The organism is Kitasatospora sp. CB02891 (genome assembly GCF_002803145.1).
GTDB lineage: Bacteria > Actinomycetota > Actinomycetes > Streptomycetales > Streptomycetaceae > Kitasatospora > Kitasatospora griseola.
Map to the genome: position 1 here is coordinate 1 of NZ_NNBO01000010.1, position 115343 is coordinate 115343.

88 protein-coding genes, 2 pseudogenes and 1 riboswitch (1 of these 91 running past the window's edge) are annotated in these 115343 nt (G+C 72.2%); of the genes and pseudogenes, 34 read left to right on the forward strand and 56 right to left on the reverse strand.

Annotation, left to right across the window (positions count from 1 at the left end; translation table 11 throughout):
• The 8 genes and pseudogenes from CG736_RS21915 to CG736_RS21950 form a co-directional block, all read left to right on the forward strand.
• Positions 1-1684: pseudogene (locus tag CG736_RS21915) on the forward strand (hypothetical protein); the annotation flags it as partial.
• Positions 1685-1697: 13 nt separating this feature from the next.
• Positions 1698-2111, forward strand: coding sequence for a roadblock/LC7 domain-containing protein (locus CG736_RS21920; RefSeq protein WP_035873530.1), 414 nt, complete (start codon positions 1698-1700; stop codon positions 2109-2111).
• Positions 2112-2280: 169 nt separating this feature from the next.
• Positions 2281-2697, forward strand: a complete 417-nt coding sequence (locus tag CG736_RS21925; RefSeq protein ID WP_100587916.1) for a DUF742 domain-containing protein — start codon at positions 2281-2283, stop codon at positions 2695-2697.
• The gene (locus CG736_RS21930) at positions 2678-3262 is read left to right on the forward strand and encodes an ATP/GTP-binding protein (protein WP_100587917.1); all 585 of its coding nucleotides are present in this window, start codon (positions 2678-2680) and stop codon (positions 3260-3262) included. Before CG736_RS21925 ends, CG736_RS21930 begins: the two co-directional genes overlap by 20 nt.
• 321 nt (positions 3263-3583) lie before the next feature.
• Positions 3584-7066, forward strand: a complete 3483-nt coding sequence (locus CG736_RS21935; protein WP_232734108.1) for a nitrate- and nitrite sensing domain-containing protein — start codon at positions 3584-3586, stop codon at positions 7064-7066.
• A 10-nt stretch (positions 7067-7076) separates the two neighbouring features.
• Positions 7077-7490: a roadblock/LC7 domain-containing protein gene (locus tag CG736_RS21940; RefSeq protein WP_014138208.1), complete on the forward strand. Its 414-nt coding sequence runs from the start codon at positions 7077-7079 to the stop codon at positions 7488-7490.
• Positions 7491-7657: 167 nt separating this feature from the next.
• The gene (locus CG736_RS21945) at positions 7658-8308 is read left to right on the forward strand and encodes a DUF742 domain-containing protein (RefSeq protein ID WP_100587919.1); all 651 of its coding nucleotides are present in this window, start codon (positions 7658-7660) and stop codon (positions 8306-8308) included.
• Positions 8289-8873 (forward strand): ATP/GTP-binding protein, encoded by a 585-nt coding sequence (locus tag CG736_RS21950; protein ID WP_100587920.1) that lies wholly within the window; start codon positions 8289-8291, stop codon positions 8871-8873. Before CG736_RS21945 ends, CG736_RS21950 begins: the two co-directional genes overlap by 20 nt.
• Before the next feature lie 82 nt (positions 8874-8955).
• Here CG736_RS21950 and cimA read toward each other — a convergent pair whose 3' ends face one another.
• From cimA to CG736_RS22080, 27 genes and pseudogenes are all read right to left on the reverse strand, one after another.
• Positions 8956-10560: a citramalate synthase gene (gene cimA / locus CG736_RS21955; protein WP_043916127.1), complete on the reverse strand. Its 1605-nt coding sequence runs from the start codon at positions 10558-10560 to the stop codon at positions 8956-8958.
• Between the two features lie 336 nt (positions 10561-10896).
• Positions 10897-11463, reverse strand: a complete 567-nt coding sequence (locus CG736_RS21960; protein WP_100587921.1) for a Uma2 family endonuclease — start codon at positions 11461-11463, stop codon at positions 10897-10899.
• 96 nt (positions 11464-11559) lie between these two features.
• Positions 11560-12672, reverse strand: a complete 1113-nt coding sequence (locus CG736_RS21965) for a branched-chain amino acid aminotransferase (protein WP_100587922.1) — start codon at positions 12670-12672, stop codon at positions 11560-11562.
• Positions 12673-12837: 165 nt separating this feature from the next.
• Positions 12838-13875 (reverse strand): 3-isopropylmalate dehydrogenase, encoded by a 1038-nt coding sequence (locus CG736_RS21970; RefSeq protein WP_100587923.1) that lies wholly within the window; start codon positions 13873-13875, stop codon positions 12838-12840.
• A gap of 62 nt (positions 13876-13937) precedes the next feature.
• The gene (locus tag CG736_RS21975; protein WP_100587924.1) at positions 13938-14513 is read right to left on the reverse strand and encodes a Uma2 family endonuclease; all 576 of its coding nucleotides are present in this window, start codon (positions 14511-14513) and stop codon (positions 13938-13940) included.
• A 28-nt stretch (positions 14514-14541) separates the two neighbouring features.
• Positions 14542-17580, reverse strand: a complete 3039-nt coding sequence (locus tag CG736_RS21980; protein WP_100587925.1) for a S8 family serine peptidase — start codon at positions 17578-17580, stop codon at positions 14542-14544.
• 95 nt (positions 17581-17675) lie between these two features.
• Entirely contained in the window at positions 17676-17837 is a 162-nt protein-coding gene (locus CG736_RS37145; RefSeq protein WP_198520578.1) for a hypothetical protein, read from the reverse strand.
• Positions 17838-18127: 290 nt separating this feature from the next.
• The gene (gene serA, locus CG736_RS21985; protein WP_100587926.1) at positions 18128-19708 is read right to left on the reverse strand and encodes a phosphoglycerate dehydrogenase; all 1581 of its coding nucleotides are present in this window, start codon (positions 19706-19708) and stop codon (positions 18128-18130) included.
• Positions 19709-19919: 211 nt separating this feature from the next.
• Positions 19920-20918 (reverse strand): ketol-acid reductoisomerase, encoded by a 999-nt coding sequence (gene ilvC, locus CG736_RS21990; protein ID WP_043916121.1) that lies wholly within the window; start codon positions 20916-20918, stop codon positions 19920-19922.
• A gap of 154 nt (positions 20919-21072) precedes the next feature.
• Positions 21073-21597 (reverse strand): acetolactate synthase small subunit, encoded by a 525-nt coding sequence (gene ilvN, locus CG736_RS21995; protein ID WP_043916846.1) that lies wholly within the window; start codon positions 21595-21597, stop codon positions 21073-21075.
• A 23-nt stretch (positions 21598-21620) separates the two neighbouring features.
• Positions 21621-23471 carry an acetolactate synthase large subunit gene (locus CG736_RS22000; RefSeq protein WP_100587927.1) on the reverse strand — a complete coding sequence of 617 codons (1851 nt, stop codon included), beginning with the start codon at positions 23469-23471 and terminating at the stop codon, positions 21621-21623.
• 276 nt (positions 23472-23747) lie between these two features.
• Positions 23748-26720, reverse strand: coding sequence for a bifunctional diguanylate cyclase/phosphodiesterase (locus CG736_RS22005; RefSeq protein ID WP_100587928.1), 2973 nt, complete (start codon positions 26718-26720; stop codon positions 23748-23750).
• Positions 26721-26939: 219 nt separating this feature from the next.
• Positions 26940-27938: a dTDP-glucose 4,6-dehydratase gene (gene rfbB / locus CG736_RS22010; protein ID WP_100587929.1), complete on the reverse strand. Its 999-nt coding sequence runs from the start codon at positions 27936-27938 to the stop codon at positions 26940-26942.
• A gap of 143 nt (positions 27939-28081) precedes the next feature.
• Entirely contained in the window at positions 28082-29584 is a 1503-nt protein-coding gene (gene gatB, locus CG736_RS22015; RefSeq protein WP_100587930.1) for an Asp-tRNA(Asn)/Glu-tRNA(Gln) amidotransferase subunit GatB, read from the reverse strand.
• 27 nt (positions 29585-29611) lie between these two features.
• Positions 29612-29851, reverse strand: a complete 240-nt coding sequence (locus CG736_RS22020) for a hypothetical protein (protein WP_043916116.1) — start codon at positions 29849-29851, stop codon at positions 29612-29614.
• Positions 29848-31341 (reverse strand): Asp-tRNA(Asn)/Glu-tRNA(Gln) amidotransferase subunit GatA, encoded by a 1494-nt coding sequence (gatA, locus tag CG736_RS22025; RefSeq protein ID WP_100587931.1) that lies wholly within the window; start codon positions 31339-31341, stop codon positions 29848-29850. The genes CG736_RS22020 and gatA overlap by 4 nt, the downstream gene beginning before the upstream one ends.
• Positions 31342-31346: 5 nt before the next feature.
• Positions 31347-31643, reverse strand: a complete 297-nt coding sequence (gatC, locus tag CG736_RS22030) for an Asp-tRNA(Asn)/Glu-tRNA(Gln) amidotransferase subunit GatC (protein WP_035866399.1) — start codon at positions 31641-31643, stop codon at positions 31347-31349.
• Positions 31644-31840: 197 nt separating this feature from the next.
• A pseudogene (locus CG736_RS22035) lies at positions 31841-33415 on the reverse strand (putative bifunctional diguanylate cyclase/phosphodiesterase); the annotation flags it as partial.
• A gap of 310 nt (positions 33416-33725) precedes the next feature.
• Positions 33726-36047: an NAD-dependent DNA ligase LigA gene (gene ligA, locus CG736_RS22040; protein ID WP_369880252.1), complete on the reverse strand. Its 2322-nt coding sequence runs from the start codon at positions 36045-36047 to the stop codon at positions 33726-33728.
• Entirely contained in the window at positions 36044-37015 is a 972-nt protein-coding gene (locus CG736_RS22045; RefSeq protein WP_232734121.1) for a methionine synthase, read from the reverse strand. The genes ligA and CG736_RS22045 overlap by 4 nt, the downstream gene beginning before the upstream one ends.
• Positions 37016-37111: 96 nt before the next feature.
• Positions 37112-37924 carry an alpha/beta fold hydrolase gene (locus CG736_RS22050; protein WP_100587934.1) on the reverse strand — a complete coding sequence of 271 codons (813 nt, stop codon included), beginning with the start codon at positions 37922-37924 and terminating at the stop codon, positions 37112-37114.
• A gap of 74 nt (positions 37925-37998) precedes the next feature.
• On the reverse strand, positions 37999-38688 hold the full coding sequence (locus CG736_RS22055) for an SDR family oxidoreductase (RefSeq protein ID WP_100587935.1): 690 nt from the start codon (positions 38686-38688) through the stop codon (positions 37999-38001).
• 8 nt (positions 38689-38696) lie between these two features.
• Entirely contained in the window at positions 38697-39230 is a 534-nt protein-coding gene (locus CG736_RS22060; RefSeq protein ID WP_100587936.1) for a TIGR00730 family Rossman fold protein, read from the reverse strand.
• A gap of 64 nt (positions 39231-39294) precedes the next feature.
• The gene (gene mnmA, locus CG736_RS22065; protein ID WP_100587937.1) at positions 39295-40437 is read right to left on the reverse strand and encodes a tRNA 2-thiouridine(34) synthase MnmA; all 1143 of its coding nucleotides are present in this window, start codon (positions 40435-40437) and stop codon (positions 39295-39297) included.
• Positions 40438-40478: 41 nt separating this feature from the next.
• Positions 40479-41888: an MFS transporter gene (locus tag CG736_RS22070; RefSeq protein WP_100587938.1), complete on the reverse strand. Its 1410-nt coding sequence runs from the start codon at positions 41886-41888 to the stop codon at positions 40479-40481.
• Between the two features lie 111 nt (positions 41889-41999).
• Entirely contained in the window at positions 42000-42491 is a 492-nt protein-coding gene (locus CG736_RS22075) for a MarR family winged helix-turn-helix transcriptional regulator (RefSeq protein WP_100587939.1), read from the reverse strand.
• Positions 42492-42542: 51 nt separating this feature from the next.
• Positions 42543-43724, reverse strand: coding sequence for a cysteine desulfurase family protein (locus CG736_RS22080; protein ID WP_100587940.1), 1182 nt, complete (start codon positions 43722-43724; stop codon positions 42543-42545).
• Positions 43725-43826: 102 nt separating this feature from the next.
• Here CG736_RS22080 and CG736_RS22085 point away from each other — a divergent pair, with 102 nt between their 5' ends.
• Complete coding sequence (locus CG736_RS22085; protein ID WP_043916107.1) at positions 43827-44648, forward strand: IclR family transcriptional regulator; 822 nt, start codon at positions 43827-43829, stop codon at positions 44646-44648.
• On the opposite strand, the gene CG736_RS22090 is transcribed toward CG736_RS22085, so the two are convergent.
• The 10 genes from CG736_RS22090 to CG736_RS22135 form a co-directional block, all read right to left on the reverse strand.
• Positions 44584-45243 carry a trimeric intracellular cation channel family protein gene (locus CG736_RS22090; RefSeq protein ID WP_100588107.1) on the reverse strand — a complete coding sequence of 220 codons (660 nt, stop codon included), beginning with the start codon at positions 45241-45243 and terminating at the stop codon, positions 44584-44586. The genes CG736_RS22085 and CG736_RS22090 overlap by 65 nt on opposite strands.
• A gap of 45 nt (positions 45244-45288) precedes the next feature.
• A complete protein-coding gene (locus CG736_RS22095) occupies positions 45289-46068 on the reverse strand; it encodes a hypothetical protein (protein ID WP_100587941.1) in 780 nt (259 codons plus the stop codon).
• A gap of 123 nt (positions 46069-46191) precedes the next feature.
• Entirely contained in the window at positions 46192-47103 is a 912-nt protein-coding gene (locus CG736_RS22100; RefSeq protein ID WP_100588108.1) for a hypothetical protein, read from the reverse strand.
• A 116-nt stretch (positions 47104-47219) separates the two neighbouring features.
• Positions 47220-48269, reverse strand: coding sequence for an ABC transporter ATP-binding protein (locus tag CG736_RS22105; RefSeq protein WP_100587942.1), 1050 nt, complete (start codon positions 48267-48269; stop codon positions 47220-47222).
• A gap of 28 nt (positions 48270-48297) precedes the next feature.
• Positions 48298-49344, reverse strand: coding sequence for an ABC transporter ATP-binding protein (locus CG736_RS22110; RefSeq protein ID WP_043916103.1), 1047 nt, complete (start codon positions 49342-49344; stop codon positions 48298-48300).
• Positions 49341-50339, reverse strand: a complete 999-nt coding sequence (locus CG736_RS22115) for an ABC transporter permease (RefSeq protein ID WP_043916102.1) — start codon at positions 50337-50339, stop codon at positions 49341-49343. Before CG736_RS22115 ends, CG736_RS22110 begins: the two co-directional genes overlap by 4 nt.
• A 118-nt stretch (positions 50340-50457) precedes the next feature.
• Positions 50458-52224 (reverse strand): ABC transporter substrate-binding protein, encoded by a 1767-nt coding sequence (locus CG736_RS22120; protein ID WP_100587943.1) that lies wholly within the window; start codon positions 52222-52224, stop codon positions 50458-50460.
• A 28-nt stretch (positions 52225-52252) separates the two neighbouring features.
• A complete protein-coding gene (locus CG736_RS22125) occupies positions 52253-53251 on the reverse strand; it encodes an ABC transporter permease (RefSeq protein WP_100587944.1) in 999 nt (332 codons plus the stop codon).
• Positions 53252-53799: 548 nt separating this feature from the next.
• Positions 53800-54624 carry an enhanced serine sensitivity protein SseB C-terminal domain-containing protein gene (locus tag CG736_RS22130; protein ID WP_100588109.1) on the reverse strand — a complete coding sequence of 275 codons (825 nt, stop codon included), beginning with the start codon at positions 54622-54624 and terminating at the stop codon, positions 53800-53802.
• Between the two features lie 123 nt (positions 54625-54747).
• The gene (locus tag CG736_RS22135; RefSeq protein WP_100587945.1) at positions 54748-55515 is read right to left on the reverse strand and encodes an enhanced serine sensitivity protein SseB; all 768 of its coding nucleotides are present in this window, start codon (positions 55513-55515) and stop codon (positions 54748-54750) included.
• 138 nt (positions 55516-55653) lie between these two features.
• A riboswitch (glycine riboswitch) is annotated at positions 55654-55759 on the forward strand.
• Between the two features lie 150 nt (positions 55760-55909).
• On the opposite strand from CG736_RS22135, the gene gcvT reads away from it, so the two are divergent.
• From gcvT to CG736_RS22155, 4 genes are all read left to right on the forward strand, one after another.
• Positions 55910-57028, forward strand: a complete 1119-nt coding sequence (gene gcvT, locus CG736_RS22140) for a glycine cleavage system aminomethyltransferase GcvT (protein WP_100587946.1) — start codon at positions 55910-55912, stop codon at positions 57026-57028.
• A gap of 100 nt (positions 57029-57128) precedes the next feature.
• Positions 57129-57503, forward strand: coding sequence for a glycine cleavage system protein GcvH (gene gcvH, locus CG736_RS22145; RefSeq protein WP_100587947.1), 375 nt, complete (start codon positions 57129-57131; stop codon positions 57501-57503).
• Between the two features lie 14 nt (positions 57504-57517).
• Positions 57518-58786 (forward strand): serine hydroxymethyltransferase, encoded by a 1269-nt coding sequence (gene glyA / locus CG736_RS22150; RefSeq protein WP_100587948.1) that lies wholly within the window; start codon positions 57518-57520, stop codon positions 58784-58786.
• Positions 58787-58937: 151 nt separating this feature from the next.
• Positions 58938-60305: an L-serine ammonia-lyase gene (locus CG736_RS22155; RefSeq protein ID WP_100587949.1), complete on the forward strand. Its 1368-nt coding sequence runs from the start codon at positions 58938-58940 to the stop codon at positions 60303-60305.
• 343 nt (positions 60306-60648) lie between these two features.
• Here CG736_RS22155 and CG736_RS22160 read toward each other — a convergent pair whose 3' ends face one another.
• From CG736_RS22160 to CG736_RS22175, 4 genes are all read right to left on the reverse strand, one after another.
• Positions 60649-61200, reverse strand: coding sequence for an ATP-binding protein (locus tag CG736_RS22160; RefSeq protein WP_232734109.1), 552 nt, complete (start codon positions 61198-61200; stop codon positions 60649-60651).
• Positions 61201-61303: 103 nt separating this feature from the next.
• Positions 61304-62500 carry an Ig-like domain-containing protein gene (locus tag CG736_RS22165; protein WP_100587950.1) on the reverse strand — a complete coding sequence of 399 codons (1197 nt, stop codon included), beginning with the start codon at positions 62498-62500 and terminating at the stop codon, positions 61304-61306.
• 166 nt (positions 62501-62666) lie between these two features.
• Positions 62667-63920, reverse strand: coding sequence for an Ig-like domain-containing protein (locus CG736_RS22170; protein ID WP_232734110.1), 1254 nt, complete (start codon positions 63918-63920; stop codon positions 62667-62669).
• A gap of 164 nt (positions 63921-64084) precedes the next feature.
• Positions 64085-65272 carry an Ig-like domain-containing protein gene (locus CG736_RS22175; RefSeq protein WP_100587951.1) on the reverse strand — a complete coding sequence of 396 codons (1188 nt, stop codon included), beginning with the start codon at positions 65270-65272 and terminating at the stop codon, positions 64085-64087.
• A gap of 214 nt (positions 65273-65486) precedes the next feature.
• Between CG736_RS22175 and glgX the strand changes: the two genes are divergently transcribed.
• Entirely contained in the window at positions 65487-67685 is a 2199-nt protein-coding gene (gene glgX / locus CG736_RS22180) for a glycogen debranching protein GlgX (RefSeq protein ID WP_100587952.1), read from the forward strand.
• A 91-nt stretch (positions 67686-67776) separates the two neighbouring features.
• Here the strand turns inward: glgX and CG736_RS22185 are convergent, their stop codons facing one another.
• From CG736_RS22185 to CG736_RS22195, 3 genes are read right to left on the reverse strand one after another with little or no spacing between them, the layout of a single operon-like run.
• Positions 67777-68637: a geranyl diphosphate 2-C-methyltransferase gene (locus CG736_RS22185; RefSeq protein WP_100587953.1), complete on the reverse strand. Its 861-nt coding sequence runs from the start codon at positions 68635-68637 to the stop codon at positions 67777-67779.
• Between the two features lie 35 nt (positions 68638-68672).
• Positions 68673-69857: a family 2 encapsulin nanocompartment cargo protein terpene cyclase gene (locus CG736_RS22190; RefSeq protein WP_100587954.1), complete on the reverse strand. Its 1185-nt coding sequence runs from the start codon at positions 69855-69857 to the stop codon at positions 68673-68675.
• 27 nt (positions 69858-69884) lie between these two features.
• The gene (locus tag CG736_RS22195; protein ID WP_100587955.1) at positions 69885-71294 is read right to left on the reverse strand and encodes a family 2B encapsulin nanocompartment shell protein; all 1410 of its coding nucleotides are present in this window, start codon (positions 71292-71294) and stop codon (positions 69885-69887) included.
• A 318-nt stretch (positions 71295-71612) separates the two neighbouring features.
• Here CG736_RS22195 and CG736_RS22200 point away from each other — a divergent pair, with 318 nt between their 5' ends.
• Both CG736_RS22200 and CG736_RS22205 read left to right on the forward strand, forming a co-directional pair.
• The gene (locus CG736_RS22200; protein ID WP_100587956.1) at positions 71613-73457 is read left to right on the forward strand and encodes an ABC transporter ATP-binding protein; all 1845 of its coding nucleotides are present in this window, start codon (positions 71613-71615) and stop codon (positions 73455-73457) included.
• On the forward strand, positions 73454-75286 hold the full coding sequence (locus CG736_RS22205) for an ABC transporter ATP-binding protein (RefSeq protein WP_100587957.1): 1833 nt from the start codon (positions 73454-73456) through the stop codon (positions 75284-75286). Before CG736_RS22200 ends, CG736_RS22205 begins: the two co-directional genes overlap by 4 nt.
• Positions 75287-75333: 47 nt before the next feature.
• On the opposite strand, the gene CG736_RS22210 is transcribed toward CG736_RS22205, so the two are convergent.
• Together CG736_RS22210 and pnuC are read right to left on the reverse strand one after the other, a co-directional pair.
• Complete coding sequence (locus tag CG736_RS22210) at positions 75334-76398, reverse strand: AAA family ATPase (protein WP_100587958.1); 1065 nt, start codon at positions 76396-76398, stop codon at positions 75334-75336.
• Positions 76395-76967: a nicotinamide riboside transporter PnuC gene (gene pnuC, locus CG736_RS22215; RefSeq protein WP_232734111.1), complete on the reverse strand. Its 573-nt coding sequence runs from the start codon at positions 76965-76967 to the stop codon at positions 76395-76397. Before pnuC ends, CG736_RS22210 begins: the two co-directional genes overlap by 4 nt.
• Before the next feature lie 318 nt (positions 76968-77285).
• Here pnuC and CG736_RS22220 point away from each other — a divergent pair, with 318 nt between their 5' ends.
• The 5 genes from CG736_RS22220 to CG736_RS38995 all read left to right on the forward strand — a co-directional run bounded on the left by CG736_RS22220 (position 77286) and on the right by CG736_RS38995 (position 84168).
• On the forward strand, positions 77286-77576 hold the full coding sequence (locus CG736_RS22220; RefSeq protein ID WP_100587960.1) for a hypothetical protein: 291 nt from the start codon (positions 77286-77288) through the stop codon (positions 77574-77576).
• A gap of 136 nt (positions 77577-77712) precedes the next feature.
• Complete coding sequence (locus CG736_RS22225) at positions 77713-79092, forward strand: hypothetical protein (protein WP_100587961.1); 1380 nt, start codon at positions 77713-77715, stop codon at positions 79090-79092.
• Between the two features lie 153 nt (positions 79093-79245).
• Positions 79246-80628, forward strand: a complete 1383-nt coding sequence (locus CG736_RS22230; RefSeq protein ID WP_100587962.1) for a hypothetical protein — start codon at positions 79246-79248, stop codon at positions 80626-80628.
• Positions 80629-80725: 97 nt separating this feature from the next.
• Positions 80726-82444 carry an ABC transporter ATP-binding protein gene (locus CG736_RS38990; protein WP_100587963.1) on the forward strand — a complete coding sequence of 573 codons (1719 nt, stop codon included), beginning with the start codon at positions 80726-80728 and terminating at the stop codon, positions 82442-82444.
• Positions 82441-84168 (forward strand): ABC transporter ATP-binding protein, encoded by a 1728-nt coding sequence (locus CG736_RS38995; RefSeq protein WP_100587964.1) that lies wholly within the window; start codon positions 82441-82443, stop codon positions 84166-84168. The genes CG736_RS38990 and CG736_RS38995 overlap by 4 nt, the downstream gene beginning before the upstream one ends.
• A 69-nt stretch (positions 84169-84237) precedes the next feature.
• Here the strand turns inward: CG736_RS38995 and glgP are convergent, their stop codons facing one another.
• The gene (gene glgP, locus CG736_RS22245; protein ID WP_100587965.1) at positions 84238-86913 is read right to left on the reverse strand and encodes an alpha-glucan family phosphorylase; all 2676 of its coding nucleotides are present in this window, start codon (positions 86911-86913) and stop codon (positions 84238-84240) included.
• 956 nt (positions 86914-87869) lie between these two features.
• Here glgP and CG736_RS22250 point away from each other — a divergent pair.
• The 7 genes from CG736_RS22250 to pyk all read left to right on the forward strand — a co-directional run bounded on the left by CG736_RS22250 (position 87870) and on the right by pyk (position 100841).
• Positions 87870-89825 (forward strand): alpha-1,4-glucan--maltose-1-phosphate maltosyltransferase, encoded by a 1956-nt coding sequence (locus CG736_RS22250; RefSeq protein ID WP_100588111.1) that lies wholly within the window; start codon positions 87870-87872, stop codon positions 89823-89825.
• Positions 89822-91540: a maltose alpha-D-glucosyltransferase gene (treS, locus tag CG736_RS22255; RefSeq protein ID WP_100587966.1), complete on the forward strand. Its 1719-nt coding sequence runs from the start codon at positions 89822-89824 to the stop codon at positions 91538-91540. Before CG736_RS22250 ends, treS begins: the two co-directional genes overlap by 4 nt.
• A gap of 280 nt (positions 91541-91820) precedes the next feature.
• Positions 91821-93308: a maltokinase gene (locus CG736_RS22260; RefSeq protein ID WP_232734112.1), complete on the forward strand. Its 1488-nt coding sequence runs from the start codon at positions 91821-91823 to the stop codon at positions 93306-93308.
• 85 nt (positions 93309-93393) lie between these two features.
• A complete protein-coding gene (gene glgB / locus CG736_RS22265) occupies positions 93394-95820 on the forward strand; it encodes a 1,4-alpha-glucan branching protein GlgB (RefSeq protein WP_100587967.1) in 2427 nt (808 codons plus the stop codon).
• Positions 95821-95966: 146 nt separating this feature from the next.
• Positions 95967-98096 carry a phosphate acetyltransferase gene (pta, locus tag CG736_RS22270; RefSeq protein WP_100587968.1) on the forward strand — a complete coding sequence of 710 codons (2130 nt, stop codon included), beginning with the start codon at positions 95967-95969 and terminating at the stop codon, positions 98094-98096.
• Positions 98093-99298: an acetate kinase gene (locus tag CG736_RS22275; RefSeq protein ID WP_100587969.1), complete on the forward strand. Its 1206-nt coding sequence runs from the start codon at positions 98093-98095 to the stop codon at positions 99296-99298. Before pta ends, CG736_RS22275 begins: the two co-directional genes overlap by 4 nt.
• A gap of 112 nt (positions 99299-99410) precedes the next feature.
• Positions 99411-100841: a pyruvate kinase gene (gene pyk / locus CG736_RS22280; protein ID WP_100587970.1), complete on the forward strand. Its 1431-nt coding sequence runs from the start codon at positions 99411-99413 to the stop codon at positions 100839-100841.
• A 72-nt stretch (positions 100842-100913) separates the two neighbouring features.
• Here the strand turns inward: pyk and CG736_RS22285 are convergent, their stop codons facing one another.
• The 4 genes from CG736_RS22285 to CG736_RS22300 all read right to left on the reverse strand — a co-directional run bounded on the left by CG736_RS22285 (position 100914) and on the right by CG736_RS22300 (position 105056).
• Positions 100914-102152, reverse strand: coding sequence for a hypothetical protein (locus CG736_RS22285; protein ID WP_100587971.1), 1239 nt, complete (start codon positions 102150-102152; stop codon positions 100914-100916).
• Positions 102149-102733: a DUF6114 domain-containing protein gene (locus tag CG736_RS22290; protein ID WP_100587972.1), complete on the reverse strand. Its 585-nt coding sequence runs from the start codon at positions 102731-102733 to the stop codon at positions 102149-102151. Before CG736_RS22290 ends, CG736_RS22285 begins: the two co-directional genes overlap by 4 nt.
• 145 nt (positions 102734-102878) lie before the next feature.
• The gene (locus CG736_RS22295; protein WP_100587973.1) at positions 102879-103520 is read right to left on the reverse strand and encodes a DUF6230 family protein; all 642 of its coding nucleotides are present in this window, start codon (positions 103518-103520) and stop codon (positions 102879-102881) included.
• Positions 103521-104072: 552 nt separating this feature from the next.
• The gene (locus tag CG736_RS22300) at positions 104073-105056 is read right to left on the reverse strand and encodes a tetratricopeptide repeat protein (protein WP_100587974.1); all 984 of its coding nucleotides are present in this window, start codon (positions 105054-105056) and stop codon (positions 104073-104075) included.
• Positions 105057-105397: 341 nt separating this feature from the next.
• Between CG736_RS22300 and CG736_RS22305 the strand changes: the two genes are divergently transcribed.
• Entirely contained in the window at positions 105398-106066 is a 669-nt protein-coding gene (locus tag CG736_RS22305; RefSeq protein ID WP_198520580.1) for a TetR/AcrR family transcriptional regulator, read from the forward strand.
• 7 nt (positions 106067-106073) lie between these two features.
• Here CG736_RS22305 and CG736_RS22310 read toward each other — a convergent pair whose 3' ends face one another.
• The 4 genes from CG736_RS22310 to CG736_RS22325 all read right to left on the reverse strand — a co-directional run bounded on the left by CG736_RS22310 (position 106074) and on the right by CG736_RS22325 (position 109906).
• Positions 106074-106943, reverse strand: a complete 870-nt coding sequence (locus tag CG736_RS22310; RefSeq protein WP_100587975.1) for a sigma-70 family RNA polymerase sigma factor — start codon at positions 106941-106943, stop codon at positions 106074-106076.
• Between the two features lie 212 nt (positions 106944-107155).
• Complete coding sequence (locus CG736_RS22315) at positions 107156-108841, reverse strand: methylmalonyl-CoA mutase (RefSeq protein ID WP_100587976.1); 1686 nt, start codon at positions 108839-108841, stop codon at positions 107156-107158.
• A 175-nt stretch (positions 108842-109016) separates the two neighbouring features.
• The gene (locus tag CG736_RS22320; RefSeq protein ID WP_100587977.1) at positions 109017-109346 is read right to left on the reverse strand and encodes a DUF3817 domain-containing protein; all 330 of its coding nucleotides are present in this window, start codon (positions 109344-109346) and stop codon (positions 109017-109019) included.
• A gap of 20 nt (positions 109347-109366) precedes the next feature.
• Positions 109367-109906: a MarR family winged helix-turn-helix transcriptional regulator gene (locus CG736_RS22325; protein ID WP_100587978.1), complete on the reverse strand. Its 540-nt coding sequence runs from the start codon at positions 109904-109906 to the stop codon at positions 109367-109369.
• Positions 109907-110367: 461 nt separating this feature from the next.
• Here CG736_RS22325 and CG736_RS22330 point away from each other — a divergent pair, with 461 nt between their 5' ends.
• A complete protein-coding gene (locus CG736_RS22330) occupies positions 110368-112014 on the forward strand; it encodes a M4 family metallopeptidase (protein ID WP_100587979.1) in 1647 nt (548 codons plus the stop codon).
• Positions 112015-112094: 80 nt separating this feature from the next.
• Here the strand turns inward: CG736_RS22330 and CG736_RS22335 are convergent, their stop codons facing one another.
• Entirely contained in the window at positions 112095-112418 is a 324-nt protein-coding gene (locus CG736_RS22335; RefSeq protein ID WP_043916067.1) for a DUF3817 domain-containing protein, read from the reverse strand.
• A 165-nt stretch (positions 112419-112583) separates the two neighbouring features.
• On the opposite strand from CG736_RS22335, the gene CG736_RS22340 reads away from it, so the two are divergent.
• From CG736_RS22340 to CG736_RS22355, 4 genes are all read left to right on the forward strand, one after another.
• Positions 112584-113357 (forward strand): DUF2127 domain-containing protein, encoded by a 774-nt coding sequence (locus CG736_RS22340; RefSeq protein WP_100588114.1) that lies wholly within the window; start codon positions 112584-112586, stop codon positions 113355-113357.
• An 83-nt stretch (positions 113358-113440) separates the two neighbouring features.
• The gene (locus CG736_RS22345) at positions 113441-114079 is read left to right on the forward strand and encodes an AIM24 family protein (RefSeq protein WP_100587980.1); all 639 of its coding nucleotides are present in this window, start codon (positions 113441-113443) and stop codon (positions 114077-114079) included.
• Entirely contained in the window at positions 114079-114729 is a 651-nt protein-coding gene (locus CG736_RS22350; RefSeq protein ID WP_100587981.1) for an AIM24 family protein, read from the forward strand. Before CG736_RS22345 ends, CG736_RS22350 begins: the two co-directional genes overlap by 1 nt.
• A protein-coding gene (locus CG736_RS22355; protein ID WP_100587982.1) for an AIM24 family protein crosses the window boundary here: on the forward strand, positions 114729-115343 show its 5' portion. It continues 165 nt past the right edge of the window; only the first 615 of its 780 coding nucleotides appear in the window; the start codon lies at positions 114729-114731; its stop codon lies beyond the right edge, outside the window. The genes CG736_RS22350 and CG736_RS22355 overlap by 1 nt, the downstream gene beginning before the upstream one ends.

A 115343-nucleotide genomic window follows, 5' to 3' on the forward strand; every position in this document is an offset into this window, starting at 1 on the left:
CGGCGGGCAGGGCGGCCAGGGCGGCCGTCCGCAGCTCGGCCAGGGCCCGATGGGCGGCAGCCCCGACCTCTTCACCCCGGGCGCGACGTCCGGTCCGTCCGCGCCCTCGGGCCCGGCGGGCACCGGCACCCGGCGCGGGCCGGCCGAGGCGCCCGGGCAGGGCGGCTTCGGCCCCGGCGGTGCGTTCGGCGGCGGTGGGGCCCCGGGCGGCCGCGCCGGTGGTCTGCCGACCCGTTCGGTCGGCCAGTCGCTGCGCGAGAACCCGGCGCCGGGCGTCTCCGGCCCGTCGGCCCCGGCCGGTCCGGGCGCGGGTACGGGTGCGGGCGCCGGTGCGCCGGCCGGTGGCGGGCTGCCGCCGCGGCGGGTGCCGGGTGCGTCCGGTGCGCCGGGTCTGCAGGGCGGGCCGGGCGGCCAGGGCGGACTTCCGCCGCGCCGTCCGCAGAACCCCCAGGCACCGCAGGGATCGCAGGCCCCGCAGGGCGGGCTTCCGCCGCGTCGTCCGCAGGCTCCGCAGGGGCCGCAGGGGCCGCAGAACCCGCAGGCGCCGCAGGGCGGTCCGGAGCGGGCCCGTCCGACCGAGGGCCGTCCGGGCTTCGAGGGCCGTCCCGGCTTCGAGGGCCGTCCCGGCTTCGAGGGCCGTCCGGGCGCCGAGCCGACCCAGCACGGCCGGGCCGAGCAGCTGCCGACGCGCCGTCCGCTGCCGCCGCAGCAGTCGGCCGCGCCGCTGGAGGCCGCCCCCGCCGACCAGTCGGGCGGGTTCGCCCGGCCGCGGTTCGAGGCGTCCGACATCGACCCGCGCGACCCGCTGGGCCTCGGCCTGGTGGAGCCGGTGCTGCCGGACCCGGTGGGTCAGGGCGTGCCGCCGGTGCCGCAGCCGCAGCCGCAGGAACGGCAGGCCCCGCAGCAGTTCGCGGAGCGGCCGCAGCCGATGGCGCTGCCGACCGCCGGCGAGTCGGCTGCCGCCCCGGCGCCGGCCCCTGAGCAGGTCCGCTCCCGCGGGTACCAGCCGCAGCGGCCCGGTACCAGCGCGCCCGGGTTCGGCCGGCCCCAGCCGCAGCAGTCCCGGCCGGCCCCGCAGGCTCCGCAGCCGCAGGCCCCGCAGGCTCCGGCCGCGCGGCCGCAGCAGCACCAGCAGCCGCAGGCCGACCCGTTCCAGCAGCAGCGTCCGCAGGGCATGCCGCAGCGGCCGGTGCCGGGTGGCCCGCAGGGCTCCCCGCAGCGTCCGGCGGCGGAGCGTCCGGCCCCGCAGCCGCAGCAGCCGCAGCCCCAGGCCCAGCAGCAGCCGGCCGGTCCCGGTCCGGACGCGCCGTGGCGCCCGTCCGCGAACGACGAGCGCTGGCGGCGGGCCGAGCAGATGCGCGAGCCGCAGACCGACGGCCTGACCACCTCGGGGCTGCCGCGCCGCACCCCGCAGGCCAACCTGGTCTCCGGCAGCGCCGAGGCCAGCCCGCTGACGGGTCCGCAGGTCTCGCGCAGCCCGGAGGAGGTGCGCGGCCGGCTGACCAACCTGCGCCGCGGCATCCAGCAGGGCCGCCAGGCCGGTTCGCAGCAGCCGGGCTCCGGCCGTCCCGCGCCGCAGCAGCGGCCGGGCTTCGACTTCGGCGGCACGTCCGAGGGCCACCGGGGAGCCCAGTTCGACGCCGATGGCAACAACGGCTTCGGCCCCGAGCACCAGGAGCGTTGAGTTGAGTCAGATGATGAGCCAGGCCGCACAGAACCTGAACTGGCTGATCACCAACTTCGTGGACAACACCCCCGGGGTGTCCCACACGGTGGTGGTCTCCGCCGACGGTCTGCTGCTGTGCATGTCCGAGGGGTTCCCCCGGGACCGTGCCGACCAGCTCGCCGCCGTCGCGTCCGGACTGACCTCGCTGACCTCCGGCGCCAGCCGGATCTTCGAGGGCGGCGACGTCAACCAGACCGTCGTGGAGATGGAGCGGGGCTTCCTGTTCCTGATGGCGATCAGCGACGGCTCCGCGCTCGCGGTGCTCGCCTCGCCGGACTCCGACATCGGCCTCGTCGGCTACGAGATGGCCCTGCTGGTCGACCGCGCCGGCGCGGTGCTCACTCCGGCCCTCCGGGCCGAGCTCCAGGGCAGCCTGCTGCACTGACGGCCGGTCGGCCCCTTCGACTCCTCTGCACCACCCTCACCGTGCCGGACCCGTCAGATCCCGGGTCCGGCACACCCACCCCCAAGTCTTCCCGGCACGGTGGCTGACATCCGGTCAGCCGGCTGGCCCCGGGCTCCGGCCGCGGACGACTGCAGCACAAGGAGGACGCATGCCCCCGACACCCGCCGGCACATACGGCAACGGGTACGGAAACGGCTACGGCGGCCAGCAGTCGGACGGCTACGAGCAGCAGCCGCTGGTCCGCCCGTACGCCATGACCGGCGGACGCACCCGGCCGCGCTACCAGTTGGCCATCGAGGCGCTGATCTCGACCACGGGCACCAACCCCCCGGGCGTGCTGCTGCCCGAGCACGCGCGGATCGTCTCGCTGTGCCGTGAGGTCAAGTCGGTCGCCGAGATCTCCGCGCTGGCGGGAGTCCCGCTGGGAGTGGCCCGCATCCTCGTCGCAGACCTGGCCGAGGCCGGCCTGGTCGCCATCCACCAGCCCGCCGCGGCGGGCGAGTCGGGCGGTACGCCTGACGTGACGCTGCTCGAAAGGGTCCTCAGTGGACTTCGCAAGCTCTAACGCGGCCGCCCCCAGCCGCGCGACCACCTCCGCCAAGATCGTCGTCGCAGGCGGATTCGGCGTGGGCAAGACGACGCTCGTCGGCGCGGTCTCCGAAATCAACCCCCTGCGCACCGAAGCCGTCATGACCAGCGCCTCCGCCGGCATCGACGACCTCAGCCACGTCTCCGGCAAGACGACCACCACCGTCGCCATGGACTTCGGCCGCATCACCCTCGACGAAGACCTCATCCTCTACCTCTTCGGCACCCCCGGACAGGACCGCTTCTGGTTCATGTGGGACGACCTCGTCCGCGGCGCCATCGGCGCCGTCGTCCTCGTCGACACCCGCCGCCTCGCCGACTGCTTCCCCGCCCTCGACTACTTCGAGAACAGCGGACTCCCCTTCGTCGTCGCCCTCAACGGCTTCGACGGACACCAGCCCCACACCGGCGACGAAGTCCGCGAAGCACTCCAGCTCAACGCCGACATCCCCATCGTCACCCTCGACGCCCGACGCCGGGACAGCGCCAAGAGCGCCCTCATCACCCTCGTCGAGCACGCCCTCCTCGCCCGCCTGCGGTGAGTGGCGGAAGGCCCGGCCGGGGGCGCGCGCCAAGGGTGGTTCGCGTCCCCCGGTAACAGTTCGAACAGACATTTGCCGGGGCTTTCTGACCGTACGTAGTCACCCGGTTCCGGTCCGCGCCAATGGCCTAGACCTTTGCGGAAGTTCCGCCGCAAATGTCCGCTTTCTGCCCCGGGCATGCGGGTGGGGCAGCCGTTTGTCCGCTTCTCCGGCTCGTGTTGAATTCCAGCTACCCCGTAGTATCCGAGCGGGTCGCGGCCCGTCGGGGGGTAGCCGCCGGATTGATCCATGGCCGCCAGTCGGTCGAGAGGTTGTTGTCGAGTGAGGCGTAAGCAGCCAGTCACCCCGCAGCGGCGCTCCGAGCCCCGCCAGCAGGAACCGGTAAGCGGCCAGACCACCGGTCAGTTCTCCGCGTTCACCGCGGCCGAGGACCGCGGTGAGCCGCAGCGCACCGCCCCCGCCGCAGCCGGCGAGTCGGCCGAGCGGACCGGTGCCGGCAAGGAGGCCCCGCGCCGCGTCAGCAGCCGGGCCGACTTCCTTTCACCGCTGAACTGGCGGGTGCCGACCCGCCTGGTGGCGATCCTGGTCATCCCCGTGGTGATCGCGCTGGTCTTCGGCGGCCTGCGCGTCAACACCTCGCTGGACGACTACACCAACGCCGACCACGCGGTGCGCGTCGCCAAGGTGGCGAGCGCCGCGACCAAGCTGGCCGACGCGCTGCAACAGGAGCGCGACGAGAGCCTGGTGCCGCTGCTCACCGGCCAGGGCGACCAGGGCGAGGTGAAGAAGCTCCGGGAGCGGACCGACCAGGCGCTGGCCGAGTACCGCGCCACCTTCGCCAAGGTCAAGGACGACCCGACGGTCGCCCGCCGCAACGCCCAGTTCGAGTCGATGGCGCTCTCGCTGGACCACCTGCGGCAGAACGCGTACAAGAAGGAACTGTTCGCGACCGCGACCGCCAACGCGTACTCGATGATCTTCGCGCCGCTGCTGGCGATGGACAACTCGGTCGGCTTCGGCTCCACCAACGTCACCTCCAAGGGCCGCGCCATCTACGCGATGTCGCTGGCCAAGGCGTCCGCCTCGACCCAGCGCGCGCTGATGCTGCACCTGCTGGTCGGCCTCGGCGTCGGCGGCGTGGACGGCCACCAGGGCCAGGACCTGATCCAGGGCCTGATGGTCGCCTCCAAGCTGGAGCAGACCGCCCGCGACGAGTTCAACACCGCCTCCAGCGACGAGGAGGTGAAGGTCTACTCGGACGCCGAGGTCGCCCAGGCCACCGCCGACCAGCGCCTGCCGCTGCGCATGCCGGACGGCCACACCATGCCCACCATGGGCGCGCTGCTGATGGTCGGCATGAGCTACGGCAACCAGCTGGCCACCGCCGCCTCCGACCGCGACGCCGCCGCCCGCATCATCAACGCGGCCGGCGCCGACGGCCTGACCCGCCCGCTGTGGGACCAGGCCACCAAGAGCCACATGAGCGCGCTGCGCGCGGCCGAGGGCGAGCTGCTCGACCAGGTCGTCGCCGACGCCCAGGCCATCAAGGACCGGGCGTTCACCGACTGGGTGCTCAACTCGCTGATCGTGATCGCCTCGCTGGTGCTGGCCGGTCTGCTCACCGGCTACATCGCCCGCTCGATGATCCTCGGCATGCGGACCCTGAACACCGCCGCGCTGGACATCGCCAACCACCGTCTGCCGGAGCTGGTCGACAAGCTCTCCAAGACCGACCCGGAGCGGGTCGACACCGCGGTCGCCCCGATCCCGCTGCACGGCAAGGACGAGATCGGCGAGGTCGCCCGCGCCTTCGACCAGGTCCACCAGCAGGCCGTCTCGCTGGCCGCCGAGCAGGCGCTGCTGCGGGGCAACGTCAACGCGATCTTCACCAACCTGTCGCGCCGCAGCCAGGGCCTGATCCAGCGCCAGCTGGCGCTGATCACCGACCTGGAGAACAACGAGGCCGACCCGGACCAGCTGGAGAACCTCTTCAAGCTGGACCACCTGGCCACCCGTATGCGCCGCAACGGCGAGAACCTCCTGGTCCTCGCGGGCGAGGAGCCCGGCCGCCGCTGGAACACGCCCGTCCCGCTGGTCGACGTGCTGCGCGCCGCCGCCTCCGAGGTGGAGCACTACGAGCGCATCGAACTGGCCGGCATCCCCGAGGCCGACGTGGTCGGCCCCGCCGTGACCGACCTCGTCCACCTGCTCGCCGAGCTGCTGGAGAACGCCACCACGTTCTCCTCCCCGCAGACCCGGGTGCTGGTCAACGCCACCGGCCTGCCGGACGGCCGGGTGCTGATCGAGATCCACGACAAGGGCATCGGCCTGACCGCCGAGGACTTCGCCGAGATCAACGAGAAGCTCGCCGAGCCGCCCACCGTGGACGCCACCATCTCCCGCCGCATGGGCCTGTTCGTGGTCGGCCGGCTGTCCCAGCGGCACGACATCCGCGTGCAGCTGCGCCCGTCGGGCGAATCGGCCGGCACCACCTCGCTGGTGATGCTGCCGCAGCAGCTCACCCAGCTGGCCCGGATTCCCGAGCCGCAGGGCGAGGAGTTCACCGTCTCGCGGATCTTCGCCGAGCAGGAGCCCACTCCCGCCGAGTGGACCTTCGACGGCCCGGAGCGCACCGCCGCGGAGCTCGGCTTCGACGACCACCTGCCCACCCCCGGCCTGCCCGCCGGCGGCAACGGCTTCTCCCCCGCGCTGGAGTCCATGCAGCGCTCGCAGCGCCTGGAGGAGCGCCGCCGGGCCGCCCTGGAGATCGGTCCGGGCGCCGCCGCCGGGGAGCCGATGGAGGCGGAGCTCCTGGAGTCGCCGTACGGCGCCGAGGAGCCCCTCGCGGAGAACGGCTACCAGGCCGCGTACGCCGACGACTACCGCCGTCCGGAGTCCGACCCCTTCACGGCCCCGTACGAGCCCCAGCAGGCCGCCCAGGACGCCGGCTACGGCTACCAGGGCGCCGACTACGGCCAGGACCCGTACCCGCCCGCCGAGCAGCGCTACCAGGACGACCCGTACGCGCCCGAGCAGTACCGGGCCCCGTACGCGCCGGCCGGCTACCAGGACGACCCCTTCCAGGGCGGGCAGCAGTACGGCGACGAGTACCAGCAGCCGTACGCCGCCGGGCAGTACGCCGAGGAGCAGTACCCGGAGGCGCAGTACGCCGACGAGTACCAGCAGGAGTACGGCTACGAGGAGCCCGCCGGGCACCCGTACCCGGCCGAGGAGCTGCCGGCCCTGCCGCCGGCCGGTGGGACGACCGGCAGCGGGCTGCCGCAGCGCCGGCCCGGCCAGCAGCTGGCCGGCGCGGGCGGCGGGCAGTCGGCCGCCGAGAGCCCGAACTGGTTCACCGGCGCGAAGGACACCTCGGAGCCCGTCGAGTCGCGCGGCCACGACGTGTCGGCGCTCGGCGGCTACGGGCCGACCGGCCCGACGGCGGCGCCCAGCGAGTGGGAGTCCCCCAACGACGGCGACTGGCAGCGCGCGGAGAAGCTCCGCGAGCCCTCCAGCTCCGGCACGACCCCGTCGGGCCTGCCGCGCCGGGTGCCGCGGCAGAACCTGGTCCCCGGCAACGCCAAGCCCACCCCGCAGGAGGGGCCGCAGGTCTCCCGCGACCCGAACGAGGTCCGCGGCCGCCTGACCAACCTGCGCCGCGGCGTCGAGCAGGGCCGCCAGGCCGGCGGCGACTCCGGTACCACCGGTACTTTCCGCATCGACCCCGACCAGGGGGCGTACGGTGATGGACCGCACAACAGCAGCACCGATCTCTTCGGCGGCTCGAACCAGCAGGAGCGTTGAGTTGACCCAGATGAGCCAGGCCGCACAGAACCTGAACTGGCTGATCACCAACTTCGTGGACAACACCCCCGGGGTGTCCCACACGGTGGTGGTCTCCGCCGACGGTCTGCTGCTGTGCATGTCCGAGGGGTTCCCCCGGGACCGTGCCGACCAGCTCGCCGCCGTCGCGTCCGGACTGACCTCGCTGACCTCCGGCGCCAGCCGGATCTTCGAGGGCGGCGACGTGACCCAGACCGTGGTCGAGATGGAGCGGGGCTTCCTGTTCCTGATGGCGGTCAGCGACGGCTCCGCGCTCGCGGTGCTGGCCTCGCCGGACTCCGACATCGGCCTCGTCGGCTACGAGATGGCCCTGCTGGTCGACCGCGCCGGCGCGGTCCTGACGCCCGCTCTGCGGGCCGAACTCCAGGGCAGTCTCCTGCATTGACGGTTCGTCGGATACCGTCCTGGTATTCGAAAGACCTCATTGCCCGTCCCGAGGTCGCTTCGGCGGCCTCGGGACCGGGCGTTGTACGGCCTTCGCACCACCGGCCCCGGCGCTCCTCGGCGACGCGGCCAGCTACGCACCGCCGCACCCCTTTGAGGAGATGAACCGTGACACCGCCCGACCACAGTGGCCAGTTCGGCGTCCCGTACGCGGGCTCCGGCCACGACGCTTTCGGGACTCCCGGCGTCGGCCACGGTCAGCAGCAGCAGTACGCGCCGCAGTTCAACAACGGTGGCCAGTCGTACCTGCCCCCGCAGTCCGACCCGCGCTGGCACCAGCAGCCCGGCGGATACGGCCAGGCCTACCCCGGCCAGGAGGCGTTCCCGCACGACCCCGCCGACCTGCCGCACCGTTACGAACCTCCGCACGCCGAACATCCTTACGAGGAAGACGAGTTCGACGAGTACGAGGACACCGAGCCGCTGATCCGCCCCTTCGCCATGACCGGCGGACGCACCCGGCCGCGCTACGAACTCGCCCTGGAAGCACTGGTCTCCGCGTCGGTCGACCCGGCCCGGATGGCCACCCTGCTGCCGGAGCACCAGCGGATCTGCTCGCTGTGCGCCTCCGACGTCAAGTCGGTGGCGGAGATCTCCGCCCTGCTCGGCCTCCCCCTGGGGGTGGCCCGCATTCTCGTGGCGGACCTGGCCGAGGCCGGCCTGGTCGCCATCCACCAGCCCGCAGCCGGCGGTGAATCCGGCAACCAGCCCGACGTCACGCTGCTCGAAAGGGTCCTCAGTGGACTTCGCAAGCTCTAACGCGGCCGCCCCCAGCCGCGCGACCACCTCCGCCAAGATCGTCGTCGCAGGCGGATTCGGCGTGGGCAAGACGACGCTCGTCGGCGCGGTCTCCGAAATCAACCCCCTGCGCACCGAAGCCGTCATGACCAGCGCCTCCGCCGGCATCGACGACCTCAGCCACGTCTCCGGCAAGACGACCACCACCGTCGCCATGGACTTCGGCCGCATCACCCTCGACGAAGACCTCATCCTCTACCTCTTCGGCACCCCCGGACAGGACCGCTTCTGGTTCATGTGGGACGACCTCGTCCGCGGCGCCATCGGCGCCGTCGTCCTCGTCGACACCCGCCGCCTCGCCGACTGCTTCCCCGCCCTCGACTACTTCGAGAACAGCGGACTCCCCTTCGTCGTCGCCCTCAACGGCTTCGACGGACACCAGCCCCACACCGGCGACGAAGTCCGCGAAGCACTCCAGCTCAACCCGGACATCCCGATCATCACCCTCGACGCCCGACGCCGGGACAGCGCCAAGAGCGCCCTCATCACCCTCGTCGAGCACGCCCTCCTCGCCCGCCTGCGCTGACGAAGAGGTCATGGTCACGCCCAGAAGGGGGCGTGCGGAGCCTTCCGCACGCCCCCTGGGCACTTCCTCGCACCGGCCGCTGCTACGGCTGCTGATCGGCCCTCAGCAGGCCGTAGGTGTACGCGTCCTCCAGCGCCACCCAGGACGCCGCGATCACGTTGTCCGCCACCCCGACCGTCGACCACGTCCCGGTGCCGTCGGTGGACTCGATCAGCACCCGGGTCTTCGAACCGGTGCCGTGCTGGCCCTCCAGGATGCGGACCTTGTAGTCCACCAGCTCCAGCTTCGCCAGCGGCGGGAAGATCGACTCCAGCGCCGCCCGCAGCGCCTTGTCCAGCGCGTCGACCGGGCCGTTGCCCTCGCCGGTGGCCACCTTCCGCTCGCCCCGCGCCCACAGCTTCACGGTGGCCTCGTTGCCCGCCCGGCCCTCCGGGCCCTGCTCGCTGATGGTCCGCCAGGACTCCAGCTCGAAGAACCGCAGCCGCTCGCCGCCGTTCACCTCGTCGCGCAGCAGCAGCTCGAACGAGGCGTCCGCCGCCTCGTAGGTGTAGCCCAGGTTCTCCTGCGCCTTCACCCGGGCCACCACCCGGCCCGCCAGGTCGCGGTCGCTGGACAGGTCGTAGCCCAGCTCCTTGCCCTTCAGCTCGATCGACGCCCGGCCCGCCATGTCGGACACCAGCATCCGCATGGTGTTGCCGACCAGCTCCGGATCGATGTGCTGGTACAGGTCCGGGTCCACCTTGATCGCGGAGGCGTGCAGGCCCGCCTTGTGCGCGAACGCCGAGAAGCCGACGTACGGCTGGTGGGTCGACGGGGTCAGGTTGACCACCTCGGCGATGGCGTGCGAGATCCGGGTCATCTCGGCGAGACTGCCGGCCGGCAGCACCCGGCGGTCGTACTTCAGCTCCAGCGCCGCCGTCACCGGGAACAGGTTGGCGTTGCCGACCCGCTCGCCGTAGCCGTTCGCGGTGCACTGCACGTGCGTGGCGCCCGCGTCCACCGCGGCCAGCGTGTTGGCGACCGCGCAGCCGGTGTCGTCCTGCGCGTGGACGCCCAGCCGGGCGCCGGTCTCCGCCAGCACGGTGGCGACGATCTCCCGCACGCCCGCCGGCAGCATGCCGCCGTTGGTGTCGCACAGCACGACCACGTCCGCGCCGGCCCCGTGCGCGGCCCTGACCACGGCCAGCGCGTACTCCGGGTTCGCCCGGTACCCGTCGAAGAAGTGCTCGCAGTCGATGAACACCCGGCGGCCCCGGGAGCGCAGGAACTCCACGCTGTCCCGGACCATCTCCAGGTTCTCCTCCAGCGTGGTGCGCAGCGCGAGCTCCACATGCCGGTCGTGGGACTTCGCCACCAGCGTCACCACCGGCGCTCCGGACGCCACCAGCGCCGCCAGCTGCGGGTCCTCGGCGGCCTTCCCGCCGGCCCGGCGGGTCGCCCCGAACGCCACCAACTGGGCGTTCTTCAGCTCCAGTTCGGCCTGGGCACGGGCGAAGAACTCGGTGTCACGGGGGTTGGCGCCGGGCCAGCCGCCCTCGATGAAGCCGACGCCGAACTCGTCCAGGTGGCGCGCGATGGCCAGCTTGTCCGCCACGGTGAGGTTGATCCCCTCCCGCTGGGCGCCGTCGCGGAGCGTGGTGTCGAAGACGTGGAAGCCGTCGTGCGGGCGGCTGTTGGCCTCGGTCATGGCCCTGGGTTCTCCGTTCGGTGGAGTTTTTCGTGCATTTTGCCGGGATCGGAATCCGGCTCCACTGTCCAGCATCCCGCGCGCGTCCCCGGTGTCTCCGGGCCCCTCGTGAGGGCCCGGGCCGGTCCGGGACAAAACAAAAGACCCCTCGCGGGTGCGAGAGGTCTGCGCGCGGGTCTGGACGCTGGTGGTCGCTCCGCGATCAGGGTGTTGCCACGGAAGCGGTCACTGCGGACCGGCGCGCCTGCTGCTAATAATCAGCGAAAGCGAGGACACCCTCGCAGTCTTGCACACGCCCGGTCCGCGACCGGAACCCGTCTCGCCATCCGAAACGGCTCAGATCAGCCGGTCCGTAGCCAGGTCGAACCCGAACGGCTTGGGCAGCGGCAGCGGATCGCCGGCCGGCACGATGTGCGTCCCCGAGTAGTCACCCTTCTCCGGGTGGCTGTACAGCACGACCTCGCGGCGCTGACGGTCGACCAGCAGGTACAGCGGGATTTCCGCGGCGGCGTAGCCCAGACGCTTGGCCTCCCGGTCCCTGCCCGGGTTGCTGGAGGTCACTTCCACGACCATCAGCAAGTCCTGCGGCTCCATCCACGGCGGCTGCTCGTCGAACGCACCCTCCATGGCAAACGTCATGTCCGGGATGAACTTGCCGCCGGGAACGTTCAGGCCCTTGTTCCCGGCGAGCGTGATGTCACCGTCGGACAGTCGGAACACCTGGCGGCTGATCCGACCGAACACGGCCTCGTGGTTGCCGTCCGGCGGTGGGGTCAGGACGATCTCTCCCTCGATGAGCTCGGCCTTGAACCCCTTCGGGGTGTGCATGGCCAGAAAGGCTTCGAGGAGGTCGTCCTCCGGGCTGGGCCCGACATCGCTGGCGTCATGCATCGCGGCGGTCATGGTCCCTCCCTCCTATCCGATCTGCTCAACGAGTGGAGTTTTTCCGAGGTTATCGAGCCCGGGCGTTCCGCCATGGAATGCCCGGGCCGGGAGGCGTCAGACGATCTTGTGGAGCCAGTTGTGGGTGTCCGGGCGGTGGCCGCTCTGGACGGCGAGGAGGGCCTCGCGGAGCTGCATGGTGACGGGGCCGGGCTCGCCGGTGGCGACGGTCCAGTCGGCGGTGGCGGACTTGACGTGGCCGACGGGGGTGATGACGGCGGCGGTGCCGCAGGCGAAGACCTCGGTGATGGTGCCGTCGGCGTTGCCCTGCTTCCACTCGTCGGTGGAGATCTTGCGCTCCTCGGAGCGGTAGCCGAGGTCGCCCGCGAGGGTGAGCAGCGAGTCGCGGGTGATGCCGGGGAGCAGGGCGCCGGAGAGTTCGGGGGTGACGACGGTGGCGTTCTCGCCCTCGCCGACGACGAAGTAGAGGTTCATGCCTCCCATCTCCTCGACCCACTTGTGCTCGGCGGCGTCCAGCCAGACCACCTGGTCGCAGCCCTTGGCGGCGGCCTCCGCCTGGGCGACCAGCGAGGCCGCGTAGTTGCCGGCGCACTTCGCGGCGCCGGTGCCGCCCGGTGCGGCGCGGACGTAGTCCTCGGAGAGCCAGACCGAGACCGGCTTGACGCCGCCGGGGAAGTACGCACCGGCCGGCGAGGCGATGATCATGAAGATGTAGGAGTCGGCCGGACGCACACCCAGGCCGACCTCGGTGGCGAACATGAACGGCCGCAGGTAGAGGCTCTGCTCGGCCTGGTTCGGCACCCACGCCTGGTCCTGCTGGACCAGCAGCTCGACGGCCTCGACGAACGCCTCGACGGGCAGTTCCGGCATCGCCAGGCGGCGGGCGGAGGCCTGGAAGCGCTCGGCGTTGGCCTCCGGGCGGAAGGTCGCGATGGAGCCGTCGGCCTGGCGGTAGGCCTTCAGGCCCTCGAAGATCGCCTGCCCGTAGTGCAGGGTCATGTTGGCCGGGTCGATCTCCAGCGGCGCGTACGGCGTCAGCTGGGCGTCGTGCCAGCCGCGGCCCTCGGTCCAGCGGATGGTCACCATGTGGTCGGTGAAGATCCGGCCGAAGCCGGGGTTGGCCAGTCGTGCCTCGCGCTCCGCGTCGGACAGCGGCTGCGCCGAGGGCTTGAGGTCGAACGTGATGGGCGCCTGGGTGGGCGTACTCATGGCTGTCTGTCCTTCACCGTGGGGTTTGGCTGGGCCACCGCCGGGCGGAGGAACGCATGACGGCACGGCCCACTGTCGATACTCGCATCCAGAGGGCCGTGCCGAACAGCCGGGAGGCTGTACGTATATGAACCGGCCCGTCGGCCGGAATTGTGGTCCGGCCGGTCAGCCCGATACTCGGGCGGCGAGCGCGTCGCCGACCTCGGAGGTGGACCGGGCGCCGGCGCGCTCGGTGAGGTCCGCGGCGACCGCGGCCTCGACCTGGGCCGCCTCGGCGGCGAAGCCGAGGTGCTCCAGCAGCATGGCGACCGACAGCACGGTGGCGGTCGGGTCGGCCTTGCCCTGGCCGGCGATGTCCGGGGCGGAGCCGTGCACCGGCTCGAACATCGACGGGAAGTCGCCGCTCGGGTTGATGTTGCCGGACGCGGCCAGGCCGATGCCGCCGGTGACGGCCGCGGCGAGGTCGGTCAGGATGTCGCCGAACAGGTTGTCGGTGACGATCACGTCGAACCGCTCGGGCTGCGTGACGAAGAAGATCGTCGCCGCGTCCACGTGCAGGTAGTCGGTGGTGACCTCGGGGAACTCCCGGCCGACCTGCTCGAAGATCCGGGTCCACAGGTGGCCGGCGTGCACCAGCACGTTGTTCTTGTGGACCAGCGTCAGCTTCTTGCGCGGGCGGGCCTGGGCGCGGCGGTAGGCGTCCCGGACGACCCGCTCGATGCCGAACGCGGTGTTCAGGCTGACCTCGGTGGCGACCTCCTGCGGGGTGCCGGTGCGCAGCGTGCCGCCGTTGCCGACGTACGGGCCCTCGGTGCCCTCGCGGACCACCACGAAGTCGATCTCCGGCTGCCCCGCCAGCGGCGACTGCACACCCGGGAACAGCTTGCCGGGACGGAGGTTGATGTGGTGGTCGAAGGCGAACCGCAGCTTCAGCAGCAGCCCCCGCTCCAGCACCCCGGACGGCACGCTCGGGTCGCCGATCGCGCCGAGCAGGATCGCGTCCTGCCCCTTGAGCTCCGCCAGCACCGCGTCCGGCAGCGTCTCCCCGGTCCGGTGGTACAGCCGGGCCCCGAGGTCGTACTCGGTGGTCTCCAGCTTCACATCGGAGGGCAGAGCGGCGCGAAGCACCTTGAGGCCCTCGGCCACGACCTCCTGGCCGATGCCGTCACCCGGGATCACTGCGAGACGAATGGTGCGAGACATGTTTCGGACAGTACAACCGTCCCAGGCCCTGAGCACGCGCCGTCCACCATCTGGACGGGGCGTCAGCTCGGCTCGATGTCGACGGGGAACGGGTGCTCGATCTTGAGCCGGTCGTGGAAGATCCCGGTGGGGGTGTAGCGGTTGCTCGCCGGGTCCAACTCGTAGGTGTGGACGACGGGTCGGCCGTCGACGTTCTCCACCCGCCAGAAGAAGCGGATGCCGGCGGCGGCGTACTTGACGGGCTTGATCTCGCGGTCGCGGATCTTCGACTCGCCGGACACCACCTCGACCGCCAGCAGGACGTCCGCCGCAAGGCTGAAGGTCTGGCTCTGGCCCGTGTTCCCCGCTTCGGCGACCACCATGAGATCCGGCTCCGGTCGATTGCGAGTGTCGATCTTGACCGACATCTCGCGCAGGACCTCCCACCCCGAGGGGACGGCGGCGGCCAGCGCGTTCTCGAGAACGCGCAGCACGCGCATGTGGAACCTCACCTGCGGACTCGCGAAGACCAGGCTCCCGTCGATCAACTCGGTGTGCGGCGGGAGGTCCGGCAGTCGGTCGAGGTCGTCGGCGGTGTAGCCGCCGACCGGCGGGCGGAGCCAGTCCGGGTACGGGTCGACGCTCATCAGTGCTCCCATGGCGGGGATTCCGGCCTGTGCTGTCAGGCTACCGGGTGGTTTCCCGCCCGGGACCACCCTTCTGAGTGAGCAGTTGGACGCGCTGCCCGACCCGGTTCAGGTGGTGGATGAGCAGGGCGTCCCGCAACGCGGTGCGGAGGGTCTCGCCGGGGCGGACGGTGTGCAGGACGGGGGTCGGGCGGGTGAGGTCGACGGGGTACGGGCCGAGGGCGGAGGGGGTCGGGTCCGGGCCGGTGGAGAGGGTGTAGTGGAGGTCGGTGGCCGGGGGGAGTGCGGCGAGGCGGACGGGGAGGAGGACGGTGTCGGAGTCGAGGAGGGCGGTGTCGGTGTCGCCCCAGCGGCCGTTCAGCGGCTGGACGTCGAGTTCGGCGCCGGTGCGGGCGTCGAGGGTGCGGGCGACGAGGACGTCGCTGCCGGGGAGGCGGTCGGCGAGGACGGTGGCGTCGGGGGTGCCGTCGCCGTCGAGGTCGAGGGAGGCGCGGAGGCCGTGCGCGCCGACGGGCGTCGCGGCGGGGGCCGACAGCACGGCGGCGAGGTGGAGCACGCCCTGGTCGTCGACGGCGGCTGCGGCGTCCCGCAGCTCGGCGGCGGGGTCACCGGCGGTGCCGCCGGGCTGCAGGACGGTGAGCAGGTCGGGCTGCGCGACGGCGAACCCGGCGGGGGTGCCGAGCGCGGTGGCGTCGGTGGCGTGGCGCGGCGCGGCGAACAGCGGGACCCGGAGCGCGGGCAGTCCCGGGTCCGCGGGGGTGAGGACGAGCCGCCCGGACAGTTCGCTCCGGTAGGTGCGGGCGTGCCCGGCCTGGACGAGGTCGAGGGTCGGATCGGGCGCCCGCCCGAGGCCGCTCCCGAGGCGCAGCGTGACGGTGACCTTCGCCGTGCCGTACGGCGGCAGCACCACCCACCCGGGCGACAGCCCGAACGTCGCGCCGGGAACCTCCGTCGAGCCCGAGTAGCCCACCCGGTAGGCGAGGTGACGGTCGCTCAGGTTGCGGACGGCGACCTCGCGGGTGGCCGTGTACGCCCCGGTGGCCTCGACCACGCCGAACGAGACGCCGACCGCGCCCTCCAGCTGGGTGCCGTACGCGAGGGCGGGGGTGCGGACGGCTTCGTCCACCCGGACCCGGCCGCTGCCGGTGCGTTCGGGGCCGTACACCGGCCCGGTGCGGTCGTCGTGCAGGTAGGTGTCGGTGGCGGTGTTCATCAGCGCGGCCTTGATCTCGGCGGCGCTCCGTTCGGGGTGCGCGGAGCGGACCAGCGCGGCCAGGCCGGCCAGGTGCGGGGTGGCCATCGAGGTGCCGTCCTCGCGTTGGCCGTCGCTGCCGGAGCCGGCCTTCGCCGACCAGATGGTCTCGCCGGGCGCGGCCAGGTCGGGTTTGACGATGCCGTCGACGCCGATGCCGCGGGAGGTGAAGGAGGCGAGGGTGTCGGTGCGCTGCGGCTGGTCCTGCGGGACGGCGCCGTGCAGCGGGTTTCCGGGGGCGGCGAGCCGGACGGTGACGGGGCCGTTCCGGGCGGCGGTCAGCAGCCGTTCGCCGTCGGCGCGGGCCAGGATCGCGGCGGGGATCCGTTCGTCGCCGGCGATCTCGCCGAGGCTGTCGCCGTCGGCGGCGTACAGCGCGCCGATCGCTCCGGCATCGGCGGCGTGGTCGGCACGCGGGGCGGAGCCGCAGGTCCGGTCGGCGTCCTTGGTGGTCCAGCGCAGGACCGCGATCCTCCCCCGCAGCCGGTCCGCGTCGGCCTGGTCGAACGCCGCGCAGCCGTCCGGGTCCGCTGCCGGAACCGCGAGTTCGCCGCTCACCGCGGCGGTGTCCCACTGGGTGTACCGGCCGCTCCAGTGCGCGGGGACGGTCCCGGCGAGGTCGGCGGGGGCGAGCACGGTGATGCCGTCGGCGTCGCCGTGCCGGTCGACGGAGGCGGCGGCGGTGAGCACCCGGGCGGCGGTGCCGGGGCTGCCGCCGATGCCGTACGCGTCGCCCTCGTTGCCGGCGGCGGCGACCACCACGGTGCCGAGGGCGGCGAGCCGGTCGGCGGCGAGGGCGTCGGCGTCGTCGGGGCGGCCGAAGGGACTGCCGAGGGAGAGGTTGACCACGTCGAGGCGGTCGGAGAGGTCGCCGTCGCCGTTCGGGTCGGCAGCCAGGTCGAGGGCGGCGGCGAGCCGGTCGGTGGAGCCGTGGCAGCCGAACACCTTGATGGCGTACAGCTGGGCGCCGGGGGCCGCGCCGGGGGCGACCTTGAAGCCGGCGGGGTTCAGGCCGGGCCGGTAGGGCCCGCGGTAGGGCTTGCCGTCGGCGGTGACGCCGAGGCCGGCGGCGGTGCCGGCGACGTGGGTCCCGTGGCCGTTGGCGGCGCAGTCGAGCGGGTTGTCGTCGGGGTGCGGGTCGGGCTGGTAGTGCTCGGCGGCCGGGTCGGGGTCGTAGTCGTCGCCGACCAGGTCCTTGCCGCCGATCACCTTGTCGTTGGGGAACAGTCCGGCGGGCGCGGGCGCGGCGCCGTCCACGGCGCGGTAGGCGTCGGGGGTGCCGGGGCCGCCGAAGTCGGCGTGGGTGTAGTCGATGCCGGAGTCGACGATGCCGATCCGGACGCCTTCGCCGGTGTGCCCGGCGGGCCCGTCCCACACGTTCGGGGCGCCGGTGAGCGGCACCGAGTAGCCGTTGGCGGGCCGTTCGAGCGTGATGGGGTGGACGGCGCGTACGCCGGGCAGGCCGGCCAGGCGCGGGAGTTCGCCGGCGGGCAGCCGCAGGGCGAGCCCGCTGACCAGGGTGCGGGTGCGGTACAGCGGGCGGGCGTGCGGGACGGCGCGCCGCAGCGTGGCGGTGAGGGTGTCCAACGAGCGGTCGGCGGCGGCGCGTTGGGCGCTTCCGGCGGCGGCCGCGGCGCGCCTGGCCTGGTCGGGGGTGCGGAGTTCGCGCCGGGCGCTGTCCTGGGCGCGCCGCCAGGCGGTGGCGGCGGGCTCGGTCGACAACTCCAGCAGCACGGCGGTGCTGGGCCCGGGCGACCCGACGGGGTGGGCGGGTGCGGTCGGGGCGAGCAGGGCGAGGGTGGCGAGGAGGCCGAGGGCGGTGCGCACCGCCCCAACCTAGGAGCCGCCGCGGGGCCGGGTGCGGACGTTCACCGCATGGGTGACGGTAAGTCACCCGACCGGCGCAGTACGGCGGTTGGTGCTCAGCCCTCGGCGGGGGCGCCGTTGTCCCGGCGGTCGAGGGCGCGCTGCAGGGCGGCGGCGGTGCGCGGGTCGGCCTGGGCGCGGCGACGGCGGCGCTGGGCGACGGCAGCGGCGGCGGAGGGCGTGGTGGGGGCGGTGGTGCGGTCTGCGACGAAAGGCATACCGGGCTCCTAGATGCGGGGGCGCAGCAGCGCGCGAGTGCGAGGGTCGGTGACGGAGGGGTACGCCTGGCAGGGGTCGCCTGCCGTACCGCGTACGTGCCCACGGGCCACGCGCCCCGGCGTTGCGGGGGTGGCGCACCGTATGACTACTCCACAGTACGACGGGTGGGCCGCACTGTCGTCGAAATTACTTGGATTTCCTAGTATCTGAGACGGCGACGGCCGCCGGGTATGCGAACGGCCCTTCCGCCTCAAGGTCGGAAGGGCCGTTCGGGGGTGCCGAGGGGGCGTCAGCCCAGGTTCACCGAGCGGGCGAAGCGGGCGCCGATGGCGGCGGCGATCTCGGTCAGGACGTCCTGCGAGACCTCGGTGTCGACGGTGATCGAGGCGAGCGCGCTGTCGCCGTCGCGGGCCACCTGCATGCCGGCGATGTTGATGCCGGCGTCGCCGAGGATCCGGCCGAGGGTGCCGACCACGCCGGGGCGGTCCTCGTAGTGGAAGAACGCCATGTGGTCGGTGAGCGCCACGTCCACGTCGAAGCCGTCCACGCCGACGATCTTCTGGGTCTGCTTGTGGCCGGAGAGGGTGCCGGAGATCGACACCTCCTCGCCGTTCGCCAGGGTGCCGCGGACGGTGATCACGTTGCGGTGCTCGGGCGACTCGCTGGACGTGGTCAGGCGGACCTCGACGCCACGCTCCTGGGCGAACAGCGGGGCGTTGACGTAGGACACCGTCTCCGCCACCACGTCCTCGAACACGCCCTTCAGCGCGGAGAGTTCGAGCACCTTCACGTCGTGCTGGGTGATCTCGCCGCGGACCTCGACGTCGAGGCGGACGGCGACCTCGCCGGCCAGCGCGGTGAAGATCCGGCCGAGCTTCTCGGCCAGCGGCAGGCCCGGGCGCACGTCCTCGGCGATCACGCCGCCCTGGACGTTGACCGCGTCCGGCACGAGCTCGCCGGCCAGCGCGAGGCGCACCGACTTGGCGACCGCGATGCCGGCCTTCTCCTGCGCCTCGTCGGTGGAGGCGCCCAGGTGCGGGGTGGCGACCACGTTGTCGAAGGCGAACAGCGGCGAGTCGGTGCACGGCTCCTTGGCGTACACGTCCAGGCCGGCGCCGGCGACCCGGCCGTCCTGGAGGGCGCGCAGCAGCGCGTCCTCGTCGACGATGCCGCCGCGGGCGGCGTTGACGATCCGCACGCTCGGCTTGACCTTGTGCAGTGCCTCGTCGCCGATCAGACCGATGGTCTCCGGGGTCTTCGGCAGGTGCACGGTGATGAAGTCCGAGACCTCCAGCAGCTCTTCGAGCGAGAGCAGCTTGACGCCCATCTGGGCCGCGCGGGCGGCCTGGATGTAGGGGTCGTAGGCGACGATCTTCATGCCGAACGCGGACATCCGCTGCGCGACCAGTACGCCGATCCGGCCGAGGCCGACCACGCCGAGGGTCTTCTCGCTGAGCTCGACGCCGGTGTACTTGTTGCGCTTCCACTCGCCGTCCTTGAGCGCGGCGTTGGCGGGCGCGATGTTGCGGGCGACCGAGATCAGCAGGCCGCAGGCGAGTTCGGCGGCGGTGACGATGTTGGAGGTCGGCGCGTTGACGACCATCACGCCGGCCTTGGTGGAGGCGGCGACGTCGACGTTGTCCAGACCGACGCCGGCGCGGGCGACGACCTTGAGCTTCTTCGCGGCGGCCAGCGCCTCGGCGTCCACCTTGGTGGCGGAGCGGATCAGGATGGCGTCCACGTCGGCGATCGCGGCCAGCAGTTCGGTGCGGTCGGCGCCGTTGCAGTGCCGGATCTCGAAGTCGGGGCCCAGCGCTTCCACGGTGGCCGGCGAGAGCTCTTCAGCGATCAGAACGACAGATTTGCTCACGACAGTGTGTCCTAACTGTCCGGTTCACCCCGCCACACGGAGGTGGCGTGCACAGGGCGGGGGAAGGTGGCATGTCGCGTAGCTAGACGCACGACGCTGTGGGCCTGACGCGTATTCGGGAGTCTATCGGCGGGCCGCCGGGGGGACTGCTCCCGTCCGGCGAAATCACCCGGACGGGAACAGCCTTGTTGTACAACGGAGGTGGGGTCGATCAGGCGCTTTCGTCGACCCAGCTCATCAGCTTGCGCAGCTTCTTGCCGGTGGTCTCCAGCAGGTGGTCGGCGTCCGCGTTCTTGTACTCGTTGTACTTGGGCAGGCCGGCCTTGTACTCGGCGATCCAGGTGTTGGCGAAGGTGCCGTCCTGGATCTCGGCGAGGACCTTCTTCATCTCGGCCTTGGTGTCGGCGGTGATGATGCGGGGGCCGGTGACGTAGTCGCCCCACTCGGCGGTCTCGGAGACCGACCAGCGCATCTTCTCCAGGCCGCCCTCGTACATCAGGTCGACGATCAGCTTCAGCTCGTGGAGGCACTCGAAGTAGGCGATCTCGGGCTGGTAGCCCGCCTCGACCAGGGTCTCGAAGCCGGCCTTGACCAGGGCGGCGGTGCCACCGCAGAGGACGGCCTGCTCACCGAACAGGTCGGTCTCGGTCTCCTCGGTGAAGGTGGTCTTGATGACGCCGGCCTTGGTGCCGCCGATGCCCTTGGCGTACGACAGCGCCAGGTCGAAGGCCTTGCCGGTGGCGTCCTGCTCGACGGCCACGATGCACGGGACGCCGCGACCCTCCTGGTACTGGCGACGGACCAGGTGGCCCGGGCCCTTCGGGGCGACCATGCAGACGTCGACGTCGGCCGGCGGCTGGATGAAGCCGAAGCGGATGTTCAGGCCGTGGCCGAAGAACAGGGCGTCGCCCGCCTTCAGGTTCGGCTCGATGGCCTCCTTGTAGACGTCGGCCTGGATCGGGTCCGGCACCAGGATCATGATGACGTCGGCCTCGGCCGCGGCCTCGGCCGGGGTGACCACGCGCAGGCCGGCCTCCTGGGCGGCGGCACGGGACTTGGAGCCCTCCAGCAGGCCGACGCGGACGTCCACGCCCGAGTCGCGCAGCGACAGCGCGTGGGCGTGGCCCTGGCTGCCGTAGCCGATGACCGCGACCTTGCGGGCCTGGATGATGGACAGGTCGGCGTCGTCTTCGTAGAACAGCTCGGCCACGGGGGCACATCTCCTTGCGTGGTGGTGTTGCCGGGGGTTCCTACCGTAGGCGCACCCGGCGGGGGTTCGGTGGTGGTGCTCAAGTGTTGATACGGCGCGCTGAGCGCGTCCTTCGAGGGCGGTGGTGGGCGGCGGGCGGGAGAGACGACCGGTGTCAGGCGCTGCGGTCGAGGGCCCGCAGCGAGCGGTCGGTGATGGAACGGGCGCCGCGGCCGATCGCGACCAGGCCGGACTGCACCAACTCCTTGATGCCGTAAGGCTCCAGCATCTTCAGCATGGCCTCCAGCTTGTCCGAGGAGCCGGTCGCCTCGACGGTCACCGCGTCGGGCGACACGTCGACGGTCTTGGCGCGGAACAGCTGGACGATCTCGGTGACCTGGGAGCGGGTCTCGGCGTCGGCGCGGACCTTCACCAGGACGAGTTCGCGCTGGACGGCCTGGGCCTGGTCCAGTTCCACGATCTTGATCACGTTGACCAGCTTGTTGAGCTGCTTGGTGACCTGCTCCAGCGGCAGCTCCTCGACGTTGACCACGATGGTCATCCGGGAGATGTCGGGGTGCTCGGTCGGGCCGACCGCCAGCGAGTCGATGTTGAAGCCGCGGCGGGAGAACAGCGCGGCGATCCGGGCGAGCACGCCGGGCTTGTTCTCGACCAGGACCGACAGGGTGTGCTTGGACATGGTGGTCATCGCTTTCCGACTCGTCAGTCCTGGTCGTCGCCGAAGTCGGGACGCACGCCCCGGGCGAACTGGATCTCGTCATTGCTGGTGCCGGCCGCGACCATCGGCCAGACCATCGCGTCCTGGTGGACGATGAAGTCGATGACCACCGGGCGGTCGTTGATCTCCATGGCCTGCTTGATGACCGCGTCCAGGTCCTCGGGGCGCTCGCAGCGCAGGCCGACGCAGCCCATCGCCTCGGACAGCATCACGAAGTCCGGGATCCGGGTGCCCTGGGCGGGCTGCTCGATGCCGTCGTGGCCCGGGCCGGAGTGCAGCACGGTGTTGGAGTAGCGCTGGTTGTAGAACAGCGTCTGCCACTGGCGGACCATGCCCAGCGAGCCGTTGTTGATGACCGCGACCTTGATCGGCAGGTTGTTCAGGGTGCAGGTGGTCAGTTCCTGATTGGTCATCTGGAAGCAGCCGTCGCCGTCGATCGCCCAGACCGGGACGTCCGGCTTCCCCGCCTTGGCGCCCATCGCGGCCGGCACGGCGTAGCCCATGGTCCCGGCGCCGCCGGAGTTCAGCCAGGTCGCGGGCTTCTCGAACTGGATGAACTGGCTGGCCCACATCTGGTGCTGGCCGACGCCCGCGGCGTAGATCGCGTCCGGGCCGACCAGCTGGCCGATCCGCTCGATCACCTGCTGCGGCGACAGCATGCCCGCGGGGGCCGGCTCGTGGCCGATCGGGTAGGTCTTCTTCCAGTGGTCCAGCTTGGTCCACCAGTCCGTGTAGTCGCCGCGGTGGCCGGCGTCGAACTCGGCCTGGACGGCGACGATCAGGTCGGCCAGCACCTCGCGGGCGTCGCCGACGATCGGGACGTCCGCCGGGCGGTTCTTGCCGATCTCGGCCGGGTCGATGTCGGCGTGCACGACCTTGGCGTTCGGGGCGAACGAGTCGAGCCTGCCGGTGACCCGGTCGTCGAAGCGGGCGCCCAGGGTGAACAGCAGGTCGGACTTCTGCAGCGCGGTGACGGCCGGGACCGAGCCGTGCATGCCGGGCATGCCCAGGTGCTGCGGGTGGCTGTCCGGGAAGACGCCGATCGCCATCAGGGTGGTGACCACGGGGGCGCCGGTCAGCTCGGCCAGGATCCGCAGCTCCGCGCCGGCGTTGGCCTTCAGCACGCCGCCGCCGACGTACAGCACCGGGCGCTTGGAGTTGACCAGCAGCTTGGCGGCCTCGCGGATCTGCTTGGCGTGCGGCTTGGTGACCGGGCGGTAGCCGGGCAGCGAGGCCTCGACCGGCCAGCGGAAGGTGGTGGTGGCCTGCAGCGCGTCCTTGGCGATGTCGACCAGGACCGGGCCGGGGCGGCCGGTGGCGGCGATGTGGAACGCCTCGGCGATCACCCGGGGGATCTCGGCGGGGTCGGTCACCAGATAGTTGTGCTTGGTGATCGGCATCGTGATGCCGCAGATGTCCGCCTCCTGGAAGGCGTCCGTGCCGATCGCCTTGGAGGCGACCTGGCCGGTGATCGCGACCATCGGGACGGAGTCCATGTAGGCGTCGGCGATCGGGGTGACCAGGTTGGTGGCGCCGGGGCCCGAGGTGGCCATGCAGACGCCGACCTTGCCGGTGGCCTGCGCGTAGCCGGTCGCGGCGTGGCCGGCGCCCTGCTCGTGGCGGACCAGGATGTGCCGGACCTTGGTGGAGTCCATCAGCGGGTCGTACGCGGGGAGGATGGCGCCGCCCGGAATGCCGAAGACCGTGTCGGCCCCGACGGCCTCGAGCGAGCGAATGAGCGACTGCGCGCCGGTCATCGTCTCGACGGTCTGCTGACCCGGAGCGTGGGCGGCCGGGTGGTCCCCGCGGCGGGGGGTTGCGGCGTGCTCAGTCATCTGCCTGTCTCTTCTCGGGTTCTGCTCGGGGTGGCGCCGGCCCTGGTGGCGGTGGCTCCCGGGGCGGTCTCCGGCGGTGCCTCGATCGTCCGGATTTCGGGGGGTTGAGGCCAGGGTTCCTGCGGTGGCCGACCCGGATTCGTGCAACAAAAAACCCCTCGTGCCAAGGGCATGCGAGGGGGAGGCGCGTCAGGCTGGTCTTCAGCCGACGCGCCCGCCAAGTACGAGAATTCGGGTGGTCATGGCACCGACCTTCCTCCCACGCGGCGGTGGGTGTCAAGCTGGTGGGACCGACGTCTCACCATTCGGGCCGCCGATCGGACCGCCGACGGTGTGGCGTTGCGGCAGCTCAAGGCCGCTGTGGAGGGGTACCGGACGGGCCGCCGAGGCCTCCGAGAGGCCGCCCGTGCGGGGCTCCGGGGTGAGCAGCGGGCGCCGGCCGGCGTGGCCCTGACCGGGGCGCGGGACGGGGTAGCCGCGGCGCAGCAGGGCGCGGCGCAGCCGCAGTTCGTCGAGCGGCCGGTCGAAGGCCAGGCCCTGGCCGCGCCGGCAGCCGAGCTCCTGGAGCACGGCGACCTGCCGGGGGTGGTCGACGCCGTCGGCGCCGGTGACCAGGCCGAGGTCCCGGCCGAGGCGCAGCGCGTGCCCGGCGAGCGCCCGGGTGAGGGTGGAGTCGGCGATGTCCTGGACCAGGCTGCGGTCCAGTTTGAGCGCGTCGAACGGCATCCGGGCGAGGACGCCGAGCGAGCCGCCGCCGGCGCCGAACCCGGCGAGCGCGGTGGACACCCCGAGCCGGCGGAACGCGGCCAGCCGGCGGCCGAGTTCGTCGGCGAGCGCGTCGGGGCCCATCCGGGAGACCTCCAGGACCAGCAGGTCGGGCGGCAGTTCGGTGTCCCGCAGGGCGCCCGCCAGGGTCTCGTACATGCCGGGGGCGCAGAGCCGTTCGGCGGCCAGCCGGACGGTGACCGCGACGGGCGGGGCGGCGGGGCCGTCGGCGCGGCGGCGGGCGGCGGCGGCGACCGCCTCGGTGACCAGCCAGCGGGCGAACCGGGTGGCGCCGTCGCCGGTGTCGGCGGTGCGCAGGAACTCGGCGGGGGTGAGCAGCATGCCTTCGGCGGAGCGCCAGCGGGCCTGCGCCTCGACGCCGGTGAGCCGGCCGCCGGCCAGTTCGACCACGGGCTGGTGGAGCAGCGCGAAGGAGCCTTCGCGGACGGCGGCGCGCAGTCGTTCCTCCAGTTCGCCGCGCCGGTCGAGTTCGGCGCGCATCGCGGGCGTGTAGAGCACCACCCGGCCCTTGCCGCGGGACTTGGCCTGGTACATCGCCAGGTCGGCGTTGCGCAGCAGTTCGTCGGCGGCGAGGGCGGCCAGGTGGTCGGCGCTGCGGGCCCGGGCGTCCTCGTCCTCGCCGGGGACGGGTTCGGGGACGGGCAGCGGGCTGTCGGGGCCGAACGCGATGCCGATCGAGGCGGCGACGCCGAGTTCGGCGCCGCCGATCCAGTACGGCTCGGTGAGCGCGGCGCGGATCCGTTCGGCGAGGTCGCGGACCTGCGGGTGGCCGAGCCGGCCGCGGACCAGGACGGCGAACTCGTCGCCGCCGAACCGGGCGACGGTGTCCTCGGTGCGGACGGCGGCCTGGAGCCGGCGGGCGGCCTGCACCAGGAGTTCGTCGCCGACCTGGTGGCCCGCGGTGTCGTTGACGGCCTTGAAGCCGTCGAGGTCGAGGAAGAGCACGGCGACGGCGGTGCCGGCCGGGCCCTGCGCGGAGAGCGCGGCCCGGACCCGGTGGGCGAAGAGGGCGCGGTTGGGCAGGTCGGTCAGCGGGTCGTGGAACGCGTTGTGCTGCAACTGGGCCTGCAGGCGCACCCGTTCGGTGATGTCGCGGCTGTTCAGGATCAGCCCGTCGCGGTACGGGTTGACGGTGGATTCGACGTGCAGCCACTCCCCCTCGCCGGAGCGGATCCGGCACTCCACCCGGGCGGAGGGCTCGCCGTTGTGGAACCGGGCGCCCCGGGCGCGGGCCAGGATCCGGCGCACCTCGGCCAGCACCCGGTCGACGTCCTCGGGGTGGACCAGGTTGAGCAGGTTGCCGCCGACCAGTTCCTCCGGGTCGCGGTTGTAGACCCGCAGCGCGGCGGGGCTGATGTAGGACAGCGCGCCGGACGGTCCGGCGATCATGATGACGTCGCTGGAGCCCTGCACCAGGGAGCGGAAGTGGGCTTCCTTGGTGGCGAGTTCTTGCGCCAGCGACAGGTTGTCGATCAGCATGACGCCCTGCCGGATGATCAGGGCCAGACCGACGGTGCTGGCGGCGGCGAGCATCACCCGGTCCAGCGGGCGGCCGCCGAGCGCGTTGTAGAGGATGCCGGCGGTGCAGACCGCGGCGGCGGCGTAGGGCGTGAGCGCGCTGAACGTGGAGGCGACCCGGCGGCGCGGCGAGCCCTGGGCGGACGGGTGCTCGCGGCTGGCCCGGCGGGTGTGCGACCAGGGCGCCCAGGCGAGCAGCAGGGAGCCGGCGAACCAGCCGGCGTCCAGCAGTTCGCCGGAGTGGTAGTCGCTGTGGAACTGCGGGGTGGTGAACAGCGCGTCGCACACCACGGTGACGGCGAGGCCGATCATCGCGGTGTGCACGGCGGCCCGGTTGCGGTCCCGGCCGCGGACGTTCAGGCCGACCACCAGGCTGACCAGCAGGATGTCCAGCACGGGGTAGCCGAGGCCGAGGGCGAGCTTCAGCGCGGAGTCACCGTCGCCGGCGGCGACCCGGCCGAGCGCCAGGCTCCAGCTGAGGGTGAACAGCGAGCCGGCCACCAGCCAGGCGTCCAGCACCAGGCAGAGCCAGCCGGCCGGGTTGCGGGGGCGCTGGGCGAGCACCAGCAGGCCGGTGATGGCGAGCGGGGCGAACAGCAGGAACGGGTAGTCGGCGGCGGAGTCCGGCGGCAGCGGCCGGCCGAGCACCACCTCGTACCAGCCCCACACGCCGTTGCCGAACGCCACCACCGCCGAGGAGAGGCCGAACAGCAGCCAGGCGGGACGGGTGTGGCCGCCGATCGCGACGCCGTGCGCGACACAGGACAGCGCGGCCGCGAGGGCGGCTCCGGCGAGGCCGAAGTCCCCCATCACCAGGGCGAGTTCGCACGATCCCCAGCCGATCCCGGCGCCCACCGCGTACCCGGCGCAGAGCACCGCGAGCAGCACGGCCGTGAGCCTGCGCAGGGCAGGGCGGGCAGGCAGCACCGATTCGGTGGAGTTCAATCGACATCTCCCCCTCCGGCCCGTGGCCGTACCGGTGTTCCCGCTCCGGACCCTACACCAATCCCGTCACGCACCGGCACGCCTCCTCAACTCAGCGTAATGATTGCCAGGTGGGGCGGGGGGCCTTCGGGGCGGTGTCGCCCGTTCGGCCCAGGCGTCGACCCTTTCGGGAAGGGCGGCGAGGCATCGGGGCCCCGGCCGGACCCACCTGACGATCCCTCAGTTCGCCCGACCCGGCGGGACGTTCGCGGCATCCCGCCCGGCGGCCTTCCACCAGGCCGGGTTGTCGCGGTACCAGTCGACGGTGTCGGCCAGGCCGCGGGCGAACGGGACCTGCGGCCGGTAGCCGAGCTCCTCGCGGATCTTGCGCTCGTCCAGCGAGTAGCGCAGGTCGTGGCCCTTGCGGTCGGCGACGTGGCGCACCGCGCTCCAGTCGGCGCCGAGGTGCTCCAGCAGCCGTTCGGTGATCTGCCGGTTGGTCCGCTCGTCGCCGCCGCCCACGTTGTAGACCTCGCCGGCCCGGCCGCCGTCGAGCACCAGCTGGACCGCCCGGCAGTGGTCGTCCACGTGCAGCCACTCGCGGATGTTGGCGCCCTCGCCGTACAGCGGGACGGGCCGGCCCTCCAGCAGGTTGGTGATGAACAGCGGGATGAGCTTCTCGGGGTGCTGGTACGGGCCGTAGTTGTTGGAGCAGCGGGTGGTCGAGACGTTCAGCCCGTGGGTGCGGAAGTAGGCGCGGGCGATCAGGTCGGCGCCGGCCTTGGAGGCGGCGTACGGGGAGTTGGGCAGCAGCGGCGACTCCTCCGTCCAGGAGCCCCGGTCGATGCTGCCGTACACCTCGTCGGTCGAGACGTGCACCACCCGCTCGACTCCGGAGCGCAGCGCGGCCTCCAGGACGTTCTGGGTGCCGCCGACGTTGGTGCGGACGAACTCGGCGGCGGACTCCAGCGAGCGGTCCACGTGCGACTCGGCGGCGAAGTGCACCACCGCGTCGTGGCCGGGCGTCAGTTGGCGCAGCAGGTCGAGGTCGCAGACGTCGCCGTGCACGAAGTCCAGCCGGGGGTCGGCGGCCGGCAGGTTCTCCCGGTTGCCCGCGTACGTCAGCTTGTCGACGACCGTCACCCGGGCGCCGCGCAGGCCGGGGTAGCCGTCCGCGAGCAGCGTCCGGACGTAGTGCGAGCCGATGAAGCCGGCGCCGCCGGTGACCAGGATTCTCATGGGGTTCTCTTCCCGAAAACGACGGTGCCCGCCCCCACTTCGGGAACGGGCACCGTACGGAGCGACAGCACTCGGGCGAGCTGCTCCGGGCTGTGCCTGCCAGTCCTTGCGCGGCAAGCCGCTCCAGGCTGTGCTGATGGTCCTTACGCGGCAAGCCGCTCCAGGATCAGGTCCTTCACCTTCGCGGCGTCGGCCTGCCCACGGGTGGCCTTCATGACGGCGCCGACCAGCGCGCCGACGGCCTGCACCTTGCCGTCGCGGATCTTCGCGGCGACGTCCGGGTTGTCGGCGATCGCCTGGTCGACGGCCGCGCCGAGCGCGGAGTCGTCGGAGACCACGGCCAGGCCGCGCTTCTCCACGACCTGGTCCGGCTCGCCCTCGCCGGCGAGGACGCCCTCGATGACCTGGCGGGCCAGCTTGTCGTTCAGCTTGCCCTCGGCGACCAGCGCGCAGACCCGGGCCACCTGGGCCGGGGTGATCGGCTGCTCGGACAGCTCGGTGCCGGTCTCGTTGGCGCGCCGCGCCAGCTCGCCCATCCACCACTTGCGGGCCTGGTCGGCGGGGGCGCCGGCCGCGATGGTCTCGGTGATCGGCTCGACCGCGCCGGCGTTCAGCACCGACTGCATGTCCTGGTCGTTCAGGCCCCACTCGGCCTGCAGCCGGGCCCGGCGGACCCGGGGCAGCTCGGGCAGGCCGGCCCGCAGTTCCTCGACCCACGCGCGGGCCGGGGCGACGGGGACCAGGTCGGGCTCCGGGAAGTACCGGTAGTCCTCGGCGTTGTCCTTGATCCGGCCGGAGGTGGTGGAGCCGTCCTCCTCGTGGAAGTGCCGGGTCTCCTGGATGATCGTCCCGCCGTCGGTGAGCACCGTGGCGTGCCGCTGGATCTCGAACCGGGCGGCCCGCTCGACGCTGCGCAGCGAGTTGACGTTCTTGGTCTCGCTGCGGGTGCCGAAGGTCTCGGTGCCGTTGGGGCGCAGCGACAGGTTGACGTCGCAGCGCATCTGGCCCTTGTCCATCCGGGCCTCGGAGACGCCCAGCGCCTTGATCAGCTCGCGCAGCTCGGCGACGTACGCCTTGGCGACCTCCGGAGCCCGGTGGCCCGCGCCCTCGATCGGCTTGGTGACGATCTCGATCAGCGGGATGCCGGCCCGGTTGTAGTCGAGCAGCGAGTACTCGGCGCCGTGGATGCGGCCGGTGGCGCCGCCGACGTGGGTGGACTTGCCGGTGTCCTCCTCCATGTGGGCGCGCTCGATCTCCACCCGGAAGACCTCGCCGTCCTCCAGCTGCACGTCGAGGTAGCCGTTGAAGGCGATCGGCTCGTCGTACTGGCTGGTCTGGAAGTTCTTCGGCATGTCCGGGTAGAAGTAGTTCTTCCGGGCGAACCGGCACCACTCCGCGATCTCGCAGTTCAGCGCGAGACCGATCCGGATCGCGGACTCCACGCCGACCGCGTTGACCACCGGCAGCGAGCCGGGCAGGCCGAGGCAGGTCGGGCAGGTCTGCGAGTTCGGTTCCGCGCCCAGCTCGGTGGAGCAGCCGCAGAACATCTTGGTCTTGGTACCCAGCTCGACGTGGACCTCAAGGCCCATCACCGGGTCGTACGAGGCGAGAGCCTCCTCGTAGGAGACCAGGCTCATGACGCTCACAGCGTCCCTTCTTCAGTCATGGGAGGTTCAGCCGAGCAGGACGTCGTCGTCGCCGAGCCGCTTGAGCTCGCGCACGAGGAGCGCGGTGCCGGTCACCAGGGCGGCGGCGCCGACCAGGGCGTTGATCAGCTTGAGGGTGTCGTTGTCCTCACGGGCGTGGCGGACGTCCTTGACGATGGAGATCGCCCCGAACGCGCTGGTGCCGATGGACAGCCACAGGCCGGGCTTCGAGTGCTTCCAGCCCTTGGCCTTCTCGATCTTGCTCACAGTGCCGGTGCCTCCTCCAGCAGGGTGTGACCCCACTTGTCGTTGAGCGCGGCCTCGACGGCGCCGCCCACGCGGTAGAGGCGGTCGTCCGCCATCGCGGGGGCGATGATCTGCAGGCCGACCGGGAGATTGTCCTCCGGGGCGAGCCCGCAGGGCAGCGACATGGCCGCGTTGCCCGCCAGGTTCGAGGGAATGGTGCACAGGTCGGCGAGGTACATCGCCATCGGGTCGTCCGCCCGCTCGCCGATCGGGAACGCGGTGGTCGGCGTGGTCGGGGAGATCAGCACGTCCACCCCGGCGAACGCGGCGTCGAAGTCCCGGGAGATCAGCGTCCGGACCTTCTGCGCCGAGCCGTAGTAGGCGTCGTAGTAGCCCGAGGACAGCGCGTAGGTGCCGAGGATGATGCGGCGCTTGACCTCGTCGCCGAAGCCGGCCTCCCGGGTCAGCGCGGTGACCTGCTCGGCGGAGCGGGTGCCGTCGTCGCCGACCCGCAGGCCGTAGCGCATCGCGTCGAACCGGGCCAGGTTCGAGGAGCACTCGGACGGGGCGATCAGGTAGTACGCGGGCAGCGCCAGCGTGAACGACGGGCAGGACACCTCGACGACCTCGGCGCCCAGCTCGCGCAGCAGCTCCACCGACTCGTTGAAGCGCTGCATGACGCCGGGCTGGTAGCCCTCGCCCGCGAACTCCTTGACGATGCCGATCCGCATGCCGCGGATGTCGCGCATCTTCGCGGCCTCGACGACGGCCGGCACCGGCGCGTCGATCGAGGTGGAGTCCAGCGGGTCGTGGCCGGCGATGGCCTCGTGCAGCAGCGCCGCGTCCAGCACGGTGCGGGCGCACGGGCCGCCCTGGTCGAGCGAGGACGAGAAGGCGACCAGGCCGTAGCGGGACACCGAACCGTAGGTCGGCTTGACGCCGACGGTGCCGGTGACGGCGCCGGGCTGGCGGATCGAGCCACCGGTGTCGGTGCCGATCGCCAGCGGCGCCTCGAACGCGGCGAGCGCCGCCGCGGAGCCGCCGCCGGAGCCGCCGGGGATCCGGGTCAGGTCCCACGGGTTGCCGGTCGGGCCGTACGCCGAGTTCTCGGTGGAGGAGCCCATCGCGAACTCGTCCATGTTGGTCTTGCCGAGGATGACGACGTCCGCGTCCTTCAGACGCCGCGTCAGCGTGGCGTCGTAGGGCGGGATCCAGCCCTCCAGCATCTTCGAGCCGCAGGTGGTCGGGATGCCCTTGGTGGTGAAGACGTCCTTCAGCGCCAGCGGCACGCCGGCCAGCGGGCTGAGCTGCTCGCCCTTGGCCCGCTTGTCGTCGACCTTGCGGGCGGCGGCCAGCGCGCCCTCGCTGTCGACGTGCAGGAAGGCGTTGACCTTCTTGTCGACGGCGTTGATGCGGTCCAGGTGGGCCTGGGCGACCTCGACGGCCGAGACCTCGCCCTTGGCGATCGCGGAGGCCGTCTCGGCCGCCGTGTACTTGATCAGGTCGGTCATCTCGGTCAGTCCTCCCCGAGGATCTGCGGCACTCGGAAACGCTGGTCCTCACTCGCCGGGGCGCCGGAAAGCGCCTGCTCCGGGGTCAGCGACTGTCGCACCTCGTCCGCCCGCATGACGTTGCTCAGCGGGAGCGGGTGGGAGGTCGGCGGGACGTCCTGCCCCGCGACCTCGGAAACGCGGGCGACCGCGCCGATGATCACGTCGAGCTGCTCGGCGAAGTGGTCCAACTCCTCCGCCTGCAACTCCAGACGCGACAGCCGGGCGAGGTGGGCGACCTCCTCGCGCGTGATGCCAGGCATGCAGCGATCCTCAAGGGTGAGTTCCGGTGAGCGGGCGGCCCTGGGCGCACCCGTCCTTTTTGGTCTTGAGGGCCCATCCTATGGCCACCGAGCGCCCCGACAGGGGCGCGGGGAACCGCGCGGGCGACCCGGCGGACGTGGAAAGGTCCGCCCGAGGACGGAACTGCCCTCCTCGGACGGACCTCGCCGGCGAAGAACTACCTCGGAAGCGACGAGACCGGCGCCGCCCCCGTCCGCCGCACCTGCAGCCACGCCGTCGCCTGGTCGGCGGGCAGCGCGGCGGAGACCAGCCACCCCTGGACGGCGTCCACCCCGAGGTCGTGCAGCCGCTCCCAGGTCTCGTCGTCCTCGACGCCCTCGGCGACCACCGTCAGGCCCAGCGAGTGGGCGAGTTCGACGGAGCAGCGGACCACCGCCGCGTCGTGGTCGTCGGCGACCATCCGGGAGACGAACGAGCGGTCGATCTTCAGCTCGCCGACCGGGAGGCTGCGCAGCCGCACCAGCGAGGAGTGCCCGGTGCCGAAGTCGTCCAGCGACATCCGGACGCCGTAGCGGCGCAGTTCGGCCAGCGTGTCGGCGGCCCGCCGGCTGTCGTCCAGCAGCAGCCGTTCGGTGATCTCCAGCTGGAGCGCCTCGGCCGGGACCTGGTGCCGGGTCAGGTGGCCGGCGACCCGGGCGGCGAACCCCGGATTGAGGACGTCGCGCGGCGAGACGTTGACGGCGACCGGCACCATCAGGCCCTGGTGGCGCCAGCGGGCGATCTGCCCGACGGCGCTCTCCAGGACGTAGTCGGTGAGCCGGGGCATCAGCCCGGAGGACTCGGCGAGGCTGATGAACTCGTCGGGGGGCACCCGGCCCTGCCCGGGCCGTTCCCAGCGCACCAGCGCCTCCAGGCCGACCACCCGGCCGTCGAAGGCGACCTTCGGCTGGTAGTGCAGCGCGACCTCGTTCATCTCCAGCGCCCGGCGCAGGTCGCCGAGCAGGCCGATCCGGTACGGGGTGTCCAAGTCCCGTGCCTCGTCGTACAGTTCGACGCCGCTGCGGCTGTGCTGGGCGTGGCCCATCGCCACGTCGGCCCGGCGCAGAAGCGATTCTGCGTCCTGGGCGTGCGTCGGGTGCACACAGACCCCGGCGCTGGCCTCCAGCACCAGCAGCAGCCCGTCCAGCCGGATCGGTGCGGCGAGTTCGGCGATCAGCCCCTTCGCCATCCGCTCCAGCAGCTCGGGGCTGCCGACGCCGGGGAGCAGCACCGCGAACTCGTCGCCGCCCATCCGGGCCACCACCGGGCGCTCGCTGCGGCGGCGCACCGGCGGCGGCAGCACGGCGGCCTCCGGGTTCTGCGCGAAGCTGGTGCCGGCCCGCAGCGCCCGGTGCAGTCGGCGGGCGATGTGCACCAGCAGCCGGTCGCCGGCGGTGTGCCCGAGTGCGTCGTTCAGTGACCGGAAGCGGTCCAGGTCGAGCAGGATCAGCCCGACGCTGTAGCCGGGTTCGCCCTCGTGCGCGGCCAGCGCCTCCTGGGTGGCGATCAGCAGGGCCTGCCGGTTGGGCAGGTCGGTCAGCGGGTCGGTGAGCTGGTCCCTGGCCCGATCGCGGGCGATCCGCCAGGCGGCGACCAGCACCGCCAGCGGAACCGCGAACAGCGGGAGCAGTTCGGGTTCGTAGCGGTACACCAGGACGGCCAACGGGATCAGCGGCGCGGCGCCGGCCAGCAGGACGCCGAACAGCAGCACCGCCCCCGCCATCCCCTGCGGCGGGCGCGTGGGCGCGCCACCGGTCGTACGATCCATAAGCCCAGTCCTCCGTCGGGCCCGCCCCCGCTGGGCCGCCTCACGGTGAGGCACCCCCTCCTCGGGATGCCGGTGGACGTCAGACGAGGGCGTGTCCCCGGGGCTCCGGCAGAACCGGTGCCACACACTCCTGCTGACAGTTCGTAGCGCCCAGGGTAAGCCGGGGTCCGCCGCACGGGCGCACTTTCCGGTCACCTCCGAGCGCGACGTCATATCCGCGCGCTGCTCGATGACACAATGCCCGATTTCGCTCTCGAACACCCGACTGACGCGGCATCAGGACGATAACGACCCGTCAGGAAACCTGCTCCTGCGGTACTTCTCCGGCATTTTCCCCACCGGCCTCCTCTTCGACGTCCAGCCCGAGGTGCCGGCGGGCCGCGTCCGCGCCCTGGCCGAGCAGCACCTCGAAGCCCGCGTCGTCCAGCACCGGAACGCCGAGCTGCACCGCTTTGTCGTACTTGGAGCCGGGGTTGTCGCCGACCACCACGAAGTGCGTCTTCTTCGACACCGAGCCGGTGACCTTCGCGCCGCGCGAGGTCAGCGCCTCCTTCGCGCCGTCCCGGGTGTGCCCGGCGAGGGTGCCGGTGACCACCACGGTCATGCCCTCCAGCGGGCGTTCGCCCTGCTCCTCGCCGGCCTCCTCGGTGAACTGCACCCCGGCGTCCTTCCACTTCCGGAGGATCTCGCGGTGCCACTCCTCGGCGTACCACTCCTTGACGGACCGGGCGATGGTCGGCCCGACGCCCTCGACGGCGGCGAGTTCGGTCTCGTCGGCGGCGAAGATCCGCTCCAGGTCACGGAACTCGCGGGCCAGCTCCTGCGCCGCCACCGGGCCGACGTGGCGGATCGACAGGCCGTTCAGGAAGCGCCACAGCGGGCGGTCCTTGGCGCCGCGCAGGTTGTCCAGCAGAACGCCGGTGTTCTTCTTCGGCGCGCCGGCGGTGGTGGCGAAGAAGGAGACCTTCTTCTCCTTGCCGGTCTTGTCGTCCAGCTTGGGCATGCCGGTCTTCGGGTCGCGCACCAGCACCTTGATCGGCAGCAGCTGCTCCTCGGTCAGGTCGAAGATGTCGCCCTCGTCCTTGACCGGCGGGTCGGCGGGCTCCAGCGGCTGGGTGAGCGCGGTCGCCGCGACGTAGCCCAGGCCCTCGACGTCCAGGCACTGGCGACCGCCGAGGAACGCGATCCGCTCGCGGATCTGCGCCGGGCAGTGCTGGGCGTTCGGGCAGCGCAGGTCGATGTCGCCCTCGGACATCGGGCGCAGCTCGCTGCCGCACTCCGGGCAGTGGGTGGGCATCTCGAACGCCCGCTCGGCGCCGTCGCGCAGGTCGTAGACCGGGCCGAGGATCTCCGGGATCACGTCGCCGGCCTTGCGCAGCACGATGGTGTCGCCGAGCAGCACGTCCTTGGCCTTGACGATCTGCTGGTTGTGCAGCGTCGCGTACTGCACCATCGAGCCGGCCACCTTCACCGGCTCGGCCAGCACCGCGTACGGGGTGGCCCGGCCGGTGCGGCCGATGCCGATCTTGATCTCGGCGAGCTTGCCGGTGACCTCCTCCGGCGGGTACTTCCAGGCGATCGCCCAGCGCGGCGACTTGGAGGTGGAGCCGAGCCGGCCCTGGAGGGCGATCTCGTCGACCTTGACCACCACGCCGTCGATCTCGTGCTCGACGGAGTGCCGCTGCTCGCCGAAGTGCTTGATGAACGCCCGCACTTCGTCCAGCGTCCCGACGACCTTGTTGTGCTTGGCCGTCGGCAGGCCCCAGTCGTGCAGCAGCTGGTAGGCGTGCGACTGGCAGTCGATGTCGAAGCCGACCCGGGCGCCGATGCCGTGCACCACCATCCGCAGCGGGCGGGCGGCGGTGATCAGCGGGTCCTTCTGGCGGAGCGAACCGGCGGCGGCGTTGCGCGGGTTCATGAACAGCCGGATCATCGCCCGCGGCCGCTTGCCCTCCTTGGCGCGCTCCTCGTTCTCCTGCCGGCGGCGCTCGTTCTCCTCGGCGAACGAGGCGTTCAGCGCGTCGAACTCCTCGCTGGGGAAGTACACCTCGCCGCGGATCTCCACCAGCGCGGGGACGTCGTCGCCGTGCAGGCGGTGCGGGATCTCCTTGATGGTGCGGACGTTGGCCGTGATGTCCTCGCCGACCCGGCCGTCGCCGCGGGTCGCGGCCTGCACCAGCACCCCGTTCTCGTACGTCAGGTTGACGGCCAGCCCGTCGACCTTCAGTTCGCACAGGTAGTGGTACTCGATGCCGGCCAGCTCGCCGGCGACCCGCTCGGCCCAGGCGGCGAGCTCGTCGGCGTCCATCGCGTTGTCCAGGCTGAGCAGCCGCTCGCGGTGCTCGACCGGCGCGAACAGCACGGTCGGCGCGCCGCCGACCTTCTGGGTCGGCGAGTCGGGCGTCACCAGCGCCGGGTGCTCGGCCTCCAGCGCCTCCAACTCCCGCATCAGCCGGTCGAATTCGGCGTCGCTGACGGTCGGTGCGTCCAGCTCGTAGTACCGGGACCGGTGCTCCTCGATCTCCGTCGCCAATTCGGCGTGCCGGGTCCGCACCTCCGCCGGGATCTCCTCCCAGCCCTCCACAGCCGCCACCGCGCCGTCCTCCTCGCTCGTCACTCCGGGTTGTCCACCAGGCTCCGTGCCGCCCGCACCGCCGCGGCCAACGCCCGCCGCGCGTACGCCGGGGACGCCCCCGCGAGCCCGCACGTCGGCGTCACCACCACCCGGCGGCCCAGGAGCTCCGGCGCCAGCCCGAGCCTGCGCCACAACGTCCTGACACTCCGGACACTACCGGCCGGGTCCGACAGCGCTTCTGATTGAACCGCAGCGGCGTCGGTGGACGGCACCACGCCGGCGAGGATCAGCGTCCCGCCCTCGATCGCCTCGCCGAGGTCGTCGTCGTGACGCTGCGTCAGCAGCCCGAAGTCCAGGCTGATCCCGGCCACCCCCGCCCGGCGCAGCAGCGGGATCGGCACCTCGGGCGCACAACTGTGCACCAGCACCGGCGTGTTCACGCCCTGGATCACGTCCCGCAGCGCCTGTTCGGCGAGCTGGCGGTCGATCGCGCGCAGCCGCTGGAAGCCGCTGGCGGTCTTCACCGATCCGGCCAGCACGGCGGGCAGCAGCGGCTCGTCCAGCTGCAGCACCACCGTCGCTCCGGGCACCCGGCGGCGGACGTCCTCCAGGTGGCGGCGCAGCCCCTCGGTCAGCGACTCCGCGATGTCGCGGCAGGCGCCCGGGTCGCTGAGCGCCTTCTCGCCGTGCTTCAGCTCGATCGACCCGGCCAGTGTCCACGGCCCGACGGCCTGGATCTTCAGCAGTCCTTCGTAACCCTGCGTGTACTCCTCCAGCGCGTCCAGGTCCTCCCCCAGCCAGGACCGGGCCCGCTTGGTGTCCCGCCCCGGGTGGTCGGTGAACCGCCACCCGCTCGGCTCGGTCTGCACGAACAGCTCGGTCAGCAGGCCGGCCCCGCGCCCGATCATGTCCGCCCCGGGCCCGCGCCCGGGCAGTTCCGGCAGGTGCGGCAGCTGCTCCAGCTCCGCCGCCACCCCCCGCGCCATCTCCCGCACATCCCCGCCGGGCATCGACCCCACGCCGGTCGCGGCCCCGGCCAGCTCTCCGAAAACGTCCACGTCAGTCACGGGACAGAGCCTACGCAGCCCCGGCCGGTCGTTCGCGCCTCAGGCGGCGTCGAGGAAGCCGGTCAGGCTGCGCACGTAGTCCTCGGGGTGCGAGACGTGCGGGACGTGGCCGGCTCCCGCCAGTTCCCGGACCTCGGCCCGGGGCAGGGCCTCGCCGAGCCTGGAGATGATGGCCGGGAACCACGGCGGGCTCTCGGTGCCGTTGGTCAGCAGGGCGGGGCCGGTGTAGTCGGGCAGCCGGGCGAGGTCGAGGAACAGCCAGTCGGGGTCGGCCAGTTCGTCGAGGAAGGTGGGGGCGTTGGTGACGAGGGCGTCCCGGAGCCAGTCCGGGAGCTGCTCCCAGTTCCCCGGGCCGAGGGCGACCTCGTCGACGAACTGCTCGGCGCCCGCGAGGTCCTCGCCCGCGCGCAGATGTGCGCGGACGGACTCCAGCTTCTCCTCCATGGCCCGCATCAGCGGCCGGAGGTCCGGGTCCTCCGCCACGATCCCCATCAGCGGGGGCTCGTGCGCCGCCAGGCTCCGGAACAGCTCGGGGCGCCGGGCGGCCAGGCCCAGCGCCGTCGAGGCCCCGAAGGAGTTGCCCGCGACGTGCGCCGGAGCCAGGTCGAACGTCTCGATCAGCGCGGCGAGGTCCTGCTCGTCCTCGGTCCTGGACCCCTGCCCGTCGGGGCGTTCGCTCCGGCTGTGCCCCCGCCGGTCGTAGACCAGGACGCGGTACCGCTCGGCGAGGCCGGGCACCACGGAGCCCCAGGTGAGGTGGTCGCTCCACGACCCGTGGACCAGCACCAGCGGGTCGCCGTCCCCCGCCAGCTCGTAGTAGAGGCCGACGCCGTTCACCCGGGCCAGAGGCATGCGCGCACTCCTCGCGCCGTGGAGCCGCGACCGCGGCCCCGTCCCTCCAGTGGACCGCAGGCGCGGGCCCCCGGCTACTGGCCGGGGCGGACGGTGATCTCGGTGATCTCCGCGTCGCGCGGCAGGTCGAGCGCGGCGAGGATCGCGGTGGCGACCGACTCCGGGGCGATCCACTTCGCCGGGTCGTACTCCTTGCCCTCCTGCTGGTGCACCTTCACCTGCATCGCGGTGGCGGTGCGCCCGGGGTAGACGCTGGTGACCCGGACCCCGTGGGCGTGCTCCTCCTGCCGCAGCGCGTCGGCGAGCGCACGCACCGCGAACTTGCTGGCCGCGTACGAGCCCCAGGTCGGGTCGGCGCGCTGGCCGGCGCCGGAGTTGACGAAGACCACGTGGCCGCGGGCGAGCCGCAGCGAGGGGAGCAGCAGCCGGGTGATCTCGGCGGGCGCGACGGTGTTGACGTTCAGCTGCTGCTGCCACGCCTTGACGGGGGTCTCGCCGACGGTGCCGAGTTCGACCACGCCGGCGATGTGCAGCAGCGAGTCGAGTTCGACGGGCAGCGCCTGGTGGCCGAACGCCCAGGACAGCTTGGCCGGGTCGTCGAGGTCGCCGACCAGCGTCCGCGCCTCGGGGTAGCGCTCGCGCAGCTGCGCGGCACGGCGCGCGTCGCGGGCGAGCAGCCAGACTTCCTCGCCGCGGGCGGTGAGCTTGTCGGCGACGGCGGAGCCGATGCCGGAGCCGGCTCCGGTGATCAGGTGGGCACCCATGGGATTCCTCAGTTCTGCTGGACGGTCGCGTGGGCGAGGGCTTCGGCGGGAGTCTGCGCGAAGGACACCAGCTCGGCGAGCGGACGCGGCAGGAACCCGTCGCGGTCCATCCGTTCGAGCTGGGTGCGCATCCCGGCGTAGAAGCCCTCGGTGTCGAGCAGCACGATCGGCTTGTCGTGCTGACCGTGCTTCTTCAGTTCCAGCACCTCGGTGACTTCGTCCAGCGTCCCGATCCCGCCGACCAGCACCACCAGCGCGTCCCCGCGGGCCAGCAACTCGGCCTTCCTGGTCGGCAGATCGGGCATCACCACCAGCTCGTCGGCGCCCTCGTACGCCTTGTGCCGCAGGAACTCCACCGACACCCCGACGAGCCGGCCCCCGGCCTCCTTCGCCTCGTCGGCCAGCAGCCCCATCAGCCCGGTGTGCGACCCGCCCCACACCAGGGTGTGCCCGGCCGCCCCGAGCAGCCGGGCGAACTCCGCCGCCGGGGCGGTGTACTTGGCATCGAGCAGGTTCGCCGAACAGAAGACCGTGATGTTCATAGTGCAACCAGTCCTATCACCGGCCGACACACCCGGGTCAAGCCGATAATCCGCCGGGCAGTCGCTAGACGCCCCGGGCCTCGACGGCCCGCTCGGTGCTCGCGATCGTCGCCGAGCCGACCACCCGGGTGCCGTCGTACAGCACCACGGCCTGGCCGGGGGCGATGCCGCGGGCCGGGGTGTCGAGGCGGACGTGCAGCTGGTCGTCCGTCAGGACGGCCGTCACGGGGACCTCTTCGCCGTGGGCGCGCAGCTGCGCGGTATAACGGCCTTCGCCGGTGGCGGGGGCGCCGCACCAGCGGGGGCGGATGGCGGTGAGGGCGTGCACGTCGAGGCCGCTGGCGGGGCCGACGGTGACGGTGTTGTCGACCGGCGAGATGTCGAGCACGTAGCGGGGCTTGCCGTCGGCGGCGGGGCGGCCGAGGCGGAGGCCCTTGCGCTGGCCGATGGTGAAGCCGTACGCGCCGTCGTGCTCGCCGAGCTTGGTGCCGTCGGTGTCGAGGATGTCGCCGGTGGCGGTGCCGAGGCGCTCGGCGAGGAAGCCCTGGGTGTCGCCGTCGGTGATGAAGCAGATGTCGTGGCTGTCGGGCTTCTTGGCGACGGCGAGGCCGCGCCGGTCGGCCTCCTCGCGGATGACGTCCTTGGTGGTGTCGCCGAGCGGGAACAGCGAGTGGGCGAGCTGGTCGGCGTCGAGGACGCCGAGCACGTACGACTGGTCCTTGGCGCCGTCGACCGCCCGGTGGAGTTCGCGGGCGCCGTCGGGCAGGTCGACGATCCGGGCGTAGTGGCCGGTGCAGACGGCGTCGAAGCCGAGTGCGATCGCCTTGTCGAGCAGCGCGGCGAACTTGATCTTCTCGTTGCAGCGCAGGCACGGGTTGGGGGTGCGCCCGGCGGCGTACTCGGCGACGAAGTCCTCGATCACGTCCTCGCGGAAGCGCTCCGCCAAGTCCCAGACGTAGAACGGGATGCCGATCACGTCGGCGGCGCGGCGGGCGTCCCGGGAGTCCTCCAGGGTGCAGCAGCCGCGCGCGCCGGTGCGGAAGGACTGCGGGTTGCTGGCGAGCGCCAGGTGGACGCCGGTCACCTCGTGGCCTGCTTCGACGGCCCGGGCGGCGGCGACGGCGGAGTCGACGCCGCCGGACATCGCGGCGAGCACGCGCAGACGGCCGGTGGACGGGGTGGTCGGGGCGCCGGGGAAGTCAGTCATAAGGAGTCCAGCGTAACGGGGGCCGGGCGCTCGCCCGACGGTCAGTTCGGCACCGGGGCGGGCGGCTCGGCGGCGGCCGGGACCGGGGCGGTGCGGGCCGGCAGCGCGGTGGCCAGCAGGAAGGCCGCGAGCAGCAGCGTCGCGCCCACGCCGAAGGCCAGGTGGAACCCGTCGACGGCGTCCCCGGAGCCGCCGACCAGCGCGGTGAGGACGGCGACGCCGAGCGCCGCGCCGACCTGCTGGGTGGTGTTGAGCACCCCGGAGAGCAGTCCGGCGTCCTCGGGCCGGGCGTCGGCCATGCCGAGGGCGGTGAGCGCGGTGGCGGCGAGTCCGAAGCCGGCGCCGAGCAGCATGGTGGGCAGCAGGTCGGCGACGTAGTCGAAACGGCCGGCGGGCAGCCGCACCAGCAGGGCCAGGCCGACGGTGAGCAGGGCCAGGCCGAGCAGCAGGGTGCGGCGTTCGCCGAACCGGCCGATGGCGCGGGCCGCGACCAGCAGCGAGACGGCGCCGATGGCGAGCGCGGCGGGCAGCATGGCCAGTCCGGTGTCGAGCGCGCCGTAGTGCTGGACGTTCTGCAGGTAGAGCGCCACCAGCACCTGGAAGCCGAACAGCGCGCCCAGCAGCAGGATCTGCACCAGGTTGGCGAGCGCGGTGGTGCGCCGGGCGAGGACCCGCAGCGGCAGCAGCGGGGTGGCGGCGCGGCCCTGCCGGAGGACGAACGCGGCGAGCAGGGCGAGCGCGGCGGCGGCCGGGCCCAGGGTGCCGGCGGACGTCCAGCCGTGCGGGCCGCCCTCGACGATGCTGTAGACGCCGAGCATCAGCCCGCCGGTGACCAGCGCCGCACCGGGGACGTCCACGCCGCCCCCGGCGCCGCCGCCCGCGTCACGGGGCAGCAGGCGCAGGCCGGCCAGCAGCGCGGCGGCGCCGATCGGCAGGTTGATGAAGAAGATCCAGTGCCAGCCGAGGCCTTCGGTGAGCACGCCGCCGAGCACCTGGCCGAGCGAGGCGCCGGCCGAGCCGGTGAAGCCGACGACGCCGAACGCCTTGGCCCGGTCGGCGGGTTCGGGGAACAGGCCGACCACCATGCCGAGGCCGACGGCGGAGGCCATCGCCCCGCCGACGCCCTGCAGGAAGCGGGCGGAGATCAGCGTCGCGGGGCCGGTGGCGAGGCCGCACAGCACGGAGGCGACGGTGAAGGCGGCGATGCCGGCCAGGTAGATCCGGCGGCGGCCGAGCAGGTCGCCGAGCCGTCCGGCGAGCAGCAGCAGGCCGCCGAAGGCGATCACGTAGGCGTCCACCACCCAGGCCAGTCCGGCCGGGCCGATGTGCAGGTCGTCCTGGATGGCGGGCAGCGCGACGGTGGTGATCGAGCCGTCCAGGATCACCATCAGCATGCTGGCGCAGACCACCGCCAGGGCCGACCAGCGGGCGCGTGACGGGTGTTCGGACATGGGTGTCTCCCTCCCCCGGGGCGCGCGGGGACGCGCTCCCTCAACAAGAGAGACCGTAGCAGATGGTTTCGTAATAGACGATCCAGAACGGACCGATTGGCCGGGCCGCCGCTACCCCTGCCGGGCCCGCCGCGGCTTCCGCACCGCGCCGCCCTCCCCTGCCATCGGGAACTCCACGTCCTTCTGCAGCCGGTCCAGCGCGTCCACGAACACCTGCCGCTCCCCGGCGGACAGTTCGCCCAGCGCCTCGCCGTGCACCCGGTCGACGATCACCTCGCCGCGCCGGACCAAATCCTCGCCGACCGGGGTGACCCGGATGACCTTCACCCGCCGGTCGGTCGCGGACGGGTGGCGCTCGGCCAGGCCGTCCCGCTCCAGCTCGTCGGCGGTGACCACCATGGTGGTCTTGTCCAGCCCGGCGATCGCCGCCAGCTGCGACTGGGTGCGCTCGGCCTCGATGGCGTGCAGCAGCACGCAGTGCTTGCGCGGGGAGCTGTCGATCTCGGCCAGGGCCAGCGACAGACGGGTGTTCATGGCGTGCGCGGCCTGGACCAGCAACCCGGTGAGGTCACGGACGGTGCGCTCGGGAATGGGTGCGCTCATGCCCCCAGAATACGTCCGCCAGCAGACGGTTCCGCTGTGGAACGAACCGGGTCAGCGGACGGAGCGCACCAGCCCGGCCCGCCGGGCCCGCTCCACCGCGCCGGGCAGCGCGGCGGCCAGCGCCTCCACGTCCGCCCGGGTGGAGGTGTGGCCGAGCGAGAACCGCAGCGAGGCGCGGGCGAGTTCGGGGGCCACGCCCATCGCCAGCAGCACGTGGCTGGGCTGCGGGACGCCCGCCGAACAGGCCGAGCCGGTGGAGCACTCCACGCCCGCCGCGTCCAGCAGCATCAGCAGCGCGTCGCCCTCGCAGCCGGGGAAGGAGAAGTGCGCGTTGGCGGGCAGCCGGCCCGCCGGATCCGGGTCGCCGTTCAGCAGCGCGTCGGGCGCGACCGCCCGGACCACCGCGATCAGGTCGTCCCGCAGCATGCCGACGCCCGTCGCGTACGCGGGCTGCCGCTCGACGGCCAGCTCCGCCGCCACCGCGAACCCGGCCGCACCGGGCACGTCCAGCGTCCCGGAGCGGACGTCGCGCTCCTGGCCGCCGCCGTGCAGCAGCGGAACGGGCGTCGCCGAGCGCGACAGCAGCAGCGCGCCGACCCCGTACGGGCCGCCGATCTTGTGGCCGGTGACGGTGAGCGCGGTCAGCCCGGAATCCGCGAAGGACACCGGGACCTGGCCCAGCGCCTGCACCGCGTCCGCATGCATCGGGATGCCGAACTCGGCGGCCACCGCAGCGAGTTCGCAGACCGGCTGGACGGTGCCGACCTCGTTGTTGGCCCACATCACGGTGACCAGCGCGACCGTCTCCGGCGCCCGCCCGATCGCCTCCCGCAGCGACTCCGGGTGCACCCGGCCGACCGCGTCCACCGGCAGGTACTCGACCTCGGCGCCCTCGTGCTCGGCCAGCCAGTGCACCGCGTCCAGCACCGCGTGGTGCTCGACCGGGCTGCTCAGCACCCGGCGGCGGGCCGGGTCGGCGGCCCGCCGGGACCAGAACAGGCCCTTGACCGCCAGGTTGTCGGACTCGGTGCCGCCCGCGGTGAGCACGATCTCACTGGGCCGCGCGCCCAGCGACTCGCCCAGCGACTCCCGGGACTCCTCGATCACCCGGCGGGCCCGCCGCCCGGCGGTGTGCAGCGAGGAGGCGTTGCCGACGACCCCGAACTGCGCCGTCATCGCGGCGATCGCCTCGGGCAGCATCGGGGTGGTGGCGGCGTGGTCGAGGTAAGCCATAGCGGGACCAGTGTAGGCGGCCCACGGGTCACGATTTGGCCATTGCACCCTCTGCAACGCGCCGTTAGCCTTCCGGCCACGCCGCTGTGAGAGGGGAGGGCCATGTCCCAGACGGTCGACCGCGCGCTGACCATCCTGGCCTCGCTCGGTGAGGGCCCGGCCTCGCTGGAGCAGGCCGCGTCCCGGATCGGGGTGCACAAGTCCACCGCCCTGCGGCTGCTGCGCACCCTGCAGGAACACGGCTTCGTCACCCGGCAGTCCGACCACCGCTACCGGCTCGGCGGCCGGCTCTTCGCCCTCGCCCACCAGGCGCTGGAGGGCATCGACATCCGCCAGGTCGCCGCCCCCTACCTGGCGGTGCTGAACGAGCGGTACGGGCACACCGTCCACCTGTCGGTGCTGGAGGGCGACGAGGTGCTCTACCTGGACAAGGTCGACGCCCGCTACCCGGACACCGGCCAGGGCTGGCTGGGCGAGGACAGCCGGATCGGCCGGCGCGCCCCCGCCGTGGCCACCGCCGCCGGCAAGGTGCTGCTCGCCGACCTGCCCGCGGACCGGCTCACCGCCTTCCTCGCCGAGGCCGAGTTCCCGGCCCGCACCCCGCAGTCCATCCGCGACCCGCAGGCGCTGCGGGACCAGCTCGCCGAGGTGCAGCGGCTCGGCTGGGCGGCCGACCAGGCCGAGTACCACGAGTCGGTGAACTGCATCGCCGCCCCGATCGCCGGCACCGAGGGCACCGCGATCGCCGCCTGCTCGATCTCCGCCCCGGTCCGGGTCGCCTCGGTCGTCGAGCTCTCCAAGCTGCTGCCGGAACTGCTCTGCACGGTCGAGGCGATCTCGCTGGCGTACGGCGGCTCCCCTACTCCTCGCTGGTGCGAGAACCGTTGCGGTGCCAAGCACGCGGTGCGCGCCAGCCGTACTTGAGCGCCAGCATCCGCACCGTGAACGCGGCCACCGCCGCCAGCGCCGCACTCACCGGGGTGAGCTGCCCGATGCCGATCAGCAGCGCCGTGATCGCCGCGCCGATCAGCGCCGGCACCGCGTAGATCTCCCGGTCCCAGCGCAGCAGCGAGGGCGGCTCCATCGCCAGCACGTCACGGACCACGCCGCCGCCCGCCGCGGTCAGCATGCCGCAGGCCACCGAGGCGACCGCGCCGAGCCCGTAGTCGTGCGCCTTGATGGTGCCGGTGACGGCGAACAGGCCGAGGCCCGCCGCGTCCAGCACCATCACCGCCCGGGTGATCCGCTCCACCTCCGGGTGCAGGAAGAACACCACCACCCCGGCCACCAACGGGGTCGGGAGGTAGCCGGAGTTGGTGAACGCGGCCACCGGCAGCGCGCCGATCACCAGGTCCCGCAGCACGCCGCCGCCCAGCGCGGTGGCCTCGGCCAGCACGCAGATGCCGAAGATGTCCATGTTCTTCCGGACCGCCATCAGGCCGCCGGACAGCGCGAAGACGAAAATGCCCACCAGGTCGAGGATCTGCTGGACGTCGTGCGGGAAGATCTCGGATGTCACCTGGTCAGTGTCCACGTCGCCCGACCGGCGCCGATCGCCGGGCGGTCAGACGAACGACTCGTGCGGCGCCGGCCCGCCCAGCGCGTTCAGCTTGGCGGGCATCCGCAGCGTCGTCATCCGCCGCCACCCGCCGGCCCGCTCGAACCCGTGCACCGCGTGGATGCCCGCCGCCAGCGCCGCCGACTTCGCCCGCGGCCAGCGCAACAGCTCCCCCAGGTGCGCCATCACCGCCAGGCTGACGTCCCGGTAGGTGCGGATCTCCGCCCGGGCGGTCTCCTGCAGGGTGTCCAGGATCAGCCGGCCGTGCCCGTGGTACGCGAGCCGCAGCAACTCCTCGTGACAGAACGCCAGATGGTTGTCCTCGTCGTTGGAGATCATCCGCACCGCCCGGCCCAGCTCCGGGTGGTCGCCGAAGATCCGCTTCAGCATCAGCATCTGCTCGGACGCCCGCTGCTCGGTCACCCTGCTGTGCGCCAGGTACGTGATCACGTCCTGCTCGGTCAGCGGCTCGTCCCGGCGCAGCCGGGCGTGCGCCAGGCCGATGCCCTGCCGCTCCAGGATCATCGTGTAGTCGGTCTCGTCCGGGACCTCGGCCGGATCGAGGCCGCGCTTGTGCATCAGCGCCTTGAAGATCCGCCCGTGCTTGTCCTCGTCCGCGCCGTGCCGGGCCACCTTCGGCGCCAGCTCCTGATCGGGCACCAGCCGGGCGATCCGGCCGTTCTCCCAGCCGCCCTGGTCCTCCCCCTTGGCCGCGATGGAGCAGAACAGCCGGAACGCCCGGTCGTCGTCGTGGATCTCCTGGAACAGACTGCGGGCCGACAGCATGGTGGACCTACCCCTCGCGCGGGAGCCGGGACATTCCGGTCCAGCTCAAGGCACCCCCACCGCCCGGGCAACAGCTCGCGCCCCCTGCTGCGCCGGACGAAGGACGGCCTTGCCGCACTCGGACTAGCCGACCAGCCGACGCCGCCAGTCCAGGCCCGTGACCCGGATCGCCTCGTCCGGGCCGCCGTCCCAACGGACCGTCAGGCCGCACTCCTCCAGCGCCGCCACGACCTCCCGGCCGACGGCCGCCGTGGTCTCCGCCGAGTCGTCGAAGCCGCCGTACAGCAGCCACAGGTCCTGGCCGGACGCCGCGCCCTCGGTGCACTGGGAGTGGAAGTACACGAAGCCGCGCGCCTCCGGGTTCTCCGCCCCGATCTCCCCGTTGCCGCAGCTGCGGCAGCAGGTGAAGTTCTCCCGGGCCGTGATGCCGCTCGACTCCAGCGCGGCGAACGCCCGCGCCACCCGTTCCGGATCGGTCTCGCCGACCCAGCTCCGCTGCTCGGCGACCCGCTCCAGCCACATCCGGTCGACCAGCTGCTTCGCCTGGGCCTTCGTCACCGGTCGGACGCCCTTGTCGACCAGGTACTCCTCCGCGGCCTCGGCCGCCTGCGCGAGGGTCGTGTAACCCTCCACCAGCAGCCGCCGCACCTCGGCGACCAGGGTCCGCTCGTCCTGCTCGGACAGCTCCAGCGGCGCGGGCTCCGGATCCGGCCCGAAGTCGATCCGCTCCCACGCGGCCCCGGCGTCCCAGCCCTCGTCCTCCCGCGCCCACCCGAGCAGCAGCGCGGCGACCTGCTCCACGTCCTCCACCTGCGTCCCGTAGTGCCGCGCGGGGCTCCCCGCCCGGTACTCCACCGTCCACGCCCCGTTCTCCGGGCACGCCTGCGCATACGTGTCCGGCAGGTCCGGCACCCGCTGCAGCACCACGAACGTCCCGCCGGCGTACGCCATGTCCCGCACCGTGTCGACGAGTTCGTCCTCCGACACCCGCACCCGCACCACGTCCGCCTGGTCCCGCACCGCGATCTGAAGCATGTCCGCCACTTTCCCACCCGGCACTGTCAGGCCGGCGGGCGCCGGCCGCCGCCCGTGAACGGCGAAGGTCCGCCCCGGGAGGGAACCCCCTCCCGGGACGGACCTCGGGGGTCCGACTACTCGCCCGCGTTCTCCGGGAAGTGGCACGCCACCTGGTGCCCCGGCCGCGCGGCGCTGAGCGGGGGCTCCTGGCTCGCGCAGACGTCCTGCGCCTTCCAGCAGCGGGTGCGGAACCGGCAGCCCGACGGCGGGTTGAGCGGCGACGGGACGTCACCGGTGAGCAGGATCCGCTCGCGGCGCTCCTTGCGTCGCGGGTCGGGGACCGGCACCGCGGACATCAGGGCGTTGGTGTAGGGGTGCATCGGCTCGGCGTACAGGGAGTCGCGGTCGGCGATCTCCACCACCTTGCCGAGGTACATCACGGCGACCCGGTCGGAGACGTGCCGGACCACCGAGAGGTCGTGCGCGATGATCAGGTAGGTCAGGCCGAGCTCCTTCTGGAGGTCGTCCAGCAGGTTGACCACCTGGGCCTGGATGGAGACGTCCAGGGCGGAGACCGGCTCGTCCGCGACGATCATCTTGGGGCGGAGGGCGAGCGCGCGGGCGATGCCGATGCGCTGGCGCTGGCCGCCGGAGAACTCGTGCGGGTAGCGGTTGTAGTGCTCCGGGCTGAGTCCGCAGAGTTCCAGCAGGTCCTGGACTGCCTTCTTGACGCCGTGCTCGGTCTGGACGTTCTGGAGCCGGAACGGCGCGCCGACGATGGTGCCGATGGTGTGCCGGGGGTTCAGCGAGGAGTACGGGTCCTGGAAGATCATCTGGATGTCGCGGCGGTACGGCCGCATCGCCGAGACTCCCAGGTGGGTGATGTCGGCGCCCTCGAACTCGATCTTCCCGCTGGTGGGTTCGTCGAGCCGGGTGACCAGGCGCCCCATCGTGGACTTGCCGCAGCCGGATTCGCCGACCACGCCGAGCGTCTCGCCGGCCATGACCTCGAAGTCGATGCCGTCGACGGCGCGCACCGCGCCGACCTGACGCTTCAGCAGGCCCTTGGTGACCGGGAAGTGCCGGGTCAGCCCGGTGACCCGCAGCAGGGGTTCACGGTCCGGGCCGGGTGCCTGGGCGGGCACCTTCGCGGCCTGCGGGGCCGCCGTCTGGCTGTCCGTCATCGGTTGTCTCCAAGTGGGTGGTACGTGCTCACAGCCGGGGCGCGATCTCTTCGGTGAAGATCCGGTGGCGTTCGGCGATCGGCAGGTGGCAGGCGGCGTAGTGCCGGGGTACGGCTTCGGCGAGCACGGGCACCTCGCCGGTGGAGCGGCCGCCGGTGAGCTCGGCGTACGGGCAGCGCGGGTGGAACGCGCAGCCGGACGGCACGTTGATCAGGCTCGGCGGGGTGCCCTTGACCGGGATCAGCCGGTCCTGGAGCTCCCGGTCGAGACGGGGCATCGAGCCGAGCAGGCCCCAGGTGTAGGGGTGCTCGGGGGATTCGAAGATGGTCGCGGCCGGGCCGCGCTCGACGGGCTTGCCGCCGTACATGACCAGGATGTCGTCGGCGATCTCGGCGACCACGCCCAGGTCGTGCGTGATGATGATGACGGCGGAGCCGAACTCCTTCTGCAGGTCCCGGATCAGGTCGAGGATCTGCGCCTGGACGGTGACGTCCAGGGCGGTGGTCGGCTCGTCGGCGATCAGCAGCGAGGGGTCGTTGACCAGCGCCATGGCGATCATGGCGCGCTGGCGCATGCCGCCGGAGAACTCGTGCGGGTAGTTGTCGACCCGCTTGTCGGGCTGCGGGATGCCGACCCGGTCGAGCATCTCGATGGCGCGGGTGCGGGCGACCTTCTTGGAGGTGCCCGGGTGGTGGGCCCGGTAGCCCTCGATGATCTGGGCGCCGACCGTGTAGTACGGGTGCATCGCGGTCAGCGGGTCCTGGAAGATCATCGCCATCTTCTTGCCCCGGAGCTTGCGCACCTGGTCCGGGTCGGCGGAGACCAGCTCCTGGCCGTCCAGCCAGATCTCGCCGGAGATCTGCGGGGCGCCGCGCTTGGTGCCGGTGCGGTGCAGGCCCATGATCGACAGCGAGGTGACGGACTTTCCGGAGCCGGACTCGCCGACGATGCCCAGGGTCTTCCCGCGCTCCAGGTCGAAGCTCAGGCCGTTGACGGACTTGACCAGTCCGTCGTCGGTCGGGAAGTGCACCTTGAGGTCGCGGACGGAGAGGAAAGGCTTGTCAGTGTTGCTCATGCCAGCTTCACCCGGGGATCGACGACGGCGTACAGCAGGTCAACCAGGAGGTTGGCGATCACGATGAAGAACGCGGCGAAGAGCGTCACACCCATGATCACCGGCAGGTCGCTGGAGGCGATCGACTGGACCGCCTCGTAGCCGAGCCCGCGCAGGTTGAAGGTGTTCTCGGTGAGCACCGCGCCACCCAGCAGGCCGCCGAGGTCCATGCCGAAGATGGTCAGGATCGGCGTCAGCGTGGAGCGCAGGGCGTGCTTGCCGATGACCACCGGTTCCCTGAGGCCCTTGGCGCGCGCGGTGCGGATGTAGTCCTCGCCGAGCACGTCCAGCAGGGTGGCCCGACTGAGTCGGGCGTAGGTCGCCGCGAACAGGAAGGCCAGGGTGACCCACGGCAGCACCAGCCCCTGGAACCAGGCCACCGGATCGGCGGTGAAGTCGGTGTACTTGCGTGGGAACCAGCCGAGTTGGCCGACGAAGATCGCGAGCGAGACCAGGCCGGTGAAGTACATCGGCAGCGAGACGCCGGCCAGCGCGACCGACATCGAGATGCGGTCCAGCGCGGTGCCGCGGCGCAGCGCGGAGACGATGCCGGTGGCGGTGCCGAGCACCAGCCACAGGATCGAGGCGCCGATGGCGAGCGAGAAGTCCACGCCGACCCGGTCGAGCAGCAGCGGCCAGACTTCGCGCTCGGTCTTGAACGAGTAACCCAGGCAGGGGGCGTAGCAGTGGGTGACGTCGGTACCGGCGTTGTAGGAACGGCCGACGACGATGCCCTTCAGGAAGAGCCAGAACTGTTCGACGATCGACTTGTCGAGGCCCATCTTGTGGCGGATACCCTCGACGGCCACCTTGTCCGCGATCTTGCCCACGTAGAGCAGCGCGGGGTCGGTTCCGGTGAGCTTGGGCACCATGAAGAAGATGCCGAAGGTCACCGCAGCGACCACCAGCAGCATGAGGACGACGTTGATCAGTCGCCTGAAGAGATACACGAGCACTGCGGTCGGCCCTGCCACGGGCCGGCCGGGGTTCCCCGGTAGGGGTTTCCCGGCCGGCCCGGGCAGGGCCTTCACCTGCCCTTCGGACTAGCGGTGCGAACTAAGGGAGAAGGTCAGGTCACTTGCCGTCGGAGACGCCGAGGGCCTGGAAGTCCACCTCGCCGAACGCGTCGGTGATGTAGACGTTGGTCAGGCGCGGGTTGCGCCAGTTCAGGGCCTTGTCGGCGACGATCGGCAGGTAGTAGGCGCCGTCGACGACCTTGTGGTTGATCTTCTTGTACAGCTCGGCGGCCTTGGCCGGGTCGGTCTGCGCCGCGGCCTGGTCGAACCAGCCGTTGATCTCCGGGTCGTTGATCTCGGCGTAGTTGCTGTTGCCGTTGCTCGGGATGAAGCGGCCGTCGACCAGCGGCTGCAGGTAGCCGGAGCCGGTCGGGAAGTCGGCGCCCCAGCCCATCACGATCAGGCCGTAGCCCTTGGCCTTGACCACGTCGGGCGCGCCGATCTCGGAGGCGATCAGCTTGCCGTCGTACTGCTGGACCGTGACGTCGATGTTGACGGCCTTGAGGGCGGTCTGCAGCGCCACCGCGGAGTTGACCTCCTTCGGCTTGTTGCCACGCACCGCGATGTTGGTCTTGAAGCCCTCGGGCTTGCCGCAGGCCTTCAGCTCTTCCTTGGCCTTGTCGAGGTTCGGCTTGCCCTGGGCCAGGCTGAACGGGTCGTAGTCGTCCGAGCCGAGGATGTTCGGGGGCAGCATCGAGCCGTAGAGCGAGCCGGCCACCGAGCCGCCGCGGGCGGTCTGCAGGGCGGTGGTGTCGGCCGCGTACAGGACGGCCTTGCGGCAGTGCTCGTTGTCGAACGGGGCGACCGTCGGGACGGCGGTGATGTAGCGGATGAAGCCGTTGTACGGGTCGTCCGTGTTGGCCTTCAGCGCCTGGTCCTGCAGCACCTTGACCTGCGCGGCCTGCGACAGGCCGGTCTGGGCCCAGTCGAGGTCGGCGGTGTTCGCCAGCAGCTGGGTGTCCATGTCGTCGGCGTTGGTGGTGACCGTCAGCTTGACGACGTCCGGCAGCGCCTTGCGGAACGGGTCGGAGGCGGCGTCCCAGTTCTCGTTGCGGACCAGCTCGTAGCCCTTGCCCGGCTCGGCCGACTTGAACTTGTACGGGCCGGAGGAGACCGGCTTCTGGCCGTACTGGGAGCCGGTGTCCAGCTTCTGCGGGACCGGGGCGGCGGAGCCCATGGCCAGCAGGTACGGGAAGTCCGAGTTGGGCTTGGCCAGCGAGAAGACGATGGTGTTGTCGTCCGGGGTGGTGACCGACTTCAGGCCCAGCTTGTTCGGGTCCGCGTCGGTGTAGGGGCCCTTGTAGTTCTGGCCCTGGTCGAGCTCGTTGATCAGGTAGGTCGGGCCACCGGAGATGACGTCCTGCGCGAAGATGCGCTCGACGCCGTACTTGATGTCCTTCGAGGTGATGACGGAGCCGTCCTCGAACTTCAGGCCCGGCTTGAGCTTGAAGGTGTAGGTCTTGGCGTCCGCGGAGATCTCCGGCTGGGCGGCGGCCAGGTCGGGGACCAGCTTCAGGCCCTCCTTGCCCGGCTTGCCGTCGAAGGACAGCAGGGTGCGGGTGTAGAAGCGCTCGAAGTTCCACACCGAGGCGTAGTACGCGCGACCGGGGTCGAGCGAGTCCACGTCGGTGGTGGTCCACATGTTGAGGGTGCCGCCCTTCTTGTCGGACGGGTTCACCACCTTGTCGACGGCCGCGTTGAAGCCCGCCGCGGTGCCCTTGGCGCCGCCGTCGTTCGACTCGTCCTTGCTGCCGCCGCAGGCGGTGGCGGTGAGCGCGAGAGTGGCCGCGAGGGCGGCGACCGCGAGCGTCCTGTTTCGCTTCATGGGTTGGGGAACCTCCAGAGTTGCGGGCTCAGTTGCCCTTGGGGTCGAGCGCGTCGCGCAGGCCGTCGCCGAACAGGTTGAAGGCGAGCACGGTGATGAAGATGGCGAGACCGGGGATCACCATGTAGGTGGGATCCGCCTGGTAGATCCGGACCGCGTCGGAGAGCATCTGCCCCCACGAGGCGCTGGGCGGCCGGACACCGGCCCCGAGGAAGCTGAGCGCCGCCTCGTTCAGGATGTTGGTGGGGATGATCAGGGTCGCGTAGACCAGGATCGGCGCCACCAGGTTGGGCAGCAGTTCACGGAACAGGATGTGGGCGCGGCCGGCGCCCAGGCTGCGGGCGGCGTCGACGAACTCGCGCTCGCGCAGCGACATGGCCTGGCCTCTGACGATGCGTCCGATGTAGGGCCAGCCGAAGAAGCCGATCACCAGCACCAGCACGCACACCCGCACGGTGGTGTCGCCCAGGCCGAGGACCGAGTTGGGGATCACCGACACCAGCGCGATGCTGAACAGCAGCTGCGGGAAGGACAGCAGGATGTCCATGAGCCGGCTGATGAACGCGTCCACCCAGCCGCCGAAGTAACCGGCCGTGACGCCCATGACCACGCCGATGCTGACCGACAGCAGGGCCGCGCCGAGCGCCACCAGCATCGAGATCTGCGCGCCGTAGAGGACACGGGAGAACACGTCGCGGCCGAACACCGGGTCGACGCCGAGCAGGAATTCGCTGCTCATACCGCCGAACGCGCCCTTGGGCAGGCCGAGATCGGGGTTGATCTGGTCGGCGTGCGGCTCGTTCGGCGGGTGTCCGAACAGCGCGGAGAGCACCGGCGCGAAGATCGCCGCGAGCACCAGGAGGATCACCACGACACCGCCGGCCAGCGCGACCTTGTCGCGCTTGAGGCGGTCCCAGGCGATGCGGCCCGGGGAGCGACCCTCGATCTTCTTGGCCGGCAGGTCAGTTGACGCGCCGTCAGGCTGCGCGCCGGCCGGCGGACCCGAGGTCTCGGTGGGTGTGGTCATGAGTCAGTTCGTTCCCCTCGCCGACGGTGGCCGGCCCACAGAGTCGCGTTTGGTGCGGAAGGCAGAGCGGTTGCGGTGGTGCCGGGTGCCGATGCGGCGGTGCAGAAGTGCGTTTGGCAAGCAGGGCGTTGCGGGGTGGTGCCGTTCGACGCCGGGCGGAGTGCCCCGGCGCGCATGGTGCTGCCGCACGGAGATGCGCATCGTGCGGTTCATGCTGTGGCGGCGGCACGTTCACCTTCGTGAGGATCGTCTCGCGCTCCGCATTGGGCAGCACTCTCTGTCATGGCGAGTACCGGACGGAAGACCCTCATCCCGAAGGATGCCTAACTGTGATCTGTAGGCATGCACATTCGTTGCGCTGGTATATCGCTCTTCACACAGGTGCCGAGGGCACGTCAAGGCATGCACTGACGACACCCCGCCAGTGGCGAGGAAACGCCAGGTGGCGCGTCGGGTGGCACGCGTAGATCACGGCACAGCAAAAGACCCCCGCCGACCTCGAAAAGAAGGTTCGTACGGGGGTCCTCCTGCGTTCTGCCCGGACGGTCTCAGCGCCCCGGATATCCCGGCCACTGAGGCTGCGGCCAGCCCGGCGCGGGCCCGGCCGGCGGTTGCGCTGCGTAACCGAAACCGGTGGGGTAGGGCCCCGGCGCGCCCTGCCGGTCGACGAACGGGCGGGCGTTGGCCCGCAGCCACATCACCACCGGGTCGAACTCGTCGGCCATCAGCACGGTGGAGACGGCCGGCCCCTCGGGGGCCTGCGCGGCGGCCCGCTGCACCAGCGCCCGGGCGGCCTCCACGGCCGGCGGAGAGGTGTCGTACAGGTCCAGCCCGATCGCCAAGTACGGCTCGCCCAGCACCGGTTGCACCCAGGCCCGCCACAGCGCGCGCAACGGGCGCACCTCGGCGGCCTGTTGGTCCAGCACGGCGAAGAACTGCGGTGCCTGCACCGCCGGTTCGGAGATCCGCAGCGGCCCGGCCGGCAGCCGGTCCAGGCCGACGGCGATCCGCCGCAGGTCGGCCCACGGCACGCCGACGCCGCCGCCCGGGCGGTGCGGGTCCAGCCACAGGCCCCAGCGGGAGCGGTACAGCGAGCCGGCGATCTCCGGCCCGGACACCACCTCGTGGCCGCGCGACCAGCCACTGGCCGCCAGCTGCCCGGGGGACGTCACGCAGGGCGCATAGCCGTGCCCGCCGACGTCCATGTTCCCGTACTGGGCGTCCGGGCTGCCCGGGCTGCCGTGCCACAGCAGCATCCAGACCTGCCCGTTGGCGAGGGCGCGCAGCAGCCCCTCGTACGCCTCCCAGCGCTCCGGTGCGACCGCTGCGAGGGCGCGCTCGATCGCGCCCGGGTCGCCGGTTGCTCCCGTCACGTCGCCGCCCTCTTTCTCGTCCACGTCCACCGCGCCGCGGTGTGCCGGGGCAACCCTATGGGGCGCGCCCGACAGCCGTCATGCCGCCGTCCCGGATCCGGGCCCGCGAAAAGACGTCCGGGGTCACGACCGCGCATAGAAGGGCTGTACCCGTCCCAGCAGCCAGTCCACCACCGGGTCGGCGACCAGGTCGAGCAGCACCAGGTGGACGCCCCAGCTCGGCGCCGCGGTTCCGAGCGCCCGGCCGAGCGCCAGGTTGACGTCGCCGGGGTCGGCGGGGTCCACCGGGTCCAGCTGGACGCCGATGTACAGCAGCGTCGACTCGCCCTCCACCCGGGCCAGCGCCCGACGGGCCGTCAGCACGCCGGGCAGGGCGGCGAGTTCCCCGGTGGCGGCGGCCAGGAAGGCGAACGGCTCCTGGTGCGGCTCGGGCTCCTTGAGCGCCACCCGGGCCCCCTCGGTGACGCCCTGTGCCTCCCACTGGTCGCCGCGCGGGCCGCGCCGCAGCTCCCCGACGCCCTCCGGCGGCACCGGGATGCCCACCGGCGCCTCCGGGTTGACCGCGATGCCGATGCCCAGCGGCAGGCCCCGGGCGAACTCCCACATCGGGGCGATCGCGAACGGGATGCCCGGCGCGTGCTGCAGGTACAGCTCCTGCGAGCTGTACACCGGCACGTAGGGCGCGCCCGCGAGTTCCAGGGTCGGCAGGTCCAGCGCGCCGGACTGCGGGTCGGCGCCGGACGGCAGCGGGATCCACACCTGGCTGCGCGCCAGCACCTCGATCACCCGGGGCGTCGCGCCCGGATCGCCCAGGGCCGCCATCAGCACCTGCTCCAGCTCGTTGGCCGGCCAGCTCCCGCCTTCCGGAACCTGACCCAGCGGGAACCCCATCTCGCCCCTCCACACTCACGGTTGCGATCAGGTTAGCGGCGCGCGCGGGCGCCCGGCGGCGACTGTCGGCGAACCCCACTCCCACCAGGGGCTCGCGGCATGCCATGATGGGCCCGCCCAAACTTCATACCGGCCGCTCGAACCCGCGCGGGAGAGCCGGAACGACCGTCACCACGGTCGCGACCGGCGCCGAAGGAGCAAGTCCTCCCCGGAATCTCTCAGGCCCCCCTACCGCCCGGGCGAGGCAGATCTGGAAAGTGGACACGGCCGCGCCGTGCGCCCACCCACGGTGCAAACCGCCATCCTGTCCGGGATGCGGTGAAGCTCTCAGGTTCGACGACAGACGGGGAGATTCGCCCCAGCCTGCCCGTTTCCAGATCCCGGGAGTCCTGTCGTGTCCCTCCGCCTGACCGCGCTCGACGCGCTGCACCGCTCGCTCGGCGCCACCATGACCGACTTCGCGGGCTGGGACATGCCGCTGCGCTACGGCAGCGAGCGCGAGGAGCACCTCGCCGTCCGCACCAAGGCCGGTCTGTTCGACCTCTCGCACATGGGCGAGATCACCGTCTCCGGCCCGCAGGCCGGCGACCTGCTCGACCACGCGCTGGTCGGCTTCATCTCCGCCCTCGGCGTGCTGCGCGCCCGCTACACCATGATCTGCCGCGAGGACGGCGGCATCCTGGACGACCTGATCGTCTACCGCACCGCGGACGACGAGTACCTGGTGGTCGCCAACGCCTCCAACGCCCAGGTCGTGCTGGACGCCCTGACCGAGCGCGCGGCCGGCTTCGACGCCACCGTCCGCGACGACCGCGACGCCTACGCGCTGCTCGCCGTCCAGGGCCCGGAGGCCAACGGCATCCTGGCCAAGCTCACCGACGCCGACCTGCCCGGCCTCAAGTACTACGCCCTGCTGCCCGCCACCGTGGCGGACCGTCAGGTCTGGCTGGCCCGCACCGGCTACACCGGCGAGGACGGCTTCGAGATCTTCTGCGCCCCGGCCGACGCCGAGCACCTGTGGACGTCGCTGACCGGGGCCGGCACCGCCGAGGGCCTGGTCCCGTGCGGCCTGTCCTGCCGCGACACGCTGCGCCTGGAGGCCGGCATGCCGCTGTACGGGCACGAGCTGTCCACCGAGCTGACCCCGTTCGACGCCGGCCTCGGCCGGGTGGTGCGTTTCGACAAGACCGCCAACGGCGGCGAGTTCGTCGGCCGCAAGGCGCTGGAGGAGGCCGCCGCCGCGGCCGAGGCCAACCCGCCCCGCAAGCTGGTCGGCCTGGTCTCCGAGGGCCGCCGCGTCCCGCGTGCGGAGTACTCCGTCGTGGACGCCGAGGGCGCCGTGATCGGCCGGATCACCTCCGGCTCGCCGTCCCCGACCCTGGGCAAGCCGATCGCCATCGCGTACGTGGACGCCGCGCACGCCGAGCCGGGCGCCACCGTCGCGGTGGACGTCCGCGGCAAGGCCGAGCCGGTCCAGGTCGTCGCCCTGCCGTTCTACAAGCGCGCCCGCTGACCCCAGGTCGGCCCTTCACCTGCCGCGAGCAGCTCTTTCCGGTTCGTCCGCACAGCGGACGGCCGCGCCCTCCCCTCTTGCGATCCTGGAGAATGACGTCATGAGCAACCCCACGCACCTGCAGTACACCAAGGAGCACGAGTGGCTGACCGCCGCCGTGGACGGGGTGTCGACGATCGGCATCACCGCGCACGCGGCCGACGCCCTCGGCGACATCGTCTACGTCCAGCTCCCCGCGGTGGGTGACACCGTCACCGCTGGTGAGACCTGTGGCGAGCTCGAGTCCACCAAGTCGGTCAGCGACCTCTTCTCCCCCGCCACCGGCGAGGTCACCGAGGTCAACCAGGAGGTCATCGACGACCCGGCCCTGGTCAACTCGGAGCCCTTCGAGGGCGGTTGGCTGTTCAAGGTCCGGGTCGAGGCCACCGACGCGCTGCTCGACGCCGACGGCTACAACGCCCTCATCGGCGCCTGACCGGGAGTCCCCCCATGACTGTTCTCAACCAGTCCCTCCACGCGCTCGACCCGGAGATCGCCGCCGCGGTCGACGCCGAGCTGCACCGCCAGCAGACCACCCTGGAAATGATCGCCTCCGAGAACTTCGCCCCGGTGGCGGTCATGGAGGCCCAGGGCTCGGTGCTCACCAACAAGTACGCCGAGGGCTACCCCGGCCGCCGCTACTACGGCGGCTGCGAGCACGTCGACGTGGTCGAGCAGATCGCCATCGACCGGGTCAAGGAGCTGTTCGGCGCCGAGCACGCCAACGTGCAGCCGCACTCCGGCGCGCAGGCGAACGCCGCGGCGATGTTCGCGCTGATCCAGCCGGGCGACACCATCCTGGGCCTGAACCTGGCCCACGGCGGTCACCTGACCCACGGCATGAAGATCAACTTCTCCGGCAAGCTCTACAACGTGGCCGCGTACCACGTCGACGAGAAGACCGGCCAGGTCGACATGGCCGAGGTCGAGCGCCTCGCCAAGGAGCACCAGCCCAAGCTGATCATCGCCGGCTGGTCCGCCTACCCCCGCCAGCTGGACTTCGCCGAGTTCCGCCGCATCGCGGACGAGGTCGGCGCCCTGCTGATGGTCGACATGGCGCACTTCGCCGGTCTGGTCGCCGCCGGACTGCACCCCTCCCCGGTGCCGTACGCGGACGTGGTCACCACCACCACCCACAAGACCCTGGGCGGCCCGCGCGGCGGCGTCATCCTCTCCAAGGCTGCGTTCGCCAAGAAGATCAACTCCGCGGTCTTCCCCGGCCAGCAGGGCGGCCCGCTGGAGCACGTCATCGCCGGCAAGGCGGTGGCCTTCAAGGTCGCGGCCTCCGACGAGTTCAAGGACCGCCAGCGCCGCACCCTGGAGGGCGCGAAGCTCCTCGCCGAGCGCCTGCTCCAGGACGACGTGACCGCCTCCGGCGTCTCCGTCCTGTCCGGCGGCACCGACGTGCACCTGGTGCTGGTCGACCTGCGCAACAGCGAGCTCAACGGCCAGGACGCCGAGGACCGCCTGCACGAGGTCGGCATCACCGTCAACCGCAACGCCGTCCCGAACGACCCTCGCCCGCCGATGGTCACCTCGGGTCTGCGCATCGGCACCCCGGCGCTGGCCACCCGCGGCTTCGACGCCGAGGACTTCACCGAGGTCGCCGACGTCATCGCGGAGACCCTGAAGCCTGGCTTCGACGCCGCCAAGGCCGAGACGCTCAAGGCCCGGGTGTCGGCGCTCGCCGCCAAGCACCCGCTGTACCCCGAGCTGTAAACCCTCCCCGCGTCCGCCGGCACCCGGCGGCCGCCCGGAACCCCCGGGGCACCGCGCACACTGGAAGACGTGCGCGCGGTGCCCCGTTCCATGCGCAGCCCCCGTCCCACCGGACGGACCACTCCACGAGACCAGACAAGGACGTCACCCCGTGGCCATCAGCGTCTTCGACCTCTTCTCCATCGGCATCGGACCGTCCTCCTCCCACACCGTCGGCCCGATGCGCGCCGCCCGGATGTTCGCCCGCCGGCTCGCCACCGAAGGACTCCTCGACCAGGTCGCCTCGCTCCGCGCCGAGCTGTACGGCTCGCTCGGCGCCACCGGCCACGGCCACGGCACCCCGAAGGCCGTCCTGCTCGGCCTGGAGAACAACTCCCCCCGCACCGTCGACGTCGACCAGGCCGACCTCGACGTCGAGCGGATCCGCGCCGCCAAGCGCCTCAACCTGCTGGGCCGGCACGAGATCGCCTTCGACCCCGACACCGAGCTGATCCTGCACCGCCGCAAGGCCCTGCCGTACCACGCCAACGGCATGACCCTGTGGGCCTACGACGCCTCCGGCTCCGTGCTGCTCGAAAAGACCTACTACTCGGTCGGCGGCGGCTTCGTCGTCGACGAGGCGGCGATCGGCGAGGCCCGGGTCAAGCCCGACGACACCGCGCTCCGCTATCCCTTCCGCACCGGCGAGGAACTGCTCCGGCTCGCCCGGGAGACCGGCCTGTCCATCTCCGGCCTGATGCTGGAGAACGAGAAGGCCTGGCGCACCGAGGCCGAGATCCGGACCGGACTGCTGGAGATCTGGGAGGTCATGAAGGAGTGCGTCGCGGCCGGCATGTCCCGCGAGGGCATCCTGCCGGGCGGCCTCAAGGTCCGCCGCCGCGCGGCGAGCGCCGCCCGCGCGATGCGGGCCGAGGGCATCGGCCCCGGCAACGCGATGGAGTGGGTCACCCTCTACGCGATGGCCGTCAACGAGGAGAACGCCTCCGGCCGCCGCGTAGTCACCGCCCCCACCAACGGCGCGGCCGGCATCATCCCCTCCGTCCTGCACTACTACCTGAACTTCATCCCCGGCGCGGACGAGGACGGCATCGTCCGCTTCCTGCTCGCCGCCGGCGCGATCGGCATGCTCTTCAAGGAGAACGCCTCCATCTCCGGTGCCGAGGTCGGCTGCCAGGGCGAGGTCGGCTCCGCCTGCTCGATGGCCGCCGGCGGCCTCGCCGAGGTCCTCGGCGGCACCCCCGAACAGGTCGAGAACGCCGCCGAGATCGGCATCGAGCACAACCTCGGCCTCACCTGCGACCCCGTCGGCGGCCTGGTCCAGATCCCCTGCATCGAACGCAACGGCATGGCCTCCGTCAAGGCCGTCACCGCCGCCCGCATGGCCCTCCGCGGCGACGGCCGCCACCACGTCTCCCTCGACAAGGCCATCAAGACCATGAAGGAGACCGGCGCCGACATGAAGATCAAGTACAAGGAGACCTCCCGCGGCGGCCTCGCCGTCAACGTCATCGAGTGCTGACACCTGCCCCACCCCCGGCGGCGCCTGCCCGGCTCCGCCGGGGGTGGGGTATGGCTAGAAGGTCCCGGGTTCGGGGACCTTCGGAGGCTGGTGGCGGAAGTCCGGATTGTGAGATGATCCGGAGGTCACCTGGAATCCTAAGGTCAAGCGCGATGCAAACCTTGGTTTCGGCTTGTTTTTGGCGTCGAGACGTGCGATAGTTATGGGTGTCGGGCGGTACCGCCCGGCCACTTCCATCCGGCGGCACGCACCCCCTTGGCTGCCGGATGACGCGCAGGGGCCCCGGACCGCGAACAACCGCGGACAGGGGCCCCGCATCGTTTTTTCAGAGGGTTCAGAGGGTTCAGGGGACCGATCGGTCGCGGGTCTTCACCTCGAACCAGACGCCCTTGCCGCGTGGCAGCAGATCCGCCCCCCAGCGGTCGGAGAGCTCGTCGACCACGCGCAGGCCGTGCCCGTTCTGGTAGCGGCCGATCTCGGGGGCGAGGATCAGGCAGGGCATCGCCCGCGAGGAGTCGCGGACCTCGATCCGCAGCCAGCCGGGGCGTCGCACCAGCTTGAGGCCGATCATGCGCCCGCCGGCGTGCCGCACGGCGTTCGCGACCAGTTCGCCGGTGAGCAACTCCCCGACCTCCAGCAGGTGGTGGAGCTTCCAGGACGCCAGGACAGAGAGCACCAGTCGCCGCGCGACGCCGGCCGACTCCGGGCGGGAGGGAAGTCGCACCTCCTCGCCGGCCTCGGGGTCGCCGAGTACGCCGAGGAAGGCGCGTTCCATCTCGTTCGCGGTCATCCGTTCCAGTTCGGCGAGCACCACCACGGCGCCGACTCCTGACGAGCCGTCACCGCGGGTGTCGACCGGTGGAAGTGCCCGTTCCGCTTCGCCCCATCCCGCCATGGGGCCCATCATTGCGGAACGTGGGCGGCCGCGTACGGACAATGAGCAAACGATCACGGCTCATTTGGCATATGCCGTTAGCAACCGAACAGACGCCCTACGACTACCACTGCGACCAGCCGAGGTTCCAACCGCCCAGTCCGTTGACCGCGTCGACCACCGGACCCTTGGAGTTGACGACCGTGACCACGTCGCCGACCAGCGTGGAGTCGTAGAACTTGCCCGCCGGGCTGCTCGAACTGCCGGCCTCGGTGTCGGTCAGGCCGATGCAGCCGTGGCTGCCGTTGGAGCGCCCGATCACGCTGCCGCTCCAGTAGTTCCCGTGCACGTAGGTGCCGGTGTCGGTCAACCGGATGGCGTGCGGAACCACCAGATCGTATTCGTCGCCGGAACCCGACTTGGTGACGCCGGCGGAGGTCATCCGGGTCTTGCCCTCCATGCCCTCGACCACCATGGTGCCGTTCCAGGTGTCGAAGCCGGCCTTGCCCGCGGTGAACGGGATGGAGTCGGTCTGCTGGCCGTCGCGGACCACCGCCATCCGGTGGGTGTTCACGTCGGCGGTGGAGATCTGCGAGCGGCCGATGGTGAACGGCTCGTCCTTGTCGACGCCGCCGTACACGCCGGGGGCGGTCTCCACGTTCTTGAGCTTGTAGTGGATGGTGACCTTGGTGTTGGGGTTCCAGAACTTCTCGGGGCGGAAGTCCAGCCGCTTGTCGTTGAACCAGTGGCCCTTGACCACGGTACCGTCGGCGGCCTCGAAGGAGATGCCGGCCAGCACCGCGTCCTTGTTCTTCACCGCCCGGTCGAACCGGACCGAGACGATCATGCCGACGCCGTACTGGCCGTTGTCGGCGATGTTGTCGCTGACGCCGGCGTCCTTCTCCGGGGTGAGGGTGGTGAAGGTGGAACGCGAGTTGGCGACCACGCCCTGGGAGTCCTCGGCGAGCGCGTCCACCGTGTAGGCGGTGGAGACCTTGAGGTTGTCGGACGGCGCCCACGAGGCGCCGTCGGCGGCGAGGGCGCCCTTCACCTCGACCCCGTCCGGGCCGGTGACCTTGACCGAGGTCAGCTTGCCGTTGGCGGCGGACACCTTGACCGCGCCGGACGGCTTGACGTCGGTGGTGCCGTTGGCGGGCTCGATGGCGATGGTCGCGGCCGACACCGTCGGCTTGGCCGAGCTGGGGGCCGCCTTGGGACTGTCGGCCTTGGCCGTGTCCGTGCTGCAGCCGGCCGTGGCCATCAGCACCAGGGCGCCCGCGAGCGCACCCACAACCGCGTAACCCCCGCGTATAGCCTTCACGTTCCGCTCTCCCCACACACCGGCCTGTCGGCTGACAGGTCTTTCTGTTGATATGACGGGTCGAGTGCGGGAAACGTTGCGAGCCATGTGTCCCGGTACGGTCACGAACGGCCGACGGCCCGGCGATCGAAATCGCCGGGCCGTCGTTGCGGGTTGAGCGTGCGGGCTACCACTTGCTCCACGGGATGGTCCAGCCGCTCAGGCCGTTGTCCCCGGAGACCGTCTGGCCCTTGGAGTTCACGATCTTGACCACGTCGCCGACCATCGACGAGTTGAAGAACTTGCCGGCCGCCGAGCTGTCGCTGCCGCCCTTGGCGTCGGAGACGCCGATGCAGCCGTGGCTGGCGTTCGTGGAACCGAACGCGCTGCTCCAGTAGTTGCCGTGCACGTAGGTGCCGGAGGTGGTCAGCCGCATCGCGTGCGGCACGTCCGGAACGTCGTACTCGTCGCCCTTGATGTTGGACACCGTGGCGGAGTTCATCCGGGTCATCTTTTCCTTGGTGGCGACGACCATGGTGCCGTTCCAGGACGGGTTCTGGTCGTTGCCCGCGGTGATCGGGATCACCTGGGTGTCGCTGCCGCCGCGCGAGACCGTCATCTTGTGGGTCGCGGCGTCGACCGTCGAGACCTGGTAGCGGCCGATGGTGAACGGCTCGTCCTTGTCGACGTCGCCGTACACGCCGGGCGAGACCTCGACGTTCTTCAGCCGGTACTTGACGGTCACCTTGGTGCCCGGCTTCCAGTAGTTCTCCGGCCGGAAGTCCAGCCGGGAGGAGCCGAACCAGTGGCCCTTGGCCACCGTGCCGTCCGCGCCCTCGACCGTGATGCCGGCCAGCACCGCGGCCTTGTTCTGGACGGCCTTGCTGAAGTTCACCGAGACGATCATGCCGACGCCGTACTGGCCGTTGTCGGCGATGTTGTCATTGGTGGCGATCTTCTTGGCCGGCGTCAGCGTGGTGAAGGTGGTGGTGGAGGCGGCCACCAGGCCGGCCGAGTCCACCGCCTGCGCGTTCACCGTGTACGTGGTGCCGACCGCCAGCTGCTCGCCGGGCTTCCAGCTCAGGCCGTCGGCGGCGATCTCGCCGGTGACCGCCTTGCCGTTCTTGTCGGTCACCGTGACCGCGGTCAGCTTGCCGCTGGCCACCGCCACCTGCAGGCCGTCCTTGGGCGCCACGTCGGCGGCGCCGTCAGCCGGAGTGACCGTCAGCTGAGCGGTCGACACCTTCGGCGCGGCGTCCGAGGCGGACGAGGAGCCGCCGCCCTTGGCGTCGGTCGAACCGCCGCCACTGCCGCCGCTGCTGCTGCAAGCCGTCCCGAGCAGCATGACGCCGCCCACCAGCAGGGCCGCCGCGGCCCGACGCGCACGCCGCCCGTTCCCCACCACGACTATTCCGGACTCGGCCTTCTGATCCGCCTTCACCGCGCTGCTCCCCTCCAGGTCTGCACAGCGATAACACGTGTGACGCCCGGGAATGTTCCGCCGGGTCGGATGCGCTCACCGCGCTCCCGATCAGGTCGGGCATGCGCGGGGGCAAGGATAACCGGCGAAGCTGAGTGAATCTTCGGAGGGAGCCGGGTGCCAGTTCAGTGAACTGCCGCGGCCCGCCCCACCGTCCACTGCGACCACGGCAGGTTCCAGCCGTTCAGGCCGTTGTCGGGCGAGACCCGGTCGCCGTGCGAGCCGTGCACCTGCACCACGTCCCCGACCAGGGAGTGCCGCCAGAGCCAGCCGGCCGGGGAGTCGGCGTTGCCGCCCTTGAGGTCGGCCAGGCCGATGCAGCCGTGGCTGGTGTTGGCGGCCCCGAACACGGCGCGGTCGGACCAGTAGTTGCCGTGCACGAAGGTGCCGGAGGCGGTCAGCCGCATCGCGTGCGGGACGTCCTGGATGTCGTACTCGTCGCCGAGGCCGACGGTCTGCGAGTTCATCCTGGTCACCTCGAAGCGCTCGGAGACCACCATGGTGCCCAGGTAGGTGGTGTGCTCGGGGCTGCCGCCGCTGACCTCCAGGGTGCGGATCAGGTGGCCGTCCTGGTGGACCGTCATGAGGTGCCGGTCCAGGTCCACGGCGGCGATCAGCGCCCGGCCGACGGTGAAGTGGACGTCCTTGCGCTGGGTGCCCAGGTAGCCGCGCGCGCCCTCCACGTCCTTGAGCCGCAGCCCCAGCGTGACCCTGGTGCCGGGCGGCCAGAAGCCCTCCGGGCGGAAGTCGAGGCGCTGGTCGCCGAACCAGTGGCCGGCGATCTCCTGCGGCGGGTCGGCGGTGACCGAGACGGCCTGCTCGACGACGGCGCGGTTCTCGATCGGGCGGGAGAAGCGCAGCGAGACCGGCATGCCGACGCCGACGGTGGAGCCGTCCTCGGGGGTGAAGAAGGCGACGAAGGTGTGCTCGGGCGGCACCGTGGCGAACCCGGAGTGCTGGACGGCGCGCAGGCCGTCGGCGTCCTCGGCGGTCACGTCGAGGCTGTAGGCGGTGGCGGTGTCGAGCCGGCCGTCGGGCGTCCAGCGGGTGGCGTCGGCGGCGAGGGCGCCGGGCACCGGGACGCCCTTGCCGTCGGTCAGCCGGACGTCCAGCAGGCGGCCCCTGGCGACCCTCACCTCGACCGCGCCGTCCACCGGGACGCCCTGCGCGCCGTCGGCGGGGCTGAGCACGAGCCTGGCGCGGGAGACCGGCGGGCCGGCGTCGGCCGAGGTGAACAGGCCGGAGCAGCCGGTCAGCAGGACCAGTCCGGCCGCGGCCGCCCAGCGTGCCCAGAGCCGTGCCGCGGCGTGCATGCCGTCCTCCCGCCGTCGCGCGAAACCACCCGATGCCGGGCTCAACGACCGATCGAGCCTCCCGGACACGACCGGATGGTTTCCCCACCCGGCTCCGCGGGGCACAGGATTGGTCACGGTGCGTCACGAACCCCGGGCGAGGGTGACGCGCACCGTCGCACAGGGAACAACCGGAAGAACGGGGACGGGCCCCCGGATGGCTGGGAGGGTCGCCATGACGGCGTGGCAGGAGCTGGGTACGGGCACGCCCCGGGAGGCGCGCGCGGCCGCCCGGCTGAACGGCTCGGCCCCCCGGCCCGCCCCGGCGCCGCCCTGGCCGGGCAGCTGGCAGCCGCTCGGCGCCCGGTTCCGCACCGACGGCGAGGGCGGCCGGGGCACCAACTTCGCGCTCTGGGCGCCGGGCGCGGAGGCCGTCGACCTGTGCCTGTTCGACGAGAGCGGCCGGGAGAGCCGGCACCGGCTGACCGAGCAGACCTACCAGACCTGGCACGGCTACCTGCCGGGCGTGCTGCCCGGCACCCGCTACGGCTACCGGGTGCACGGCCGGTGGGACCCGTGGACGGGCGCCCGGTACAACCCCGCCAAGCTGCTGCTCGACCCGTACGCCCGGGCCGTCGACGGCGGCTGCACCACGCACGACGCGGTGAGCTCGGCGGTCCGCGGCTGGCCGGAGCGGGACGTCGCGGACACCGTCCGGGACGACCGGGACTCGGCGCCGTACGTGCCCCGGGCGGTGGTGGTGGACGACGCCGACGACTGGTACGACGACCAGCGCCCGAAGACGCCGTGGGCCGAGACGGTGCTGTACGAGCTGCACGTGCGCGGCTTCACCATGCGCCACCCCGACGTCCCGCCGGAGCTGCGCGGCACCTACGCGGGCCTGGCGCACCCGGCGGCGATCGCGCACCTGACGGGGCTGGGGGTGACGGCGGTGGAGCTGCTGCCGGTCCACCACCACGTCAGCGAGGACCACCTGCAGGAGCGCGGCCTGGTCAACTACTGGGGCTACAACACGCTGGGCTTCTTCGCCCCGCACGCCGGCTACTCGTCCTCCGGCAGCCGGGGCCAGCAGGTCGGCGAGTTCAAGCGGATGGTGCGGGCGCTGCACGCGGCGGGCATCGAGGTGATCCTCGACGTGGTGTTCAACCACACCGCCGAGGCGGGGGCGATGGGCCCGGCGCTGTCCTTCCGCGGCCTCGACAACGCCGGCTACTACCGGCTGGACCGCTCGCGCCGCGGCTACGCCGACTACACCGGCTGCGGCAACACCCTGGACACCCGCCGTCCGCAGGTGATCCGGCTGATCACCGACTCGCTGCGCTACTGGGTGGCGGAGATGGGCGTGGACGGCTTCCGCTTCGACCTGGCGGCGGCGCTGGCCCGCGGCAGCGACGCGGTGGAGATGGAGCACCCGTTCCTGGCCGCGGTGTCGCAGGACCCGGTGCTCAGCCGGGTCAAGCTGATCGCCGAGCCGTGGGACGTCGGCCCGGGCGGCTACCAGGTCGGCGGCTTCCCGCCGCTGTGGGGCGAGTGGAACGACCGCTACCGGGACACCGTGCGCGACTTCTGGCGCGGCGCCCGGCCGGACGTGCGCGAGCTGGCCACCCGGGTCGCCGGCTCCTCGGACCTGTACCAGCGCGGCGGCCGGCGCCCCTACGCCTCCGTCAACTACGTCACCTCGCACGACGGCTTCACGCTGCGCGACCTGGTCTCCTACGACCGCAAGCACAACCTGGCCAACGGCGAGGACAACCGGGACGGGACCGACGACAACCGGTCCTGGAACCACGGCGCGGAGGGCGACACCGACGACCCGGCGATCCGCGAGCTGCGGGTGCGCCAGCTGCGCAACCTGCTGACCACGCTGCTGCTGTCCAGCGGCGTGCCGATGCTGACGGCGGGCGACGAACTGGGCCGCACCCAGCGCGGCAACAACAACGCCTACTGCCAGGACAACGAGACCGGCTGGCTGGACTGGTCGCTGCTGGACGACCCGCAGTGGCGCTCGCTGACCGAGCTGACGGCCCGGCTGGTCCACCTGCGTCGGGCTCACCCGGTGCTGCGGCAGCGGGCGTTCTTCTCCGGCCGCCCCGCCGGGCCGGACGGCCCGCGGGACTTGAGCTGGCTCACCCCGGACGGGCGGGAGATGACCGAGGCGGACTGGTTCGCCCCGACCCACGCGCTGGCGCTGCGGCTGTCCGGCAGCGCCATGTCCGAGCGGGACCAGCACGGCCGCCCGGTGCACGACGCCGACTTCCTGCTGCTGCTGAACGCCGGCCCCGAGCCGCGGCACTTCACCCTGCCCGGCCCGCACCGCCCGCTGGTCGACACCGCCCTGGCCGGTCCGCCGGAACCCGCCCCCGTCACCGGGGCGACGCTGACCGGCCGCTCGGCGATGCTGCTGACGGCATGACGGGGTGGCGGGGTGGCGACCCGGCGGGACGGCTGGGCCGACACGCGGGGAGGCCCGGGCGCGCGGCCCGGGCCTCCCTGCCGATCGGCCGTCAGACCCGGTCGGCGACGATCATCAGGTAGTGGAAGCTGCCTTCCTTGTACGCCGTCAGGAACGGGTCCTCGATGCCGGTGGCCACCGAGGACCGGGCGCGCAGCTCCCAGTACGGGATGGTGTCGGCGGTCAGGTCGACCACGCTGATCGGCACCAGGTTGTTCGCGGCCAGCGCCTTGAAGTACTGGCTGCGCGGGTGGATGTTGCAGATGTAGTGCTCGTCGATCCGGCTGACGGCCTTCGAGCGCAGGCCCATCACGTCGTTGGAGCAGCCGGTGATGCAGACGTAGCGGCCGCCGGGGGCGAGCAGGCGGGAGAACTCGCCGAACGCCTCGAACAGGTCCACGTACATGGTGGTCTCGTTGGTCCAGATCGCCCGGCGGGAGGCGGTCTGGAAGCCGGTGTCCAGCATGTTGCGGAAGTGGAAGCGGACCCGGTCGGCGATGCCGCGCTCGTGCGCCTGCCCGTTGGCGAACGCCACCTGCTGCTCGGAGATGGAGACGCCGTCGACCTCGCAGCCGAACCGGTGGTTGGCCATGATGCTGGTGCCGCCGCGGCCGGAGCCGGCGTCCAGCAGCGCGTCGGTGGGCGCGATGTCGCCGAGGTGGTCGAGCAGCACGTCCGCCTGGGCGGTCTCCAGCCGGTGCATCTCCTTGATCATGCGTTCGTCGCGGGTCTCGTCCGGGCCCTCGAACACCGAGGGGTCGACCGGGCCGAGGCCGTAGTGGTGGTGGTAGAGGCCGTCGACCTCACCGAGCTTGATGTTGACCGGGTCCTTCTCCAGGTTCCAGTAGTTGGCGACCGACTTCTGGAACGCGGTCCGCAGCACGTTGGTGGCGCTCGGGACGGTGGTGGTCATGGACGCAATGCTCCTCAACTGGCGGTGAACGTGGGTCAGTCGGTCTGGTAGCGGGCGCTGCCCGCATGCCACTCGCGGTTGCCGCCGACCCAGGCCCAGGTGCCGGCCAGGAAGCGGCGCAGCTCGGGCGAGCCGGTCAGGGCGAGGGCGGAGGCCTCGGCCTCGAAGGTGTGCATCAGTTCGTCGTGCACGGCCACGCTCTGCTGGACGGCCTCCTCCAGCGAGCAGCCCTCCTCGGTGGCGATCAGCATCGGCAGGCTGAAGTCGCTGGGGTCTTCCTTGCCCATCGAGTACAGGTCGTTCATCAGCACGGTGGCGGTGCCGGCCAGGTTGAACGTGCGGCGCACCGCGGGGTCGGCGAACTCGGCCTGCGGGACCTCGTAGCCGGCGATCGCGTCGACCAGCACCATGCACGGGATGAAGGAGTTCTCGTGGCGGTGCATCAGGTACTCCCACACCGGCGGGCGGTGCCCGGTGGTGTGCCACATGCCTTCCTGGCCGTACGCGACGAACATGATCGCCAGCTCGTGCCGCAGCCGCCGGACCTGGTTCCAGCTGGCGTACGCGGCCAGGTCGCCCAGCGCGGAGCGGAGCGCCATGGCGACCGGGTCGCCCTGGACGTGCGCCTCCAGCTGGGGGGCGTAGCGCAGCGGCAGCTGGGCCTGGTCGATGACGGAGTGGCAGATCGCCAGCCGCTGGCCGATCACCTCGTGGTGCGGCTCCTCCACCTCGGCGTCCACGATGTGGTCGTCCACCGACCACTCGGACAGGCCGCACTTGGCGGCGGCGAGCAGCCGGTCGGGGTCGTCGGTCTCGGGGTGCGCGAGCATCATCAGCCGGCCGAAGTTGGCCTTGCGCAGCATGTCGGTGCGGCCGGGGTAGATGCCGATCCGCTCGGCCCACTCGATCAGCCGCTCGTTGACCAGGTCGCCGAGCGCCGGGTCGTCGCGCATCGCGGGCGGGCAGTACAGCGCGGGGGCCTTGCCGTTGGTGATCGGCCGGGCGGCGGGGGCGTCCCGGACGATGTCGCCGGTGGCCTGGTTCGGGACGGTCGGGCGGTGCGTCAGCAGGCCGCTGGTGCCGAGCCCGGTGGGGCCGGGGGCGTGCCAGGTGAGCCGGCCGGGGGCGGGGCGCCCGGGGTGGGTGAGGATGGCGGAGATCAGCGCCGCCAGCTCGTGGGTGCCCTGCGGGGCGAGCGTCCGGGTGAGCAGTGAGGGCATGTCGGTCGTCTTTCGGCGTGGGGGCGGTCAGGACCGGGGGTGGTCGACCTCGACGTTCTCCAGCACGCCCAGCGCGTCGGGGACCAGGATCGCGGCGGAGTAGTACGCGGAGACCAGGTAGTTGGCGACGGCCTTCTCGTCGATGCCCATGAAGCGGACGTTCAGGCCGGGCTCGACCTCGTCGGGGATGCCGACCTGGGTGAGGCCGACCACGCCCTGGTTGTGCTCGCCGGTGCGCATCGCGAGGATCGAGGTGCTGCCGCCGCGGACCGGGATCTTGCCGCAGGGCAGCAGCGGGACGCCCCGCCAGGCGGGCACCCGGTGGCCGTGCACCTCGGCGGTGGAGAAGTAGACGCCGCGCCGGTTGGCCTCCCGGCCGAACGCGGCGATCGCCTTCGGGTGCGCGAACAGGTAGTCGGTGTCGCGGCGCATCGCGAGCAGCTCGTCCAGGTCGTCGGGGGTGGGCGCGCCGGCGTGGGTCTGGATCCGCTGGTCGAAGGCGCAGTTGGCGAGCAGCCCGAACTCGGGGTTGTTGACGATCTCGTGCTCCTGGCGCTCGCGCAGCGCCTCGATGGTCAGCTGGAGCTGCTCCTGGGTCTGGTCCATCGGCTGGTTGTAGAGGTCGGCGACCCGGCTGTGCACCCGCAGCACCGTCTGGGCGACGCTCAACTCGTACTCGCGGGGGCCGAGTTCGTAGTCGACGAAGGCGGTGGGGAGCTCGTACTCGCCCTCGTGGCCGGCCGACATGTCGATCCGCGCCTCGCCGTGCGGGTTCTGCGCGGCGGCCTGCCCGGCCTGGAACCGGGCGATCTGCGCCTGCAGGGACGGGGAGCGGTCCACGACCTCCTGGAAGGCGGACCAGGGCAGCGACATCGCGGTGCCCGCGGTGGCGGCCTTCACGGTGTACGGCCAGCGCCCGTCGGCGACGTCGAGCGCCTCGTCGCCGAGGTGGTCGCCGTCGGCGTGCACGGCGAGCACGGTGTCGTCGCCGTACTTGCCGGTGCCGATCCGCTCGACCTTGCCGTGCGCGATCAGGAAGACCTCGGCGATCGGGGCGCCCTCCTGGACCAGCACCTCGCCCGCGCTGAAGCCGCGCTGGACGAAGCGCCCGGCGAGCTCGTTCAGCACCGCGAAGTCCTGGTAGCCGCGCAGCACCGGGACTTCGCTCAGGGTGGGCCCCGCCACCTTGACCTCCCGGCCGGTCTGCACGAAGGACACCCGGCCGCGGCCGACCGCATGGCTGAGCCGCCGGTTGACCCGGTAGGTGCCGGCCGAGACCTGGACCCAGGGCAGCTTGCGCAGCAGCCAGCGCGAGCTGATCTCCTGCATCTGCGGCTTGGACTTGGTCGTGGTGGCGAGGTTGCGCGCCGCCGCGGTGCTCAGGCTCTGCTGCGCCGGGGCCTCGGCCTCGGGGACGGGCTCGGTCTCGACCGACATGCTGGTTCTCCTGGCTGCTCAGGTGATCCACCGCGATCACTTCGGCCAGATCAGACACTGCGGGGGCAGGGGGCCTGCAAGGGGGCGCTCAGAGCGAGTCGCTCGGACAGAGTGCGCCCCTCACGCCGGCCCACAGCCGGTGTACGCCCCCGCGTCGAGGGGCTCCCGCCCGCGGCGCGCGACGCCCGGAGCGACCCGAACGGCGCAACCGGGAGCGCCACCACCTGGGGTGACGCCCCGCCCGGCCTGGCCGGATCTCACCGACAGGGGCAAAAAAGCAGATGAGAAATGTCAGTGCCTGCGCCTACCCTCACGGCGATGGCCGAGAACCAGAACCCTGCTCCGCCCACCCCCGCGGAATCGAATACTCCGTCAACCGGCGACACCGGAAGTTCACCCGAATCGGTACCCCGATCGCCGGTGCGATCCCTGCTGCGCCTGTGGCCGTACGCCCGCGAGGCCCGCTGGCGGATCTTCGGCTCGATGGCCGCCGCCGGGCTCGCCTCGCTCAGCGTGCTGGCCGTCCCGATCGTGCTGCGCGGGATCGTGGACGGACCGATCGCCCATCACGACCTGGCCGGGCTGTGGCCGCTCGCCGCCGCCCTGCTGGTGCTCGGCCTCGCCGAGGCCTGCCTGTTCGGCGTCCGCCGGATCATCGTGGCCCGCCCGCTGGCCAAGGTGGAGACCAGGCTGCGCGGCGACCTGTTCGCCAAGCTCCAGCGGCTGCCGATCTCCTTCCACGACCGCTGGCCGTCCGGGCAGCTGCTCTCCCGGGCCACCTCGGACCTGTTCGTGATGCGGCTGTTCCTCGCCTTCCCGCTGGTCTTCCTGGTGGTCAACTCGACCGTCTTCCTGACCGGCACCGTGCTGATGTTCACGCTGGACTGGCGGCTCGCCCTGATCACGCTGGTCCCGGCGGTCCCGCTGATGATCTACACCCGGCGCTTCGAGGCCGGGTACTCGGCCGCCTCCCGGCTCGCCCAGGACCAGAACGGCGACCTGGCCACGGTGGTCGAGGAGTCGGTGCTCGGCATCCGCATCCTCAAGGCCTTCGGCCGGCACCGCACCATGGCCGAGGAGTTCCGCCGGCACAGCGCCGCCCTGCGCGACACCGAACTGCGCAAGGCCGATCTGCTCGGCAACCTCTGGGCGGCCATCGTCGGCCTGCCCGAACTCGCCCTCGGCGCCGCCCTCGCCACCGGCGCCGTGCTGGTCGCCCACGACGAGCTCTCGGCCGGCACCCTGGTCGCCTTCCTCTCCACCGCACTCGCCCTGCGCTGGCCGGTCGAGTCGATCGGCTGGCTGCTCGGCTTCGCCGCCGAGGCCGCCAGCGCCGCCAACCGCTACTTCGAGGTGATGGACGAGCCGGAGCCCGCCGACGTGCCCTCCGGCGACGCCCCCGCGGACGACCGCGGCATCCGCTTCACCGGTGTCCGCTTCCGCTACCCCGACGCCCCGGCGGGCACCCCCGACCTGCTCGCCGGCATCGACCTGCACATCCGCCCCGGCGAGACGCTCGCCCTGGTCGGCGCCACCGGCAGCGGCAAGACCACCCTCACCGCGCTGCTCCCCCGCCTGTACGAGCCCACCGCCGGCTCGATCACGCTGGACGGCGCCGACATCCGCGACCTGTCGCGCGAGGAACTGCGCCGCGAGGTCGCCGTCGCCTTCGAGGAACCCACCCTGTTCTCCGCCACCGTCCGCGAGAACGTCCTGATGGGCGCCCCGACCGCCGACGAGCAGCGCCTCGCCCGCGCCCTCGACACCGCGCAGGCCGGCTTCGTCGACCGGCTCCCCGAGGGCCTGGACACCGAGGTCGGCGAGCAGGGCCTGAGCCTGTCCGGCGGCCAGCGCCAGCGCCTCGCGCTGGCCCGCGCCGTGGTCGGCGAGCCCCGCTTCCTGGTCCTCGACGACCCGCTGTCCGCGCTCGACGTGCACACCGAGGCGCTGGTGGAACGCGCCCTGCGGCAGGTCCTCTCGGACACCACCGCCCTGGTCGTCGCGCACCGCCCGTCCACCGTGCTGCTGGCCGACCGGGTCGCGCTGCTCGCCGACGGACGGATCACCGCCGTCGGCACCCACCACGAGCTCCTGCAGTCCTGTCCCGCCTACCGGGCCCTGATGTCCGGCGAATCCGAACTGGAAGGGGCACTGGCCCGATGACCACCGCCGTCGCGGAACCCGCCCTCGAAGAGGACGACCTGCTCCCCGCGGCCGCCGACGACCAGGACATCCCCGTCCCGCCCGGCGCCCCCCGCGCCCTGCTCGGCTCGCTGCTCGCCCCGCACCGCCGCCGGATCGCCGTCGCCGTGCTCACCGTCCTGGTCCAGCAGGCCACCCTGCAGGCCGGACCGCTGCTGGTCGCCCTCGCCATCGACCGCGGCATCCCCGCACTGCGCGACCACGACGCCGGCCCGCTGATCGCCGTCACCGCCGCGTACCTGGGCTGCGCACTCGTCGCCACCCTGCTGCAACGTTCCTTCATCCGGTACGCGGCCCGGATCAACCAGGACATCCTGCTGGACCTGCGCGGCCGGATCTTCCGGCACGCCCAGCGGCTCAGCCTGGACTTCCACGAGCGCTACACCTCCGGCCGGATCATCTCCCGCGCCACCAGCGACGTGGACACCCTGCGCGAACTCCTCGCCGAGGGCCTGCAGGAACTCCTGATGGTCTGTCTGTCGGTCGGCTACATCACGGTGGTGCTCTGCCTGATGGACTGGCGCCTGGGCCTCGCCGCCCTGGTGTCCTTCCTGCCGATGTACCTGATCATCCGCTCGTTCCGGCGCCGCTCCCAGCAGGTCTACCGCCGCTCCCGCACCGCGGTGGCCGCGCTGATCGTCCGCTTCACCGAGACCATGAACGGCATCCGCCCGGTCCAGGCGTTCCGCCGCGAGTCCGCCAACAACCGGGCCTTCGACACCGTCAACCAGCAGTCCGCCACCGCCACCGCGGACGGCCTGCTGGAGATGGCCCGGTACGTCTTCCTCTCCCGGATGACCGCCAACACCTGGATCACCGGCGTGGTCGTCCTCGGCGCCCTGCTGGTCAGCGACGGCAGCCTCGAACTCGGCGTGCTCACCGCCTTCGTGCTGTACCTGCGCCGGCTCTACGACCCGATCGACCAGTTGGCGATGTTCCTGAACAGCTACCAGTCGGCCGCCGCCGCCCTGGAGAAGATGGCCGGCCTGCTGGCCCACGAACCCTCCGTCCCCGAGCCCGCCGAGCCCGCCCCGCTGCCCGCCGCCACCGGCAAGGGCCGCGAAGTCGCCTTCCGCGGCACCCGGTTCGCGTACGCCAACGGCAAGGAGGTCCTGCCCGAGTTCGACCTCGTCCTCCCCGCCGGACAGACCACCGCGGTGGTCGGCGCGACCGGCGCGGGCAAGTCCACCCTGGCCAAGCTGCTCGCCCGCTTCTACGACCCCACCGCGGGCACCGTCACCCTGGACGGCGTCGACCTCCGCGCCCTCACCACCGCCGACCTGCGGGCCGACGTGGTGATGGTCACCCAGGAGTCCTTCCTGTTCTCCGGCACGGTCGCCGAGAACATCGCCGTCGGCAAGCCGGACGCCACCCGCCCCGAGATCGAGGCCGCGGCCCGCGCGATCGGCGCGCACGAGTTCATCGCCGCCCTCCCCGACGGCTACGACACCGACGTCCGCAAGCGCGGCGGCCGCATCTCGGCCGGCCAACGCCAACTGGTCGCCTTCGCCCGCGCCCTGCTCGCCGACCCCGCCGTCCTGATCCTCGACGAGGCCACCTCCTCCCTCGACGTCCCCGGCGAACAGGCCGTCCAGCACGCCATGCAGACCGTCCTGGCCGGCCGCACCGCCGTGATCATCGCCCACCGCCTCTCCACCGTCGAGATCGCCGACCGCGTCCTCGTCATGGACCAGGGCCGCGTGGTCGAGGACGGCGCCCCGGCCGCCCTCGTCGCCGGCGAGGGTCGCTTCGCGACGCTCCACCAGACCTGGAAGGACAGCCTGGTGTAGGGAGCGCTGAGGGGTGCACCACCCCTGGTTTTGCACCCCTCAGCCGTCTAGAAACGAAGTGCCCCCATCACGGCGGCGACCCGCTCCTCCCGTCCGCCCCGGACCTCGATCCACCGCTGCCCGCTCGCGGACAGCACCTCGCGGAAGCGCCCCGTCATCCACTCCCGCAGGTGCTCCCCGTCCCGCAGCCCGTCGTCCTCGAACGCGACCCCCTCGTGCGAGGTGAGGACGTACAGTTCACGCGCCGCCTGCCCGGCCACCGCCGTCCAGGTCTCCGGTGCGGTGGCCCCGCAGTAGCGTTCCTCCCAGACGGCCGTCGCCAGCAGGTCGGTGTCGCAGATCAGCACCGGCCCACCGGCCCTCGCCGCCCGTTCCTCCGCCTCCGCCTGACGCCTTCGGACCAGCGCGAAGTCCCGCGCGTCCCAGTCGAGTTGGTCCACCGTGGGCGCAGCCGTCCCGGCCAGCGCCGCCCGGCCCCGGGCGGAAGCGAGTTTCGCGGCGGTGAGTTCCCGCCCGTACTCGGCCACCCAGCCGGTGAGGGCGTGCGCGCCACCGCGCAGTCGCATCGCGTGGGCGAGGTCGCGGGAGAGCGTGGTGGTCCCGGTGGATTCGGCGCCGAGGACGACCACCCGGCGGGTGAGTCCGGCCCGGACGGCGGGTTCGAGGTCGGCCCAGTGCGCGGCGGGGTCGGCGCGGACCTCGGTGCCGGAGACCGGGAAGGTCGCGCGGTCGACGTCGAGCACCACGGGCGCGGCGTCGAAGCGGCGGGCGAGTTCGTGCCCGTAGTCCTCGGAGGAGAACACCGCGTCGATGCTTTCACCGGGCCGCAGCGCCGCTCGCATCAGGGCGACGTGGCCGTCCCAGATCTCCGGGTCGTCGTAGTCGACGGGGATGTTGTCGACGGTGCCGACCACCCGGACGTGCGCCTCGGCCTGCCACACCTCGCGGATCCAGTCGACCCGGCCGTCGAGCGACATCGTCTCGCTGTCGGCGGCCATCACCACCACGGTGACGTGTTCGGCGGCGTCGGCCGCGCTGCGGATCAGGAAGTGGTGGCCGGCGTGCGGCGGGTAGAACTTGCCGATCACCAGGGCGTGCCGGAACAGGCTCATGCGGCCACCGACTTCGGAGCAGGGAGGCCGAGTTCACGCTGCCAGGCGCGCAGGCCGTAGAGGCACAGGCCGAGGAAGAGGACGTACACGGCGGCAGTGGGGTACAGCCCCTTCGCGGCGTACAGCGGTATGTAGATCAGGTCGGCGGCGATCCACAGGTACCAGGTCTCGATCCGCTTGGCGTTCAGCAGCCACTGCGCGGCGAGCGAGAGCGCGGTGGTGAGCGCGTCCCAGAACGGCGCGGTGTCGTGAACGGCCGTCAGCAGCCAGGTGAGCAGTGCGGTGGCGGGCACCACGGCCGCGAGTGCGACGCCGATCGCGGCCGGGCCGCCGCGTCGCACCACCAGTCGTTCGCCGTCGGCGCCGCGGCGCAGCCACTGCCACCAGCCGTGGGCGGCGAGCGCCAGGAAGACCACCTGGAGTCCGGCGTCCGCGTAGAGGCCGGCGGTGGCGAACACCACCAGGAAGAAGCCGTTGTTGGCGATGCCGACCGGGAAGGTCCACACGTTGGTCCGTACCGTCAGCCATACGCAGATCGCGCCGGTGACGAACCCCAGCCACTCCGTCATGTGTGCCCTCCTCCAGGCTTTACGTCGAAGTGACGATAATCGGATCGACCCCGCCCCCACAAGCGCGTTTCCCATACCTTGGGAAGAACGGCCCACCCGACGGTCGCGCACCGTACGCCGCCACCGCCCGCGGCCGGACCGGCTCCGCTGGCGCCGCCGAGGGGGAACCCGCATGGCACGCCGGCCGGGCAGACGCCTCCGTGCCGCCCTGACCGCCACCGCCGCCGCCTTCTCGCCGGCGCTGCTCGTCCCCGGCGCCGCCGGGGCCGCCACCGGCACGCCGAACACCGCGACCGACCCGTACAACGCCTTCCAGCCGTGCGCCGCCGACCCGGGCGCGCCACCGACTTCCCCGCGGACGGCGCCGGAACGGTCGGCACGCCCGGCACCTTCCGCCTGTCCCCGAAGATCAGCGGCTCGGAGATCGCCGGCTGGACGTACTCGTTCGACTGGGGCGCCCACACCGTCACCGTCCCGGCCGGCGCGCACGGCGAGGCCGACGTCAGCTACACCCCGACCGAGAGCGGCTGGTACGACATCAACGCCTGGGCCACCACCGAGGACGGCTTCCAACTGACCGACGGCTACTACGACTTCACCGTCAACTGACGCACCGTCGGGCCCCGGTGCACTGCCGGGGCCCGACTGCGGGAAACCCCTCCGGGGCGATCGATCGCATGCCGTACGATTCCCCCGCGCCCGCCCTGCCGGTACGGCACGCGGGCCCTGATCGAGGGGGATCACCATGAAGGTTTCACCGGGACGCCGCGCCCGCATCGCCCTGGCCACCGGCGCCGGCCTCACCCTGGCGCTGCTCGTCCCCGGCGCGGCCGGCGCCGCCACGGGCACGCCGACCGTGCCGACCGACCTGTACAACGAGTACCAGCCCTGCGCCACCGACCCGAACGCGCCGCTGGTGCTGGCCGGCCGCGGCGGTGTCACGGTCGAGGGCATCGTGCACCACACCGACCCGACGGCCGACCACCTGACCGAGCAGTTCCGCTACTGGCCGGTCTCCGACCCGTCGCAGGTCGGCACCGTCGAGCGTCCCTGGGCCCACCAGGGGCGCGAGGAGGAGGGCCGGCTCCCCGAGCTCACCGACGGACTGACGTACGCCTGGCAGGCCCGCACCGTCGACGCGACGAACGGCGCGGCCTCCGACTGGACGGCGTCCTGCTACGTCACCGCCGACGACACCTTCCCGGACCGACCGCCGACCGTGGTCTCCCCCAACTACCCGGAGGACCAGGCCAGTCAGGGCGGTGCACCGATCCACTTCGACTTCGGTGCGAACGGCGTCCCCGACGTCCTCGGCTACCAGTTCTCCTGGACCGGCACCTTCTCGGTCAACGGCGCCGACATCGGCGAGAACGGCATTCCGGTCTACCACGACCCGTTCGCCGACCCCGCCTCGACGGTCCGCGCGGACGGCCTCGGCGGCGGCGCCTCGGTCGACCTGATTCCGCCGAGCGACGGCATCGGCTGGATCCGGGAGCTCTACGTCCGCAGCGTCGACCGCGCGCTGAACCCGTCGGAGACCTACCGCTTCCGGGTCCGGGTCAAGCCGGACGCCCCGAAGATCACCGCGCTGTCGCACGCCCCCGTCGGCAAGCCGATCACCTTCAAGTTCACCCCCGACCCGGGCGTGCAGGCCGCAGGCCCGGTGACCGGCTACAGCATCTGGCGGTTCGGCAGCTCGGAGCCGACCGTTGTCCCGGCCGAGCCGAGCGGCGTCGCCACCACCACCCTCGCCCTGCAGCCGGGCGAGACCCTGGTGGTCGCCTCCACCAGTGCCAACGGCTGGACCAGCCAGCGCGGTTGGTGGCGCGACGACACGGACACCAGCACCACGGTGACCTCCGCGCAGTACCCGATCGGCGCCTCCGGCGACGCGGTCCCGGGCGCCTTCCACTTCGCCCCGAAGACCGAGCCCTCGCAGATCGCCGGCTACACGTACTCCTTCAGCTGGAGCGACCGGCCCGTCGCCGTCCCCGCCGGCAAGAAGGGCGAACTCGACGTCGCCTGGACGCCGCCGCACAGCGGCTGGTACTACCTGCAGGTGCACGCCACCACCAAGGACGGCGTCCAACTCGCCGACACCTCCTACTGGTTCGGCGTCAACTGACGCCCCACCGGGCCCCGGCGCACCAGGCCGGGGCCCGGCCCGGCATCCACGGCGGCGGAATAATGCGTTCCGCAGATCGATCGCACACCGTACGATTCCCACCACCTGCGCGGACGGAGCATTTCCGCAGGTCATCACAGGAGGGGAATCCCGATGTCACACACTCCGGGCAGGCGCGCCCGTGTCGCCCTGACCGCTGCCGCCGCCGTCTCGCTGGCGCTGCTCGCCCCCGGTTCCGCGGGGGCCGCCGCCGGAACTCCGACCGTTCCGACCGATCTCTACAACGCTCTCCGGGCCTGCTCGACCGACCCGAACGCCCCGCTGTTCGTCGGCAACGGCGTCGAGGTGGAGGGCATCACGCATCACACCGACCCGTCGGTCACCCGCGTGACCGCGCAGTTCCGGTACTGGCCGGTCGCCGACCCGACGCAGGTCAGCACCGTGGACCGGCCGTACGCGATACCCGGCGACGAAGCGGCCACCCGGCTCTCCTCGCTGGCCGACGACACCACGTACGCCTGGCAGATGCGCACGGTCGACCCGGCGAACGGCACGGGCTCCGACTGGACGGCGTCCTGCTACCTCACCGTCGACAGCACCCCGCCGTCGGCCGCTCCGATCGTCACCACTCCCGGCTACCCCGACGAGCAGTGGTACCCGGGCGGCGCGCCGATCGAGGTCCGCATCGATCCGAACGGCGTGACCGATGTCGCCGGGTACCAGTTCAGCTGGCGCGGCGACTTCCCGGCGCCGACCGCGGACATCGGCCCGCACGGCATTCCGACCTACCACGGCGTGTACGACGACCCGGAGTCCGCCGTCCGCGCGGACAGCCTCGGCGCCCCGGCCACCCTGCACCTGACGCCTCCGGCCGGATGGAGCAGCGGCCCGCTCCAGCTGACGGTCCGCAGCCTGGACCGGGCCGGGCATCCGTCGCCGATCACCAACCGCATGATCTTCGTGCTGTCGACCTCGCCGACCGTCACCTCGCTGACCACGCCGCAGTTCGGCCGGCCCGTCACGCTCAGGCTCACCCCGGACGCGGGAACCCAGGCGATCAGCCCGGTGGTCTCCTACACGGTTCACAACCTCAGGACGTACCAGGACACGGTCGTCCCGGCCGGACCCGACGGCACCGCCGAGACCACCCTGCTGCTGAAGGACCCGGACGGCGAGCGGTTGGAGGTCACCTCCACCAGCGCCAACGGCTGGAAGAGTTCGAATGCGCGCTGGAGCGCCGTCCTCGACACCACCCCGACCATCACCTCCACCGACTACCCGGAGTACGAACCCGCCGGCGGCGTCGGCGTGGCCGGCACCTTCCACCTCGCCCCGAAGGTGGACGGCTCGCTGATCGCCAGTTGGACCTACTCCTTCGGGTGGGGCACCGAGCAGACCGTCCCGGCCGGCCCGAACGGCGAGGCCGACTTCGTCCACACCCCCACCGCGAGCGGCTGGACCGACATGGAGGTCTGGGCGACCACCAAGGACGGCATCCGACTGGCCGGCGGTTACTACACCTTCGTCGTCAACTGACGCCCCTCGGGCCCCGGCACGCCACCGGGGCCCGAGGCGTCCCGGGCGGGCCCGAAATCGATCGACCCGCTCCGGCCGCCGCCACTAGCCTCGGCCCGTGGACGACCCGACCGCCGGCCGAGCCGGCCCCCCAGACGCCCGCAGCCCGCTCCGCTTCCTGTGGTGGCTGGTACTCAGCCAGCGCCGCCGCTCGCTGGCCGGCACCTTCTTCGGCACCGCCTGGATGCTCGGCCTGACCGTCCAGCCCTACCTGCTCTCCCGCGCCGTCGACGACGGACTGCGACCGGGCCGCCTGGGGACGGTGCTCGGCTGGTCGGCCGCGATGCTCGGCTTCGGGCTGCTGAACCTGGTGCTGGCCTGGTGCCGGCACCGCACCATGACGCTGATCCGCAACGACGCGTCCTTCCGCACCATCGGCGTGGTGCTGCGGCACAGCGTGCGGCTCGGCGCGGCGCTGCCCCGCCAGGTCTCGGCCGGCGAGGTGGTCACCATCGGCATCTCCGACGTGTCCCGGATCGCCCTCGCGCTCACCTTCGTCGGCCCCGGTGTGGGCGCGGTGGTCTGCTACCTGACGGTCGCCGCGATCCTGCTCACCCTCTCCCCGCTGCTGGCCCTGGCCGTCCTGCTCGGACTGCCCTTCCTCGCCCTGACCCTCCGCCCCCTGATCGCCCGTCAGCAGACCGCCGAGAGCCGCTTCCGCGACCACCAGGGGCGACTGACCGCCCGGTTCGAGGACCTCGCGGGCGGGCTCCGGGTGCTGAACGGCCTCGGCGGCAAGGACGTGTACGCGGCCCGCTACCGGGCCGACTCCCAGGCGCTGCGCGCCGAGGGCTACCGGGTCGGCGCGGCCGTCAGCTGGATCCAGGCACTCGGCGGCGGCCTGCCGGTGCTGCTGCTGGCCGCCGTCACCTGGCTCGGCGCCCGGCTCGCCGCCGAAGGCCAGTTGACGCCCGGTCAGCTGGCGGCCGCGTTCGGCTACGCCGCCGTCCTGGTGGGCCCGGTGTACTTCCTGATCGAGAACAGCCAGGACATCGGCCGCGCCCTGGTCTGCGCCCGCCGGGTCACCGACTTCCTCGCCCTGGCCCCCGACCCGGACCTGGGAACCGCCCGATTCCCGTCCGCCCCTGCCGAGTTGATCGACCACGAGTCGGGCGTCCGACTCGCCCCCGGCGAGCTGACGGTGCTCGCCGCGGCCCGCCCCGCCGACACCGCCGCCGTCGCCGAACGCCTCGCCCGGCTCACCCCCACCACCGCCGACTGGGGCGACGCCCCGCTCGCCGACCTGCCGCTCGCCGAGGTCCGCTCCCGGATCACCCTCGCCGAGAACGAGGCGACGCTGTTCACCGGCACCCTGCGCGACACCGTCCGCGGCCGCACCGACGCCCCCGACGGCACCGTGCGCGCCGCGCTGGAGGCCGCCGCCGCCCTCGACGTGCTCGGCTCGCTCGGCGGCCGGCTCGACGCCCCGATCGCCGCCGACGGCCGCAACCTGTCCGGCGGGCAACGCCAACGCCTGCGCCTGGCCCGCGCGTTGACCGCCGAACCGGACGTCCTGCTGGCCGTCGAACCGACCTCCGCGGTGGACGCCCACACCGAGGCCGCGATGGCCGCCGGACTGCGCGCCGCCCGCACCGGGCGCACCACCGCCCTCACCAGCACCTCCCCCCTGCTGCTCGACCAGGCCGACACCGTGCACTACCTGGTGGACGGCAAGGTCGCCGCCAGCGGCACCCACCGGGAGCTGCTCCGCACCCAGCCCGGCTACCGGGCCCTGGTCACCCGCGGCCCCGACTCCCCCTCCGAGGTGGCCCGATGAGCACCCTGCCGATCGCCACCGCCCGCCAGGTCCGGCAGGCCGCCACCCGGCTGGTCCGCGAGGACGGCCGGGCCTTCGCCGCCGTCCTCGCCCTCAACGGCCTCGCCGCCCTGCTCGGCCTGGCCGGACCCTGGCTGCTCGGCCGGATCATCGACCGGGTCACCGACGGCGCCGCCACCGCCGACATCGACCGCCTCGGCCTGCTGCTGCTCGGCTGCGCCGCCGCCCAGCTCCTGACCAACCGCCAGGCCCGCTACCTGGCACACCGGTTCGGCGAACGGGCCGCCGCCCGGGTCCGCGAACAGCTCCTCGACCGGATCCTCGCCCTGCCCGCCGCCACCGCCGAGCGCACCGGCACCGGCGACCTCACCTCCCGCGGCACCACCGACGCCACCGCCGTCGGCGAGACCCTCCGGGACGCCGCCCCCGAACTCTTCGTGGCCGCCGCCCAGTCCCTGTTCATCCTCGGCGCGATCCTCACCGTCAGCCCCCTGCTGGGCGGTTGCGGCCTGCTCGGCGTCGTCGGCGTCGCCCTCGGCGCCCGCTGGTACCTGCGCCGCGCCCGCCCCGCCTACCTCGCCGACCGGGCCGCCAACGCCGGCCTCGCCGAAACCCTCTCCGCCACCGCGAACGGCGCCCGCACCATCGACGCCCTCGGCCTCCGGCAGCAGCGCCTCGACGCCGGCCACCGGGCCGTCGACGCCGCCAACCGCGCCCGGCTGCGCACCCTGCACCTGCGGCTGCGCTTCTTCGCCGTCATCAACCTCTCCTACACCCTGCCCGTCGTCCTGGTCCTCCCGCTCGGCGCCGTCCTGGTCGCCCACCACATCGTCACCCTCGGCGCGGCCGTGGCCGCCGTCCTGTACCTGCGGCGCATCGAGGAACCGCTGGACACCATCGTGGTCCTGCTCGAATCCGTCCAGAGCAGCACCGCCGCGTACGCCCGGGTCGAGGGCCTCGCCGCCACCCCCGCGGCGGCGGCCGCCCCGACCGCCGACCGCGAACCCGCCGACGACCGGATCCGGGTCACCGACGTCCGCTACGCCTACCCCGACGGGCCCGACGTGCTGCACGGCCTCGACCTCGACCTGCGCCCCGGCGAACGCCTCGCCGTGGTCGGCCCGTCCGGCTCCGGCAAGACCACCCTGGGCCGCCTGCTGGCCGGCATCGACCGGCCCCGCACCGGCACCGTCACCGTCGGCGGCGTCCCGCTCGCCGACCTCTCCCCCGAACGGCTGCGCCGTCAGGTCGTCCTGGTCACCCAGGAGCACCACGTCTTCCTCGGCACCCTCCGCGACAACCTGCGGATAGCCGCCCCCGACGCCGACGACCCCACCCTCACCGCCGCACTCGACGCCGTCGGCTGGCACCACGTCCTGCCCCACGGCCTCGACACCGACCTCGGCCCCGCCCACCGCCTCAACGGCGCCCAGGCCCAGCAACTCGCCCTCGCCCGCGTCATCCTGGCCGACCCCCACACCTTGATCCTCGACGAGGCCACCGCCCTCCTCGACCCCACCGCCGCCCGCAACACCGAACGCGCCCTCGCCGCCACCCTCACCGGCCGCACCGTCATCGCCATCGCCCACCGCCTCCACACCGCCCACGACGCCGACCGCGTGGCCGTCCTCACCCAGGGCCACTTGACCGACCTCGGCCCCCACGAAACCCTCGTCACCACGGACGGCCCGTACGCGAAGCTCTGGCACTCCTGGCAGGGATAGAACGCCCAGGCGCTGACGAGTGCGGAACCAGGGGCCCCCGAGCCCCTGGTCTGTCCCCCTTCGCCTGCCTTACCTGAGCACGCCCGCCTCCAGACCTCCCAGTTCCACCGGCACCGCCAACAGGCCCAGCTCCGCGATCGAGGCGAGTCGCGGATGGGCGGGAAGCACGCGCACCGTGTACCCGAACGGGCCCGTTCGCGACAGCTCCAGGTGTCCCTCGTAGCGGAGGCGTCCGTCCAGGTCGGGGCCGCCGACGGCGGGCTTCAGCGCCAGCGTCGTCGCCTCGGAGATCCGGTCGCTCTCGTCGACCCGGCCCGCGACGACCTGTACTTCGACGTCGTCCGGGCCGAGGCGTCCGAGGGCGACCTGGACCCGGAGGGCGAGTGTCACGCCGAGTTCCTGGGCCTCGCCGACGCCGTCCGCCTCGACGTGCTCCACCCGTACGGAGGGCCAGGCGTCGCGGACGGTGGCCTTCCAGGCGGCGAGGTCCTTCGCGCCGGCGTAGTCGCCGGCCCCGCCCGTCAGCCGCCGGCGGGCCGTCGCGGCGGGGACGTAGAGCCGTTCGACGTACTCGCGGACCATCCGTCCGGCGAGCACCTTGGGCCCCAGGGTGACCAGGGTGTGCCGGACCATCGAGATCCAGCGGTGCGGCAGCCCGTCCGCGGCGCGGTCGTAGAAGCGGGCGGCGACCTGGTGTTCGATCAGGTCGTAGAGGGCGGCGGCTTCGATGTCGTCGCGCCGTTCGGCCTCCTTGCTCTCCGGGTCGAGGACGCCCTCGCCGGTGCCGCCGTCGGCGGTGGGGATGGCCCAGCCGTTCTGGCCGTCGTACCACTCGTCCCACCAGCCGTCGAGGATGGACAGGTTGAGGCAGCCGTTCAGCGCGGCCTTCATGCCGGAGGTGCCGCAGGCCTCCAGGGGGCGGAGCGGGTTGTTCAGCCAGACGTCGCAGCCGGGGTAGAGGGCCTTGGCCATCGCCATGTCGTAGTCGGGCAGGAAGACGATGCGGTGGCGCACGGCGGGGTCGTCGGCGAAGGCGACGAGTTGCTGGATGAGTCGTTTGCCGCCGTCGTCGGCGGGGTGCGCCTTGCCGGCGACGACGATCTGCACGGGCCGTTCGGGGTGCAGCAGCAGGGCCCGGAGCCGGGCGGGGTCGCGGAGCATCAGGGTGAGCCGCTTGTAGGACGGGACGCGTCGGGCGAAGCCGATGGTGAGGACGTCCGGGTCGAGGACGGCGCCGGTCCAGCCGAGTTCGGCGGCGCCGGCGCCGCGCTGCTGCCAGGAGGCGCGCAGTCGCCGGCGGGCCTCGTCGACGAGTTGGGCGCGCAGGGTGCGGCGCAGTTCCCAGACCTCGGCGTTGCCGATCCGCTCCAGTCCGGTCCACTGGCCGGCGGTGCCGACGGCCATGGCTTCCTCGGCGCGTTCCTGGCCGATCTCGGTGGCGCCGAGGCGGACCACGGCGGGGTCGATCCAGGTGGGGGCGTGCACGCCGTTGGTGATCGAGGTGATGGGGACCTCGGGCGCGTCGAAGCCGGGCCACAGGCCGCGGAACATCTCCCGGCTGACGGCGCCGTGCAGGGTGGAGACGCCGTTGGCGCGCTGGGCGAGCCGCAGGCCCATGGCGGCCATGTTGAACAGCTTGGGGTCGCCGCCGGCCCAGCTCTCGGCGCCGAGCGCGAGCACCTGGTCGACCGGGACGCCCGGCAGTGCGGCGTCGCCGCCGAAGTGGCGGGCGACCAGGTCGCGGTCGAAGCGGTCGATGCCGGCGGGGACGGGCGTGTGGGTGGTGAACACGGTGCCGGCCCGGACGGCCTCCAGCGCGTCGGCGAAGCCGAGGCCGGGGTGGGCGGTGGTGAGTTCGGCGATCCGTTCCAGGCCGAGGAAGCCGGCGTGGCCCTCGTTGGTGTGGAACACCTCGGGTTCGGGGTGGCCGGTGAGTCGGGCGTAGGTGCGGACGGCGCGGACGCCGCCGATGCCGAGCAGTATTTCCTGCAGCAGCCGGTGTTCGCTGCCGCCGCCGTAGAGGCGGTCGGTGACGTCGCGCTCGGCGGGGCTGTTGGCCTCGATGTCGGAGTCGAGCAGCAGCAGCGGGACGCGGCCGACCTGGGCGCGCCAGACCTGGGCGGCGAGGGTGCGGCCGCCGGGCAGGGCGAGGTCGATCCGGCAGGGGGCGCCGTCGCTCTCGCGGAGCAGGGTGACGGCGAGCGCGTCGGGGTCGAGCAGGGGGTAGCGCTCCTGCTGCCAGCCGTCCCGGCTGAGCGACTGGCGGAAGTAGCCGTGCCGGTAGAAGAGTCCGACGCCGATGATCGGGACGCCGAGGTCGGAGGCGGCCTTGAGGTGGTCCCCGGCCAGGATGCCGAGGCCGCCGGAGTACTGCGGGAGGGCGGCGGCGATGCCGTACTCGGGCGAGAAGTAGGCGATGCCGGCGGGCAGGCCGCTCTCGGGGTCGGCGGCGCTCTGGTACCAGCGCGGGCCGGTGAGGTAGTCGCGCAGGTCGTCGGCGAGGTCGCCGAGCCGGCGCAGGAACCGCCGGTCGCCGGCCAGCGCGGCCAGTCGGGCCGCGGGGACTTCGCCCAGCAGTCGGACCGGGTCCTCCCCGACGGCGGCCCAGACGTCCGGGTCGACGGAGCGGAACAGCTCTCTGGTCTCGGGGTGCCAGGACCAGCGGAGGTTCAGCGCGAGCTCGTGCAGTGGCTGCAGTTGTTCGGGCAGGACGGTGCGGACGGTGAACCTGCGGATTGCCTTCACGGCTTGAAGCGTAGCCCCGCCCGTACGCCTGACGGGGCGTCAACTTGCGGTCGCTGCACCCGTTCGGAGCAGCGTTGAGATCGTTCCGGGCGCGTGGTGGCAAATCCCGGCGCACGACAGGCGCAGGCAGGTAAAACACGCGCCGTCGGGTGTGAACTCCTGGGAACGGAGGTGTTGCGGGGGCCTGTTTCGGCGCTGCATACCGGCTGAAACCGCGTGCCTACCCGGCCGTACCTCTTGCCCGCGGTGCGAGGATGCAACAAGGTCGTGGGTGCCGCTGGTGCACGATCGGACGGTCGTCCCACCGCTGCCTCCGGCCGGTGCAGGTCCGGTTTTGACGTGCCACCACACTCCTTAGCCCATTCGGCCCCAGTAGGCGTGTCTTTGCGTGTCCTCGTTCCCCGACCGGTCGTTTTCCGGTGGGCTGGGTCACGCGGGGGCGCGCACCGGGCGACGCGCGCCGGGACACGTGCGTTCGGCGCGGCGGGTCCCGCTGCGGCGGTCGGCGGGCGAGGTGTCCGGGTCCGTCGGCGCGGGGCCGGCCCGGGCCGCACGTCCTTCCTCACCCAGTAGTCCTCCCGGTACTCTCCCGGCGTCGTCCGCCGGGCAGAGCTGCCGCCGATCTCGGGCAGGAGCTTGGCATGCACGGCGACACGCGGGACCAGTCCACGGTACCGACGGACCACACCCCTGACGGACCGTCGACCGGGGAGCCCCCGGTGCCGGCCCCGCGCACCGCGGCGGCCCGCAGGCGGGCGGCCGCACCGGCCGACAAACGCGCGAGCACCCCGCGCAAGGCCGCGTCGAAACGGACCACCACCGTCAGGTCCGCCGCGGCCCCGCCCTCCGGCGCCCCCTCGGCTACCTCCGCACCCGCCGCGCCCGCCGCCGGCGGCACGTCGTCCCCGCACAAATCCCCGACCCGCCCCACCCGCACCAGAACAGAGAGCGACACCGTGATCGGCCGCATCCCCGTGCTTGACGTGACCCCGCTCGTCGACGCCGGCCGGCGTCCGGCCAAGGCCGTGGAGGGCGAACGCTTCCTGGTCTCCGCCACGGTGTTCCGCGAGGGCCACGACGCGGTGGGGGCCAATGTGGTGCTGCGCGACCCGCGCGGCCGGTCCGGACCGTGGACGCCGATGCGCGAGCTGTCCGAGGGCAGCGACCGCTGGGGCGCGTACGTGACGCCGACCGCGCCGGGCCGCTGGTCGTACCTGGTGGAGGCGTGGGGCGACCCGGTGGCGACCTGGCGCAGGCACGCGGCGGTGAAGCTGCCGGCCGGGATCGACACCGCGCTGGTGCTGGAGGAGGGCGCCCTGCTGCTGGAGCGGGCGGCGGCCGGGGTGCCGAAGAAGGAGGGCCGGGCCCAGGTGCTGGCCGCGGTGGACGCGCTGCGCGACTCCGGCCTGCCGCCGCTGAGCCGCTACGCGGCGGCGCTGGTGCCGGAGGTGACGTCGCTGCTGGACCGCTTCCCGCTGCGCGAGCTGCTCTCGGCGACCCGCCCGCAGCCGCTCCAGGTGGACCGCAAGCGGGCGCTGTTCGGCGCCTGGTACGAGTTCTTCCCGCGCTCGGAGGGCGCGGTGGTCGACCCGAACGGGGTGGAGCCGCCGGTCTCCGGCACCTTCCGGACGGCCGCCGAGCGGCTGCCCGCGGTGGCCGCGATGGGCTTCGACGTGGTCTACCTGCCGCCGATCCACCCGATCGGCCGGGCCCACCGCAAGGGCCCGGACAACTCCCTGGAGGCCGGTCCGCAGGACGTCGGCTCGCCGTGGGCGATCGGCTCCCCGGAGGGCGGCCACGACGCCGTCCACCCGGACCTGGGCACCCTGGAGGACTTCGACCACTTCGTCGCGGAGGCCGGTGCGCTGGGCCTGGAGGTGGCGCTGGACTTCGCGCTCCAGTGCTCGCCGGACCACCCGTGGGTGCACAAGCACCCGGAGTGGTTCAGCCACCGCGCGGACGGCACGATCGCGTACGCCGAGAACCCGCCGAAGAAGTACCAGGACATCTACCCCGTCAACTTCGACCAGGACTTCGACGGGATCGTCCGCGAGACGGTGCGGATCCTGCGGTTCTGGATGGGCCACGGGGTGCGGATCTTCCGGGTCGACAACCCGCACACCAAGCCGGTGAACTTCTGGGAGAAAGTGCTCGCGGACATCGCCCGCACCGACCCGGACGTGCTGTTCCTGGCGGAGGCGTTCACCCGCCCGGCGATGATGCACACGCTGGCCAAGGTCGGCTTCCACCAGTCCTACACGTACTTCACCTGGCGCGACACCAAGGCCGAGCTGACGGAGTACCTGGCCGGGCTGACCGGTGAGGCCGCCGCCTGGATGCGGCCGAACTTCTTCGCCAACACCCCGGACATCCTGCCCGAGTACCTGCAGACCGGCGGCCCGGCGGCGTTCGCGGTGCGGGCGGTGCTGGCGGCGGCGCTGTCGCCGACCTTCGGGGTGTACGCCGGGTTCGAGCTGTTCGAGAACGAGCCCGCGAAGCCCGGTTCGGAGGAGTACCTGCACTCGGAGAAGTACGAGCTGCGGCCGCGCGACTGGACCAGGCCGGACTCCCTCGCACCGCTGCTGACCGCCCTGAACCGGCTGCGCCGCCGGCATCCCGCGCTGCAGCAGCTGCGGGACCTGCGCTTCCACCCCGTCGACAACGAGCGGATCATCGCGTTCTCGAAGAGCGCCGTCACCGAGGACGGCCTGGAGGACCGGGTGATCTGCGTGGTCAACCTGGACCCGCACCACGTCCAGGAGGCCACCGTCACGCTCGACGTGCCGGGGCCGCTGACGGTGCACGACGAGCTGACCGGCGCGACGTACGCCTGGGGCCGTCACAACTACGTCCGGCTCGATCCCTCTACCGGGCCGGCCCACCTCCTCACGGTTCGGAGGAACCCGCAGTGACAGTCAACGAGCCCGTCCCCGACACCTTCGCCGACACCCCCGCCCGGGACCGCGACCCCGAGTGGTTCAAACGCGCGGTCTTCTACGAGGTCCTGGTGCGTTCGTTCCAGGACAGCAACGGCGACGGCGTCGGAGACCTCAAGGGGCTCACCTCGCGGCTCGACTACCTCCAGTGGCTGGGTGTGGACTGCCTCTGGCTGCCCCCGTTCATGAACTCCCCGCTGCGGGACGGCGGTTACGACGTCTCGGACTACCAGTCGGTGCTCCCGGAGTTCGGCAACCTGGCCGACTTCGTGGAGTTCGTCGACGCGGCCCACGCCCGCGGCATGCGGGTGATCATCGACTTCGTGGTGAACCACACCAGCGACCAGCACGCGTGGTTCCAGGCCTCCCGCAGCGACCCGGACGGCCCGTACGGCGACTTCTACATGTGGGCCGACGACGACAAGCAGTACCCGGACGCACGGATCATCTTCGTCGACACCGAGACCTCCAACTGGACGTACGACCCGGTCCGCAAGCAGTACTACTGGCATCGTTTCTTCAGCCACCAGCCGGATCTGAACTACGACAATCCGCGGGTGCAGGAGGAGGTGATGGCGGCCCTGCGGTTCTGGCTGGACCTCGGCATCGACGGCTTCCGGCTGGACGCGGTGCCGTACCTGTACGCCCGCGAGGGCACCAACTGCGAGAACCTGCCGGAGACGCACGACTTCCTGCGCCGGGTCCGCAAGGAGATCGACGCCAACTACCCGGACACCGTGCTGCTGGCGGAGGCCAACCAGTGGCCGGAGGACGTGGTCGACTACTTCGGCGACTTCGGCTCCGGCGGCGACGAGTGCCACATGGCGTTCCACTTCCCGGTGATGCCGCGGATCTTCATGGCGGTCCGCCGGGAGTCCCGCTACCCGGTCTCCGAGATCCTCGCGAAGACCCCGGCGATCCCCTCCGGCTGCCAGTGGGGGATCTTCCTGCGCAACCACGACGAGCTGACCCTGGAGATGGTCACCGACGAGGAGCGCGACTACATGTACGCGGAGTACGCGAAGGACCCGCGGATGCGGGCCAACGTGGGCATCCGCCGCCGGCTCTCCCCGCTGCTGGAGAACGACCGCAACCAGGTCGAGCTGTTCACCGCGCTGCTGCTCTCGCTGCCCGGCAGCCCGGTGCTGTACTACGGCGACGAGATCGGCATGGGCGACAACATCTGGCTCGGCGACCGGGACGGCGTACGCACCCCGATGCAGTGGACGCCGGACCGCAATGCGGGTTTCTCGTCCGCCGACCCGGGCAGGCTCAGTCTGCCGCCCATCATGGACCCGGTGTACGGCTTTCAGGTGACCAACGTCGAGGCGCAGCAAAGCAGTTCGAGTTCGCTGCTGCACTGGACGCGTCGCATGATCGAGATTCGCAAGCTCAACCCCGCGTTCGGCCTCGGCGGCTACACGGAGCTGCCCTCCAGCAACCCCGCGGTGCTGGCCTTCGTGCGCGAGTACGAGGGCGACCTGGTCATGTGCGTGAACAACTTCTCGCGGTTCGCGCAGCCGACCGAACTGGACCTGCGGCAGTACGGGGGGCGGTACCCGGTCGAGCTGATCGGCGGCGTGCGGTTCCCCACCATCGGCGAGTGGCCGTACCTGTTGACGCTGGCCGGCCACGGCTTCTACTGGTTCCAGCTGCGCCAGTCCCCGGCGAAGGCGTCCGGGGCGAAGTAGCGGCGGGGGCCACTGCGCCACGCTCGTTCACCGAACGATCCCCAGGCCCCGACAGGCCCCGATCGGGACACCCGTTCCGCGGGCGCGCGAGTTGTTCCGCGCGCCCCCGGAGGTCTTCGCACCACCGCGTACGGAGAACAGCCCAACGGCCATCCACACGAAGGCGTGACACCGAGCCAGCGGCTCGCGTGCCGTCGCCGCCGCGCCGTCGAAATCCGGAAGAGTGAAGGGCCCGGCCACGACCCGTCGGGCAGCCGCCCGCTTCCGGGGAAAGGGAGTCATGTCCGAAACCTCCCGTTCTCAAGCCCACCTGCACCGTGATCCGTCCGCCGCCCCCGGGCCGGTCGGCACGCGGGCGCCGGGGGCCCGGAGAACCGCCGCGGGAGTCAGCGAGCTGGTCCAGGCGGCCCTGCCGCTGATCGCCGAATGGCTTCCCACCCAGCGCTGGTACGCCGGCAAGGGCCGGCCGATCGCCGCCCTGGTCCCGGTGATCGGCACGCCGCTCCAGGTCGGCGACCCGGCGCTGCTGCACCTGCTGCTGCGGGTGGAGCACGGCGGGGCGGCCGCCGGCCCCGGCGACGTCTACCAGCTGCTGCTGGGCATCCGCTCGGAGCGGCCCGCGGCGGTCGGGCAGCGGGCGGTGCTGGGCCGACTGGCGGGCGGCACCTACGACGGCGCGACGCTCTACGACGCGGTGCACGACCCGGAGCTGACGGGCCGGCTGCTGGAGCACCTGGCCACCGGCGACCGGTTCGGTTCGCTGTCGTTCCGCCGCACCCCGGGCCCGGGCCTGCCCGGCAACATCCCGGGACGGGCGTCCACCGCCGAGCAGTCCAACTCCTCGGTGATCTACGACACCGCGTTCATCCTGAAGCTGTTCCGCCGGATCAGTCCCGGGACCAACCCCGACCTGGAACTGTCGCTGGCGCTGTCCCGGGCCGGCTCGACCCGCATCCCCCGGGTCGCCGCCTGGTTCGAGTGCCGGCTGGAGCGCTCCGAGCCCGCCACCCTGGGCCTGCTGCAGCGCTACCTGCCGGACGCCGAGGACGGCTGGGAGCTGGCGCTCGACCAGGTCGCCCGGCTGAAGGGCGACCCGTCGCCGGGCAACTTCGCGATCGAGGCGCACCGGCTGGGCCGGGCCACCGCCGAGGTGCACCGGGTGCTGGCCCGCTCGATGCCCACCACCCGGCTGGACCGGCCGCGGATCGCGGAGCTGGCGGGCGCGATGGCCGACCGGCTGGACGCCGCGGTCACCGCGGTGCCCGGCCTGCTGCGCTACCGCTCCGCGCTGCGCTCCGCCTTCCAGCAGCTGACGGCCGCCCACCTGGACGGGCTGCTGGTCCAGCGCATCCACGGCGACCTGCACCTGGGCCAGGCGATGCGCACCCCGCAGGGCTGGGTGCTGCTGGACTTCGAGGGCGAGCCGGCCAAGCCGCTGGCCGAGCGCCGCCTGCCGCAGCCCGCGCTGCGGGACGTCGCCGCGATGCTCCGCTCCTTCGACTACGCGGCCGCCCACCTGCTGGCCGGCGCCCCCGCCCAGGACCCGGAACTGGCCCACCTGGCCGCCGCCTGGGCGGTCCGCAACCGGGCCGCGTACTGCGCCGGGTACACCGCGGGCGGCGGCGCCGATCCGTCCGCGTCCCCGGAGCTGATGCGCGCGCTGGAGATCGACAAGGCCGTGTACGAGGTGGTGTACGAGGCACGGCACCGGCCGAGCTGGCTGCCGATCCCGCTGGCCGCGATCAACCGGCTGGCCGACTCCGCCTGACAGTCCGCCCGGCCTCCCCGGCCGGGCGGTCCGCTCTCCCGGCAGTAACCCCGACCCGTTCGCAGGAATCCAGGAGGCCTCCGCCGTGACCCCGCTCGGTCCGCTCGACCCGTCCCTGCCGGCCGACCGCCAACCGGCTGTCCCGGCCACCTTCCGGAACGGCGAGCACGGCAGGGGGGCCGGCCGGCAGTCCCCGACGAAGCCCGCGCGGCCGGCCGGCGCGGCGCCGGAGAGCCCGGCGGCGGCCGCTCCCCGAAGGGCCGAACGCCCGACGAAGTCCCGTCCGGCGCCCGCCCGGCCCGCTCCGGGCTCGGCGCTGCGCCTGCCGGAGGCGCCGCTGCCGCCCGGCGAGGTGGAGCGCCTGGTGTCCGGCGCGCACCACGACCCGCACGCCCTGCTGGGGGCGCACGCGCTGCCGACGGGCACCGCGATCCGGGTGCTGCGCCCGTTCGCCGAGCGGGTGGTGGTGGAGACCGCGCTCGGCCCGGCCGAGCTGACGCACCAGCAGGCGGGCCTGTTCACCGGCCTGCTGACGGGTCGGCAGTTCCCCGCCTACTCGCTGAAGGTGACGTACCCGGGCGGGGAGCCGCTGGAGCAGCAGGACGGCTACCGGTTCGCCCCGACGCTCGGCGAGCTGGACCTGCACCTGATCTCGGAGGGCCGGCACGAGCAGCTGTGGCACGCGCTCGGCTCGCACGTGCGCACCGTGGACGGGGTGGCCGGCACCTCGTTCGCGGTGTGGGCGCCGAACGCCGTCGGGGTGCGGCTGGTCGGCTCGTTCAACCACTGGAACGGCACCGCGCACCCGATGCGCTCGCTGGGCTCGTCCGGCGTGTGGGAGCTGTTCGTGCCGGGCCTCGGCGAGGGCGCGCAGTACAAGTACCAGATCCTGACCCGCTCCGGCCGGATGGTGGAGAAGGCCGACCCGCTGGCCCGCGCCGCCCAGTGCCCGCCGGACACCGCCTCGGTGGTGACGGTCTCCCGGTACGAGTGGCAGGACGCCGAGTGGATGGCGGCGCGGGCGCGCACCGTCCACCACCGGGCCCCGATGTCGGTCTACGAGCTGCACCTCGCCTCCTGGCGGCCGGATCTGACGTCCTACCGGCAGATCGCCGAGGCGCTGCCTGGCTACCTGACCGAACTGGGCTTCACCCACGTCGAGTTCATGCCGGTGATGGAGCACCCGTTCGGCGGTTCCTGGGGCTACCAGGTGTCCGGCTTCTACGCCCCGACGGCCCGGCTCGGCACCCCCGACGACTTCCGCCACCTGGTCGACACCCTGCACCGGCACGGCATCGGCGTGCTGGTCGACTGGGTGCCCGCGCACTTCCCGAAGGACGACTTCGCACTGGCCCGTTTCGACGGCGAGCCGCTGTACGAGCCGGCCGACCCGCAGCGCGCCGAGCACCCGGACTGGGGGACGCTGGAGTTCGACTACGGCCGCACCGAGGTGCGCAACTTCCTGGTCGCCAACGCGGTGTACTGGTGCGAGGAGTTCCACGTGGACGGCCTGCGGGTGGACGCGGTCGCCTCGATGCTCTACCTCGACTACTCCCGCGAGGGCGGCGGCTGGTCGCCCAACCGGTTCGGCGGCCGGGAGAACCTGGACGCGGCGTCCTTCCTGCAGGAGATGAACGCCACCGTCTACCGGCGCTGCCCGGGCGTGCTGACCGTCGCCGAGGAGTCCACCGCCTGGGACGGCGTCACCCGGCCCACCGACACCGGCGGCCTGGGCTTCGGCCTCAAGTGGAACATGGGCTGGATGCACGACTCGCTGGTCTACATGTCCAAGGAGCCGGTGCACCGCAGGTACCACCACAACGAGATGACCTTCTCGATGGTCTACGCGTACTCGGAGAACTACATCCTGCCGATCTCGCACGACGAGGTGGTGCACGGCAAGCAGGCGCTGGTCTCCAAGATGCCCGGCGACTGGTGGCAGCAGCGCGCCAACCACCGCGCCTACCTGGGCTTCATGTGGGCCCACCCGGGCAAGCAACTGCTGTTCATGGGGCAGGAGTTCGCCCAGGGCGCGGAGTGGGAGCACGAGAGCGGCCCGCAGTGGTGGGTGCTGGACGAGGCGTGGGAGGCGCACGCCGACCACCGGGGCGTGCAGCGGCTGGTCGGCGACCTGAACCGGGTCTACCGGGACACCCCCGCGCTGTACGAGCAGGACACCGTCCCGGCCGGGTTCCGCTGGCTGGACGGCGGCGCGGCCGACGACAACGTGTTCTCCTTCGTCCGGTTCGCCGCCGACGGCGGCCCGCTGGTGGCGGTCTGCAACTTCTCCCCCGTGGTCCGGCACGGCTTCCGGGTCGGCCTGCCCCGGCTGGAGGGCGGCGAGCAGCTGTGGGAGGAGGCGCTGAACACCGACGCCGAGCGGTACGGCGGCAGCGGGATCGCCAACTCCCTGCCGGTGAAGGCGGAGGGCGCGCAGTGGAACGGCCAGCCCCGTTCGGCGGAGCTGGTGCTGCCGCCGCTGGCCACCGTCTGGCTCCGTCCGGCCCGTTGACGGCCCGACGCGCCGTCGGTCGGACACGGAGGACTTCCGGCACCCCCGGGCGGCCCTAACGGCAGTGCCGCAGCCCGGTCCGAATGTCGTACGAAGGTATGGTCAAGATGACCGCAGCCTGAGAAAGACGGACGGAGAGTTCCACCGTGGCGAGCAGCGTGTACGTGACCGGGATCGACCGGGGGGACGGCCGACAGGTCGTGGAACTCGGGGTCATGGAACTGCTGACCCGTCAGGTGGACCGGGTCGGGGTGTTCCGGCCGCTGGTGCACACCTCGGACGGCGGACAGCCGGCCACCGACCACGTGGTGGAGCTGCTGCGCAGCCGCTACCGGCTGGACCTGCCCACCACCGAGCTGTACGGGCTTACCTACGACGAGGCGGCGGCCCTGCAGGCCGCCCGCGGCCAGGACGAGCTGGTCTCCGTCCTGGTCGACCGGTTCCACCAGCTGGAGCGGCGCTGCCAGGCGGTGCTGGTGCTCGGCACCGACTACTCGGACACGAACATCCCGGACGAGCTGGCCTTCAACGCCCGGCTGGCGAACGAGTTCGGGGCGGCCGTCCTCCCGGTGGTCGGCGGGCGGCAGGACGACCCGCAGGCCGTGGTCGCGGAGGTCCGCAACGCCCACCGGGCCTACCGCGACCTGGGCTGCTCGATCCTGGCGATGATCGCCAACCGGGTGGCGCCGGGCGTCAAGCAGCAGGTGCAGCGGGCGCTGACCGAGAAGCTCCCGGTGCCGGTGTACGTCGTCCCGGAGGAGCCGTCGCTGGCCGCGCCGACCGTGGCGCAGCTGGTCGAGGCGACCGGCGCGACGGTGCTGCTCGGCGACGCGGCCGGGCTGTCCCGGGACGTGCGGAAGTTCGTGTTCGGCGGCGCGATGCTGCCGACCTTCCTGAACGCGCTGTCCGACGGCGCCCTGGTGGTCACCCCGGGCGACCGGGCGGACCTGCTGATCGGCGCGCTGGCGGCGCACGCGGCGAGCTCCCCGCCGATCGCCGGCGTGCTGCTCACGCTCGGCCAGCACCCGGGCCCGGACGTGATGGCGCTGGCCTCCCGGCTCGCCCCGGGCACGCCGGTGGCGGAGGTCGAGGAGGGTTCCTGGCTGACCGCCACGACGCTCACCCACCTGGAGGGCCGGATCGGCCCGAACAGCCCGCGCAAGGCCGAGATCGCCCTCGGCCTGTTCGAACTGCACGTCGACACCGCCGAGTTGACCAGCCGGATCGAGCTGACCCGCTCCGAGCGGGTGACCCCGATGATGTTCGAGCACGCGCTGCTGGAACGGGCCCGCGCCGACCGCCGGCACATCGTGCTCCCCGAGGGCGCCGAGGACCGGGTGCTGCGCGCCGCCGAAGTGCTGCTGCGCCGCAACATCTGCGACCTGACCCTGCTCGGCGAGCCGGAGGCGGTGCACCGCCGGGCCGCCGCGCTCGGCATCGAGTTCCCGCAGGCCGGCGACTCCGGCTCCCGGCTGCGGATCGTCGACCCGGCGGCCAGCCCGCTGCGCCAGCAGTTCGCCGAGCTGTACGCCAAGGCCCGGGCGCACAAGGGCATGACGGTCGAGCGGGCGCTCGACGTGGTCACCGACGTCTCGTACTTCGGCACCCTGATGGTGCAGGAGGGCATCGCGGACGGCATGGTCTCCGGCGCGGTGCACTCGACGGCGGCGACCATCCGCCCGGCGTTCGAGGTGATCAAGACCTCGCCGGACGCGTCGATCGTCTCCTCGGTGTTCTTCATGTGCCTGGCCGACAAGGTGCTGGTCTACGGCGACTGCGCGGTCAACCCGGACCCGGACGCCCAGCAGCTGGCCGACATCGCCGTCCAGTCCGCCGAGACCGCCGCCCAGTTCGGGGTGGAGCCGCGGGTGGCGATGCTGTCGTACTCGACCGGCACCTCGGGCTCCGGCGCGGACGTGGACAAGGTCCGCAAGGCCACCGAGCTGGTCCGCGCGCTGCGCCCGGACCTGCTGGTGGAGGGGCCGATCCAGTACGACGCGGCGGTGGACGCGCGCGTCGCGCAGACCAAGCTGCCGGGCTCGCCGGTGGCGGGCCGGGCCACCGTGCTGGTCTTCCCGGACCTCAACACCGGCAACAACACCTACAAGGCGGTGCAGCGGTCGGCCGGCGCGATCGCGGTCGGCCCGGTGCTGCAGGGCCTGAACAAGCCGGTGAACGACCTGTCCCGGGGCGCCCTGGTCGAGGACATCGTCAACACCGTGGCGATCACCGCGATCCAGTCCCAGACCCAGTCCGCCGAGGGAGGCGCGCAGTGACCACCGGTACCCGTGTCCTGGTGCTGAACGCCGGGTCGTCCTCGGTGAAGTACCAGCTGATCGACATGCTGGACGGCTCCCGGCTGGCGTCCGGCCTGGTGGAGCGGATCGGCGAGGTCGAGGGCCGGCTGCTGCACCTGCCGCTGACCGGGGAGCCGCGCGAGTCGGTGCGGCGGTTCGCCGACCACGACGGGGCGCTGCGGGCGGTCGCCGACGAGCTGGCCGCGGACCTGATGGGCCTGGACTCGCCGGAGCTGGCGGCGATCGGCCACCGGGTGGTGCACGGCGGTCTGCGCTTCACCCGGCCGACGCTGATCAACGACGCGGTGGTGGCGGAGATCCGCCGGCTGATCCCGGTGGCGCCGCTGCACAACCCGGCGAACATCACCGGCATCGAGGTGGCCCGCTCGATGCGCCCGGACCTGCCGCAGGTCGCGGTGTTCGACACCGCCTTCCACGCCACCCTGCCGGAGCACGCGGCCCGGTACGCGATCGACCGGAAGACCGCCGACGAGCACCGGGTGCGCCGCTACGGCTTCCACGGCACCTCGCACCAGTACGTCTCCCGGGCGACCGCCCGGCTGCTGGGCCGCGACCCGGCCGAGCTGAACGTGATCGTGCTGCACCTGGGCAACGGCGCGTCGGTGTCGGCGGTGGCCGGCGGGGTGTGCGTGGAGACCTCGATGGGCCTGACGCCGCTGGAGGGCCTGGTGATGGGCACCCGTTCCGGTGACGTGGACCCGGGCCTGGTGTTCCACCTGCACCGGGTGGGCGGCCTGACCGTCGATCAGATCGACGACCTGCTGAACCGCCGCAGCGGCCTGCTCGGCCTGTGCGGCGACAACGACATGCGCGAGGTGGTGCGCCGGGCCCAGGACGGCGACGAGGACGCCAAGCTGGCCTTCGACTCGTACGTGCACCGGATCCGCCGCTACCTGGGCGGCTACTACGCGGTGCTGGGCCGGGTGGACGCCGTCGCCTTCACCGCCGGTGTCGGCGAGAACTCCGCGGAGGTCCGGGCGGCGGTCTGTGCCAATCTGGAGGAGCTGGGAATTTCGGTGGATCCGGAGCTGAACGCGGTGCGTTCGCGCCACGCCCGGGTGATCTCGCCGTCCTACGGCCGGGTGACCGTCGCCGTGGTGCCCACCGACGAGGAACTGGAGATCGCCCAGCAGACGTTCGCGCTGGTCCACGAGGTGTAGGGCCGACGCGGGCTGACTACCCGTCAGTATCCCATCCCTCGGAATGTTCGTTGGCGATATCTGACGATTCGAGCCGAATGCATCGATAACACGAACGGATAGACTGACGGATATGCGCCGAGCGAAAATTGTCTGCACCCTGGGTCCCGCCACGGACTCCTACGAACAGCTGAAGGCCATCGTCGAAGCGGGCATGAACGTCGCCCGACTGAACATGAGCCACGGCTCCCACGCCGAGCACGAGGACCGGTACCGCCGCGTCCGCCAGGTGTCGGAGGACACCGGCCGCACCATCGGCGTGCTGGCCGACCTGCAGGGCCCCAAGATCCGTCTGGCGACCTTCGCCAACGGCCCGGTGACCGTTGACAACGGCGACACGTTCACCATCACCACCGAGGACGTCCCCGGTGACCAGTACATCTGCGGCACCACCTACAAGGGCCTGCCCGGTGACGTGAAGCCCGGCGACCCGATCCTGATCAACGACGGCGTCATCGCCCTGGAGGTCGTCAGCGTCGACGGCCCGCGGGTGCGGACCGTGGTGGTCGAGGGCGGTGTGCTCTCCAACAACAAGGGCATCAACCTGCCCGGCGCGGCGGTCAACGTGCCCGCGCTGTCCGAGAAGGACAAGGACGACCTGCGCTTCGCCCTGCGACTGGGCGTCGACATGGTCGCGCTGTCGTTCGTCCGCAACGCCGCGGACATCGACGACGTCCACAAGGTCATGGACGAGGTCGGCATTCGTGTGCCGGTCATCGCCAAGATCGAGAAGCCGCAGGCCGTCGAGGCGATGGAGGAGATCGTCCTCGCCTTCGACGCGATCATGGTGGCCCGCGGCGACCTGGCGGTCGAGTACCCGCTGGAGAAGGTGCCGCTGGTCCAGAAGCAGCTGGTCACCCTGGCCCGTCGGAACGCCAAGCCGGTGATCGTCGCCACCCAGATGATGGAGTCGATGATCCACGCCTCGCGCCCGACCCGCGCCGAGGTCTCCGACGTCGCCAACGCAATCCTGGACGGCGCGGACGCCGTGATGCTGTCCGCCGAGTCCAGCGTCGGCAAGTATCCGGTCGAGACCGTCAAGACCATGAGCAGGATCGCCGAGAAGGCCGAGGAGGAGCTGCTCTCGCAGGGCCTCCAGCCGCTCAACCCGGGCCGCAAGCCGCGCACCCAGGGCGGCTCGGTCGCCCGCGCCGCGTGCGAGCTGGGCGACTTCCTCAACGGCCAGGCCCTGATCGCCTTCACCAAGTCCGGCGACACCGCCCGCCGGCTGTCCCGCTACCGCTCGCCGATCCCGGTGATCGCCTTCACCCCGGACGTCGCCACCCGCAACCAGCTCTCGCTGAGCTGGGGCGTCGAGGCGTACGTCACCGAGCAGGTGGCCACCACGGACGCGATGGTCGAGCAGGTCGACCGCGAGCTGCTGAAGCTGGGCCGCCTCGCCGAGGGCGACACCGTGATCGTCACCGCCGGCGTGCCGGTCGGCATCCCGGGCACCACCAACATGGTCCAGGTCCACCACCTGGGCACCCGCGGCGGCCGCTGACACCGGCGGCACCCGCACGAGAAGGCCCCCGACGGTTCGCCGTCGGGGGCCTTCCTCGCAGCTGACGACGGCTCAGCCGTCGTACGGCTCCTTGTCGTTGAACAGCCGCATGCCCGGGATCTTCAGGTCGCCGCCGAACTGGCCGGCCTGCACCGCCTTGGCGCCGGTGAGCGTCAGGTCCAGCGGGATCGGCACCGCGCCCAGCAGGTCCCACAGCCACTTCGGCAGGGTGTCCGGGGTCAGTGTGATCTCGCCCAGGTCGATCGGTATCGGCAGGCCGTAGATCGCCGCCAGGTGCCCGGACAGGCTCTCCACGTACATGGTGATCGGGCCGTTGCGCATGGTGGAGGTCGATCCCTCGCGGCTCTTCACGTGGAAGGTGAGGCCCGGGATCTGGATGGTCGACATGTCCAGGTTCTCGATGTCGACGCTGTCGGTGGTGAACTTCAGCACCCGCTTGGTGCCGCTCTCCGTGGTGACGTCGTAGACGCCGTTGAACACCGAGCCGTGCAGCGCCAGCCGGGTCGAGTGCAGCACCCAGTTCTGGTCCGGCACCACGTGGCCCTTGGGCGCGGCCTTCGCCGCCAGGCCCCGGGTGCTCACCAGGCAGTTCGGGTCGGCCGACGCCGACGCCGAGGCGGACGCGGACGACTTCGGCGCCTTGCTCGACGGGGCCTTCGTGCCGGTGGCGGCCGGCTCCGACGGCCCGGCCGGGGCGTCCGGCGCGGCGGGCGCCCCGGTGGCCGGCCGCCCGGTCGCCGAGGGGCTCGGGGCGGCGGACGGCTTCGCGGTGGGGCTCGGGGTGGCGGTGGGCGCGGGGGACGCGGCCTTCGGCGCGGTCGACGGGGTGGCGGTCGCGGCGGCGCCCGGGTGGATCAGGTTGTTCCACCAGTCGTCGATGGCCCCGGCCTGCTGCACCCCGGTGCCCGCCGGAGCGCCGTTCGGCGTCACGTGGGCGGCGGACTGCACGCCGGCCGAGCCGGTGAACACCGCCGGCACCGCGGCGGCACTGCCCGCGGGCGCCTGCCCGGACTGCGCGGCCATCGCCTGGCTCACCGAGGAGTCCGGCTGCACCGCGATCTCGCTCTTCGGGACGGGCGTCTCCTTGAGCACGGCGTCCGGGCTGCTCGCGCAGGCCCCGGACTGCGGGTCGGCCGCCACCGCCAGGGTCGGCGCGTAGGCGGCGCCGACCAGCAGCGCGGTCGGCACGGCGGCGATCGCCAGCGCCCGCCCGCGCAGCCGGGACCGCACGCCCTCGCGTGGCACCGCGTGCCGCGGACCGGGAACCGCCGGCTTCTCCGAGTCGGTCACCGCTGCTCCCCCTCCGCGTGCGCTGTCGGTGCGGCTCCGTACTCCAGCGGCTGCTCCGCCGCGGCCTGCGCGGGCAGCTGCGCGGTCGGCGCGGCGTCCTGGGGTGCGGCGGCCATCCCGGCCGCCATCCCGGCCGCCGTCTCGGCGGCCTCCGGCCCGGCGGCCGGGAGCGGCTGCAGCGGCGCCCAGGAGACCAGCAGGCCGCCGGCGATCAGGCCCGGGATCGCGCCCATGCCGAAGCCGCCCAGGTTGGAGACCGGGATGGAGATCAGCGCCAGGATGGTGGTCGCCACCCCGCAGAACACCCGCACCACCGGCTGGAACCAGACGGTGACGCCGAGCACCATCATCAGGAGGCCGATCAGCAGCGAGCCGGCCCCGGCGGTGGTGGCCATCGCCACGGTCAGGCCGCCCAGCTTGAGGTGGGCGTACGGGAAGTACAGGATCGGGAGGCCGGCGATCACGGCCAGCAGGCCACCCCAGAACGGCCGGGTGCGCCGCCAGGCGCGGAACCCCCGCCGGCCTCGACGGACCAGGCCGGCCGGGTCCTCGGGCCAGGCTTCGACGGTTGCGCTGGACATGGTGCGACTCCTCGATGGTGGGTCCGAGGGGGAAATACGGATGGCCCCGGGTACGCCGGGGTGCGGCCCGAGGGAGCGGCGCGATGCCGCCCCCTCGGACCGGTGGTCCACGGTCGGGCCCGCCTGACGGGCCGTCAGTCGCGGACTAGTAGCACTCGTTGGCGCCCTGGGTGATGTTCAGGTTCAGGCCCGGGAGCGTGAAGGTGCCCGCCGAGGTGGCCCAGGCGGTCTGCTGGACCTTCGACAGGTCCGCGGACTTGGCGGACTGCGCGAAGCCCTGCGCGCCGGTCGGCACCTTGCCGCCGTCGTTCTTGAGCTTGTCGATGGCCGAACCCTGCAGGGTGCCGGCGTCCTGGCCGATGTTGATGCTGTGGAACTCGGCGTCGGCGTTCAGCTGGTTCATGTCGATCAGCAGCTGCTGGGCGTGAACCTGCTTGGCCTCGTCGGGGCTGTTGCCGGCCTTGAGGACCAGGGTCCACTTGCCGAGCGGGCCGAGGTCGGTGACGACCGACTGGCACAGGTTCTGCAGCCGGGCGGTGTCGAACGCCGAGATGGCGACCGGGTGCGCGGTCTTGCCGTCGGCCTGCATGTCGACGCCGCCGAACTGCGAGAAGTTCTCGCCGTGCAGCTGGTCGACGGTGACCTTGAACTGCTGGCCGGAGACCGCGAACGAGGCCGCGAGCGCCGAGTTGGCCAGGGAGACGCCGATCGCGGCGGTGGCCGCGACGCTGGGCACCATCACCAGGGCGAAGCGCTTCCAGCGGGTCTTGCCGTAAGACGTGGACATGCGAGTCCTCCTTCTAGGACGTACATCTCCGGCCGTTCCGGTGCGTCCCGCACCCGGTTCGACCCGAAATGGGAGAGAGCTACGTCCTCGGTAGCGGAGAGCGCCTGGCGCCGTGGGGACGGCATGGGCGATCACCCCGAGCGACAACCGTGCGAACGCGCGGGATGCGCGACCGCCGAGGCCAGGAACCGCCGCGTGGGATCTGCGGTTACCCCCCTGCCCTCACCCGGTGGGGACCCTCGCAGTGGAGGGACCGGGCGTCGCCGATCGTGCTCGAATACCGGGCGGAGCACAAGGGGTGCGTTACTGACGGGTAATCCAACAGTGAACGCGTTCGCTCAGGGGATCGAAGGCGCGACTGCGCAGCGTGACGAACGACTCGGCCCGTCGGAGCCGTGACCCCCGCAAACGCAGACGAAACACCCCTCCTCCGTCACGCACCGCGACGAAGAAGGGGTGTTATCAAGATTTGGTAAACCTGCCCGGTTCACCCGCGAAAGTCGTCAAATCGCCGACGACACCGCAGGTCATCCGACGTGTCACCGAGTGCCGTCAGAACAGCACCCGGGCCAGGGCCTGACGGGCCGCCACGGTGCGCGGGTCCTCGGACCCGATCACCTCGAACAGCTCCAGCAGCCGCAGCCGCGCGGTGTCCCGGTCGTCGCCGAAGGTCTTCGCCACGGTGTCGACCAGCCGGCCGAACGCGTCCTCGACGTGCCCGCCGACCAAGTCCAGGTCGGCCGCCCGCAGTTGGGCCTGCACGTCCTTCGCGTCGGCCGCCGCGTCGGAGCGCACCTGCTGCGGGTCGAGCTTCTCCACCCGCTGCAGCAGCTGCGCCTGGGCCAGGCCGAGCTTCGCCTCGACGTGGCCGGGCCGCTCGCTCAGCACGTTCTGGTACGCCTGCACCGCGCCGCCCAGGTCGCCCCGGTCCAGCGCGTCGTGCGCGGCCTCCAGCGCCGGGTCGGCCGGCACCCGCGGCGCCGCCTCCTCGCCCGCGCCCGCGCCGCCCGCGGCGGTCCCGACGATGCCGAAGCGCTGCTCGGCGACCGCGATCAGCTGGTCCAGCACCTTGCGGACGTTCGACTCGTTCTCGGCACCCTGGAACAGCGGCACCAGCTGGCCCGCCACCACGGCCATCACGGCCGGGATCCCCTGAATGCCGAACTGCTGGGCGATCAGCGGGTTGGCGTCCACGTCGATCTTGGCGAGCACGATCCGGCCCGCGTACTCCTCGGCGAGGCGCTCCAGGATCGGGCTCAGCTGCTTGCAGGGACCGCACCACTCGGCCCAGAAGTCCACCACCACGGGGACCTCGGTCGAGCGCTGGACCACCTCCGACTCGAAGGTGTCCTCGGTGACGTCCAGCACCAGGGGGTAGTCCACGAGCGCCGGGGCTTCGCCCGCCGCCGCCTGCCGGGCCCGCTCGGCCCGGGTCTGCTCCGCCTTCTGGGCGGCCTCTCCGGCCGCCTTCACCGCGGCGAGGTCCACCGCACCGCGCAGGGCGGAGCTGTTGAGACGCGAATTCCGTGACTGCATGGCTCTATCCTCCCCCGCCGGAGCCGGTACCGGACGCCATCCGCCCGGAAATGCCGAAACCCGGACGACCCGCCTCCCCCGGCGGAGCCCGACCGTTCGGGCGCGGATCCCCATCCACGCCCGGTGCCCGCCCGATCCCAGAGGGCAGGGCACGTTGGTTGTCGCTCTTTCGCTACTGGTCGTAGCGTATCTGCCCGACGGGCTCCCCCCGCAAGCCCCAACCGCCCTCCGGAAGCGTGAGCTGTCCCACTTTCCGACCCCGGGCGGGTGTCGGGCAGCGCCGCAGGTCGCTACCGTGGGCCCACCAAGTTACTTCTGAGTAAATTCGCTGAGGAGGCGCGGTGGCCCCCACCACCCGGCAGCCCGCCGAGCACCCGGACCCGCCGGCCGCCGTCACCCCGCCGCCCACCCGCGGCAAGGGCCGCCCCCGCAGCGCCGCCGCCGACCAGGCCATCCTGGACGCCACCCGCGAGGCACTCGCCGAACTCGGCTGGGGCGGACTCACCATGGGCGACGTCGCCCAGCGGGCCGGCGTCGCCAAGACCACCCTCTACCGCCGCTGGCCGTCCAAGAGCGAGCTCGTCGTCGACGCCATCGCCAGCCTCTTCGACCAACTGGAGTGCGCCGACCGCGGCAGCCTGCAGGCCGACATCGAGGCCGTGGTCGCCCGCTTCGCCGAGCTCCTCACCCTCCCCGAGACCCAGGCCGCCCTGCTCGCCCTGTTCGCCGAGGGCAGCCGCGACGTCCAACTCCGCCACCGCATCCGCGAACGGATCGTCCAGCCGCAGAAGGTCCTGGTCCAACTCGGCCGGGCCAACGCCCAGGCCCGCGGCGAGATGGACCCCGACCGGGACCCGGCCACCGCCGACGAGGAGATCGACATCATCTTCGACACCATCGCCGGCACCGTCGAGCACCGCCTGCTGGTGAGCGGCGAACCCGTCACCCCGGACTGGATCCACCGCTTCACCACCCTGCTCCTCAACCCCTTCCCGGGGCTGCTGCGCTGAGGGCGGATCAGCTCGGCAGCGCCAGCGCGGCCAACCGCGCCGGATCGTTCAGCACGTCGATCCGCGCCACCCGGCCGCCCACCACGGTGAACGCCATCACCGACACCGGACGGCCCTCCCGGACCGTCAGCACGCCGTAGGCGCCGTTCACCAGCACCAGCCGCGCGAACGGCGCCAGGCTCCGGAACCCGGCCGCGGAGGCGGCGATCGCGGCACCGCCGCGCAGCACCCGGGACAGCTCCACCAGCGCCCCGCCGTCCGAACGCAGCACCGCGTCCGGCGCCAGCACCCGGACCAGCGCCTCGAAATCGCCCTCCCGGGCCGCCGCCAGGAACGCCTCCACCGCGCCCCGCTGCACCGCCGGATCCCGATCCGGCTCCGGCGCCCGCTCCTTCACCCGCTTGCGCGCCCGACTCGCCGACTGCCGCACCGCCGCCGGGGACTTCTCCAACAACGGCGCGATCTCCTCGAACGGCACCGCGAACAGATCGTGCAGCACGAACGCCAACCGCTCCGCCGGCCCCAACGTCCCCAGCACCACCTGCAGCGCCATCCCCACCCGGTCCCCCAGCAGCGCCGCCGCCTCCGGATCGTCCCGCTCCGGCGCGGCCAGCACCGGATCCGGCACCTGGGTGTCCAGCTCCTCCTCCCGCCGCCGCGAACGGCTGCGCAACTCGTTCAGGCACACCCGCGACACCACCGTGGTCAACCAGCCGCCGAGGTTCTCCACCTCCTCCGCGTGCCGGTCCAGCCGCAACCACGCCTCCTGCACCGCGTCCTCGGCCTCCCCCAACGACCCCAGCATCCGGTACGCCACCGCCCGCAACCTGGGCCGCTGCGCCTCGAACCGCTCCGCGAGAAGAGCTCCCCCGCTCATCCGTCACATCCCTTCGAAACCGTGCGAGCCGGCGGGCGCGAGGACAGGGGCGCGTGGGAGCGCCTCCCGGCCCGCCGGGGCCGGGGGAGAACCGCGCGACAAGCCGAGCGCCCGCCGGCAAGGTCGCGAACACGTGCAAGGCATTGTCCGGCATCGCGATCTTGCTGACGGGCGCTTTCCGCTTCGCACGGTTCCCCGTGCTTCCGGGTCTGTCAGAAGCTGGCGTTCTCCCGGTACGTGCCCCACTCGTCGCGCAGGGCGTGGCAGATCTCGCCGAGGGTGGCTTCGGCGCGGACGGCCCGGAGCATCGGTTCGATCATGTTGGCGCCGGAGCGGGCGGCGGCCAGCATCGCGTCGAGGCCGGCGCGGACGGCGGTCTCGTCACGGTGCGACTTGCGGTCGGCGAGGACGCGGACCTGCTCGCGTTCGACCTCGTGGCTGACGCGGAGAATTTCGAGCTCGGGGGTGACGCTGCGGGGGTGGCAGTTGACGCCGACGACCTTCTTCTCGCCCTTCTCCAGGGCCTGCTGGTACTGGAAGGCGGCCTCGGCGATCTCGCCGGTGAACCAGCCCTCCTCGATGCCGCGCAGGATTCCGGAGGTCATCGGGCCGATCGGGTGGTCGGCGGCGCCCTTGTCGAGGATGCGGCGGAAGATCTCCTCGACCTGCGCCTCGATCTTGTCGGTGAGCGCCTCGACGTACCAGGAGCCGCCGAGCGGGTCGGCGACGTTGGTGACGCCGGTCTCCTCCATGATCACCTGCTGGGTGCGCAGCGCGATCTCGGCGGCCTGCTCGCTGGGGAGGGCGAGGGTCTCGTCCAGGGCGTTGGTGTGCAGGGAGTTGGTGCCGCCGAGGACGGCGGAGAGGGCCTCGACGGCGGTGCGGACCACGTTGTTGTACGGCTGCTGGGCGGTGAGGGAGACGCCGGCGGTCTGGGTGTGGAAGCGCAGCCACTGCGCCTTCTCGGTCCGGGCGCCGAAGTGGTCGCGCATCCAGCGGGCCCAGATCCGGCGGGCGGCGCGGAACTTGGCGATCTCCTCGAAGAAGTCGAGGTGGGCGTCGAAGAAGAAGGACAGGCCGGGGGCGAAGACGTCCACGTCGAGGCCGCGGGAGAGGCCGAGCTCGACGTAGGCGAGGCCGTCGGCGAGGGTGTAGGCGAGTTCCTGGGCGGCCGTGGCTCCGGCTTCGCGGATGTGGTAGCCGGAGACCGAGAGCGGCTTGTAGGCGGGGATGCCGCTCGCGCAGTGCTCCATCAGGTCGCCGATCAGGCGCAGGTGGGGCTCGGGGGCGAAGAGCCACTCCTTCTGCGCGATGTACTCCTTGAAGATGTCGGTCTGCAGGGTGCCGTTGAGGACGGCGGGGTCGACGCCCTGGCGTTCGGCGGCGACCAGGTACATGCAGAAGATCGGGACGGCGGGGCCGGAGATCGTCATCGAGGTGGTGACCTCGCCGAGCGGGATGCCGGCGAACAGCACCTCCATGTCGGCGGCGGAGTCGATGGCGACGCCGCAGTGGCCGACCTCGCCGAGCGACTTGGCGTCGTCGGAGTCGTAGCCCATCAGGGTGGGCATGTCGAAGGCGACGGAGAGGCCGCCGCCGCCCGCGTCGAGGATCATCCGGTAGCGCTCGTTGGTCTGCTGCGCGTTGCCGAAGCCGGCGAACTGGCGGATGGTCCAGGCGCGGCCGCGGTAGCCGGTGGGGTGCAGGCCGCGGGTGTAGGGGTACTCGCCGGGCCAGCCGATCCGCTCGAAGCCCTCGACCGGCTGGCCGGCGGGCGGCCCGTAGACGGGCTCGACGGTCTCGCCGCTCAGCGTGGTGAAGTCGGCGTCGCGCTTGCGCGCCTTGTCGTACCGCTGCTGCCAGCGCTGCCGGCCGGCTTCGATCTGCTCGGCGTCCATCGGCTCCGACTCCGCTCCGTGCGGCCGCCCGGTGGGTGGGCGGCACAACTACTTGGATGTCCTACTAATTTACTCGGACGTCCTACTATCTGTCGATGCCCGGCGGCCGGAATCGAACACACGAAGGGCGCCCCTCCCGAGGGGAGGGGCGCCCGGCAGAGCGGTGTGCGGCGGGTCAGGCGGCGGCCGGCTCCGCGGCGATCAGCGGGGCGATCTCGCGGCTGACCTTGCGCTCGACGAAGAACACGGCGGTGGGGATGGTGCCGGCCAGCAGGACCCAGGCGAGCTTGCCGATCGGCCACTTGGCCTTGGTGCCGAGGTCGAAGGCGAGCACCAGGTAGATCACGTACAGCCAGCCGTGCGCGATGCCGACCGCGGTGGTGAAGCCCGCGGCGCCCGACATGTCCAGGGCGTACTTGGCGATCACCCCGGCGGTGAGCAGGATCAGGAGGACGCCGGTGATGTAGGCCATGGCGCGGTAGCGGGTCAGCACACTCTGCTTCATGCCATCGAGGGTAACCGGCCCTACGAGTGCTCCCGGCCCGGGCCCTCCTGGTGCGGCAGGTCGAAGTCGCCGGCCGCGACCCGCAGTGGGCGGAGCAGTTCGAACACCTCGCGGCAGGCGTCCTCGTCGTAGCCCTCCAGGCCGAATTCGACGGTCATCAGGTCGCGGGTGGCGTGTTCGACGACCTGGCGGCCGCGGTCGGTGATGGCGGCGAGAACGCCGCGGCCGTCGAGCGGGTTGGGGCGGCGGGCGACCAGTCCGGCGCGCTCCAGGCGGTCGACGGTGTTGGTGACGCTGGTGGGGTGCACCATCAGCCGCTCGCCGATCTTGGACAGCGGGAGTTCGCCGGAGCGGCTGAAGGTGAGCAGCACCAGGGCCTCGTAGCGGGCGAAGGTCAGGCCGTAGGGCTTGACCACCGCGTCGACCCGGGCCAGCAGGATCTGGTGGGCGCGCATCACCGAGGTGATCGCCGCCATGGCCGGCACCTTGCCCCAGCGGCGGGTCCAGAGCTGGTCGGCGCGGGCGATCGGGTCGAAGTCGAGGGCGAGGGGCTTGGGCACGACCCCACCGTACCCGCGGGGCGGGGCGGGGGTAGCAGGTGTCCACGATGGTGGACAAGGCCCGCCTGTTGGCGGGTTCGCGCCAAACAGACGACCGCCACCGGTTGGCCGTCTTTTACACCGGATATTCCGTCACTATTCAGTGAAAACCCGGGAGTTGGGTCGAGGCCCAGCCCGCAGCGCATCGTTCGCGGTGAAACCTCCGATTTCCTGACCGTTCCATTGCCGGGGCGCTGGCGAGAGTTTGCCAATAGTTGCCGGGGCGCTGTTCCCGGATTTAAACGGTTGTCATGCTTCTGCCCAGCCCCGTTCGACACGTCGGCCCCACCCCACCGGCGCCCGTCGTTCAGACCGCACGGAGCTGCACGTCAGCACCCGTATCCGCCCCAGCAGGCACTGACCCCCGGTGCCCCGGAACGTGGTGCAACCGCGCACGCGGTTGATCCGGAAGGAACCCGTACGTGAAGCGAAAGCTCGCTGTCGGAGCCGTTCTCTCTGCCTCGGCCCTGCTGGCCGGCGCGATCCAGGTGAGTGCCGGGATCGCGCAGGCCGCCCCGAACCCGGCCGCCCAGAACGCCGCCGCCCAGAACCGCGGCAACGCGCTGGCCCTGGCCGCCTCGCAGGCCCCCTCCGCCGCCAAGGCCCTGGGCCTCGGCGCCCAGGAGAAGCTGGTGGTCAAGGACGCCATCGTCGACGCCGACGGTACCCGTCACTTCCGTTACGAGCGCACCTACGACGGACTGCCCGTGCTCGGCGGCGACCTGGTCGTCCACCAGGACGCCAAGGGCCAGGTCCGCTCCTCCGACAAGGCCGTCACCGGCAGCCTGGCCCCGGCCTCGCTGAGCCCGAAGCTGACGGCCGCCCAGGCCGCCGGCAAGGCGACCGGCGCAGTGCAGTCCACCGTCGGCATCAGCAAGGACTCCGAGGCCGCCCTCACCTCGGTCTCCGGCGCCACCGGCAACGCCGAGCTGGTCGTCTGGGCCGCCGACGGCGCCCCGCGCCTGGCCTACCGCACCACCGTCGAGGGCGTGCGGGCCGACGGCACCCCGAGCCGCCAGAAGCTGGTCACCGACGCCAACACCGGCGAGGTCCTCTCCACCCACGAGGAGATCGAGACCGCCAACGCGACCGGCACCGGCAACGGCGTCTTCGTCGGCAACGTCTCGCTGACCACCACGCTGACCGGCAGCAACTACACGCTGAAGGACGCCACCCGCGGCAACCAGTACACCACCACGCTGGCGGGCAAGACCTCCGGCAGCGGCACCCTGTACTCGAAGACCACCAACTCCTGGGGCAACGGGCTGGCCTCCAACAAGGAGTCCGCGGCCGTCGACGCCCAGTACGGCGCGGCCGTCACCTGGGACTTCTACAAGAACACCTTCGGCCGCAACGGCATCCGCAACGACGGTGTCGGCGCCTACAGCCGGGTCCACTACGGCAGCAACTACGTCAACGCGTTCTGGGACGACAGCTGCTTCTGCATGACCTACGGCGACGGCACCTCCAACACCCACCCGCTGACCGAGCTGGACGTCTCCGGCCACGAGATGAGCCACGGCGTCACCTCCAACACCGCCGGCCTGAACTACTCGGGCGAGTCCGGCGGCCTGAACGAGGCGACCTCCGACATCTTCGGCTCCATGGTGGAGTTCTACGCCAACCTGTCGAAGGACGTGCCGGACTACCTGATCGGCGAGCTGATCGACATCAACGGCAACGGCACGCCGCTGCGCTACATGGACAAGCCCTCCAAGGACGGCGCGTCCGCCGACTACTGGTCCTCCACGGTCGGCAACAAGGACGTCCACTACTCCTCGGGCGTCGCCAACCACTTCTTCTACCTGCTGGCCGAGGGCAGCGGCGCCAAGACCATCAACGGCGTCAGCTACAACTCGCCCACCTACAACGGGGCGACCCTCACCGGCATCGGCCGGTCCCAGGCCCAGCAGATCTGGTACCGGGCGCTGACCGTCTACATGACCTCCACCACCAACTACAAGGCCGCGCGCACCGCGACCCTGAACGCGGCGAAGGACCTGTACGGCGCCACCTCCACCCAGTACAACGCGGTGGCGGCGGCCTGGACCGGCGTCAACGTCAACTGACCCCCAGCGGGTAGCGCAAAAGCTCGCGGCGGCCGGGCCTCCCACGAAGAGGCCCGACCGCCGCGCACCACGTCGTGGGGTCAGGCAGTGGCCGGCTTCGCCGCGTCCAGCTCGCCGCGCTCCTCCTTGGCCAGCATCCGCTCGGCGAAGAAGCCGCCGGTGGGCAGCACCGACAGCACGAACATCAGCAGCGCGCGCTTCGGCTCCCAGCGGCGGGCCTGGTACGCCTGCACCAGGAAGACCACGTACAGCACGAACAGCACGCCGTGCACCATGCCCATCACCGGCACGCCGTTGAAGCTGGTGGTCCGCTTCAGCACCGAGCAGATCAGCAGCAGGATGAACGACAGGCCCTCAGGGCCGGAGACCAGGCGCAGGCGGTGGACGGCGGCGATGCTCTTCACGGGATTCCTCACAGGCACGGCGGGCGGCGGTGTTTGTGAACGGATGCACAAACCATGCCTATTATCACCGACCCCCGTTCCGGCCGACCCCGGACCCCCTATCCTGCTGTGCTGCGCGCGGCCTGACCGGCAGGCCCGCGAACCCACGGGGGGACGCACGACATGCTGAGGCGAGACTGGGACCGGCACACCTGTGCCCGGCGCGGCCACATCACCTACGCACCCGACGAGACCGACCTGCGGACACGGCTGCACGCGAGCACCGCCCTCGGCACCGCCTGGCGCTGCCTGCGCTGCGGCGACTTCGCCCTCGGCGAGCCGCACGGCTCCGGCCCCGCCGACGAGGCGCCGCTGGTGCCCCGCGGCAAGGCCCTGCGCGACCTGTTCATCCTGCGCTTCCTGGCCGTCGAACGGCTGCTGCGCGGCCTGCTGATCGTGGTCGCCGCCTGGGCGGTGTGGAAGTTCTCCAACAGCCAGGACGCGGTGCACCGGATCTTCGACGAGAACCTGACCGTCTTCAAGCCCGTCACCGACCACTTCCACTACGACCTCGACCACTCGCCGATCGTCGACACCATCCGCAAGACCTTCGACTACCGGCACGACACCCTGGTCTACGTCGCCGTCGCGCTCGTGGTGTACGCGGCGGTCGAGATCGTCGAGGCGTTCGGCCTGTGGTGGGGACAGCGCTGGGCCGAGTACCTGACGGTGGTCGCCACCGCCGCGTTCCTGCCGCTGGAGGTCTACGAACTCACTGAGCACGTCAGCGTGCTGAAGATCTGCACGCTGCTGCTGAACATCGCCGCGGTGCTCTGGATCATGCTCTCCAAGCGGCTGTTCGGCCTGCGCGGCGGCGTCGTCGCGTTCGAGGCCGAGCGGCACTCCGCCTCGCTGCTGGAGGTGGAGACCTCCGCCGGGGCGCTGCCGCAGGCCGCCTGACGGCCCGTCCGATGTGCCGGTTCCGTACCAGCCCGGCCCGGCCCTCTCCCCATATCGGGGCGAGGGCCGCTACATTCCGGAACGTGGCACAGTTCCGACTCCAGGGGTCCAAGGTCCTCGCCGTCGATCTCGCCGGGGACACCGTCAAGGCACGCAACGGCTCGATGGTCGCCTACACCGGACAGATGGGCTTCAAAAAGCTCACCGGCGGCGGCGACGGCCTGCGCGGCATGGTCACCCGCCGGCTCACCGGCGAACGCATGGAGGTCATGGAGGTGAAGGGGCAGGGCACCTGCTACTTCGCCGACAAGGCCACCGAAATCAATCTGGTCCGGCTGAACGGCGAAACGCTGTTCGTCGAGTCCGACAACCTGCTCTGCACCGAGGCGACGCTGCGCACCGGCACCTCCTTCACCGGCCTGAACGGGATGGCGAGCGGCAACGGCCTGTTCACCACCAAGGTCGAGGGCCAGGGCTGGGCCGCCGTCACCTCGAACGGCCCGGCGGTGATACTCCGCGTCGCCCAGGGCCTGCCGCTGCGGGTCGACCCCGGCGCGTACATCGCGCACACCGGCAACCTGAACCGCGCCCTCAAGTCCGGCGCCGGCTGGACCACGCTGATCGGCGAGGGCGGCGGCGAGGCCATGCAGGTCGAGTTCACCGGCGAGGGCCTGGTCTACGTCCAGCCCTCCGAGCGCCTGACCTTCGGAGGCGACGCCTGATGGCCTTCACCCTGATCAACCACAAGATGGTCTCCGCCCAGGTGTTCCCGGGCCGGCGGATCCTGTCCCAGCGCGGCGCGATGCTCGGCTACACCGGCGAAGTCACCTTCCGGCCCAACCTGATGGGCGGCCAGGGCGGCGTGATGTCGATGATCGGCCGCCGGGTCGCCAACGAGGACACCCCGCTGATGACCGTCGAGGGCCACGGCACCGTGATGTTCGGCCACGGCGGACACCACGTCCACGTCATCGACCTGGCCGGCGACACCCTCTACGTCGAGGCCGACCGGCTGCTCGCCTTCGAGGACAGCCTCCAGCAGTCCACCATGTTCATGGGCCAGCAGGGCGGCCTGATGGGCGTGGTCCGCGGCCAGGTCACCGGACAGGGCCTGTTCACCACCCAGCTCAGCGGCAAGGGCGCCGTCGCCGTCATGGCCCACGGCGGTGTCGTCGAACTCCCGATCTCCCCCGGCCTCCCCGTCCACGTCGACCCGCAGGCCTACGTCGCGCACCGCGGCCAGGTCACCAACAAGCTCTCCAGCGCGCTCGGTTGGCGCGACATGATCGGACGCGGCTCCGGCGAGGCCTTCCAACTCGAACTCTCCGGACACGGCATGGTGTACGTGCAGGCCAGCGAGGTGAAGCTCTGATGACCTACCCGCCGATCCTTCAGACCCCCGGCGGCGACGGCCCGCAGATCTGGGACCCGCACACGCTGCCCGTCAACGACAACGTCAACCCGTACTGCTTCTCGGTGAACCTGAACGGCGCGTACTACCTGCAGAAGGGCAAGATGATCGCCTACTACGGCGAGATGCGCTTCTCCGGGATCGGCCGCGGCGTCCTCGACCGGGTCCTCGAACAGAACTTCAACTCCCCGCTGCACGCCTCCGACTGGGTGGTCGCCGAGGGCCGCGGCACGCTCCTCCTCGCCGACCGCGCGTACGACCTCAACTCGTACGACCTGGAGGACGGCAACCTGACCGTCCGGTCCGGGAACCTGCTGGCCTTCGAGCCCACCCTCCGCCTCAAGCAGTCGATCATCCCCGGGTTCCTCACCCTGATCGGCACCGGCAAGTTCGTCGCGGCCTCCAACGGGCCCGTGCACTTCGTCGAACCGCCGCTGCGGGTGGACCCGCAGGCCCTGGTCGGCTGGGCCGACTGCCCCGCCCCCTGCCACCACTACGACCACAGCTACCTGCACGGCGTCCTGGGCGGCATCCGGCACCTGACCGGGATCGGCGGCGCGAGCGGCGAGGAGCAC

What these genes read in the sequence shown, in the direction of transcription:
- CG736_RS21920 (WP_035873530.1), top strand. Translation starts at nt 1,698, where the DNA reads ATGAGCCAGGCCGCACAGAACCTGAACTGGCTGATCACCAACTTCGTG.
- CG736_RS21925 (WP_100587916.1), top strand. Translation starts at nt 2,281, where the DNA reads ATGCCCCCGACACCCGCCGGCACATACGGCAACGGGTACGGAAACGGC.
- CG736_RS21940 (WP_014138208.1), top strand. Translation starts at nt 7,077, where the DNA reads ATGAGCCAGGCCGCACAGAACCTGAACTGGCTGATCACCAACTTCGTG.
- cimA (WP_043916127.1), bottom strand. Translation starts at nt 10,560, where the DNA reads ATGACCGAGGCCAACAGCCGCCCGCACGACGGCTTCCACGTCTTCGAC.
- CG736_RS21960 (WP_100587921.1), bottom strand. Translation starts at nt 11,463, where the DNA reads ATGACCGCCGCGATGCATGACGCCAGCGATGTCGGGCCCAGCCCGGAG.
- CG736_RS21965 (WP_100587922.1), bottom strand. Translation starts at nt 12,672, where the DNA reads ATGAGTACGCCCACCCAGGCGCCCATCACGTTCGACCTCAAGCCCTCG.
- CG736_RS21970 (WP_100587923.1), bottom strand. Translation starts at nt 13,875, where the DNA reads ATGTCTCGCACCATTCGTCTCGCAGTGATCCCGGGTGACGGCATCGGC.
- CG736_RS21975 (WP_100587924.1), bottom strand. Translation starts at nt 14,513, where the DNA reads ATGGGAGCACTGATGAGCGTCGACCCGTACCCGGACTGGCTCCGCCCG.
- CG736_RS37145 (WP_198520578.1), bottom strand. Translation starts at nt 17,837, where the DNA reads ATGCCTTTCGTCGCAGACCGCACCACCGCCCCCACCACGCCCTCCGCC.
- ilvN (WP_043916846.1), bottom strand. Translation starts at nt 21,597, where the DNA reads ATGTCCAAGCACACCCTGTCGGTCCTGGTCGAGAACAAGCCCGGCGTG.
- CG736_RS22000 (WP_100587927.1), bottom strand. Translation starts at nt 23,471, where the DNA reads ATGACTGAGCACGCCGCAACCCCCCGCCGCGGGGACCACCCGGCCGCC.
- rfbB (WP_100587929.1), bottom strand. Translation starts at nt 27,938, where the DNA reads ATGAGAATCCTGGTCACCGGCGGCGCCGGCTTCATCGGCTCGCACTAC.
- gatA (WP_100587931.1), bottom strand. Translation starts at nt 31,341, where the DNA reads ATGACCGACCTGATCAAGTACACGGCGGCCGAGACGGCCTCCGCGATC.
- gatC (WP_035866399.1), bottom strand. Translation starts at nt 31,643, where the DNA reads ATGCCTGGCATCACGCGCGAGGAGGTCGCCCACCTCGCCCGGCTGTCG.
- CG736_RS22045 (WP_232734121.1), bottom strand. Translation starts at nt 37,015, where the DNA reads ATGCCCGGCGGGGATGTGCGGGAGATGGCGCGGGGGGTGGCGGCGGAG.
- CG736_RS22050 (WP_100587934.1), bottom strand. Translation starts at nt 37,924, where the DNA reads ATGCCTCTGGCCCGGGTGAACGGCGTCGGCCTCTACTACGAGCTGGCG.
- CG736_RS22055 (WP_100587935.1), bottom strand. Translation starts at nt 38,688, where the DNA reads ATGGGTGCCCACCTGATCACCGGAGCCGGCTCCGGCATCGGCTCCGCC.
- CG736_RS22060 (WP_100587936.1), bottom strand. Translation starts at nt 39,230, where the DNA reads ATGAACATCACGGTCTTCTGTTCGGCGAACCTGCTCGATGCCAAGTAC.
- mnmA (WP_100587937.1), bottom strand. Translation starts at nt 40,437, where the DNA reads ATGACTGACTTCCCCGGCGCCCCGACCACCCCGTCCACCGGCCGTCTG.
- CG736_RS22070 (WP_100587938.1), bottom strand. Translation starts at nt 41,888, where the DNA reads ATGTCCGAACACCCGTCACGCGCCCGCTGGTCGGCCCTGGCGGTGGTC.
- CG736_RS22075 (WP_100587939.1), bottom strand. Translation starts at nt 42,491, where the DNA reads ATGAGCGCACCCATTCCCGAGCGCACCGTCCGTGACCTCACCGGGTTG.
- CG736_RS22080 (WP_100587940.1), bottom strand. Translation starts at nt 43,724, where the DNA reads ATGGCTTACCTCGACCACGCCGCCACCACCCCGATGCTGCCCGAGGCG.
- CG736_RS22085 (WP_043916107.1), top strand. Translation starts at nt 43,827, where the DNA reads ATGTCCCAGACGGTCGACCGCGCGCTGACCATCCTGGCCTCGCTCGGT.
- CG736_RS22095 (WP_100587941.1), bottom strand. Translation starts at nt 46,068, where the DNA reads ATGCTGTCGGCCCGCAGTCTGTTCCAGGAGATCCACGACGACGACCGG.
- CG736_RS22100 (WP_100588108.1), bottom strand. Translation starts at nt 47,103, where the DNA reads ATGCTTCAGATCGCGGTGCGGGACCAGGCGGACGTGGTGCGGGTGCGG.
- CG736_RS22105 (WP_100587942.1), bottom strand. Translation starts at nt 48,269, where the DNA reads ATGACGGACAGCCAGACGGCGGCCCCGCAGGCCGCGAAGGTGCCCGCC.
- CG736_RS22110 (WP_043916103.1), bottom strand. Translation starts at nt 49,344, where the DNA reads ATGAGCAACACTGACAAGCCTTTCCTCTCCGTCCGCGACCTCAAGGTG.
- CG736_RS22120 (WP_100587943.1), bottom strand. Translation starts at nt 52,224, where the DNA reads ATGAAGCGAAACAGGACGCTCGCGGTCGCCGCCCTCGCGGCCACTCTC.
- CG736_RS22125 (WP_100587944.1), bottom strand. Translation starts at nt 53,251, where the DNA reads ATGACCACACCCACCGAGACCTCGGGTCCGCCGGCCGGCGCGCAGCCT.
- CG736_RS22135 (WP_100587945.1), bottom strand. Translation starts at nt 55,515, where the DNA reads ATGGGGTTCCCGCTGGGTCAGGTTCCGGAAGGCGGGAGCTGGCCGGCC.
- gcvH (WP_100587947.1), top strand. Translation starts at nt 57,129, where the DNA reads ATGAGCAACCCCACGCACCTGCAGTACACCAAGGAGCACGAGTGGCTG.
- glyA (WP_100587948.1), top strand. Translation starts at nt 57,518, where the DNA reads ATGACTGTTCTCAACCAGTCCCTCCACGCGCTCGACCCGGAGATCGCC.
- CG736_RS22160 (WP_232734109.1), bottom strand. Translation starts at nt 61,200, where the DNA reads ATGGCGGGATGGGGCGAAGCGGAACGGGCACTTCCACCGGTCGACACC.
- CG736_RS22175 (WP_100587951.1), bottom strand. Translation starts at nt 65,272, where the DNA reads ATGCACGCCGCGGCACGGCTCTGGGCACGCTGGGCGGCCGCGGCCGGA.
- glgX (WP_100587952.1), top strand. Translation starts at nt 65,487, where the DNA reads ATGACGGCGTGGCAGGAGCTGGGTACGGGCACGCCCCGGGAGGCGCGC.
- CG736_RS22185 (WP_100587953.1), bottom strand. Translation starts at nt 68,637, where the DNA reads ATGACCACCACCGTCCCGAGCGCCACCAACGTGCTGCGGACCGCGTTC.
- CG736_RS22190 (WP_100587954.1), bottom strand. Translation starts at nt 69,857, where the DNA reads ATGCCCTCACTGCTCACCCGGACGCTCGCCCCGCAGGGCACCCACGAG.
- CG736_RS22195 (WP_100587955.1), bottom strand. Translation starts at nt 71,294, where the DNA reads ATGTCGGTCGAGACCGAGCCCGTCCCCGAGGCCGAGGCCCCGGCGCAG.
- CG736_RS22200 (WP_100587956.1), top strand. Translation starts at nt 71,613, where the DNA reads ATGGCCGAGAACCAGAACCCTGCTCCGCCCACCCCCGCGGAATCGAAT.
- CG736_RS22205 (WP_100587957.1), top strand. Translation starts at nt 73,454, where the DNA reads ATGACCACCGCCGTCGCGGAACCCGCCCTCGAAGAGGACGACCTGCTC.
- CG736_RS22210 (WP_100587958.1), bottom strand. Translation starts at nt 76,398, where the DNA reads ATGAGCCTGTTCCGGCACGCCCTGGTGATCGGCAAGTTCTACCCGCCG.
- pnuC (WP_232734111.1), bottom strand. Translation starts at nt 76,967, where the DNA reads ATGACGGAGTGGCTGGGGTTCGTCACCGGCGCGATCTGCGTATGGCTG.
- CG736_RS22225 (WP_100587961.1), top strand. Translation starts at nt 77,713, where the DNA reads ATGAAGGTTTCACCGGGACGCCGCGCCCGCATCGCCCTGGCCACCGGC.
- CG736_RS22230 (WP_100587962.1), top strand. Translation starts at nt 79,246, where the DNA reads ATGTCACACACTCCGGGCAGGCGCGCCCGTGTCGCCCTGACCGCTGCC.
- CG736_RS38995 (WP_100587964.1), top strand. Translation starts at nt 82,441, where the DNA reads ATGAGCACCCTGCCGATCGCCACCGCCCGCCAGGTCCGGCAGGCCGCC.
- CG736_RS22260 (WP_232734112.1), top strand. Translation starts at nt 91,821, where the DNA reads ATGTCCGAAACCTCCCGTTCTCAAGCCCACCTGCACCGTGATCCGTCC.
- pyk (WP_100587970.1), top strand. Translation starts at nt 99,411, where the DNA reads ATGCGCCGAGCGAAAATTGTCTGCACCCTGGGTCCCGCCACGGACTCC.
- CG736_RS22290 (WP_100587972.1), bottom strand. Translation starts at nt 102,733, where the DNA reads ATGTCCAGCGCAACCGTCGAAGCCTGGCCCGAGGACCCGGCCGGCCTG.
- CG736_RS22295 (WP_100587973.1), bottom strand. Translation starts at nt 103,520, where the DNA reads ATGTCCACGTCTTACGGCAAGACCCGCTGGAAGCGCTTCGCCCTGGTG.
- CG736_RS22300 (WP_100587974.1), bottom strand. Translation starts at nt 105,056, where the DNA reads ATGCAGTCACGGAATTCGCGTCTCAACAGCTCCGCCCTGCGCGGTGCG.
- CG736_RS22310 (WP_100587975.1), bottom strand. Translation starts at nt 106,943, where the DNA reads ATGAGCGGGGGAGCTCTTCTCGCGGAGCGGTTCGAGGCGCAGCGGCCC.
- CG736_RS22315 (WP_100587976.1), bottom strand. Translation starts at nt 108,841, where the DNA reads ATGGACGCCGAGCAGATCGAAGCCGGCCGGCAGCGCTGGCAGCAGCGG.
- CG736_RS22320 (WP_100587977.1), bottom strand. Translation starts at nt 109,346, where the DNA reads ATGAAGCAGAGTGTGCTGACCCGCTACCGCGCCATGGCCTACATCACC.
- CG736_RS22350 (WP_100587981.1), top strand. Translation starts at nt 114,079, where the DNA reads ATGGCCTTCACCCTGATCAACCACAAGATGGTCTCCGCCCAGGTGTTC.